Here is a 110,897-nt window from a genome sequence, read left to right as displayed (position 1 = left end):
AGCGTGCCGCACACCGACACCCCCGAGTACGTGCGGCAGTCGAGCGAGGTGTCGGTGCCGCCGATCCGGAAGGTCTCCCTGACCTGCGCGCGGCACTGCGCCCGCGCCTTGGCCGTGTCGGCGTAGCGGCACTGGGAGAGCAGGGTCCGGTACTGCTCCTTGCTGACCTCGTGCGGCTGCGAGCCGTCACCTACGGCGGCGGGACCCCCCAACGCGGTCACCACCACGAGTCCTGCGACAGTGGCGATCTTCTTCATGTTTCCCCTGATGGGACCGTACCGCTGAGGGCGATCGTCAAACCTCGCGGCGGACGGCGAGCACGCTGAGCCAGGTGCGGTGGCCGGTGCTCAGCCCGTGCTCGGTGACCTCGAAACCGGCCGCGTCGAGGGCCGCGAGCAGGGCGTCGGGGGTGCGGTGCACGTAGTAACGGACCAGTTCGGTGCCGTGCCCCTGGAACTCCCACCCCTCGCCGTCGCCGGCGGAGGTGCTCAGCCCGAGCACGCCGCCCGGCCGCAGCGCTGCCGCCCAGGCCCGCAACGTGGGCCCGGTGTCGGCGGCCGGCACGTGCAGCAGCGCCGCCACCGACCACAGCCCGGCCAGCGAGCCGGGCGCGAGCGGCGGGCGGCGCAGGTCGCCGAGGACCACCGGCACGCCGCGATCGGCCGCCACCCTGGCCATCCCGGCCGAGCGGTCGACCCCGAGGGCGCGCAGCCCGCGCCCGCGGAACCAGGTCGCGTCGCGCCCGGGGCCGCAGCCCAGGTCGGCGACCGGGCCGGGCGGCAGCGCGGCGGCGAACCTGCCGCGGAAGGCGAGGAACGGCTCGCCGGGGCGTTCGTTGCGCTCGGCGAAGACCGGGGCGATGCCGTCGTAGGCGGCCGTGGTGCGGACGACGGCGTCCTCCTCCATGCCCCGATCATGCCAGACGCCTCCGGTCAGCCGGGCAGGGTCTCGCCGCCGATCGGGGCCAGCACCTCGCCCGTGTAGTACGACGACATGCGGTTCGCCGCGAAGAACACGTACGAAGGGGCGATCTCGTCCGGGTCGGCGGCCCGCCCCATGGGCACCTGCTTGCCGAAGTTCTCCACCTTCTCCTCCGGCATGGTCGCCGGGATCAGCGGCGTCCAGACCGGGCCGGGGGCGACCGCGTTGACCCGGATGCCGCGTTCGGCCAGGTTCTGGGCCATGGAGTAGGTGAAGGCGTTGATCGCGCCCTTGGTGGCGGCGTAGTCGATGAGGCTCTTGTTGCCGCGCAGGCCGTTGATGGAGGAGGTGTTGATGATCGAGCCGCCTTCGCCCAGGTGGCGGAGGGCGGCCTTGGTGACGCGGAAGTAGCTGTGGATGTTGACCGCGAACGTGTGCTCCCACTGCTCGTCGGACAGCTCCTCCAGCCCCTCCACCGGTGACTGGTAGGCGACGTTGTTGACCAGCACGTCGAGCCCGCCGAGCTCGGACACCGCCTGCTCGACGACCGAGCCGCAGTGCGCCGCGTCGGCCAGGTCGCCGGGCAGCGGCACGCAGCGGCGGCCGGTCTCCTCGACCAGCTTACGGGTGTGGGCGGCGTCCTCGTGCTCGTTCAGGTACGCGATCGCGACGTCGGCCCCCTCCTTGGCGAAGGCCACCGCGACCGCCCTGCCGATGCCCGAGTCACCCCCGGTGATCAGCGCCTTCTTGCCTTCCAGCAGGTTCCTGCCCACGTAGTCGCGCATCTCGTCGCGCGGCTCCGGCGCCATGTCGCCCGTCCGGCCGGGGTACTGCTGGTTCTGCTGAGGTGGTGTCGTTTCCGGCATGCCCAGCGGTCTGCCCGGGGCTTGGTATGCCTAACGCCATTGGTTTCTAGGACTTTTGAAATGTGCCCGCGAGGCGTGGGGATCCGGTTAGCGTCCCTTCCGCTGATCGTTTTCGTGACGGGGAGATTCGATGAAGAAGATGCGGATGTACGCGGGCGCGCTGGCCCTGGCGGTGGCGGGGATCACGGCGGCGGCGCCGGCGTCCGCCGGATGGGCGGAGGCGGCGGCCGCGCAGGCCGCGCCCACCACCAGCACCACCTGGCTCAACCCGGGCCAGCGGCTCGACGCGGGCGACACCGTGCGCTCGTCGGGCGGCGAGTACGTGCTCGCCATGCAGGAGGACGGCAACCTCGTCCTCTACCGGGGCCACACCGCGCTGTGGAGCAGCCAGACCGGGGGCCAGGACGGCGCGTTCGCCGCCATGCAGACCGACGGCAACCTCGTCGTCTACCTCGGCCGGACGCCGCTCTGGGCGTCCAACACCGACGCGCCGGGCGCGCGCCTCGCCGTGCAGGACGACGGCAACCTCGTCATCTACGACGGCCGCACCCCGCTGTGGAGCCGCCACGCCACCATCGGCACGCTCGCCTCCGGCTACTCGCTCAAGCCCGGCCAGTACGTGCGCTCGCGCAACGGCGACTACCAGCTCCACCAGCAGGAGGACGGCAACCTCGTGCTCTACCGGGCGGGCAAGGCGCTGTGGAGCAGCCGGACCACGGGCAACCCCGGCGCGTTCACCATCATGCAGAAGGACGGCAACCTGGTCGTCTACAAGGGCCGCACGCCGCTCTGGGACTCCGGGACCGGCAAGAACCCGGGCGCGCGGCTCGACGTCCAGAACGACGGGAACGTCGTGATCTATGACGGCACGCGGCCGCTCTGGTCCACCAAGACCACCCGCTGACCTCGCCCGCCGTACGGACGCGGCGGCGCGGGCCGGTCAGGGCGTGTGCGCCCCGGCCGCCCGCAGCCGCCGCATCCGGAAGGCGAGGACGATCAGCACGATCCCGGCCAGGATCGCGTAGACGCCGATGATCAGGGCGACCGTGAGCGCGCCGGTCGCCGGCCACGCCAGCACCAGCACGCCGAACAGCACCGACAGCGCGCCGCCGACGATGTTCAGCCACTCGCCCTGAATCTCGCGGCGCATCCGGACCGCCGTGACGATCTCCGCCACGCCGGTCACGATCGCCCAGATGCCGATGAGCAGCGTGACGACCAGCACCGTCACGCCCGGCCAGACCAGGCACATCACGCCGAACAGCAGCCCGGCCACCGCCAGCAGCACCAGCGGGGCCCGGTGCCCCTTGGCCGCGCGGGTGGCGGCGACGGCGGCGAGAACGCCGTCCACGATGGCGTACGCGCCGAAGACCACGGCCAGCACCAGCAGGGTGATGCCCGGCCAGGCGACGGCCATGACGCCGAAGAGCAGGGCGAGCACGCCGCGCAGGGCGAGCACCCACCAGTGCCCCAGATATTCGTCGATCATAGTGCGGCTCCTTCCCTCGAAGCCGGTCCGCATTCAGCGCTCACCTCCAGCATGACTCCTGAGGTCAAGGACCTCCAGCGTGCCGACCTCGTCCCCGTACCAGAGGGGGTACGCGGCCGACGGGCGCAGGTGGCGGGCCGCGTCGTCGTACCAGAACTCGGCCTCGGCGACCAGGCCGTCCTCGCCGGGCAGGAGCGTGACCCGCTCCGGGACGTCCAGCTCCATCCCCATCAGCCACGGCCGCCCCTCGGCGTCGGTGCCGAGCCTGAGCATGAGCGAACGGGTCGGCAGCGGCATGGGGAGCCGAAGCCCCGGGGTCCGCACCCGCACCCTGGCCCTGACCGTCATCGGATGATCCTCACCAGCCGCACCAGCTTCACCAACCCCTCCCGCAGGAAGAACGCCGGGCCCTCGCCGGCCGCCGCGATCGCCTCCGCCTTGGCCAGGTGGCGCGCGTCGATCTCCGCCTCCGTCACCACGTACGTGCCCCAGCCTCTCTCCTCCGCCAGTGTCCGGAAATTCTCCGCCTGCTCCCGGGTCGGGAAGAAGTACTTGCCCTCCAGCCCAGGGACGAGGCCGTAGGCCCCCTTCTCCTCCAGCGACTTGCGCTCCGCCTCCGTGACCGCCCGCCACAGCGGCACCACCCCGGCCGCGCCCGCCGCCGGCAGCCGCGGGCCCGGCGGCGGCCCGTCCGCGACCAGGAACTTCTGGCAGGACGCGGCGAGGTCGGCGCCCTCGCGCGCGCCCGCGAGCACGCAGACCGTCCCGCTGTAGGGGCCGTCGGGAGAGCCGGCGGTGGCCGTGCACGGCGGGGTGGGGAGGGTGGCCGTGACGGGGGTGGTCTCGGGCGGGACGGTGGGGTCGAGGTAGGCCGGGAGGACCACCCGCTGGTACGGCGTGTAGGAGACGTGCTGCCAGACCCAGCAGGACACGCGGAGGCGGGTGACGGACGACGTCTCCTCGGCTCTCCTGCTGCCGACCAGGCCGGTGAGGGTCAGCGGGGCGCCGGGGGAGGTCACGAGCACCTTCGGGGCGCGGTCGTTCCTGAGGCCGCCGGCGGGGACGTGCGCGTGCGCGCCCTCGGGCTGCGTGCTGAAGATGAGCGGGAGGGCGGGCGCCGGGCCGCCTGCGGACGGGCCGCCTGGGGACGGGGCGGCGGTCAGCGCCGCCGCGATGCCGCCCACCAGGGCCAGGATCGCCGTCGAGATCAGCGCCCACTTCTGCTTCATGGCGGTCTCCCCCTGCGGGTTCTCGCAGGGGGTACGGGGGCGGCGGCGCGGCGGTTCGGACGGCCGCTCCGATCGGCATGGCCGGCCGCGAGGGACGTTTCGCCTGCGGGAAGGCGCTTCGAGATGAGAGGTTTCTCATCTGTGGTTCAGCGTGGTCTCCTCGAAGGGCGACAAGGTCTACGGCATGAAGCATCGGGCGATGGCGGTCCTGCTGGTGGCGGGCGTGGTGGCGGCCGGGTTCATGTCGGTGGGCTGGGTGCGGGCCGCCGACGACGGCTCCGACCTGGGCGGGCCGATCGTCGTCTCACCCTCTCCCGCCGAAGTGGAACGTTCCAGCGCGCCCGTGCGGGCCACACCCACCCCGGTCACCGCAGAGCCGGTCGACCCACCCGCCCCCAGACCCGGCGGCGACGATGACGACTGGGACGACGACTGGGACGACGACTGGGACGACGACTGGGACGACGACTGGGACGACGACTGGGACGACGACTGGGACGACGACCGGGACGACGACGATGACGACTGAGCGGCCGGGGAAGCGGGCGCGGGCGGGGGAGCGGGCATGCGGATGAGCGCCCGGGCCCGGATCGTCGGCTGGATGCTCGCCGTCGTCGGCCTCGCCCTCACCGTGTCGATCTTCGCCACCTGGACGGTCCTGCTCGCCCGCCTCGACAACCGGGTGCGCCTGGAGTTCGAGAACGAGGCGGAGAAGCTGCGGCGCTACGCCCCCACCGCCGTCGACCCGCGCACCGGCCGCCCCGTCACCGACGTCGCCGAGCTGCTCACCGGCTACCTCGCGATCAACTCACCCGACCGGTGGGAGACGTTCTTCAGCATCGTCGACGGCCACGCCCACAAGGTGAGCGCGCTCCCGTCGCCCGTGCGCCTCGACACCGACGACACGCTGGTGCGGCGCATGGCCACGGCCACCCGGCCGTTCCGCGGCGCGGTCGACACCGCCGAGGGCACCGTCCAGTACGCCGTCATCCCCGTCACCGTGGCCGGCGACCCGCGCCACGCGCAGTTCGTCTCAGCCGTCTTCTACGACCTGCACCGCGGCGAGATCGTGGACGCGATGCGGGTGCTCGGCGTGTCCGCGGTCGCGGCGACCGCGCTGGCGGGGGCGGCGGGGTGGTTCGTGGCGGGGCGGGTGCTGGCGCCCGTCCGCATCATCAGCCAGACCGCCGAGCAGATCACCGACTCCTCCGACCTGACCCGCCGCCTCGACGTGCCGGGCGACGACGACGTGGCCGCGCTCGCCGCCACCTTCAACCACATGCTCGACCGGCTCGAACGCGCCTTCGTCGTGCAGCGCCACTTCATGGACGACGCCGGGCACGAGCTGCGCACCCCGATCACCGTCATCCGCGGCCACCTGGAGCTGATGGGCGACGACCCGGCCGACCGCGCCGAGACTCTCGCCCTCGTCACCGACGAGCTCGACCGCATGAACCGCATCGTCGACGACCTGCTCACCCTCGCCAAGGCCGAGCAGCCCGGCTTCCTCGCGCTCGACCACGTCGAGCTGGCCGACCTCACCGTCAGCGTGGTCGCCAAGGCGCGGGCGCTGGGCGAGCGCCAGTGGCGGGTCGACGAGGTGGCCGAGGCCCGGCTGCCCGCCGACCGGCAGCGGCTCACGCAGGCGCTCATGCAGCTCGTGGCCAACGCGGTGCGCCACACCCGCGACGGCGACCTCATCGCGGTGGGCTCGGCCGTCCGCGACGGATGGATCGACCTGTGGGTCCGCGACAGCGGGCCCGGCGTGCCGCCCGGCGACCGCGAGCGCATCTTCGGCCGCTTCATCCGCGGCGCCGGCCGCACCGGCACCCACGACGGCGCCGGCCTCGGCCTGGCCATCGTCCGCTCCATCGCCCAGGCCCACGGGGGGCGGGTGCATGTCACCGAGGCGCCGGGCGGCGGGGCCTGCTTCGTCATGACGTTGCCGTTGTGGGAGTTCTGGAGGTTAGGTGAACCGGATTCTGATCGCTGAGGACGAGGCCAGGATCGCGTCCTTCGTGGAGAAGGGGCTGCGCGCCAACGGGTTCGTCACCGCCGTGGTGAGCGACGGGATCGGGGCGTACGACCTGGCCTCCACCGGCGGCTTCGACCTGCTCATCCTCGACATCGGCCTGCCGCTCAGCGACGGCTTCACCGTGCTGCGGCGGCTGCGCGAGTCCATGGTGACGATCCCGGTGATCATCCTGACCGCCCGCGACAGCGTGAGCGACACCGTGGCCGGCCTGGAGGGCGGCGCCGACGACTACATCGCCAAGCCCTTCGCCTTCGAGGAGCTGCTGGCCCGCGTCCGCCTGCGGCTGCGCTCCGAGCGCACGCCTGAGGTGACGGTGCTCCGCGTCCGCGACCTGTCGCTCGACCTCCGCACCCGGCGCGCGTACGTCGCTGACCGGGCCGTCGACCTGTCCACCCGCGAATTCGCCCTGGCCGAGATCTTCTGCCGCCACCCCGACCAGGTCCTCACCCGCGAACAACTGCTCAGCCACGTCTGGGGCTTCGACTTCGATCCCGGCTCCAACGTCGTGGACGTCTACGTCCGCTACCTCCGCCGCAAAATCGGCCCCAACCGCATCGAAACCGTCCGCGGCACCGGCTACCGCCTCAAAGCCGCCTAACCCACCCCACCCGACCGCGGCCCCCGCGACCTCGCCCCACCCGAACCCGGACCTCGCGAACCCGCTCCCGCCCGAACCCGGACCTCGCGAACCCGCTCCCGCCCGAATCGCGCGTCTGGCTCCGTACAGCCTGGGGCGCGTGCACCCCTCCGCCGCCCACCCCATGCCTCACCCGCCCTGCCCCACCCGTCATTGCGCCCACCGGCGCCGTGCCCTTCGGCGCTCCGCCCATCAGCGCCTCGACCCATCAGCGCCTCGGCCCGCCAGCGCCCCTGCCCCCTTCGCCTCTTTGCCTGGCAGGGGCCGGGGCAGGGGCAGGAACAGGGGCCGGGGCCGGGGCCGGGGCTCCTCCGAGAACCCCGCCGCATGAGAAAGCCCTCATCATCACCTAACAGCCACTTCACCCCCCGCCCGCACCCTGGACATCAACAGTCCTACGAGAGGAGCACCCATCATGGCGGCCGGTCTGGCGATGGATCTCATGGCGATCTTCATACTGGCCTACGGCCTGTACTACCGGCGTCACCACCGCCGCGACCTGCTCTTCGCCTACGTGGCACTCAACGTCGGCATCTTCGCGGTCGTCTCGCTGCTCCTGCTGCAGCGCATCGAGATCGCGGTCGGCTTCGGCCTGTTCGGCGTGCTGTCGATCATCCGCCTGCGCAGCAGCGAGATCACTCAGCAGGAGATCGCCTACTACTTCGTCGCGATCGCGCTGGGCCTGGTCAACGGCCTGGCCGCCACCTGGCCGCTCACCGCGCTGGCACTCGACGGCATCCTGCTGGCCACGATGTACGTCGCCGACCACCCCGCCCTGCTCGGCCGGACCCGACATCAGGTGGTCACCCTGGACGTCGTCCACGCCGACCCGGATCTCCTGCGGGTCGACCTGGAGAGCCGGTTGCGGGCCCGCGTGCTGCAGTGCGTCGTCACCCAGGTGGACTACGTACGCGACGTGACGGTGGTGGACGTGCGCTACATCGCGCCGAACGCCCGGGCAAGCGTCCGATGACGCCGGCGACGACGACGATGGACGCGGACGTGGTGCTCGCCGGCCTGGCCGCGGGCACGCCGCCGATCGGGCTGGAGGACGTCCCGGAGCTGATGAGCCGGGTCGACCACAAGTACATCGTGACCGCCGAGACCATGGTCCTGCTGGCCGCCGAGCTGCGTGACCGGTTCGCCGTGCTCAGCATCGACGGGCGGCGCCAGTTCCGCTACAGCTCGACGTACTTCGACACCCCGGATCTGCTCACGTACGAGCAGCACCGGCAGAATCGGCGGCGCAGGTTCAAGCTGCGCACCCGCACGTATGTGGACAGCGGCGGCAGATGGCTGGAGCTCAAGCTCAACGGCACGCGGGGCAGCACCGACAAACACCGCATCCCGTACGACGACGCCCCGGCCCACGCCCTGACCGGCCCCGCACTCGACTTCGTGAGCGACACCCTCGTCTCCGAGCTGCACCTCACCGCCCCCGACCCGCTAGGTCCGGTGCTCTCCACCGACTACCGCCGCGTCACCCTCGTCGACCGCTCCGGCACAGCCCGCCTCACCTGCGACACCGGCCTCATCTGCCGAAACACCGCCCTCAACCACCGCAACGACGACCCGAACCGCCCCGACACCGGTCCAAGCCATCGAGACGGCAGCAGCTTGAATCCCGGGAACCCGGGCCCGGGCCGTCGAGACGGCAGCTTGGATCCCGGGAACCCGGGCCCGGGCCGTCCAGACGGCAGGCCGGACTACGGGAACCAGGGTCCGGGCTCTGGGGACGGCGGCGTGGACCACGGGGACACGGGTGGGGACGGCGGCATGGACCGCCGGAACGATGATCGCCGGGTGGCCGCCCGCCGCGACCTGGTCCTGCTTGAGTCGAAGTCGACCGACGGCCGGGCGGTGGTGGACCGGGTGTTGCGGGGGCTGGGAGCCCGCCCGGTGACGGTGAGCAAGTACTGCCTCGCCGTTGCCGCCCTCCACCGGCGCCGGGCCAACCGCTGGCGGCCCGTCCTGCAGCACTACCTGGAGCCCGAGCCTCAGACCTTCGAAGCCCGCCGCCCGCCGCCCATCTTCTGGTGATGGTGATGGGCGATGGCGATGGTGAGAGGCGCGGCTCGCTGGCTGGATGCGGCGAGGACGATCACCAAGGCCGTGCGCCTTCGTTGGCTGGTGCACCTCGGGAGAGAGACCTGCCATCGGAGGCGGTGCCGGGCGGCCGAGCGCAACCAGGGCATTCCGTTGCCGCGGCGGCGAGTAGCCGAGCCGCATGGCTCGGCATCCCGTCGAGGTAGGAGTTCAGTGCCGGGTGTCGCGGGTGATGAGACCGCCTTCGTAGGCGGCGATGACGAGTTGCGCTCGGTCGCGGGCCTGCAGTTTGGCCAGGAGGCGGCCGATGTGGGTCTTGACCGTGCCGACGGTGAGGTGGAGGTGGTCGGCGATCTCCGAGTTGGACATGCCCCTGCCGATGAGGGTGAGCACTTCGCGCTCTCGCTGGGTGACGTCGGTGAGGTCGCGCAGGGCCGGGGTGGAGGCCGGTCCGCGGAGGAAGTCGGCGATGAGCCGGCGCGTCACGGTGGGCGCGAGCAGCGCTTCGCCGGAGGCGACGACGCGGATGCCGGCCAGGAGCTCGCTCGCCGTCGCGCTCTTGACGAGGAACCCGCTGGCGCCGGCCCGGAGCGCGGCGTACACGTACTCGTCCAGGTCGAACGTGGTGAGGATGAGCACGCGGACGCCGGCGCTCTCCGGGGCGGCGCAGATGCGGCGGGTCGCCTCGATGCCGTCCATGTCGGGCATGCGGATGTCCATGAGGACGACGTCGGGCCGTTGGCGATGAGCCAGGAGCACGGCCTCGGCGCCGGTGCCGGCCTCGCCCACGGTGGCCAGCCCCGGCGTGGTGTCGATGAGGACCTTGAGGCTGTCGCGTACCAGGACCTGGTCCTCGGCGAGCAGGATCCGGATGGGGGGAGGCGGGGTGGGGGTGGCGGCGTCGCCGGTCATGTCAGGGTGCCGTTCGGGTTGTAGGGCAGGCGGGCCGTCACGTGGAAGCCTCCTTCGGGACGGGGGCCGGCGCTGAAGGTGCCTCCGTACATCTTGGCTCGCTCGCGCATGCCGATCAGGCCGTGCCCGCCCTGCCCGCGGTGCCCGCTCTTTTCGCCGTGTGCGCTTTGGCCTCCCGCTCGCGGCGGCCGGCCGTGGCCCCCGGCGCGCGGCGACAGGCTGTGGTGGAGATCGGGGCGCTGTTCGAGAAGGGAGTCGTCGCGAGGGTCGTGCAGGAAGTCGGGGCGGGGGTTGGTGCGGAGGTGGGGGTGGGGGTTGGTGCGGGGGTCAGTGTGGGGGCTGGAGCGGAGGTCAGTGTGCGGGTTGCAGCGGTGGTCGGTGCCGGAGTCGCGGCGGGGGTTGGGGCGGAGGTCGGTGCTGTGGCCGTGGTGAGGGCCGGTGGGGGAGTCGTGATGATCGTCAGGGTGGGGGATGGGGTGGGGGCCGTCGTCGACTACCTCGATCGCGGCCTCTCGGGTGTCGATGTGCACCGTGACGGAGCAGCGGGTGGGTGCGGCGTGGGTGACGACGTTGGTCAGCGCCTGTTGCACGATCCGGTACACCGACAGCGCGACCGCGGGAGGCAGCGCGGCCCCCTCGCGGACGGTCAGGTCCACCTCCACCCCGGCCGAGCGGGCGTGGGCGGCCAGCGCGGGTAGGTCGGAGATGCCGGGTACGGGCAGGTGGGACTCGCCGGGGTCGCCGTCGGCGCGCAGGAGGCCGAGCACGCGGTGGATCTCGGCGAGGGTGCTCCGGCTGGTCTCCTCGATGACGGCCAGCGCGGCGCGCACCTCCTGCGGGCGGGCGTCGGCGACGTGGTTGGCGACGGTGGCCTTGACGGCGATCAGGCTCATGCTGTGCCCGATGACGTCGTGCAGCTCCCGGGCGATGCGTCTGCGCTCGTCGTTGACGGCCGCGTCGGCGAGGTGGCGGACCAGGCGGGCGGTCGTGTCGCGCTTCCAGCGGACGGCCGTCCCGACGGCCCACGCGGCGGTGAGGAGGACGCAGACCGCGCCGATCTCCACAGGCCAGTACGGCGGCAGCTCACTGGGCTCCGCCGCGGGGGCGAGACCGGGGAGCACCCGGTCGTAGAAGATCAGGATCGCGGCCACCGCCGCGGACCCGCAGACCAGCGCGCCCGCCACCGACCGCCGGGCCGGGGCGGTGGCGGCCACCGAGTACAGCACGAGCGCGGTCGGCACGAAGGTCAGCCAGATCACCCCCGCCGCGACGGCGCCGGCCACGGTCGCCGACGCGCCCGCGGCGCACGCGAACGCCAGCATGGCCGCCGGCCACCGCCGCCGGACGGCGATAGGCGCGCTCATGAGCGCCGCGACCGGCCAGGCCGACCACGCGGGCCACCACGACGACGGCCCCGGCGGGTCGACGATGGCATACCCGATGGTCAGCGCCACGATGGCCGCCACCACGGCGTCGGTCATGCCGTTTGCGCCGCGCCGCCGTGCCCACATCATGACGAGAAGCTATCGCCTTCACCGATCACCCGGCATCTGCCCACGGTCGGACATTCGCCTCTGCCCGGAGTCGTACGGACGGCCCGCGCGCGGCGGCCGAAGATGGGACCCCGGCCAGACGCGCCCCCGCCCCGCCGCCCCTCACCATGCTGATGTGCCCGGCGTACCCCGCCGAGCCGCACATATGACGACAAGAGGGCAGGAACCCATGGACGTTGATCTTCGCGGACGCATCACCCGGTGGCGGCGGGCCGGCGCCGACCGGCGGGCCGCCAACGCGGCGGCCAACCTGGACCGGCAGCCACCCTTCCCCGGCCGCTGGGTGAGCGCGTTCTCGCTGATCGCCGGCCCCTCGCTCATCCTGGCCGGGACCCTGCTGCGTTCCCCGTTCTACTACTTCGTCCCTTACCAGCTCACCGCCTACACCCAGCATCCCGCCCTGATCACCGCCGCCTACACCTGCTTCGCCGCCGGGTTCATCGTGTTGTGGCCGGCCGTCATGACGCTGGCGCAGCGGATCGCGGCCACCAGCCCGATGTGGGGGTTGTGGGGCGGCTGCCTGGTGATGGTCGGCCTGTTCACCAGGACCTTCCAGTACGGCACGGATCACCTGGCCTTCCACCTGACCGACAGCCTCGGACTGCAGACGATGCTCCACGGCATCGACGACTACTACGTGGCCTGGCGCGACACGGTGTGGCACCCGTTCAGGAGCATCTCGGGGCCGGCGTTCTTCGGCTGGGTCGTGCTGGCCGTCGGCGCCTACCGCTCCGGCGCCCTCGGGCTGGGCCGCTCGGTCGCGCTCGGCCTGATGTCGGTGCTCGCGCTGGGGACGCTCAAGGGCACCGAGCCGCAGTCCTTCCTCGCCGTGGGCGGCCTCTGCCTCGCCTTCATCCCCCTCGGCGTCTCCCTGCTGCGCAGCGGCCCTCCGCCGACCAGGCGCGCGATCATCTGGATCGGCGTCCTCGTCCTCGTGCACATCGTCATGACGGGGTTCGGCCCGCGGGGGTGAGCCCTCTGACCACCTCCAGGGTGGCGGCCAGCTCGGCCTGCGGCACGACGTGGCCGAAGGTGTCGTTGGCGAAGAAGGAGACGCCGGCCACCGACGCGGCGTGGCCGGCCAGCACCTCGCGCTGGTAGAGGTAGGTGCGCCGGTCGTCCAGGTAGGTGCGGTACCAGTACCAGGGGTCGACGAAGTCGAGGCCGAGCAGCGGGCGCGGGCCGCCGAGCGCGGCCTTGCTGAGCAGGTTGGGCACGATCTCGGTACGTTCGACCAGCACGGCGAAGGTGCTGACCAGGATCGCGTCGAGGCTGTGGTAGGCGGCGTCGGTCATGCCCCAGGCCGACCGCTCCACCTCGGCCCGCCAGTAGGTGTCCATCCAGTGGACCAGCCTCTCGCCCAGGGCCGCGCGCAGCCGCAGGAAGAAGCGTTCGACGCCGGCCGAGCGTTCGGGGGTGAGGGGCGGCGCGTTGTCCGGGTGCCAGAAGCCGACCAGCCCGAACTGGTTGCCCGGCATGACCCCGTCCAGCCCGAAGTCGGCGGTGAAGGCGGCGGTCTGCGCGGCCACGAAGTCCGGCTGCGCGCCGGCGAGCAGTGGGACGGCCACGGGGCCTTCGTCGCCCACGTCACCAGCCACCGCCGGACTCGTCCGCGCGAGGGCGCTGCGCGCGGCGGAGGCGGCGCGGCTGGTGGCCGCCGCGGCCCGCTCCGACGTGGGCCGCGACCTGGTCACCGTGAGTTCGGCCGCGGCCGAGGCGGTCGCCGGGCAGCCGGTCGGCCTGCGCGTCTCGGGGCGGCGCGTCGCCGAGGTCACGGTCACCGGGCCGTGCCTGACCGGCCCGGTCACCGCCACCGGTCCCGGCGAGGTGCGCGTCACCGTACGGGAGACGACGCTGCCCGGGCCGTGCCCGCTCACGGCGACGACCCGGCGCACCGGCGGGACGACGGAGATCGACGCCGTCGGCCTGCGGATCGTGCCGGACGCCCAGGGGGTGATCTTCCGCGACGGCTTCGTCGAGACCCGCCTGGACTTCCGCGCCCTGGCCACCTCGACCGCCTTCGGCGGCGTCCAGGTGCGCACGGCCCGGCCCGGCGACGCCTACACGCAGTCCGGCTACCTGGTCTACCTGCGTCCGAACGGCTCGGTGGACGTCCACCGCGCGGGCACCGGCGTCATCGCCACCGGCACGGGAGCGGCGGTCACCGGCCCCACCACGCTCCGCGTCGAGCTGCGCGGGCCCGAGCTCCGCGTCTTCGTCGGCGGCGAGGCCGGCCCGCGCGTCGCCGTGACGGACCCGTCGCCGATCGCCGGGCCCGGCCACGTGCAGCTCGTCACCGGCCGGGCGGCCGTCGACTTCGACGACGTCCGCGTGGGCGGGCTCGCCGTCACGTCGTGAGGACGACCTTGCCCGCCGGGTGGCCCTCCTCGTAGTGGCGCATGGCCGCGGCGGCGTCGGCGAGGGGGTAGGTGCGGTCGATCACCGCGGTCAGCTCGCCCTTGTCGAGCAGGTCGCGGAGCGCGGTGAGGGTGCCGGCGGCGGGGCGGGCCACGTAGGAGGTGAAGCGCTGCCGGCCGGCGAGGGAGCGGAGCCGCGCGGCCAGGATGCGGTTCACCGGGCCCAGCCAGCGGCCACCCTTGCCGGAGTTGGGGATGTAGGTGCCGCGCGGGGCGAGCACGCGGGCGCAGGCGGACAGCGGACGGTTGCCGACGTTGTCCAGGATCACGTCGTAGCGGGGCCCGTGGGCGTCGGTGAAGTCCTGCTTGGTGTGGTCGACGACGTGCGCGGCGCCGAGGGAGCGGACCAGGTCCGCGTTCGCGGCGCGGCACACGGCGGTCACCTCGGCGCCCAGGGACCTGGCGAGCTGGACGGCGAAGCCGCCGACGCCGCCGGACGCGCCGTTGACCAGCACGCGCTGCCCGGGGCCGACCCGGGCCACGTCGCGGAGGCCGATCAGGGCGGTGACCGCGGACGTGGGCACGGCGGCGGCCTCCTCGAACGTCAGCGCGGCGGGCTTCGTGACCAGCGGGCCGTCGTGGCGGACGGTGACGTACTCGGCGAAGGCGCCGGTGGCGCAGCCGAACACCTCGTCGCCGGGGCGGAACGAGGTGACGTCGCGGCCCACGGCCTCGACCCGGCCGGCCAGGTCGGCCCCGAGGGCGCCGGTCCGCGGGCGGGTCAGGCCCACCGCGGCGCGGAGCACGCGCGGGATGCCGCGCATGAGGTAGCTGTCGCCGGGGTTGATCGCGGCCGCGTGGACGCGGATCAACACCTCGCCGTCACCGGGAGCGGGGGTGGGGAGGTCCTGGAGTTCGAGTACGTCGGGGCCGCCGTAGGCGCGGTAGCGGATGGCCTTCACCGCCGGGTCCTTTCGAGGGAGTTGGGCGTTCACCCGTCGGTTACGCCTGTAAGAAAAATCTTTCACGTGTCACGCTAGCATCCATGCCAGAGGCGGGCAATGGGGGCGAAGGACGGCAACCGCCACCCTCAAAAGCCGCCGGCCCCGCTCCTGGGGGAGCGGGGCCGGCGGCGGGCGGTGCGGGGTCAGAGAGGAAGGCCGCCGGTGGCGGCGTTGGTGGAGCCGGTGGCCTGGTAGGCGGCGATGGTGCGCTCGGCGATGCGCATCTGGTGGATCTCGTCCGCCCCGTCCGCGAAGCGGGCCCAGCGGGCGTGCTGGAACATGTTCGCGAGCGGCGTGTCGGTCGAGTAGCCGAGCGCGCCGTGCACCTGGATGGCGCGGTCCACGATGCGGTTGAGGCTGTTGGCGACGAAGTGCTTGGCCATGGACACCTCGGTGCGGAAGTCCTCGCCCTTGTCGATCTTGGACGCGGCGTGCAGCACCATGAGCTTGCACTGGTACAGCTCCATCGCCGAGTCCGCGATCAGCCACTGGATGCCCTGCTTCTCGGCGAGCAGGGAGCCGTGGCTGTAGCGGTTCAGGGCGCGGTCGACCATCATGTCCAGCGCCGTCTCGGCCTGCGAGATCCAGCGCATGCAGTGCGCGAGGCGGGCCGGGCCCAAGCGGTACTGGCCGAGGCGGTGGCCGTTGCCGCGCCCGCCCAGGACGGCGCTGTCGGGCAGCCGCAGGTCCTCGATGACGATCTCGCTGTGGCCGGTGGAGCCGTGCATGGTCTCGACCTCGCGGACGTCCTTCCAGCCGGGGTTCGGCAGGTCCACGAGGAAGGCGGTGGTGGCGCCCCGGGTGCCCTCGGGGACGTCCTGCTCGGTGCGGGCGATGAGGATGGCGAAGCCGGCGCGGCGGGCGTTGGAGATGAACCACTTGTGGCCGTTGATCACCCACTCGTCGCCGTCCTGGACGGCGGTCGTCCTGATGAGGGTGGGGTCGGAGCCGGCCACCTCGGGCTCGGTCATGGCGAAGCACGACATCTGGGTGCCGTCGAGCAGCGGGCGCAGGTACTTCTCCTTCTGCTCGTCGCTCGCCCAGTGCAGCAGCGTGTGCATGTTGCCCTCGTCGGGCGCCTGGCAGTTGAGCACCCACGGGCCGATGCGGGTCTTGGCCGCCTCCGACTGCACCATGGCCAGCTCCACGTGCCCGAGCCCCATGCCGCCCCATTCCTTCGGCATGTGCGGCAACCACAGGCCCTCGTCCCTCGCCTGGGAGCGGAGCCGGAAGATGGTCCGCAGGTAGGCGTCCCGGTCGCCCTCCGTCACCTCCTCCATGGCGGGCACGACGGTGCCCTGGATGAAGGCGCGGACCCGCTTGCGGATCTCCTCGTGCTCGGGGGCGAGGGTGAAATCGATCGCCATGGTTGCCTCACTGCTTTCTATGCGGGGTTGTGGCAGGCCAGCCAGTGGTCCTCGCCGACCTGCCGGATCTGGGGCTCCTCCAGCGAGCACCGTTCCGTGGCGCGCGGGCAGCGCGTACGGAACCGGCAGCCGGAGGGAGGCTCAACGGGTGACGGCGGCTCGCCGCTGATCAGCGTGTCCGCCGCGGGAAGGGCCGGCGGCGCGCCGCCGCCCGGGATGGAGGCCAGCAGGGCCCGCGTGTACGGGTGCGCGGGCCGGGAGACCAGCTCCGTGCCCGGCGCCAGCTCGCACACCTTGCCCAGGTACATCACCAGGATGCGGTCGCTGACGTTCTTCACCACCGCCAGGTCGTGGGCGATGAACACCAGCGTCAGCCGGTAGCGGGCCTTCAGATCCTCCAGCAGGCCGAGGATCTGCGCCTGCACCGACACGTCCAGCGCCGACACCGGCTCGTCGCAGATCACCACCTCGGGCTCCAGGATCAGGGCACGGGCGATGGAGATGCGCTGGCACTGCCCGCCGGAGAACTCGTGGGGCCGCCGCTCGGCCGCCGTCCTCGGGTCGAGGCCGACCGCCTCCAGCACCTCGTCCACCCGGTCGCCGGGCAGCCGCCACACGCGCGGGCCCTCGCCGACGATGTCGCGGACCCGGCGGCGCGGGTTGAGCGAGGAGATCGGGTCCTGGAAGATCATCTGCAGCCGTTGCCGGGTGCGGCGCAGGGCCTCGCCGCGCAGCGCGGTCAGCTCCAGGCCGTCCAGCTGCACCGACCCCGAACGCGGCGGCGGGAGCTGCACCAGCGCCCGGGCCGCGCTCGACTTGCCGCAGCCGGACTCGCCGACGATGCCCAGCGTCTCGCCCTTGCGCAGGTCGAAGCTCAGCCCGGCCACGGCGCTCACGGTAGGGCCGCGCCCGCCGCGAAGGGCGAGGCCCGGCCCGCGTCCGGCGGGGAACTCCACGACCAGGTCCCGCACCCGCAGCAGCACCTCGTCACGCGGCCGCAGGTGCGCGTCTCCGCTACCGGCCAATGCTCTGCGCCTCCTCCGTCAGCGGGTACCAGCAGGCGTACGCGCGCCCGTCGTCCACCAGCGGCGGCGCCTCGGCGGCGCACCGCTCCCGCGCGTACGGGCACCGCGGCGCGAACGCGCACCCCGGCGGCGGGGCGGCCAGGTCCGGCGGCCGGCCGGGGATGACCCGCAGCCGGTGGTGCGGCGGGTCGTCGAGCCGGGGCGCGGCCTGGAGCAGCGCCTCGGTGTACGGCATGCGCGGCCGGGCGAACACCTCGGCCGCCGGCCCCCGCTCCACCACCCGCCCGGCGTACATGACGATGACCTCGTCCGCCCACCGCGCCACCACCGACAGGTCGTGGCTGACCAGCACCACCGCCATGTGGCGCTCCTCGCGCAGCCGGTGCAGCAGCCGCAGCACCTGGTCCTGGATGGTGACGTCGAGCGCGGTCGTCGGCTCGTCGGCGAACAGCACGTCAGGACCGCAGGCCAGCGCCATGGCGATGGTCACCCGCTGCCGCATGCCGCCCGAGAGCTGGTGCGGGTAGCGGCGCAGCGTGCGGGCGGGGTCGGGGATGCCGACCGAGGCCAGCAGCCGCGCGGCCTCCTCCCGCGCCCGCCGCCGGCCCATCCGCAGGTGCACCCGCAGCGGCTCGCTGACCTGGGCGCCGATCGTCCGCACCGGGTTGAGCGCGGTCATCGGGTCCTGGAAGACGGTGCCGAGGCGCGGCCCGAGCACCGCGCGCATCTCGGCGGGCGAGCGCGCGGTCAGGTCGTCGCCGGACAGGTAGACGCTGCCGCCGCGCACCGCCGTGCCGGGCAGCAGGCCGAGGATCGAGCGGATCAGCATGGACTTGCCCGACCCCGACTCGCCGACGACGGCGAGCGTCCGGCCGCGTTCCAGGGTGAAGGAGACGCCGTCCACGGCCTTGACCAGCCCGCGCGGCGTGACGAAGTGGGTGCGGACGTCCTCGGCCTGGAGCAGGCAGTCGCGCACGGCGTGCGGCGCGGCGGGCGCGGGCACGGCGGCCACTGCCTGGCGGACCGGCTCCAGGCCGATCTCCCGCACGTCGGTCAGCGCCCGCAGCCGGTCGCCGACCAGGTTGAACGACAACACGGTCAGGAACATCACGACCGACGGCGCCAGCACCACGTGGGGCGCGGTCTCCATGAGCGTGCGGCCCTCGTTGATGAGCCCGCCCCAGGTCGGGGTGGGCGCCTGCACCGACAGGCCGAGGAAGGCCAGGCTGCCCTCGGCGACGATCACCACGGCCATGCCGACGAACGCGTACGACGAGGCCGGCACGGCCACGTTCGGCACGACCTCCCGCCACAGGATGCGCAGGTCGCGCGCCCCGAGCACCCGGGCGGCCAGCACGAACTCCCGCGAGGCGTGGCTCAGCGTGGCCCCGCGCACCAGCCGCACCCAGGACGGCACCCCGAGCACGCCCAGCACGATGATCACGTTGCGCAGGTTCGCGCCGGCGAAGGCCACCACGGCGAGGGCGAACACCAGCGCCGGGAACGCCTGCGCCACGTCGTTGACCGCCATGATGACCGCGTCGGCGGCCTTCCTGCGGTAGCCGGCCAGCAGCCCGAGCGGCGCGCCGACGGCCAGCCCGAGCAGCACCGCGCCGACACCGACGCCGAGCGAGACGCGCGCGCCGTAGGTGACCCGGCTGAGCACGTCGCGGCCGAGCCCGTCGGTGCCGAACGGGTGCGCGAGGGAGGGGCCGGCCTGGGGCGGCCCGGCCAGCGTCTCGTCGTAGCGAGCCAGCGGCAGCACGTCCGCCAGCAGCGCGGCCAGCAGCACCAGCCCGATCCAGCCGGCCGACAGCCAGAACCCGGGTCCGAGGCGCCTAAGCACGGCGGATCCTCGGGTCGACGGCGGCGTACACGAGGTCCACCGCGACGTTGACGGCCACGTAACCGACCGAGATCAGCACGACGCCTCCCTGCACCGACAGGTAGTCCCGCGAGAAGATGGAGTCGACGATGAGCCGCCCGACGCCGGGCAGCCCGAACAGGGTCTCGATGATCACCGCGCCGCCGATGAGCGCCCCCAGGTTGAGGCCGACGGCGGTGATCAGCGTGATCGCGGACGGCCGCAGCGCGTGCCGCCACAGGATGCGGCGCGGCGCCAGGCCCCGGGCGCGGGCCAGCGTGATGTAGTCCTCCTGGAGGGTGGCGATCAGGTCGGTACGCAGCAGCCGCGCGTACACGGCGAGCTGCCCGCAGCCCAGCGTGATCGCCGGCAGGATCACCGACGTCAGGTTCCACCCCAGGTCGAGCGAGATCGGCGTCCACCCGGTGGCCGGCACGATCCGCCAGGTCACCGCGAAGACGAGGATGAGCAGCACGCCGAGCACGAACACGGGCGTGGACAGCAGCGCGAAGCTGAGGGCGGTCAGTGCCTGGTCCAGCGCCCGCCCGGCGCGGCGGGCGGCGGCCACGCCCACCGGGATCGCCAGCCCGAGCGCGATGACCTGCGCCGCGACCAGCAGCTCCAGCGTGACGGGCAGCCGCTCGGCCAGCTCGGCGGCGACCGGCAGCCGGGTGATGGAGGAGTGCCCGAAGTCGCCGGTGACGAGCCCGCCGAGCCAGTCGAGGTAGCGCACCAGCAACGGCTGGTCCAGGCCCAGCTCCTGGCGTACCTGCGCGCGGGCCTCCTCCGTCGCCGACAGGCCCAGGATCTGCGTGACCGGGTCGCCCGGCAGCAGGTTGAGCAGGACGTAGGACAGGAAGGTGACCGCGAGCAGCACCACCAGGAGCCGGACCAGCCGGTGGACGACGATCACTGCTGGGTGACCCAGACCTGCGTGAACGGGTGGAACGGGATGGGCGAGCCGGTCAGCGGCAGCCCCTTCTCGCCGTCGGGCAGCGTGTGCTCGCCGATGCCGTGCACGCGGGTCCGCGCGATGATGGCCCCGGTGTCGAGGTGGTCGACGAACACGTACGGCACCAGCTCGCGCAGCCGCTGCTGCACGGTCGCGTACGCCTGCTTGCGCACCTCGGGGTCGGCGCTGACCCGGCCGGCGTCGAAGGCCTTGCTGAGCTTGTCGTCCTTGAGCCGGGACATGTTGAGCGAGATCGCGCCGACCGGCTTGGCGTACGCCTCGTGCATCCAGACGTACTCGCCGTCGGGGTCCTGGGCGGAGAACTGCACCCAGACGGTGGCCTGGTAGTTGCCGGTGATCGCGCGGTTGATCAGGTCGGCCTGGTCGGCCTGCTTGATCGTCACCTCGACGCCGGCCTTGCGCCACATGTCCTGGGCCAGCTCGACGCTCTGCATGGTGTTCGGGTCGGGGGTGGACAGCAGCTCGACGCGGATCGGGCCCTTCGCCGCCTCGACCTCCTTGATCAGGGCGGTCGCCTTGGCGAGGTCGTGGTCGGGGTAGCCGCCGGGGACGTACCAGGGGGAGTCCTTCGACCACGGGCCGTCGGCCGGCTGGGTCAGCCCGCCGCGCAGGGTCGAGATGAAGGTCCTGCGGTCGGTGGCGTAGGCGAGGGCCTTGCGCACGCGTACGTCGTCGAGCGGCGGCACGGCGGTGTTGAGCAGGAAGAACGACTCCGCGACCGCCATCCCGGCGGCCCGGTGCACGGTGTAGGCGTCCTTCATGGCGCCGAACTTGGCGAGGTCCTCGTCGCGGGAGGTGCCGATGGCGTCCACGCCGCCGGCCTCCAGGGTCTGCGCCCGGGTCTGGCTGTCGGGCAGGATGCGGAACTCGATCTCGTCCAGGTACGGCAGCCCCTGCCGCCAGTAGTGCGGGTTCTTGACGACGACCATGCGGTTGTCCGGGACGTACTCCTTGAACAGGAACGGCCCGGTGCCCACCGGTTTGAGGCTGGCCGTCCTCGGGTCGGAGAGCGAGGCGGGCGGCACGATCATGCCGGTCTGGGTGGTCAGGTAGTAGGGGAAGGCGACCCACGGCTGCGACAGCTTGACCGTGACGGTCATCGGGTCGGCCAGCGCGAACGACTTGATCGGCCCGAACGCGGCCGAGGTCAGCGGCGAGGCCTTCTGCGCCTCCAGGTTGGCCTTGACGATGTCACCGGTCAGCCGGATGCCGTCGGAGAACGCGACGCCGGACCTGACCTTGATCGTCCACTCGTCGTACGTCTTGTTGGGGGTGATGGACTCGGCCAGGTACGGCTTCCACTCGCCGTTCGCGGCCACGGCCGCCAGCGGCTCGATGATCGGCGTGACCATGCTGTAGCTCTGCGCCGCGAACTGGTCGGTGATCGGGTTGAACCCGTTGGCGTCGGCGCTCAGCGCGTACACCAGCCGCCCGCCCTGCGCGGGCCCGGACGCCGACGACGAGGGCCCCGCCTGCGGCCCGCCGGCCACCGGGCGCTGCCCGCTGCAGGCCAGCAGCGTCGCCGCCGCCAGCAGCAGGGTGGCCGGCGTTCTCCAGCGTCTCATCCACGCCTCCTCCCGGATCGTCCCCCGAGAGCAATTTCACCGATAGTACTATCGGTGAAAGAACGCACAAGACCCAAGAGGATCGCGTGATGACCACACCGCTCAGCAGGAGCGAGGCGAAGGACCAGACCCGGCGGCGCCTGATCCGGGCCGCGCTGGCGATCCTCGACCAGGAGGGCGAGGCCGGGCTGAGCACGGTCAAGGTCGCCAAGGCGGCCGGCATCGCCCAGTCCAGCTTCTACGTGCACTTCAAGGACATGCAGGACCTGCTGCGGGTGCTGGCCGAGGAGGGCGGCGCGAAGCTGCGCGGCTCGATGCGCGAGGCCCGGCGCAAGGCCCGGGAGGCCCGCAGCGACCTCGACAGCCACCGCGAGACCTTCCGCCTGCCGCTGGAGGCCATCTGCCGGCACCCGGAGCTGCTGCGCATCCAGCTCCGCGCCCGGCACGACCCGTCGTCGCTGCTGCGCGACTTCGCCGTCGAGTCGGCGCGGGTCTACCGCGAGCACCACGCCGCCGACCTGGCCGCGCTCGGCTACACCGCCGACGACGAGCGCGACCGCCGGCGGCTGGAGATGATCGCCGAGGGCATCAACGCCGCCACCAACGCCCTGGCCATCGGCCACCTGGAGGGCCGCTACCCCGACCTGGACGAGTGCGCCGACATCCTGACGGCCCTGTCGCGCGGCGCGCTGCGGCTCCTCCGGCACACCGCCTCAGGCGGCCCGGTGCCGGGCGCTCCGGCGTCGGGCGGGCCGGTGCCGGGCGGCCCGGTGCCGGGCGGGCCGGCGGGGGCGAGCCCCGGCGACCGTGCCCCCGGGTCAGACCTGGGCGGCCAGTGACGCGGCCTCCTCGCGGCTCAGCCGCCCGTCGGCCACGACGGTGACGACCCGCCGGGTCAGGGTGTCCTCGACCAGCAGCGGCCGGTCCCAGGCGAGCGCCTGCCCGACCCCCGGGTACTCGGCGTTGCGGACGAACCAGGCGTCCCCGTCGTCCTGGACGAACACCAGCGTCCAGTCCCGCCCGCCCGGGCCGGTCCCGGACAGCGCCACCCACCGCTCGCGGCTGCCGTGCACATCCTCCTCGCCGCCGGGCAGCGTCACCCGGTCCGCCGACGTGCCGGGGGCGCGCCAGAAGAAGCCGCCGTAGCCGGCGCCCGCGCGGCCCTTGGTGGCCGAGCTGTTGACCTCGACGGGCGCGCCGGTGAGGTTCGTCAGCGTGAACGCGAAGTCCAGCGCCCACGCCTCTCCCAGCGGCCGGGCCGTCACGACGCGCTCCTCGCGGGCCACCGGCCGCCCGTCCGGGCCCGTCCACTCCAGCTCCTCGGTGAAGCCGTCGTCGGCGAGGCGGGTGAAGGCCCGGTGCCGCTGCGTGCCGTGGTCGTCCAGCCAGGTCGGCCCCTGGTCCTTGACGTACGTGCGCCCGCCCCAGAAGTTCACCCCGCCGAGGTCGGAGATCGCCACGCTCACGCCGAGGTGGTGCACGTGGTCCTCGGGCCGCACCTCGGTCACCTCGGCGCCGCCCAGCGTGCGCACCGCGTGCAGGTAGGGGCGGGGGGAGTCGGTGGCCGGCAGGCCGGGCCGGGTCTCGTACGCGGCCACCTCGGTCCCGCCGACCCGCAGGCTCACCCGCGACCAGGGCGCGCCCAGCTCCGAGTAGAGCGCCAGCTCGTCCGCGCTGCGGGCGGTCAGCTCGGCGACGCCCGGCAGCACCCGCCGCACGACCTCGCCCGCCGCGTCCCGCTCGGCCACCTGGTACCGCTCGGGGATGGGCTGCGGCTCCGGGGCGAGCCGGACGGCGTCCAGCACGCGGGTGAAGGACTCGGTGCGCTCCAGCGGCACCAGCAGCTCCGCGCCCGTGCGGACGTGGTCGATGAGGTTCTCCAGCAGGTCGGTGCGCTCGTACACGGTCGTGGTGACCGAGCCGTCGGCGTGCTCGACGCGCAGCCGGTCCTCGGTGTAGACGAGCGTGGCGCGGCCCTGGTCGCCGTGCACCACCAGGTACGGCTCGTGCCGCTCGGCCGCGCACAACGACACCGCGATCGTGATCGTCGTGCCGTCGTCTAGCCGGACCCGCAGGCAGGAGGTGTCGTCGGACTCGATCGGGTTGGCGTGGTACAGCTCGGTCTCGATGCTCGTGACGCCGCTGCCGGTGAGCGCCAGCGCGGTCGCCGCGGCGTGCGCGAACGGGTTGGTCAGCGCGCCGTCCACCACGTCCACGCCGTTCAGGCGGCGCCGCCCGGCCCAGGCCGAGCGGGTGAAGTACGCGGCCGGCCGCTCCCAGGCGCCCGCGCCGCCGATGCCGCGCACCGCGCCGAGCGCGCCGCTCGCGATCAGCTCGCGCAGCGCGGGCACGGCCGCCGAGCCGAGCGACTGGAAGCCGACCTGGCAGGCCAGCCCCGTCGCGGCCACCGCGGCGGCGATCCGCCGGTGCTCCTCGGGGCTGGGCGCGGGCGGCTTCTCCAGCAGCACGTGGGAGCCCGCGCGCAGCGCGGCCACCGCGAGGTCGGCGTGGGTGTGGATCGGCGTGCAGATGATCGTGATCTCCGCGCCGGTCTTGTCCACCAGCGCCGCCAGGTCCGGCGACTGCAGCGGCACGCAGAAGTCCACCTCCACCGGCCGCACGTCGCAGATCCCGGCCAGCTCGACCACGCCCCGCTCGGCCAGCCTGCGCAGGTTGCCCAGGTGATGCCGGCCGTGCCCGTTGGCGCCGGCGAGGACGACCTTCGTCATCATGACCACCTCAGTCCCAGCCCGGCGTGCCCGCCCGAGCGCAGCACCCCGCCGGACGCCTCCACCGGGTACGGCTCCCGCAGCAGCCCGAGCGCGGCGAAGGAGGCGTCCTCGACGTCCTCCACCATGGCCGGCAGCGGCAGGGCCAGCGCGAGCTGCCCGGAGACCTCGCTGAGCAGGTGCGGGTAGACCGGCACGTCGTAGGTCCTGGCCAGCTCGGCGATCCGCAGGAACGGCGTGATGCCGCCGACCCGGACCACGTTCGGCTGCACCACGTCGCACGCCCCGGCGGCGAGCAGGTCGCGGAAGCCGTAGGTCGTGTAGACGTTCTCGCCCACCGCGATCGGCACGTCGGTGGAGCGGCGCAGCTCCACGTGCGCGGCGACGTCGTCGGCGGGCAGCGGCTCCTCGATCCAGTGGAGGTCGAAGGCGCGCAGCGCGGCGAGGGCGCGGCGGGCGCGGTGCAGGTCCCAGCGCTGGTTGGCGTCGATCATCAGCAGCCGGTCGGGGCCGATGACCTCGCGGACCGCGGCGACCCGCTCGACGTCCTCGGCCAGGTCGGGGCGGCCCACCTTGATCTTGACGCCGCGGTGGCCGGCCGCCGTCCAGCGCCCGGCCTGCTCGACCAGCTCCTCCAGGGAGTAGTGCAGGTTGACGCCGCTGCCGTAGGTCGGGACCTCCGCGCGGCGGCGGCCGAGCACGTCGGGCAGGGCGGCCTCGCCGCAGCGCAGGTCCCACAGGGCGAGGTCGACGCCGGCCAGCGCGATCGTGGTGATCCCGCCGGGGCCGGCCTCGCGCAGGTGCCGCCACAGCCGGTCCCACACCGGCTCGGGGTGCGGGTCGAGGCCGATCAGCGCCTCGCGCAGGTCGTGGTCGAGCAGTGCCCGCACGGCGTGCGCGCCGATCTGCGGGGTCCAGGCGAAGCCGGTGCCGGTGCGGCCGTCCTTGAGCGTGACGTGGGTGACGATCACGTGGTTGGCCGGCACGTCCGCGCCCCAGGGGCGGGGCAGCGGGGCGGTGCGCAGCTCCGTGCGCAGGTCCGCGATCACGACGCCACCAGTTCCAGCCCGCTCTTGATCAGCGCCTCCAGCTCCGCCAGGTGCTCGCCGGTGACGTCCACGAGCGGCGGCCGGACCGGGCCGGCGTCCAGGCCGCGCAGCCGCACCCCCGCCTTGACCAGCGCGACCGCGTAGCCGGGCACCTTGGCGCGCAGCCGCACCAGCGGCGCGTAGAACTCGGTGAGCAGCCGCTCGTCGCCGCCCAGGTACGCCTTGGCGATCTCCGGCGCGAACGCGAACACCGCGCTGGAGTACAGCTCCACGCCGATGCCCCGGTAGGCGGGCATGGTCAGCTCGGCCGTCGGCAGCCCGTTGAAGAACAGGAAGTCCGGGTACGCCTCGCGCACCGCGAGCACCGTGCGCTGCATGCGGTCGATGTCGCCGAGGCCGTCCTTCAGCCCGATGACGCCGGGCAGCCCGGCCAGCTCCACCACGGTCTCCGGCTCCAGCACCACCGAGCCGCGCTGGTAGACGATCACCGGCAGCTCGGCCGCGATCGCCTCCACGTACGCGCGGAAGCCGTGCCCGGGCCCCTGCGCCAGGTACGGCGGCATGAGCAGCAGCCCGTCGGCCCCGGCGTCCCGCGCGGCCCTGGCCTGGCGCAGCGCGGTGCCCAGGGGGCCGCCCGCCCCCGCGAACAGCGGCACCCGCCCGGCCACCACCTCGGCCGCGACCCGCACCGCGCGCTCGTGCTCGGCCTCCGACAACGCCGAGAACTCGCCCGTGCCGCAGGCGGCGAACACCCCGCCGGGCCCGTGCTCCATGCCCTGCCTGATGTGCTCGGCCAGCACCTCCTCGGCGAGCCCGCCCGCGGCGTCGAAGGGGGTGACGGGGAAGAACAGCACACCGCTGAGATTCATTCGGCTACTTCCTTGAGCTCGGTACGCCAGCTCCGCTTGGCCTGCCAGCCGAGCAGGCGCTCTGCCTTGGTGGTCGAGAAGGCGGGGGAGGACCCGGTCAGCCCGGCCGCGAACGGCTCGGTGGCCGGCACGACCCGCGGGAGCAGCTCGGCGAGCGGCTCGCGGGCGAGCGCGTCGGCCGCGCCGACGAAGAACACCTCGCCGTTCGGCAGCTCGGGCAGCGCCTCGACGAGCACCCCGGTCAGCTCGGCCGCGTCGCGGGCGTCGACGTAGTTGAACAGCGACACCCCGCCGAGCTCCGGGCGGTCCAGCCGCTCGGTGAGCGTGTGGCCCGACTGGGTCGGCGCGCCCGCCCACTCCTCGGGGGCGATGACGAAGCACGGCCGGATCGCGGCGAAGCGGGTGGTGCCCGCCTCCGCGAACGCCTTCATGGTCTGCTCGGCGGCCACCTTGGACAGGTTGTAGGCGTTCCACGGCCGCACCGGGTGGTCCTCGTCGATCGGCAGGTACGCGGGCGCCCACCCGCCGGGCGCCCCGTAGCCGATCACCGTGGGGCTGCTGGCGATCACCACGTTCCGCACGCCCAGGGCCACCGACGCCTCGCACACGTTGAACGCGAGCTGCGTGTTGACCTTGAAGATCACCGACTCCGGGCGGCTGAACGGCGTGGCGATGGCCGCCAGGTGGATCACCGACCGCGGGCGGAAGCGGGCGATGACCTCGAACGCCTCTCCCGTGTCGGTGAGGTCTGCCGGTAAGGTGGCCGCGGCCTCGGCCGGCGTTCCCGGGACGGTGTCGACGCCGACGACCTCGTGCCCGGCCGCCGCGAGCGTGGTGACCACGCTGCGGCCGAGGCGTCCTGCGCTTCCGGTGACGAGGACTCTGCTCACCGTGAGGGGCTCCTTCAAGACTGCAAACAGTTGCACTAAACCTTTGTGTCCCCGGGGGCGAGGCGTCAAGGGGTGATTTCTTACCCCTGGTGTCACCTGCAGGTTCCTGGGTGGTGCCGGGGCGGGGTGCACCGGCAAGCGCTTTCATCATCTCTCTGGCTGCTGCAAGCGGTTGCGTTAGGGTGGGTGCTCGTGACAGTGACGATTCGTGATGTGGCCCGGGCATCCGGCGTGCACGTCTCCACGGTGTCGCGGACGTTCTCCGCCCCCCACATGGTCAACGCCGCCACCCGCAGCAGGGTGCTGACCGTGGCCGAGGAGCTGGGATACCGGCCGAACCGGGCGGCGCGGGCGCTCACGACCGGGCGCACGCACAACCTCGGGCTCATCGTGGCGGACATCGCCAACCCGTTCTTCCCCCCGCTGATCAAGGCCGCGCACGCGGCCGCCCGGCAGCGCGACTACCACCTGTTCGTGGCCGACACCGACGAGGAGCCGGCCGCCGAGGAGGAGCTGATCCAGGCCTTCTCCAAGCAGGTGGACGGCGTGGTGCTGTGCAGCCCGCGCTCGTCCAACAAGGCGCTGGAGCGGCTGGCCGAGCGGGTGCCGTTCGTGGTGATCAACCGTCGGCTGCGCGGCGCGGCCACCGTGCTCATGGACGTCGGCCACGGCGCCAGGCTCGCCGTCGAGCACCTGGCCGGGCTCGGCCACCGCCGGGTGGCCCTGGTCGCCGGCCCGGCGGGCTCGTGGACCAGCGACGAGATCAGGGCCGCCGCCGGCCAGGTGCCCGGCGTCGAGCTGACCGTGATCGGGCCGAACGCGCCGACCGAGCGGGGCGGGTTCGCCGCCGCCGAGCGGGTGCGCGAGTCGGGGGTGACCGGCGTGCTGGCCTACAACGACCTGGTGGCGATCGGGCTCATCGAGGGCCTGGCCGATCTCGGGCTGGAGGTGCCGGGGGACGTCTCCGTCGTGGGGATCGACGATATCGTGCCAGGACGGCTCAACCGCCCGAAGCTCACCACCGTGGCCATGCCGACGGCAGCCGCGGGACGGCTGGCGGTCGATCTGCTCATCCAGGAGGTGGCCGCCACGACGTCGCTGGAGACCCGGCTGGTCGTGCGTGACTCGACCGCAGCGCCACGATAGCGTGCCTGCTGCAACCGGTTGTACTAATCCAGAACAAAATTCGTCTGACTTCTCCGGAGGACGCCCGTGTCACCAGGGGAAACTGCTCAACGATATATCGGTAACGGCTATGTAACGTCTGCAAAGGGTTGACGTAACTTTCCCGGCGGCTATAGGAAAGCGCTATCCATCCACATTTCGCCGGAAGGTCCGTGATGACGAATGAGTTCCGTCATGGCTGACTCGGTGGCGGTGAAGCCCAGGAAAGCGGCGATCCCACCCGCGCAGGGCGGTCACCGCTCCACGAAACGTTCCCGCCGCGAGGCCCGGGCCGCCTACCTCTTCCTGGCGCCCTGGTTCGTCGGCCTGCTCGTCATCACGATCGGCCCGATCTTCGCCTCGCTCTACCTGTCCTTCACCGACTACAGCCTCCTGGAGTCGGCCAAGTGGGTCGGCTTCGACAACTACGTCACGATGTTCACCGAGGACCCGAGGTTCATCGCCTCCCTCAAGGTGACCACGATCTACGTCGTCGTCTCGGTCCCGCTGCAACTGGCCTTCGCCCTCGCGCTGGCCCTGGTGCTCGACCGCGGCCTGCGCGGCCTGTCGTTCTACCGCTCCATCTTCTACCTGCCCTCCCTGCTGGGCGGCAGCGTGGCCATCGCCATCCTCTGGCGCAAGGTGTTCGGCGCGGACGGCCTGGTCAACGCGGTGCTGGCGATCTTCGGCATCCAGGGGCCCGGCTGGGTCGGCGACCCGGACACCGCGCTCAGCACGCTGATCCTCCTGCACGTCTGGACGTTCGGCGCCCCGATGATCATCTTCCTGGCCGGCCTGCGGCAGATCCCCAGCAGCTACTACGAGGCCGCGGCGGTGGACGGCGCGGGCGCCCTCCGGCAGTTCAGGTCGATCACCATGCCGCTGCTGACCCCGATCATCTTCTTCAACCTGGTGCTCGAGGTCATCAAGTCGTTCCAGTCGTTCACGCAGGCGTTCATCGTGAGCGGCGGCAAGGGCGGCCCCGCCGACTCCACCCTGTTCTACACGCTCTACCTCTACCTGAAGGGGTTCAAGAGCTACGACATGGGCTACGCCGCGGCGATGGCGTGGGTCCTGCTGGTCATCATCGCGGCGCTCACCGGGATCAACTTCCTCGCTTCCAAGTATTGGGTCTTCTATGGCGACGACAAGTAGGCGGCCCGCTCCGGCGCTGTTCCGCCCCTTCAAGGGCGGCCGGCTGGCCAAGCACGTGCTGCTGATCGGCTTCGGCCTGGTCATGCTGTACCCGCTGCTCTGGATGATCTCCAGCTCGCTCAAGCCGGAGGAGCTGATCTTCCGGGAGCCGGGGCTGTGGCCGAGCCAGGTCACCCTGGAGAACTACACCGAGGGCTGGTACGCGCTCAAGCACCCCTTCGGCTACTACCTGTGGAACTCCGCCGTGATCACCGCCCTGTCGGTGGTGGCGAACCTGGTGGCCTGCTCGCTGGCCGCCTACGCCTTCGCCCGGCTGAACTTCCCGCTGAAGAAGCTCTGGTTCGCCATCATGCTCGGCGGCATCATGCTGCCGCACCACGTGGTCATCGTGCCGCAGTACATCATGTTCTCCGAGCTCGGCCTGATCAACACCATCTGGCCACTGGTGATGCCCAAGGTGCTGGCGACGGACGCGTTCTTCGTCTTCCTGATGGTGCAGTTCATCCGTACACTGCCCAGGGAACTGGACGAGGCGGCCGAGATCGATGGGGCGGGATACTGGCGGATCTACCTTCGGGTCGTCATGCCCCTCTGCCTGCCCGCGCTCGCGACCACCGCGATCTTCACGTTCATCTGGACGTGGAACGACTTCCTCAGCCAGCTCCTTTACCTCAACAACCCGGACAACTTCACTGTCACGGTGGCGCTGCGCACGTTCCTCGACGCCAGCAGCGACTCCTCTTGGGGGCCCATGTTCGCCATGTCGATCGTCGCGCTGGGGCCGATCTTCGGCTTCTTCCTGGTCGGGCAGAAGTACCTGATCCGCGGCGTCGCCACCACCGGCCTGAAGTAGTCCCTTCCCCCCCACCCCCCAACAGAACACCCCCTAGGAGGTAGAGCCGTGAGCTCTGGCAAGAAGATGTGGTCGGCGGCGCTGCTGGCCACCGCCGTGCTGGCGGTCACCGCGGCGTGCGGCAGCGGCGGCAGCGGCGGGGAGAGCGCCGACGGCAAGATCAAGCTGCGCTTCTCCTACTGGGGCAGCGACGCCCGGCAGAAGATGACCGAGGAGGCCATCAAGAAGTTCGAGGCCAAGAACCCGAACATCGACGTCGAGGGCGAGTTCTCCGACTTCGCCAGCTACTACGAGACGCTCTCCACGAAGGTCGCCGGCAGCTCCGCCCCCGACGTGATCACCCTGGAGATCCGCGGCCTGCGCGAGTACGCCGACCGCGGCACGCTGGCCGACCTGGCCAGCAAGGTCAACACGGCCGACATCGACGCCAAGGTCCTGTCCACCGGCGCCATCGACGGCAAGCAGTACGCCATCCCCACCGGCGTGAACGCGTTCTCGCTGATCGTCAACCCGGCCTCGGTCGAGAGCGCGGGCCAGAAGCTGCCCGACGACACCAAGTGGACGTGGGACGACTTCGTGCAGTTCGCCTCGAAGATCACCTCGGGCAGCGGCGGCAAGATGACCGGCACCCAGCTCAGCTGGAACCCGGCCTACCTCCAGATCTACGCCGCGCAGAAGGGCGAGCCCTTCTACAACGGCAACAAGCTCGGCCTGTCCCCCCAGACCATCAAGGACTGGTGGGGCATCATGCAGAACCTCATCAAGACCAAGGGCGCCCCCGACGCGGCCAAGAGCTCCGAGATCGGCGCCACCAGCATCGACCAGTCGCTGCTCGGCACCAACACCGGCGCGATGGGCATGTGGTGGAGCAACCAGCTCGGCGCCGCCGCCAAGGCCAGCGGCCAGAAGCTGGAGCTGCTGCGCATGCCGAAGCTCCAGGGCGCGTCCACGGGCGGCATGTTCCTGCAGCCGGCCATGTTCTACACCGCCTCCTCGAAGTCGGAGCACGCGGCCGAGGCGGCCAAGTTCATCGACTTCATGATCAACGACCCGGAGGCGGGCGCGATCATCCTCAGCGACCGCGGCCTGCCGGCCAGCTCCAAGGTGCTGGCGGCGGTCAAGGACAAGCTGCCGGACGCCGACAAGCTGACGCTCGACTTCCTCGACAAGACCCGCGGTGAGATGTCCGACCCGCCGGCCGCACCGCCGAAGGGCGCCAGCGCCATGGAGGACATCCTCACCCGGTACTCCGAGGAGGTCATGTTCGGCCGCATGACGCCCGACGACGCCGCGCAGAAGTTCATCACCGAGGCCAACGCCTCCATCGCCGGTTAAGGCACCGCCGCACAAGGAGAGACATGAAGTACGCGTTCGTCGGGCTCGGGCACCGCGCGCAGATGTACGTCGACGCGCTGCTCGGGGAGTGGCGCGACGCCGGCACCATCGTCGCCCTGTGCGACACCAACCGCACCCGCATGGACTACTACGTCCAGCGGATCGGCCAGGAGGTGCCCTGCTTCGCGCCCGCTGAGTTCGGCAAGGTGCTCGAGCTCGCCGACGCGGTCATCGTCACGACCGTCGACGCCGCGCACGCCCGCTACGTGTGCGCGGCGCTCGACGCCGGCCGCGACGTCATCGTGGAGAAGCCGCTCACCGTGGACGCCGAGGGCTGCGCGGCCATCGCCGCCGCCGCCGAGCGCAGCAGCGGCCGGCTGATCGTCACCTTCAACTACCGGTACTCGCCGCGCAACTCGGCGGTGCGCCGGCTGCTCATGGACGGCGCCGTCGGCGAGGTGACCTCCGTGCACTTCGAGTGGATGCTCGACACCATCCACGGCGCCGACTACTTCCGCCGCTGGCACCGGCAGCGCGCCAACTCCGGCGGGCTGCTCGTGCACAAGTCCACCCACCACTTCGACCTCGTCAACTGGTGGCTCGGAGCCGCGCCCGAGCTCGTCTTCGCCCAGACCGACCTGCGCTTCTACGGCGCCGAGAACGCCCGGGCGCGCGGCCTGGGCGAGCGTCCCGAACGCGGGCAGGGCGCCCCCGGGCTCGGCACGGACCCGTTCATCCTGGACATCTCCGCCGACCCCCGGCTCCAGCGGCTCTACCTGGACGCCGAGCACGAGGACGGCTACATCCGCGACCAGGACGTCTTCGGGGAGGGCATCGACATCGACGACAACATGTCGGTGCTGGTGCGCTACGCCAACCGGGCGGTGCTCACGTACTCGCTGCACGCCCACGCGCCGTGGGAGGGCTACCGGGTCGCCTTCAACGGCACGGCCGGGCGGCTGGAGCTGGACGTCGTCGAGCGGGAGTGGACGCCGCCGCACGCCGCCATCGACCCGAGCGCGGCCGCCAAGGAGCACGCCACCGGGTCGTCGGAGCGGCTGCTGCTGCGGCGGCACTGGCGCGAGCCCGAGGAGATCCCCATCGAGACCGGGGGCGGCGGGCACGGCGGCGGCGACCGGCTCCTGCTCGACGACGTCTTCCGCGGGCCCGGCAACGACCCCCTGGCCCGCCAGGCCGGCTACCGGGACGGGATCCGCAGCGTCCTGACGGGCGTGGCCGCCACCCTGTCCGCCGCCTCCGGCACCCCGGTCCGCCTCACCCACGACGGCACCCGTGTCGCCTGACCCTGCCCCCGCCCCCGCCTCTGGCCCTGCCCCCGCCCCTGGCCCTGCCCCCGCCCCTGGCCCTGGCCCTGGCCCTGCCCTCGACCGGCCCGCGCAGGAGCCCGGCGACCCGCCTCCCCTCCCCTCGGAGACGCCCGCCGCTGAGGCGGGGGCGTCGGGGTCGGAGCGTGATGTGTTCCGGGGGTTGGCCGCGGTGGCGGAGGCGCAGCTGGGCGTCTATCCCGCGCCCACCCCGGCCCTGCGCCGGGCGGTCAGGGAAGCCATCGGCGTCCTGGACCTCCGGGCCGCCGACGTCCACGTGGAGCGCGCCTGGACCGACGGCGACCTGGCCGGCGAGGAGCTGTCCTGGGACGTGGGTTTCGGCCCCCGCACGCACGCCTTCCTCCTCAGGCCCCGCGCCGCCACCGGGCCCCTCCCCGGCGTGGTGGCGCTGCACTGCCACGCCTCGATGAAGTGGGCGGGCAAGGAGAAGATCGCCGACGCCCCGGAGGGCCCCACGCCGGAGGTGGCGCGGCTGCGCGCCGCCATCTACGGCGGCCGGGCTTTCGCCAACGCCCTGGCCAGGCGCGGCTTCGTGGTGCTCGCGCACGACGTGTTCGCCTGGGGCAGCCGCCGCCTGCCGCTGGACCTGCCGCCGGGCGAGGAGAGCGAGGCCGACCGCTACGACGCGGCCGCCCGCGCCCACGAGCACGTGCTGGCCAAGCACTGCGCCGTGCTCGGCACCTCGTTCGCCGGCGTGGTCGCGGCCGAGGACCTGGCGGCTGCGGCGTACCTGCGCTCGCGTCCGGACGTGGCCCGGGTGGGCTGCGCGGGCCTGTCGGGCGGCGGACTGCGCGCGGCGCTGCTGGGCGCGTTCGACGAGCGGGTGGACGCCGTCGTGGTGGCCGCCATGGCCACCAGCTACCGGGACCTGCTGGACGGCCACGTCGCCCGGCACACCTGGATGTTCTACCCGCCGGGCCTGCCGCGCCTGGCCGACTACCCGGACCTGGTGGCGGCCCGCGCCCCCGCCCCCCTCATGGTCCAGTACGCCACCCGCGACGAGCTCTTCCCCGCCGCGGGCATGCGCCGCGCCCACGAGACGATCGCCGCCCGCTACCGGGACGCCCCGGAGGCGTACGAGGCGGTCTTCGCCGACGTGCCGCACAGCTTCGACGTGCCCATGCAGGAGCGGGCCTTCGACTGGCTGGCGCGCCACCTCGGCGGCTGACGGGACCCGCCGCCGCCCGGCCTGCCCCGGGCGGCGGCGTCGGCCTGGAGGGTCAGTTGCCGCTCTTCCACTGGGCGAGGAGCTTGTCGTAGTCGACGGTGGCCGGTTTGCCGCGCTCGTCGGCGAGCTTCGGCACGGGCGCGCCGGGCTGGTCCAGCCAGTACTGGGCGGGCCGTTCGGGGTTGAGCTTGGGCGCGCAGTTGCCGCCGTAGCCGCGCCGCTCCAGCCGGGACAGGATCTCGTCCTGCTGTTTGGCGAGGTTGTCCATGGACTGCTGCGGCGTGGTCTCGCCGGTGACGGCGGTGGCGACGTTCTGCCACCAGAGCTGGGCGAGCTTGGGGTAGTCGGGGACGTTCGTCCCGGTCGGGGTCCACTGCTTGCGGGCGGGGGAGCGGTAGAACTCGATGAGGCCGCCGTACTTCTTGGCGTTCTCGTCGAAGTAGGCGCTCTTGATGTCGGAGTCCCTGATGAAGGTCAGACCCATGATCGTCTTCTTCAGCGACACGGTCTTGGACGTGACGAACTGGGCGTACAGCCAGGCCGCCGCCCGCCGTTCCTTGGGGGTGTTGCGCAGGAACGTCCACGAGCCCGCGTCCTGGTAGCCCAGCTTGTGGCCGTCCTGCCAGTACACGCCGTGCGGGCTGGGCGCCATCCGCCACTTCGGCGTGCCGTCGGCGTTGACGACCGGCAGGCCGGGCTTGGTGAGGTCGGCGGTGAACGCGGTGTACCAGAAGATCTGCTGGGCGATGTTGCCCTGGGCGGGCACCGGTCCCGACTCGCTGAAGTTCATGCCCGCGGCCTCCTTGGGCGCGTACTTCTTCAGCCACTCGATGTACTTGACCAGCGCGTACACCGAGGCGGGGCCGTTGGTGTCGCCGCCGCGGGAGACCGACGAGCCGACCGGGCGGCAGTTCTCGACCCGGATGCCCCAGTCGTCCACGGGCAGGCCGTTGGGGATGCCGGGGTCGCCGTTGCCCGCCATCGACAGCCAGGCGTCGGTGAAGCGCCAGCCCAGCGAGGGGTCCTTGCGGCCGTAGTCCATGTGGCCGTAGACCTTCTTGCCGTCGATGGTGCCGTTGCCGTTGACCTTGTTGGTGAAGAAGTCGGCGATGTCCTCGTAGGCCGCCCAGTTCACGGGGACGCCGAGGTCGTAGCCGTACAGGTCCTTGAACTGCTTCTTGATCTTGGGGTCGGTGAACCAGTCGTAGCGGAACCAGTACAGGTTCGCGAACTGCTGGTCGGGGAGCTGGTAGACCTTCTTGTCCGGGCCGGTGGTGAAGCTGAGGCCGATGAAGTCGTTGAGGTCGAGGGTGGGCGAGGTGACGGCCTTGCCCTCGCCGGCGATGTAGTCCGACAGCGGGAAGACGTAGTTCCCGCGCGAGTGGGTGCCGATGAGGTCGGAGTCGTTGACGTAGGCGTCGTAGATGTTCTGGTTGCCCTGGATCTGCGTCTGGAGCTTCTCGATGACGTCACCCTCCTGGATCAGGTCGTGCTTGATCTTGATCCCGGTGATCTCGGTGAACGCCTTGGCCAGCTTCTGCGACTCGTACTCGTGGGTGGTGATCGTCTCCGACACCACGTTGATCTGCATCCCCCGGTAGGGCGCGGCGGCCTTCGTGAACCAGTCCATCTCGGCGAGCTGCTGCTCCTTCGACAGCGTGCTCGGCGTGAACTCCTGCGTCACCCACCGCTGCGCCGCCGCCTTGCCGTCGGCCTCCCGGAAGTCGCTCGACGGCTGCTGCGCGCCCTGCGCGCAGGCGGCGGCCGTGAGGATCAGCGCGGCCAGGCCCGCGAGCGCGGACCTGCCTGCCCGATGCGTCATCGCTTCGCTCCTCTCCTACTCAGCCCCATATCCCGATCACGACCACCACCAGGGCCGCGCAGCCGAGCGCGAGCCACATGGACAGGTCGGTGACGGCCATCCAGCCGACCAGCACGAACGCGGCGCTGATCAGGCCGATGTACAGCCGGTCGCCGCGGTCGGTCTCGATGCGCAGGAACCCCCGCCGCGCCACGGGAGGGGAGAGGTGGCCCCAGAGCGCCATGCCGGCCAGCAGCAGGGCCAGCCCGGCGAACACCAGGGCCGTGGGGAGGGTCCACACCATCCACTCGAACATCCCGCTACACCCTCCCCAGCGCGAAGCCCTTCGCGATGTAGTTGCGCACGAACCAGATGACGACCGCGCCGGGCACGATCGTCAGCACCCCGGCGGCGGCCAGCAGCCCCCAGTCGATCCCGGCCGCGCTCACCGTCCGCGTCATGGTCGCGGCGATCGGCTTGGCGTCCACCGAGGTGATGGTGCGGGCGATCAGCAGCTCGACCCAGCTGAACATGAAGCAGAAGAACAGCGTCACGCCGATCGCCGAGCGGATCAGCGGCAGGAAGATCCGGACGAAGAAGCGCGGCAGCGAGTAGCCGTCGATGGCCGCCGTCTCGTCGATCTCGCGGGGGATGCCGGACATGAAGCCCTCCAGGATCCACACCGCGAGCGGCACGTTGAAGAGCATGTGCGCGATCGCCACGCCGAGGTGCGTGTCGAACAGGCCCACGGCCTGGTAGATCTGGAAGAACGGCAGCAGGAACACGGCGGGCGGCGCCATGCGGTTGGTCAGCAGCCAGAAGAACAGGTGCTTGTCGCCGGCGAAGCGGAAGCGGGAGAACGCGTACGCCGCGGGCAGCGCCACGATCAGCGACATCACCGCGTTCATCGAGGTGTAGAGGATCGAGTTGAGGTAGCTGGAGTACCACGACGGGTCGCCGAAGAAGGTCCGGTAGTTCTCGAACGTCACGCGCTGCGGGATCAGCGCGAAGCTGCCCAGGATGTCCTCGTTCGGGCGGATCGACATGCCGAACATCCACAACAGCGGCAGCATGAGCGTCGCCACGTACAGCCAGAAGACCGTGCGCGCCCAGGGGAGCCTTCTCGCCATCGAGGTCACCTTCCCGACCTGGTCAGCGCGGTGAAGAAGACGTAGCAGAGGATCTGCACGATGAGGAAGTAGATCAGCGAGAACGCCCCCGCCGGCCCCACGTCGAACTGCCCGACGGCGATCTTCGACAGCAGGATGCTGAGGAACGTCGTCGCGTTGCCGGGGCCGCCGCCGGTCACCACGAACGGCTCGGTGTAGATCATGAAGCTGTCCATGAAGCGCAGCAGGATCGCGATCGTCAGCACCCCGCGCAGCCTCGGCAGCTGGATGTGCCGGAACGTGGCCCACGCCGAGGCCCCGTCGATCTGCGCGGCCTGGAAGTACGGCTGCGGGATCGAGCGCAGCCCGGCGTAGGCGAGCAGCGCCACCAGCGGCGTCCAGTGCCACACGTCCATGACGAGGATCGTGACCCAGGCGTCGGTCGAGTCGAGCGTGTAGTTGTAGCCGACGCCGAACACGTTGTTGACCGTCCAGCCGCCGAGCCCGATGTCCGGGCGGGCGAAGATCTGCCAGATCGTGCCGACCACGTTCCACGGGATGAGCAGCGGCAGCGCCACCAGCACCAGCGCCACCGACACCCAGAACCCGCGGCGCGGCATCGCCACCGCGATGGCCACCCCGAGCGGGATCTCCACCAGCAGCACCTGGGCGGAGAACAGCAGCGTGCGGACGAACGCCGCACGGTTCTCCGGCCGCCGCACCGCCTCGTAGAACCAGTCCAGGCCGACGAACACCCGGTCGTCCGGGCTGAAGACGTCCTGCACCGAGAAGTTGACCACGGTCATCAGCGGGATGACCGCCGTGAACGCCACCGACACGACCACCGGCAGCACCAGCAGCCACGCCCGGTTGGCGCGCCTTCGCGGGTCGGGGCGCGGCTCGCGGCTCTCCGCGGGCGCCGCCGCGGGGTCCACCACCCCGCCGCCGACCTGGCTGCCCGCGACCGTCCTCTGGTCGGTGGTCACCCCGCGCCTCCCTCGCTCAGCGGCGCCAGCGAGCCGCACCGGACCTGGTCGCGGAACAGGAACGTGCGATCGGCGGGGAAGTGCAGGAACGCCGCCTCGCCCGGCGCGTACCCGGCCCCCGCCTCCGTCCTGGCGATCACCGGGTGGTCGCCGACCACGGCGTGGACCAGGTCGTAGGCGCCCATGCGGTCGACGCCGGTGACGCGGGCCGGCGCGCCGGGCGAGGCGGGCGCGCCGCCGACGGCGACGAACTCCGGCCGCACCCCGATCCGCACCGGCCCCTCCGGCAGCTCACCGCCCGCGCCGACGGCCGTCCCGCCCACCCGGACCACGCCGCCGGCCAGCTCGGCGGGCAGCACGTTCATGCCGGGCGAGCCGATGAAGTGCCCGACGAACTCGTGCGCCGGCGACAGGAACAGCTCGGCCGGCTCGCCCGCCTGCACGATGGCCCCCTCGTTGACCACCACGACCTCGTCGGCGAAGGTCAGCGCCTCGGTCTGGTCGTGGGTGACGTAGATGAGCGTGTGCCCGGTGTCGCGGTGGATCTCCTTGAGCTTGCTGCGCAGCGTCCACTTCAGCGCCGGGTCCACGACGGTGAGCGGCTCGTCCAGCAGCACCGCGGCCACCTCGGGACGCACCAGGCCGCGCCCCAGGCAGACGATCTGCTGGCGGCCCGGGTCGAGCCGGCGCGAGCGGCGGCCGAGCACGGGGTCCAGCCCGAGCAGCCGGGAGACCTCGCGCACCCGCCGGTCGACGTCCTTCTTCGGGTGGCGGCGGTTGCGGAGGGGGAAGGCGAGGTTGTCGTAGACGGACATCTCCTCGTACAGGACCGGGAACTGGAAGACCTGCGCGATGTTGCGGCCCGCGGTGGGCACGCCGGTGACGTCGCGGCCGTCGAACAGCACCCGGCCCTCGGTGGGCGTGAGCAGGCCGGAGATGATGTTGAGCAGCGTCGTCTTGCCGCAGCCGCTCGGGCCGAGCAGCGCGTACGCCCGCCCGCTCCGCCACGTCCACGTGGTCGGCCGGACCGCCCACGTCCGGCCGCCGTCGTAGCTGTGTCCCACGCCCTCCAGCCGGATGTCAGCCATGCAGGTCGACCTCCGCCGCGCCGGTGGCCAGCAGCCGGCCGCCGGTCTCGTCGAAGACGAAGACGTGCGCGGGGTCCACGTACGCGCGGGCCCGCTCGCCCGGCGTGAACCGCCGGGTGCCCGGCAGGTGCGCCACCAGGTGGCGCTCGTCGCGCAGCAGCAGGTGCACGAACGTGGCGCTGCCGGTCACCTCGGCCAGCCTGATCTCGGCGGGCAGCTCCAGCGCGTCCGGGCCGCGCGGGGCCAGCGTGACCTGGTGGGGACGGATGCCGAGCAGCACCCCGTGCCCGGCCACCTGCGCGCGGGGCGCGGGGAACGAGGCGCCGAGGCAGTCGATCCGGCCGTCGTGGACGACGCCCGGCAGCAGGTTCAGCGGCGGGTCGCTGAGCGTGGCGGCGACGGCGAGCGTGGGCGGGCGGGCGTACATGCCGGCGACGTCGCCGCTGTCCAGCACCCGGCCCTCGCCCAGCACCACGGTCGGCGCGGCGAACGTCAGCGCCTCGGCGGGGTCGGCCGTGGAGTAGAGCACCACGCCGGGCGCCTCGGCGAACATGGCCTTGAGGTCGGCGCGGAGCTGCTCGCGCAGCTTGAAGTCCAGGTTGGCGAGGGGCTCGTCGAGCAGCAGCACGTCCACCGGGCGGGCCAGGGCGCGGGCGATGGCGGTGCGCTGCTGCTGGCCGCCGGACAGCTCGCCGGGGCGGCGGCCGAGCAGGTCGCTGAGCCCCATGAGCGCCGCCGTCCCGCGCACCCGGCGGTCCAGCGCCGGGCCGCGGAAACGCCCGTCCAGGCGCAGCGGAGAGGCGATGTTCTCGTACACGGTGAGCGACGGGTAATTGATGAACTGCTGATAGACGAAGGCGATCGACCTTTTCCGGACGGAAATGCCGGTGACGTCTTTCCCGTCGACCAGGACCCGGCCGGAATCGGGGGGCTGCAGGCCGGCGGCGACCCGCATCAAGGTCGTCTTTCCCGAGTTCAGCGGCCCGATCAGGGTGGTCAGGCCGTTCGCGAGGTCCAGCCGGATGTCGTCGAGCCAGATTTCCCCGCGCTGGCGTAAGGAGACGCGATCGATAATCAGCGTCACGGCCCCGGTCCCTTCTGCTCGCCTCCATCTAACATGATCTGAAAATGCGTGCAAGGGCGCCTTTACAGCGCCGCGGGAAGGCGAACGGAAAGGGCTATCGCGGGGGCGGTGTCGTGACTGCTGGGCGGGCGGGAGGCCGCCGCCCGCGGAGGACGGCCTGCCGGGAGGGCCGATCTCCCGTCCGGCCGGGCGGCTCCCCCGTCACGCGGCGCGCCGCCCGGCCGGACGGCAGGCTCAGGACCCGGCCGGCACCGGCACTCCCGGGCACGTCCGGGTGCGGCGGCCGGTCTCGAAGTAGGCGACGATCTTCGACACGCAGCCCGGCGTGTGCAGCGCCGAGCCGTGCACGTCGTCGTCCACGGTCACCACGGTGCCGCCGACGGCCGCGCGCATGTCCAGCGTCCACTGGTACGGCGACGGGCTCTCGTGCAGGTGGCCCGACAACATCAGCGAGCCGCCGCCGCGCCGCAGCCGCGTCTCCTGCACCGGCAGCGGCCAGCCCGCGCACTGCGGCACGAAGGCCGAGTCCTCGCCCGTCACCGGGTACCGGCGCAGCCGCTCCTGGTAGGCCCGCCACGCCGACTCGAACGTGCGCGACCCCAGGTCCTCGTTGCAGAAGTAGGCGACGTTCGCCGTCTTGTTGCCGCGCTCCGGCGCGCCGGCCGGGGGCGGCCCGCCCGGCCCGCCGCCCGCCAGCTTCTTGAGCGTCGGCGGGGCCTCCGGGCCGGTGGCGTCCACCAGCTCCTTGAGCACCTGCGCCACGTCCTTCCAGGCCGGGCTGGGCTGGCTCGCGGCCTCGGCGATGCGCCGGCCGTCCACGGTGAAGTCGATGTCGGTGAAGGTGACCGGGTGCTCGTCGTAGCGCTCGCGCAGCCGGGTCAGCGCCGCGACCACCTCGGCCTTGGTGTCGCCGAAGCCGTACGTGGCGTCGCGCTCGGCGATCCACGCGGCCAGGCGCTGGAAGATCCCGTCGGCGGCGCCGGCGCGGACGTCGGTGAAGACGTCCATCCGCGGCACCGGGATGGCGACGCTGTCCAGCCACATGCGCTGCACGTTCTGCGGGAACAGGCTGCGGTAGACGGCCCCGAACCAGGTGCCCCACGACACGCCCAGGAAGGCGAGCTTGCGCTCGCCGAGCGCCGCGCGGATCCGGTCGAGGTCGCGGGCGGCGTTCGCGGTCGTGATCTGGCCGATGAGGCCGGGGTCGCTGGCGCCGCACGCCTTGTTGGCCGCGACCGTCGCGGCGTAGACCTGCCTGGCCTGCTCCTCGGTGACCGGGCCCGGCTCCGGCTCCTTCTGCTCCGGGGGCTTGCACGCGGCCTTGGTGCTGTAGCCGGTGCCGCGCGGGTCGAGGCCGATGAGGTCGTAGCGTTCGTCCAGCTTCATCCCGCTCATGACCAGGTCGATCGGCATCAGGTAGCCGCTGCCGCCGGGGCCGCCGGGGTTGACCGCCAGGCTGCCCAGGCGGTGGGCCTGGTCGGCGGCCTTGAGCCGGGTGAAGGCGACGGTGATCTGCTTGCCGTCCGGGTCGGCGTAGTTCTGCGGGACGGCGAGCGTGCCGCACTCGGTGCGGGCGTACAGGCGGCGCCAGCGCGGGAACTCCTTCTCGGGCAGGCCGAACGAGCGCAGCACGTCGTCGGAGTACGCCGGGCAGTCCTGCCACTTCACGGCGGCGGCCTTCGGAGCGGAGGCGGCGGCCTGGGCGGGCGCGGCGAGCGCGCCCACGGACAGGGCGCCCACCAGTAAGGTTCTCAGGATCATGCCCCAAGGCTGGCGGCCGGGCCGCCGGCGGGCATCCCCCGCGAGTGGGGGACGGCCGCCTCCTTCAGGGGATCCCCCGGCTAGGGCAGGATCGCGTCCACGTAGCCGCCGTCCACGCGCAGCGCGCCGCCCGTGGTCGCGGAGGCGTACGGCGAGCTGAGGTAGACCACCATGTTGGCGATCTCCTCGGGCTCGATCAGCCGTTGCAGCAGCGACTGCGGCCGGTGCCGCCGCATGAACGCCCGCTGCGCCTCCTCCCACGGCAGGTCCTCGCCCACGAGCTGGCGGACGAACTCCTCCACGCCGCCCGTGTGCGTCGGCCCGGCGAGCACCGAGTTGACCGTCACCCCGGTGCCCGCCGCCTCCTTCGCGAAGCCGCGCGAGACGGCCAGCAGCGCCGTCTTCGTCATCCCGTAGTGGATCATCTCGGCCGGGACCGCCACCGCCGAGTCGCTGGCGATGTACTGGATCCGCCCCCAGCCGCGCTCCTTCATGCCCGGCAGGTACGCCCGGGTGAGCCGCACGGCGGCCAGCACGTTCACCTCGAAGTAGCGCCGCCACTCGGCGTCGTCGATCTCCAGCGCCGGGCGGGCGCCGAAGATGCCCAGGTTGTTGATCAGGATGTCCACCTGCGGCAGCAGGCCCAGCACCTGCTCGCAGCCCTCCTCGGTGGACACGTCGCCGGGCGCCGCGACCAGGTCGCCGCCCGGCATCCGCTCGATGGCGGCGGCCACCCCGGCCTCGCCGCGGCCGTTGACGCCGACGCGGGCCCCCGCCGCCGCGAGGCCGGCGGCGATGGCCGCCCCGATGCCCTGCGTCGAGCCGGTGACCAGCGCGGTTCTCCCGCTGAGATCGATGCGCACGATGTCGTCCCCCTTGCCGCCATTCTCCTTGGCCGGGTGGCGGCGGCTCACTCCGGGGTCGTTTTTCTCCGGCCATGGGGCAGTTCGGCTACGTAGGCTGGAGCTGGGCGTGGAAGGGGCGTGGGTGCACCGGATCCTGTGGGCCGTGGCGGCGGTGGCCGTCGTCGTGGGGCTCGCCGCCGTGGTCATGGGCGTGGTCGTGCCGGCCGTCTCCGAGGGGCCGGCGCGGGACCCGGCAGACTGCCAGCCTCGCGACACGCGGGTGACGGCCCCGTACGCGGTGACCGGCTACTGGGTCATGCCCCGCGCCGACGTGTGCGTGACCCGGCGCATGGTCGAGGCCGTCCATCAGATCGGCGGTGACACGCTGGTCACGTTCGGGCCCCGGTTCGAGGCGCGGGACGCCGTCTTCGCCGGATGCCGGGTGGACGGGCGGCCGTGCGCCGAGGTGCCGGGCAAGCGGGTCCGGCACGTGTACACGTACACGACGAGCGAGGAGTTCGGGCCGGGGCTGCTGCGCTGCCAGGGGCTCGACCGGCGGGTCGAGGCCGGCGACCGGGTCTTCTACCGGGTGTCGCTGGCCGCGTCGTGCGCCGACCCCGTCCAGGACCTGGTGCTGATCTCCACCGACGGCGACGGGCTGGGCAACCTGATGGCCGAGGCGGCGGCGTACGGGATGAAGGTGTTCCCCGGGCTGCCCGCCGCGCCGCAGGAGCCCGGCAAGACGTGGGAGCCGGACCACGACCACACGGCCGCGCTGACCGCCTTCACCGGGCGGGTGCTGGCCGACTACCGGGCGCGGTTCGGCGGGTCGGCGGCGTTCGCGGGGGTGTACCAGTCGTTCGAGCTGGCCATGCGCGACCGCGCCCCCGGCGACCCGATCATCGGCCTGTACGCCGCCCAGCACCGGATCGTCGCCGCGACGCTGCCGGGGAAGACCATCCTGGTCAGCCCGTACATCGACGCCCGCCGGGGCCGCGGCTTCCCGCCCGAGCAGGCCGGGGCCGGGCTCGCCGACATCGCCGCCACCCGCTCCGGCGCCCCCATGGCCGTCGCCGTCCAGGACGGGCGGGGCACCGGCAAGGTCCCCGTGTACGGGCCGCACGAGCGGGACGCCAAGGTCGACCCGCGCCTGGTGCCCGTCGTCGGGGACGTCACCAACGCCCAGGCGTACTACGGGGCCACCCGCGACTACATAGAGGCGGCGGCCCGGCAAGTGCCGCCCGGCGTGCGGCTCTGGGTGAACATCGAGGGCTTCGAGCCCGCGCCCGCCGACGGCGAGTGCGGCCGGGTGGACCCGCTGCCGCTGCGCGGCCGCACCACGAAGAGCCGCCTGGACCGGCAGGTCATGGCGGCGGGCACGCACGCCGAGAAGATCATCTCGTACGGATGGGACCCGTTCTTCACCTGCCAGGCCCGCTACGACACGCCCTCGCTGGCCGACGACATCGCGAGCGGCTGGCAGGAGCCCATCGTGGTGAGCGCCGCGCGCAAGGACATGAACGGGCAGGCCGGCACCCTCGTCGAGGGCTACAACCTGTGGGGCGGCACGCTGCGCTTCGAGCCGGAGGGGGTGAGCGTGCCGCAGGGCTGGTACGGGCGGGGGCGGCTGGAGTCGGCGTGGGTGCCGTACGTGCCGTCGGCGCCGTGGACCGCGATCACGGCCACGAACGGGGCGGGGGAGAGCAGCACGAGCCCGTACGTGCTGCCCTGACCGGGCCGGCCTCACTCCAGCGCGGCCACCAGGACGTCCGCCAGCAGCGCGGCCTGCTCGCCGCTCTCGTCCAGGTCCGGGTCGAAGATCGTCACCTGGAGGCCGGCGGCGCCGGGCAGCCGGACGAGCCCGCGGACGAGCTGGACCAGCTCGTCGGGCTGGAGCCCGCCGGGGGCGGGGGAGTCGACGGCCGGCAGGACGGACGGGTCGAGGACGTCGGCGTCCAGGTGGATCCAGAACCCGTCCAGCTCCTCGCGCGCCAGCAGCTCCGCCGCCCGCTCCGCATCGCGGACGAGCCGGTCGCCGGGGACGTACGCGAGCCCGCTGCCCTCGACATCCCGCAGGTCCTCCTCGTCCCGCACCCCGAGCAGGATCACGTCCTCATCCCTGACGTACGGCCGCAGCCCGTCCAGATCGGTCAGATAGTCGTCACCGCGCCCGGTCACCAGCGCGACGGCCTCCCCGGCGGCCGCGCCCACGTGCGGCGAGTTGCCGAGATGCCGGAAATCGGCGTGCGCGTCCAGGTACGCCAGCCCGTACCGGCCCGCGTGCCGCAACGCCAGTGCGGGTCCGAGCAGGATCGAGCAGTCGCCGCCCAGCAGGACCGGGAACGCGCCGTCGGCCCGCAGCTTGGTCACCCGGTCGGCGAGCGCGCGGGCATAGGAGGCGATGGCGGGGCCGTTGCGCACGCCGTCGCCCGGCTCCCAGGTGGCGACGTAGCGGGGCGGCACGAGCGCGCCCGCGTCCGCCGCGCCGATCCGCTCCAGGAGGCCGGTGTCGCGCAGCGCCCAGGGCGCCTTGTAGCAGCCGGGGACGGTGTCCGGCGCGAGCGGCCGCAGGCCGAGGTTGGACGGCGCGTCCAGCACTGCCGTGGGTCGAGGTCCGGTCGCGTCAGGGGTTATTCTTTCCATAGCCCTGACGCTAGCAAGGAGGTGGCCGGATGCGCCAGTACGCGGAGACGGGCCTGGTGGCCCTCGACCTGGCCAACACGTGGGATGAATACCTGGACGAGCCCGAACGGCTCCCGGACGCAGCGGCCCTCGAACGCTTCTGCGCCGAGCTCAAGGAACCCTGCGGCCCGCTGACCCCCGCCGACCTCGCAGCCGTCCGCGAGATCCGCACCCGCCTCCGCTCCGTACTGTCCGCCGCCTCCCCCTCCCAGGCCGCCACCGACCGCGCCCCCGCCTCCGAGCCCTCCGCTCCCGAGTCCCCCGCTCCCGAGTCCCCCGCTCCCGAGTCCCCCGCTCCCGAGTCCCCCGCTCCCGAGTCCCCCGCCGAGGGGGCCGTCGCCCCGGCTCACGAACCGGCCGCTGCCCTTCCCCCCGGCCTCCCCTCTCCGGACGATCGCGCCCGCGCCCTGGCCCGATGGGTGGCCGACCTGCCGCTGCGGCCCGCCGTCGAAACCGCCTCCGACATCCCCCGCCTGCGCCTCACCGCCCGCCAAGGCGCGCCCCTGGCCGAACGCCTCGCCGTCCGAGCCGTCACCGACCTCCTGGACCTGGCGGCCGCGGGCGACTGGCACCGCCTCCGCCGCTGCGCCGCCCGCCCCTGCCAGGACGCCTTCGTCGACCGCAGCCGCCCCGGCCGCCGCCAGTTCTGCTCCACCCGCTGCGCCAACCGCGCCCACGCCGCCGCCTCCCGCGCCCGCCACCGCTGACCTGCCTGCCTCCGCCCTGGCCGCCTCCCCCCGGAATTGTCGGTCGCGCTCGGTAGCTTGCGATCATCCCCCCGACATGGAGGTTGGTCGATGTACCGACAGGGCGACATCCTGATCGTGCCCGTGCCCGAGGAGTCCGCGCCCCGCACGTTGCGCCCCGAGCCCAGGGACGCTCGCGGGCGGCTGGTGCTGGCGTACGGCGAGGCGACCGGGCACTGCCACGCCATCCCCGGCCCCGGCACGCTGTCCGGCGGCTTCCTGCACCTGCCCGAGGGCGGCAGGCTCGTGCACGAGGAGCACGCCGCGATCTCGCTGCCCAAGGGCTGGTACCGCGTCGTCCGGCAGCGCGAGTACGTGCCCGGCTCCTACCGGGTGGTGGCCGACTGATGGAGACGCTGACCTGGGAGCGGGCCCTCCTGGCCACCGGGCCGGGCGACGGCGTGGAGGAGGCGGTGCGGCAGGCGTACCGCGAGGCGGGGCTCGGCGAGCCGGCACACGTGATCACGCTGCCCTCGCCCGCCGCCGGGGCGCTCGCGGCGGCCTGGCTGGGCGGCGACGACCGGCGGCGCAAGGAACTGGAAGAGGCCGAGGCGCATCGGCGGCGGCACGCGGCGGCCGCGCTGCGCACGGCGGGCGGGGCCGAGGCCGGGCCGCTCGTGCCCTTCGACGTGCTGCGCGGGCTCGGCGAGCCGGGACGGGTCGTACGGGAGGCGGTCCGCACCACGCCCTGGGAGCGGGCGCGGCGGGCCGCGTACGCGGAGCTCGGCCCGACGGGCTGGGCGGCGCTCTGGGACGAGACCGGCGGGCGGCTCTGGCCGCAGGCCGACCGGCTCATCACGGCCATCCGGCGGGGGCTGGCCGAGCTGGGCGGGGAAGAGCTGCGGGTGGCGACGCTGGACGCGGTGCTGGGGCAGCACGACGCGCCCTGGCTCGCCGCCTTCGACAAGCTGGACGGGGGAGCGGAGGAGAGCGCGGAGCCCGACGGGGAAGCGGGGCTCGACGTGCTCCGAGGGCTGCGGGGGCTCCGGGGGCTGAGGCGGGTGGCCGGGTGCGCCGGGTGGTGGTGGCCGTACGAGCGGGTCGCCATCGTCACCGAACGGCCCGTCGAGCTGCACCTCGACGACCTCGGCCGGCTGCACAGGGCCGACGGGCCGGCCCTCGCCTACGCCGACGGGTTCGCGTTGCACGCCTGGCACGGCATGCCGGTGCCCGCCGACTTCGGCACGTCGATGCGCCGGCTCACCCCCGAGCGCATCCGCGCCGAGGAGAACGCCGAGCTGCGGCGCGCCATGCTCGAACACTTCGGCATCGACCGCTACCTCGCCGAGTCGGGCGCCCAGCCCCTGCAACGCGACGAGACGGGCGTGCTCTGGCGCATCGACCTGCCCGACGACGAGCCGATCACCATGGTGGAGGTGGTCAACTCGACCCCGGAGCCCGACGGCAGCCGGCGCACGTACTTCCTGCGGGTCCCGCCGTGGGTGCGGCGGGCGAGGGAAGGCGTGGCCTGGACGTTCGGCGTCGAGGAGAAGGACTACCGGCCCGAACGCGAAACCTGACCCACCGCAAGAGCTGGAGCCAGGCACCGGCACCGGCTGTGCTGCGTGCTCACGGCCCGGACCACGTCTTGGTCTGGGTCCTGGAGATCAACACCTGGCCAGGACGGAAGAGACGGAATCCCCGCACCGCTCCTGGATCTCCTACCTCGCCCATGCGGTGGCCGGCAGGTGACAGTGTCGAGCGGCGACCGCCAGGCGGGACGAGGTGGGTCCTCCTGGCGACCTCGTGGAAGCCGTCACGAGCGGCTGAGCGGGGCCGGAGCGTCCCGTCGCCGGCTCCGGCTGATGCCGGGTGGACGGTCGGGGATGGACGGGGGTCAGAAGCGGAACCGGACGATGCGGGTGGATCGTTTCATGCCCGGCACGAGGTTCAGGACCCGGTACAAGCGGCGGGTGCCGGCCGGGGCCTTGGCCATCAGGATCGGCGCGTCGTACATCGGCTTCTCGTCCACGTACTCGAGCCGAGGGTGCCAGTCGGCCAGTGCCGCCGGGTCGTCGAAGCCGCAGTGGAACTGGGCGCCGCCGTACCTGCGCAGCGTGGGGTCCCATCTGGAGAAGCGCCAGGCCCAGACCGGCGTCGTGTCGAACTGGAGCCGGCCGGTCGGGAAGGCGTCGACGACGCTGGTGAGCAGCCGCCGGACGTCCGGCTCGGTCAGGTACGGCACCAGGCCCTCGGCGATCATCAGCGCCGGCCGGCCCCGGGGGACGCGGTCCAGCCAGGTCAGATCGGTGACGTCGGAGGCGATGAGGGTGTAGTGCTCGCGCGGCGGCAGGAGCTCCCGCCGCAGTGCGATGACGGAGGGGTAGTCCAGGTCGTACCAGTCGACGGTGGGGGGCGGGTCGATCCGGTACACCCGGGCGTCGAGGCCGCAGCCCAGGTGCAGGACCACCGCGTCGGGGTGGTCGGCGAGGTAGCTCCGCGCCCAGTCGTCGTGGGCCTTGGCGCGCACCACGGCGGCCAGGCCGATCTGGCTGCGGCCGAACCTGTCCTTGTCGTAGGCGGGGTCGAGGCGGCGCATCACCCGCTCGGCGTGCTCGTCGCCGAGGATCGGGTCGGGCAGCCGGTTGTCCAGCGCTTTGGCTTTGAGGACGGGGTTGAGCGTCTGCTGCACCCCCACGAGTTCCGTATCCTTCACGACGACAACGGTACTCTTATTTCACGAATTTCGTGAAATATCGGAATCGATAGTGTTCGACCCCGAGGAGGGAGCCGCGGTGACGCGAGCGGACGAGGGCGCCATCGCTGATTTCCGCGAACGGTTCGCGCAGATCATGGTCGAGTCCGGCATGCCGCGGATGGCCGCCCGCGTGTACGCCGCCCTGCTGGTCACCGACTCCGGCAGGCTGACGGCCGCCGAGCTGGCCGAGCACCTGGGCGTCGGCGCGCCCGCGATCTCGGGGGCGGTCAAGTACCTGGTGCAGGTCCGGCTGGTCGAGCGCGGCCGCGAACCTGGTACCCGGCACGACTTCTGCCGCGTCCACGAGCACACCTGGAGCCACTTCATCAGCCAGTCCGACCCGATGCTGGTCCGGGTGCGGGACGGCGCCGACGAGGGCACCGCGCTCCTCGGCCTCGACTCCCCGGCCGGGCGGCGGCTGGCGGAGACCAGCCGGTTCTTCGCGTTCATCCGCGAGGAGATCGAGCAGTCGATGGCGAAGTGGCGGCGGCTCCAGGAGGCCGAGGGCCGGGACGCCTGACCGCGTCAGCGCGGCCAGGCGGCCGGGATGCGTTCGAGCACGCCGCCGGCGAAGACGTCGTAGAGGGCGAGCGGCTCCAGGTGGACGTAGCCGATGTGGCAGTCGCAGGACGCCGCCGGGCACGGACGGGGACGCAGCGCCGGCCGGTAGGACCCGTCGTACAGGTTGCCCAGCACCTCGGGGACGAAGTGGCAGCGGCGCACGACGCCGTCGCCGTTCACCGAGATCACGTCGTCGCCGGTGCGGCACGGCAGCCCGGCGCTGGCGTGCGCGAAGCGGCTGTGGTGGAAGTGCGGGTCGATCTCCGACCACTCCGCCGCCTCGGCGTCGGTGTAGAGACGGCCCTCCTCGGCGTTCACCCACAGGTACGTCGAGGCGGGCAGCTCGGCCCGCAACCGCCGGGCGTGCGGCAGATGGGCGGGATCACCCACGATGCCCACGCTGTGCCGCACCGGCAGCGAGCGCACCTTCGCCACGAACCGCTCGTACGGCACCTGCGTCGGGTGGTACGTCACCCACAACGCCGCCCGCTCCGGCGACGCCTCGGCGAGCCATCCGGTGCGGCAGCTCAGGTTCGTCTGGATGGCGACCCGGGCCACGTTCGGCAGCCAGGACAGCTCGACCAGGGCCCGCCGGTACCACGACCGCACCAGCCCCTCGCCCCACGGCGTGAACAGCACCGACACCTCGAACGGCTGCTCGCGCACCCACGCCGTGAACCGCTCCAGCGCCGCCCGGTCGGCCCGCAACTGCCCGGGCGTGTCGCGCCGCTTGGCGAACGGGCAGTACGCGCAGTCGTAGTCGCAGCTCGCCAGCGGGCCGCGGTAGAGGATCGTCAGCATGGCGCGTACTCGTCCATGAGCCGCCTGACCTGCGGGGAGAAGAGCGCGGGCCCGATCGCGTCCGAGTGCGCGAGGCCCTCCGCGGTGAGCCGGACGGTGTCGTCGTCGATCAGCAACCAGCCGGCGAACGGCTCCAGCGACGGGCCGCCGCCGGGGGCCGCGCCGGTGTGCTGCGGCGGGAAGTCGTCGAGGACGTCGACGCCGAACCGCTCCCGGTAGAGCGCCCGCGACAGCCCGCCGGCCTGCAGCAACGACTGGATCAGGTGCCGCCGCTTGCGCTCGCCGAGCGAGAGCGCGAACCCCACGTTCGCCACGCCGAAGTCCTCCCGGCCCACGTAGTCGTCGATGATCGCGCGTACGTGCCGGGCCTCGACGGCGTACTCGAAGGAGTAGTGGAGCGCGCTCGTGTACGACCGCGCGCCGCATCCGAGGCCCACCATGCCGTCGGTCTGGCAGCAGTAGTCGGCGGCGGCCACTGCCGAGGCGGCGGGGGACGGGATGACGGGGGACGGGATGACGGGGGACGGGATGACGGGGGACGGGATGACGGGGGACGGGGTGGCGAGGGACGGGGTGACGGTGGGGTGGGTGGCGGTGGGGTGGGTGGCAGCGGGGTGGGTGGCAGCGGGGTGGGTGGCGGTGGGGTGGGTGGCGGTGGTGGGGAGGCGGAACAGGCGCATCGACACCTGTTCGTACCCCGCCGCCACCAGCCGGTCCCGCCCCGCCCGGTACAGCTCCAGCCGCTGGTCGTCCCACGCCCGGCCCTGCCGGCCGAGCCCGGTGAGCGGGCGGACGTACAGCGGGTAGAGGTAAATCTCCTCCGGCCGCCAGGACAGCGCCGTCTCGATCGAGTGCAGCCAGGAGCCGACCGTCTGGCCGTCGATGCCGTAGATGAGGTCGATGTTGAGCACCGGCACGCCGGACGCCCGGATCGCGTCGAGCGCGGCGTCGACCTCGGCCCGCCGCTGCGGGCGGACGGCGGAGCGGGCCTCGGCGTCGATGAAGCTCTGCACGCCGATCGACACGCGCGTGGTGCCGCGTTCGGCCAGCACCGCCAGGCGGTCGGGCGTCGCCGTGGCGGGGGAGGTCTCGACCGACAGCGGGATCGCCGCCAGGTCGACGCCCATCGCCTTCTCGGTCAGGTCGAACAGCCGGGCCAGCTCGCCCGCGGCGAGGTAGGTCGGCGTGCCGCCGCCGAACGCGGCCGTGGCGAAGGCCGTCTCGTCCAGCGCGTCGCGTACCTGGACCGCCTGGCGCTCCAGCGTGTCGAGGTAGGCCGTGACCAGGTCCTCCGGCGCGCCGGTGCGGGTGAACAGGTTGCAGAAGCCGCAGCGCATCTCGCAGAACGGGATGTGCACGTACAGCGCGCCCGCCCGCTCCCCGGCCCAGACCTCGGTGAGCGGCGGCCGGGGGCGCAGCGGCCGGTAGGCCGTCTTGTGGGGGTAGGCGTAGACATAACCCTCATAGGGCCGCATGATCCTCCAGTACGAACTCCGCGTACGGGACCGTCCAGACCACCTCGTGGCCGATCCGGTGCCCGACATGCCCGTCCTCGCCGTACGCGGTGCCGTGGTCGGAGCAGACGATGACCAGGCACGGGCGGCGCATGAGCGCGTAGAGCCGCCCGATGTGCCGGTCCACGTACCGCAGGGCCGCGGCGTGGCTCTCCCGCGTGTCGCCGCCGGCGGCGCCGGGCAGGTAGAAGTGGTTGGGCTGGTGCAGGGCCGAGACGTTGACGAACAGGAAGACCCGCCCGCGCACCCGGCCCAGCACCTCGGCGGCCCGGTCGATCTGGTGCTCCAGCGATCGGGGGTCGGTGACGCCGAACTCCGGCTCCCAGTGGCTCTCCGCGAACAGCCCGGGGAGCGCCGAGCCGAGCGGCGTCAGCTTGTTGAAGAACCCGACGCCGCCCACGCACACCGTGTGGTAGCCGGCCCGGGCCAGGCCGGTGGGCAGGTCGGGCGCGTCGAAGACCCAGGTGCCGGGGGCCGTGGTGGCGCTGCCCGGGAACGTGGCCGCGAACAGTCGCGGGTGCGGCCCGGGCGTCACCGGCGTGGGCAGGAACCCGGCGAACAGGGCGGCGTGCGCCGCGTAGGTGAAGCTGCCCGGGCTGTGCCGGCGCTCCCACCGCACCCCGGCGGGCAGCAGGTTGGGCAGGTGCCCGGCCTGGGCCAGCTCGGCGGCCACGTCGTAGCGGAGGGTGTCGAGGGTGACGAGCAGGAGGTCGTGGGTGCCGATGACGGCGTTCATGTCGCGGCCGCTCACCCGCCCGGCCCCACCGGCGCCGGCGCGTTCGCGAGGACGGCGCGGACCTGCTCGGCGTACGTGTCGCGCCCGTGCCCGTGCAGGTCGTCCAGGCCGGGCAGCAGGTCGCCGAACGCGTTGACCTCGGCCACCGCCACCGACCGCCAGTCGGCGCCCACCATCACGTCGACCCCCGTCATCAGGCTGCCGGGGAAGCACGCCGCCGCCCCCGCGCACACCTCCAGCACCCGCTCCCACAGCCCGGCCCGCGACCGCACCAGCCCGAGGTCGCCGCGCCGGCCGCCGAGGTGCAGGTTCGTCATCGGCGTGCGGCTCATGCGCACCACCGCGTGCGTCGGCCGCCCGGCCACGGTCACCACCCGCAGGTCGAACGCGCTCTCGCCGTGCGACGCCTTCGGGAACCACCGCTCCACGTGCAGCCCGTCGCCGGCCAGCACGTCGACGACCCGCCGCACCTCCTCCCAGGAGGTGTAGGCGCGCACCCGCAACGAGTTGACCAGCCCGCCCCCGGGCCCCCAGGCCGCCGACGTGACGGCCCTGACCCGGTCGCCGGCCGTCTGCAGGGCGATCACCCCGGACGCCGACGACCCGTGCGCGGGCTTGACGAACGCCCGCGTCCAGCCCTCGCGGGCCAGGCCGTCGCGCAGCTCGGCGTAGGAGGAGGCGGCGAAGGCGGGCGGCACCGGCACCCCGGCCTCGCGCAGCACCGCGTGGCAGCGCCGCTTGTCGAACATGACGCCGATCTCGCCCACGTCGCCCAGCAGCCGCACGCCGGGAACGGCCGCCACCCGGGCCAGCCCGGCGGTGAACGCGGCGTACCAGCGCGCGCCGCCGCCCACCCGGGCCGGATCGCCGGGGCCGCGCAGCAGCGCGTCGGCCTCGGCGTCCTCGCCGGGGGAGTCGACGCGCAGCAACGCCCCCTCGGGCGCGCCGAGCGGGCGGCCCGTCAGCACGTCACGCCAGGGGATGAGGAACGGCTCGGCCAGCCCGGCGGCGACGGCGGCGGCGCGGAACATGGTCACCCGCCGGTCCCCGGCCACCCCGACGACCCCCAGCCGCACTTCCCCGGCCGGGAGGGCGGACCCCGCGCCCCAGGGCGCACTCGCCGGGCCCGCGCCCCAGGGCGCAGTCGCCGGGCCCGCGCCCCAGGGCGCAGTCGCCGGGCCCGCGCCTCCCGGTGGCGTGGTCACTCGCTCACCGCCACGAACCGCCACGCGCGTTCGCGGTTCTCCGGCGCCGACAGCACGACCTCCACCCCCGGCAGCGCCGTCCGCAGCCGGCTCATCATGGCGGTCGACAGGTAGTGGTGATCGACGTCGAGCCGGCGCAGGTGGGTGAGGGGCTGGCCGGTGAGCAGCGCCGCCGCGCCCTCGTCGCCGAGCAAGCCCATCGACAGGCTCAGCGTCTCCAGCCGCGCCACCACCGGCGCGGCGGCCAGGGCGGCGGCGACGTCGTCCTGGAACTCGCCGTTCTCCAGCCGCAGGTGCCGCAACGCGGGCAGCCGCTCGCCGCTCATGACGCCCGCGAGGTCGCCCACCCCGGCGTCGCCGCCGTAGTGGGGGACGCCGAACCACAGCTCCAGCAGCTCCAGCGCGGGCAGGTCGCTGCCGCCGACCGCCCGGACGAAGGCGCCGCCGAGCCCGCCGGTCTCGACGCGCAGCACGCGCAGCGACTCGTGCCTGACCGGCCGCAGCTCCAGCCCGGTGCCGCCGCGCACCTCGAACCGCTCCAGCTTGGGGAACGCCTCCAGCAGCGGCGTCACGTCGCTCTGCTGGATCCAGGAGATCTCGGACTCCTCCGGCGAGATCGCCCCGAGGAAGACCGCGCGCAGCGCCGGCAGCCGGCCGGCCTCGCGGACCAGGCGCTCGACGATCGAGCCGGAGCCGGTGTCGTAGCAGTCCTCCCACTGGCCGATGACCAGCGCCCGCACCTGGGCGGTGTCGACGTGCTCGAAGAACCAGTCGAGGGAGCCGGCGATCTCGTCGGGGCCGTCGTCCCACTCGTTGCCGGCCAGCCGCCAGGCGACCGCGCCCGCTTCCGGCCGCGGCTCCTTCGCGTCGTCCGGCCAGGGCGCCTCGGCGACGGGCAGGCCGGCGTACTCCTCGCGGTAGGTCGCGTAGTGGTCGGGCTGCTCGGCGGGGTCGAGGAGGATCTTCATCACTCGCTCACCGCCACGTAGAGCCACTGCTCGCCGTCGTCCTCGTCCGGGTCCTCGCGGCCGGACAGGTCGACGTCGACGCCGGGCAGCGCCTCGGCCACCCGCCGCATCATCGCGTCGGACAGGTAGTGGTGGTGCAGGTCGAGCCGGCGCAGGTGGGTGAGCGGCTGGCCGGTGAGCAGCGCAGCCGCGCCCTCGTCGCCGAGCGTGCCCATGGACAGCGCCAGCGACTCCAGCCGGGCCACGACCGGCGCGAACGCCACCGCCGCGGCGATCTCGTCCTGGATCTCGCTGTCCTGGAGCCCGAGGTGGCGCAGCGCGGGCAGCCGCTCGCCGCGCAGGATCGGGTCGAGGTCGGCCACCGTCGCGTCGCCGCCGTAGTCGGGGATGCCGAGCCACAGCTCCAGGTGCTCCAGCGTGGGCAGGTCGCTCGCGGCGACGGCCCGCGCCACCTCGCCGCTCAGGCCGCCGGTCTCGACGCGCAGCATCCGCAGCGACTCGTGCCTGACCGGCCGCAGCTCCAGCCCGGTGCCGCCGCGAACGTCGAACCGCTCCAGCTTCGGGTACGCCTCCAGCAGCGGCGTCACGTCGCTCTGCTGGATCCAGGAGATCTCGGCCTGGTCGCCGCTGATCGCGCCGAGGAACAACGAGCGCAGCGCGGGCAGCCGCGGCGCCTCCCGCACCAGGCGCTCGACGATGGGGGCCGAGGACGTGGCGTAGCACTCCTCCCACGCGCCGACGACGATCGCGGTGACCTGCCCGGCGTCGGCCTGCTCCAGGAACGCGTCGAAGGCGGCGGAGAAGCCGGCGAAGTCGTCGCCGTGGTCGGAGCTGAGCCGCCAGGCGACCGACCCGCTGTCGCCGGGCGGGAAGGCGGCCGGCTCCGCGCACACTTCCCGCACCGGCAGGCCGGCGTAGCTGTCGCGGTATTGGAGCTGGTAGCCGTGGTAGGAGTCGTACTCGATCGTCATGGGGGGTCCTCGGTCGGGTGGCTGACGCGTCCTGTCCTACCAGACCCGGCCGACACTTCCGTCACTCGAACAGCGCGCGCCCCCAGTAGTCACCGGCGTCCCGCACCCCGGGCGGGCAGGCGAACAGGCCGCTGGAGACGTGCTTGACGTACTCGTTGAGCGGGTCGTGCCTGGCCAGCTCCATCTGGATCGGCACGAACTGCTTGCGCGGGTCCCGCTGGTAGGCGATGAAGAACAGGCCGGCGTCCAGCCGGCCGAGGCCGTCGGAGCCGTCCACGAAGTTGTAGCCCCGCCGCAGCAGCCGCGCCTCGCCGTGCGAGCTGGGGTGGGCCAGCCGGACGTGCGACCTGGCCGCGATGTACGGCTGCCCGTCCGGCCGCCGGGCGGCGAAGTCCAGCGCGTCGAACTCGTGCTTCTTGCCCAGCGGCGCGCCCTCGCCCTTGTCCCGGCCGAAGATCTGCTCCTGCTCGGTCAGCGAGGTGCGGTCCCAGGTCTCGATCGTCATACGGATCTTCCTGGTGACCAGGTAGGCGCCGCCCGCCATCCAGGCCGGCCCGTCGGCGGCGTCCGCCCAGAGCTGCTGGCGCAGCAGGGCGGCGTCCTCCAGCTTGAGGTTGTTGGTGCCGTCCTTGAAGCCCATGAGGTTGCGCGGGGTGGCCTGGGCCCGGGACGTGGACGACGTGCGGCCGAAGCCGAGCTGCGACCAGCGCACCGACACGCGGCCGAAGCCGATCCTGGCCAGGTTGCGGATGGCGTGCACGGCGACCTGCGGGTCGTGCGCGCACGCCTGCACGCAGATGTCGCCGCCGGAGATCTCCGGGATGAGCTGCTCGCCGGGGAACTTCGGCAGGTCGGCGAGCGCGGCCGGGCGCTCGGCCGCCAGCCCGAAGCGGTCGTCGAACAGCGACGGCCCGAACCCGATCGTCAGCGTCAGGCCGGAGGCGGGCAGCCCCAGCGCCTCGCCCGTGTCGTCGGGCGCCGCCGCCGGGTCGCCGCCGACCGCGCCGAACGAGCCCGACTCCTTGCCCTGCGTCAGGCGGGCCGCCGCGGCGGTCCACTCCTGCAGCAGGTCGACCAGCTCGGCGCGGTCGCGGGTGGTGACGTCGAAGGCGACGAAGTGCAGGCGGTCCTGGGCGGGCGTGACGATGCCGGCCTGGTGCTCGCCGTAGAAGGGGTAGGGGTCGGAGGTGGAGGAGGCGTGCGCGACGGGCGGCTCGCGCAGCAGCGGCCCGGCGGCCACCGCGCCCGCGCCGGCCACCGCGGCGCCCGCGGCCCCCAGCCCGAACAGCCGCCTCCGGCTCAACCGCCCGCTTCGCGCGGGTTCGGACGACATGGATCCCTCCCGCTACTTCGCCACGATCGGCGCGATCTTGCTGATCGGCTCGCCGAGGGCGTTGATCGCGTCCGACAGGGCCTTGAGCTGCGTCTTGGACAGCTCGTCGTGCAGCTGCCAGCCGTCGCCCTTCCGGTGCGCCTCCAGCGCCGCCTCGGCCGCCGCGAACTTCTCGTCCAGCGTCTTGACCAGGTCGGGAGCCCGCTCCTCCAGCACCGGCCGGAGCGACTGCACGGCGGCGCGGGAGCCTTCGAGGTTGGCGGCGAAGTCCCAGAGATCGGTGTGCGACCAGATGTCCTCCTCGCCGGTGATCTTCCCGGTGGCGACCTCGTCGAGCAGCTCCTTGGCGCCGTTGGCCAGGTTGAGCGGGGTCAGCTCGGCGGCGTTGGCCTTGGTGACGATGGTCTTGACGTCGGCGATCAGCTTGTCGGCGACCGGGCCGTCCTTGCTGACGTCCTTGCCGACCCACAGGTCCTTCTCGATGCGGTGGAAGCCGGTCCACTCCTCGCCGGCGGCGAGGTCCGCCTCGCGGGCGTCGATGGCCGGGTCGAGGTCGCCGAAGATCTCCGCGACCGGCTCGATGCGCTCCCAGTACGTCCGCGCCACCGGGTACAGCGCCTTGGCCTGGTCGATCTTCTCCGCCTTGACGGCGTCCACGAACTCCTGCGTCTTGACCAGCAGCGTGTCGCTCTGCGTCCGGATGTACCGCTTGTAGCCGGCCACGGCCGCGGCGAGCTCCGCGTCGGCGGTGAGCGCCTTGTGCTCGCCGGTGACCTTGAGCGGGTTGCGGATGCCCTTGCCGACCATGCCGGGCTTGCACGCGGTCTCGTACGTGCCGGCCGGCAGCTCGGCGATGAGCTCCCTGGTCAGCCCCGGGACGATGTTCTCGACCTCGGCCATGATCCGGTCCCCGGCGGCCAGCACGTAGAACTCGGTCACCTTGCTGCCGCCGTTGGTGATCGTGAACGTCGTCGTGCCCGCGGGCACCTCGGTGACCGGCACCTTGCACTCGGTGTCGCTCGCGGCGACGGCGATCTTCCCGGGCTTGCCGGCGGCGGCCGGGGCGGCGGCGCCGCCCCCGGTGGAGCCGCAGGCGGTCAGTCCGGCGAGCGCGAGCACGCCGGCGGACAGGCGGAGGAGGGTAGGCATGGTGCTCCTGTTCAGGCCGCGGCAGGCGCGGCGACCCGCTGGGGGCGGAGGAAGAGGAAGAGGACGGGCAGCAGGTAGACGGCCCAGGCGACGACCTCGGCGACGCTGGGCTGCGGGGTGATGTTGAGCATCCCGGCCAGCAGCGCCCCGTACCAGGAGTCGGCCGGCAGGGCGGCGCTCAGGTCGAAGGCCTGGCTGGTCAGGCCGGGCAGCACGCCGGCCTCCTGGAGGTCGTGCACGCCGTACTTGAAGATGCCGGCGGCGACCAGGATGAGCAGCAGCCCCGTCCAGGTGAAGAACTTGGTCAGGTTGATCCTGATGGCGCTGCGGTAGAGGCCGTAGCCGAGCGCCACGGAGGTGAGCACGCCCAGCGTGATGCCGATCAGCGGCGCGGTGGTCGTGGCGGCGCCCTGCGCGGAGGCGAAGAAGAGCAGGGCGGTCTCCAGGCCCTCCCTGGCGACCGCGAGGAACGCCATGACGACCACGGCGAGCCAGCCCATCGCGAGCGCGTCGGTCAGCCTGCCGCGCAGCTCGCCGGAGAGGGCGCGGGACGTCCGCCGCATCCAGAAGATCATCCAGGTGACGAAGCCGACGGCCAGCAGGGAGGTGATCGACTCGAACAGCTCCTGCCCCTGGTACTCCAGGTGGGCCGCCGTGAAGGTCAGCAGCGCCCCGAACGCCACCGACAGCGCGACGGCGGCGCCCACGCCGGCCCAGACCTGGGGGAGCTTGTCCCTGCGATCGCTTTTGACGAGGAACGCGACGAGGACCGAGACGACGAGCGTCGCCTCCAGGCCCTCGCGCAGTCCGATGAGATAACTGGCGAACACGGACACTCCCATAGGTTCTGAGGAAAGCCTCACCTAAATTAGGGCAGCCTTCCGTCAGCCTGTCTATGGGTTCACGGTGTGGTCGTTGTCACCGTGAGAGGTTGTCCGCCAGGAGCTCCAGCAGTGGTTCGCGGCGCACGCACCGCTCCAGCAGGAACGAGTCGGCGAGGGCGGCCAGCTCGTCGTCGTCCAGGCCGCGGAACAACTCGGCGTACTCCGGCAGCAGCGCCTGCGCGAACAGGATGTGCCGGATCAGGTCGTCGCTCTGGTAGCGGGCCCCCCACGGGTAGGGGTCCCAGGACGGGAACTCGCGCTCGATCAGCTCGTGCAGCGGCGCGAGCACGTCCGCGACCTCCTCCATGGTCGAGCCCCAGCGGTCCGCGCCGAGCCGCCGCTTCTTGTCCATGAAGCCGCCGAACCTCTCCAGGTACGGCCCCGCCGCGTGCACCAGCCCCTGCAGCCCCACGTCCTTGTACGTCCACAGCGACCAGCCCACCCCCTGCGCGTCGTAGATCGCGAGCTGGTCGCGCAGGATCTGGTAGCGCTGGGCGTCCTTGTCCGGATCGCCGGTGTAGACCGGCCCGAACTCGCCCACCCACAGCGGCGTGCCGGTCTCGCGCTGGAACTGCGAGCGCCGGGCGAACGTCCGCTCCAGCTCGTCGCGGTCGCACCACTCGCCGCGGGTGTGACCGGGGTAGGGGCCGCCGTGCGCGAAACCGGCCAGGGCGTAGTCGTGCATGACGAACACCGTGTTCTCGTACATCTCACGAAATATCGAGAAGTCGGTGGCGTAGGTGTTGCCGTCCAGGAACAGGATGTGGTGCGGGTCGGCGGCCCGCACCGCCTTGACCAGGCGGTCGTAGAAGGGGCCGACCACCCGGCCGCTGACGTCCCCGGGCTCGTTGGCCGGGTTGTAGCCGGCCACCCACGGGTTGTCCCGGTAGTGGTCGGCGAGGACCTCCCACAGGTGCACCACCCGGTCCTGGAAGTGGCGGTGCCGCCAGAACGACGCCACGTGGGTGGGGTTGTCGGAGTGCCAGTGCTGGTTCTGCGAGCCCGGCAGCGCGTGCAGGTCGATGACGCTGTAGATGCCGCGCTCGCCGAGCAGGCCGATCACCCGGTCGAGGTGGCGGAAGCCGCGCGGGTCGATCTCGAAGGGACGGTCGTCGGACTCCCAGTGGCGGTAGTTGATCGGGATGCGCACGCAGTTCATGCCGAGACCGGCCAGCAGGTCGGCGTCCCGCTCGGTGAAGAACGAGCTCAGCAGGCGGTCGAAGAACAGCTCCGCCCGCTCCTCGCCGAGCACGCCGCACACGGCCTCGCGCATGGCGGACTCGTTCGCGGGATAGCCGGTGATGAAGTTCTCCATGTTCATCCAGCCCCCGAGGCCCACCCCCCGGAGCCGTACCGGTGTGTCGTCGTCCGTGACGAGGTGGGTTCCGGACACATGCAGCATGTGAGAGGTCATCCCTTCGTTGCGCCGGCGGTGAGCCCGCCGACCAGGTGACGTTCCGCCACGGCGTAGAACCCGAGCGCAGGGACCATGGCCAGAACGAGGTAGGCGAGGATGCGGGCGGTGTCGGAGGCGTACTGGCCCTGGAACTGCTGGATGCCGAGCGGCAGCGTCCAGTTGGCCTCCTCCGTGAAGACCACCAGCGGCAGCATGAAGTTGTTCCAGCTCCCCACGATCGCCAGCACCGAGACGGTGGCGACGGCCGGCTTGGCCATGGGCAGCAGGATCCGCCAGAAGAACCCGAACGGGCTGCAGCCGTCGATGATCGCGGCCTCCTCGATCTCGCCCGGGATGCTGCGGAAGAAGCCGCGCAGGATGATGATCGTCAACGGCAGGCCGAAGGCCGCCTGCACGAGGATGACCCCGAGCGGGTTGCCGAGCAGGCCGAGCGTGCGCAGCAGCACGAAGATCGGCAGGATGGCCACCGCGAACGGGAACATCAGCCCCGCCGTGAACAACGTGAACAGCACCTCCCTGCCCCGGAAGGCGAACCGGGCGAAGACGAACCCGGCGAGCGCCGCCACCCCGACCGTGAGCACGGTGGTGCTGACCGCGATGAAGGTGCTGTTCCAGAGCTGCAGCCAGAACGAGTGCGAGGCGAGCACGTCGGTGTAGTTGCCGGTCACCCACGAGGTGGGCAGCCCGAACGGGTTCTCCGACAGCTCGCTGTTGCGCTTGAAACCGCCCAGGACGGCGTACAGCACGGGAATGAGGATGAACGCCCCGACGATCCACGCGACGGCGTGCAGCGGCAACGTGTTGCGCCGCGGCCTGGGCTTCTTGCCGTGCCCCCTCGTGGCGAGCGTGGTCATGTGCGGCCTCCGATGCTGGTGGTCGCGCCCTCCAGGTCACGGCGCATGACGAACCGCTGGTAGACGAGGGCGAAGACGAGGCTCAGCACGAACATCACGACGCTGATCGCGCTGGCGTAGCCGACCTGGGAGCGCTTGAAGCCGTACTCGAACATGGTCACGGCCATCGTCTCCGACGAGTGCGCCGGGCCGCCCTGGGTGAGGATCCAGACCAGGTCGAAGAGCTGGATCGTGTAGATGACGGACAGGAAGACGCTGATCCGGATCGTCGGCCCGAGCAGCGGCAGCGTGATGTGCCGGAAGGTCTTCCAGCTGTTCGCCCCGTCGATCTGGGCGGCCTCGACCAGCTCGTTGGGGATGTTCTGCCGGCCGGCCAGGTAGATCATCATGTGGAAGCCGAAGTACTTCCACGTCATGACCAGGAACAGCGACGGCATCACGGTGTCCGGGTCGGCCAGCCAGTCGGAGTTGATGCCGAACACGCCGAGAAGCTGGTTGGCCATGCCCGTGCCGGGCGAGAGGATCAGCGAGAACAGCACACCGGTGATCACCTCGGACAGCACGTACGGCGCGAAGAACACCAGCCGGTACAGCGCCCGGCCGCGGATGCGCTGGTTCAGCAGCAGCGCCACGGCCAGCGAGAACGGCAGCTGCACGCACACCGAGAACACGACCAGCACGAGCAGGTGCCACAGGTCCCTGGTGAAGATCTCGGTGCCGAACAGCCGGGTGAAGTTGTCGAAGCCGATGTAGTTGGTGGGCAGGCCGCCGAAGCCGTTCCAGCGGAACACGCTGGCGTAGAAGGCGACCAGGATGGGCGCCACGACCAGCAGCAGGAACAGCACCAGAGCGGGCAGGACGAACAGGGTGATCGTCAGCCAGCGGCCGCGTCGCTTGACGGCAGGGGCGGGGGCCGGAAGCTTGACCGCTTCCGGCCCTCGGGTCAGTGTCGTCATTCTTCGCTCTTGGCCACTTCGGTCACCGCCTGGACGACCTGCTCAGGCGTCTTGCTGCCGCCGATCAGCTCGGCCACGCTGTCGTTGACCTGCTGGCCGACGGCGGGCGGGTAGGCCTGGTCCAGGTAGAGCTGGAACCCGGTCGCGCCGGCCAGGGCCGTGGCCACCTGCTTGAGGTTCGGGTCCTTGACCGCGCTCTCCTCGCCCTTCAGCACCGGCAGCACGCCGCCGGCCTCGACGGCCTTGGAGTGGTTGCCCATCTCGGTCATGAACTTGACGAACTGCAGGGCCTCCTTCGGGGCGTCCGCGCCGACGGCCAGCCCGCCGCCGCCGCCGAACACGTCCGTGGCCGAGCCCTTGCCGCCCTCGACCGTCGGGAACGGGAAGAAGCCGAGGTCGTCGCCGAGGCCCTTGCCCGAGTCCTTCTGCACGGCCGGCGCCCACTGGCCCATCAGCTCCATGGCGGCCTTGCCGTTGCTCACCGTGGCCGACTGGCCGTCAGGGGTCGAGTACGACGCCCCGAGGAAGCCCTTCTGGAACGGCTGGAGGTCGGCGAGGGCCTTGACCTGCTGCCCGGCCGCGATGAAGTCGGGAGTGTTGAAGTTCTTGTCCACCGCCGCCTTCTTGAGCGCGTCGAGACCGGCGATGCGCATGGCGAGGTAGGCCCAGTAGTAGTGGCCGGGCCACTTCTCCTTGCCGGCCAGGGCGATGGGGGTGACGCCCGCGGACTTGAGCTTCTTGACGTCGTCGAGGAACTCCGCCCAGGTGGCGGGCGGCTGCGTGATGCCGGCCTTGCTGAAGAGCTTCTTGTTGTACCAGAACCCGACCATGCCGATGTCGGTCGGCAGGCCGTAGGTCTTGCCGTCGAACTGGTAGGCGGCCAGCGACGCGGTGGTGAAGGTGGGCAGGACGTCGCCGACCTCACCGGTGAGGTCCTTGACCAGGCCCGCGTCGATCTGCTGCTTCAGGACGCCGCCACCCCAGGTGGCGAAGATGTCGGGGGCCTTGCCCGACTGCGTGATGGTGGTGAGCTTCGCCTTGTAGGCGTCGTTCTCCAGGACCGTCGCCTTGATCGTGACGTTGGGGTTCTGGGCCATGAACTCCTTGGCCCGCTGTGCCCAGAGGGTCTTCAGCGGCTCGGCGGTCGACAGGTGCCACCACTCCAGGGTGACCTTCGCCGGCGCCGCGCCCTGACTGGACCCGGAGGTCGCGGTGCCGCCGCCTCCGCTGCTGCCACAGCCGGCCACGAGCACCGCGGTCGCGATCAACACCAAACTGCGTTTCATCCAAGGGGTCCCTTCTCTGGCGGGCGTGCTTGCCGAGCTTGGTGGAACGAAAGTTTCGTGAAACCCCCGATATTTTCTTTGTGCGGAGCTTAGGTAAACGGCATGTAAAGCGTCAACACCCCGGCTCGGAGCGACGCCAAACCGAAACTTTCGGATACACTCCCGATCGTGTCAGCGAAGAGGCGGGTCACGATCGCACTGATCGCGGAGGAGGCCGGGGTCTCGATCCCCACGGTCTCGAAGGTCATCAACGGGCGCCCGGAAGTAGCGCCGGCCACCCGCCACAAGGTGGAGCGGCTGCTGCAGGAGCACGGCTACCAGCGCCGCGTCAGCCAGGACGACTCCCCGGCGGGGCTGATCGACCTGGTGTTCGCCGAGATCGAGTCGCCGTGGGCCATGGAGATCGTCAGAGGCGCGGAGAGCGCCGCCCACGAGGCCGGGGCCAGCGTCGTCATCTCGGTCCTGCACACCCACGCCGGGCCGGGCCGCGACTGGCTCGAACGCCTGGCCGCCCGCCGCACCGACGGCGTGGTGATCGTCGCCTCACGGCTGTCCACCGGCATCCAGGCGCAGCTCAGCGCGCGCTCGCTGCCGTTCGCCGTGGTCGACCCGGAGGGCGAGCCCGCCCCCGGCGTGATCTCGGTCGGCGCCACCAACTGGAACGGCGGCCTGGCCGCCACCCGCCACCTGCTGGAGCTGGGCCACCGCCGCATCGGCATGATCAGCGGCCCCGCCGACATGCTCTGCAGCCAGGCCCGCATCGACGGCTACCGCGCCGCCCTGGAGACCGCCGGGGTGCCGCTCGTGCCCGAGCTGGTCCGCCGCGGCACCTTCCTGGTCGACTCAGGCCACGACGAGGGCCACGCGCTGCTCGACCTGGCCGACCCGCCGACCGCGATCTTCGCCGGCAGCGATTTAATGGCGTTCGGGGTCTTCGAGGCCGCCCGGCAGCGCGGGCTGCGGGTGCCCGAGGACCTGAGCGTCGTCGGCTTCGACGACCTGCCCCTCGCCAAGTCCGCCTGGCCGCCGCTCACCACCGTCCGGCAGCCGCTGCAGGAGATGGCGGCGCTGGCCACCCGTACGGTGCTGGCCATGGGACGCGGCGAGGTCCCCGAGACCAAGCGCGTGGAGCTGGCCACCGAGCTCATCGTCCGCGAGAGCACCGCCCGCCACACCTGACCCCGCCGCCCGGGCGCGCTCAGGAGCGGATGAGGACCATGTCCGCGATCTTTCGATCGTGTGTTTGGATGGGGTGTGCTGAGTTTCCCGCGTCACCTGGCGCTGCTGGAGCAGGAGTACGAACGGCTGCGGGCGGCGGCCGAGGCGGCCGGGCCGGGCGTGCCGGTGCCCGCCTGTCCCGGGTGGACGCTCGCCGATCTGGTGAGCCACGTCGCCGAGGTCTACCTGCACAAGGCGGAGATCCTGCGGCGCGGCGCGCCGCCCGAGCCGTGGCCGCCGCCGCCCGATCCCGCCGGGCCGGTCCGCTACCTCGACCGGGCCTGTGCGGAGCTGCGCGGCGAGCTGGCCGCCCGCGAGCCCGGGGAGGCGGTCTTCACCTGGTACGACCCCGATCAGACGGTCGGCTTCTGGGCGCGCAGGATGGCGCTGGAGAGCGTGGTGCACCGGGTGGACGCCGAGCTGGCCGCCGGCCTGCCCGTCTCGCCGGTGCCCGAGGACCTGGCGCTCGACGGCATCGACGAGATCCTGGTGGTGATGCTGGCCTTCGAGACCGGCAAGTACGCCGCTGAGTTCGGCGACGGGCTGGCCAAGGCCGACGGGCGGCCGGTCGCCGTGGTGGCGGGGGAGGAGCGCTGGCTGGTGCGGGCCACGCCCGCCGGGGTCGAGGTCGCGCGCGGCGAGCGCGCGGCCGAGGCGGGGGCGGTGGCGGCGACGGCGGCGGCGACGGTGGCGGGGGCGCCGCAGGACGTGCTGCTCTGGGCGTGGGGGCGGCAGGGCACGGAAGGTCTGACCGTGTCCGGTGACGGTGAGCTGGTGGAGCGGCTGCGGTGGCTGCTCAAGGAGTCGACCCAATAGGGGCCGGGCGGGCGGCGAGCACGTCGCGGAGGCGGGCGGCGTAGGCGCGGGGGTGGCTGAGGTTGCCGTTGTGACCGCCCGGAAACTTCAGGAGCCCGGTGCCCGTAAGTTTCGACAGCTCGGCGGCGCACCGGGCGTCGAAGACGTCCGGCGGGGTGCGCTCGCCGGCCGCCGGGATCATCGGGACGGGGCAGGCGGACAGGTCGCCCGGGCCGGGGTCGTCGATGACGGCCTGGAAGTCGTGGCGGATGAAGAAGTCGAAGCCGGCCTCGCGCGCGGCGTCCATGGGGTGCGGGGTCAGGTCCGGCTCGGCGTCGCCGGCGGTGATGCCGAGCACGCGGGCGATCTCCTTGATCGCGGCGGGCAGGCCGGCGGCGAGGTAGAGGTCGCGGAGCGCGGCCAGCTCGGCGCGGTGCCGGGCGCGCTCGGGCTCGGGGAGCAGCCACGGCGAGACGGGCTCGTGCGCGATGAGCAGGCTGAGCTGCCCGGGGTGCGCGGCGGCCAGGTGCAGCCCGATGGCGGCGCCGAGACTCTGGCCGAGCATGGCGACGGGCTCGCGGGTGAGGTGGGCGAGGAGGCGGTGGACGTCGTCGGCGTGCTCACTGACGCTCACGGTCGTCGCGGGGACGGTGCTGCGGCCGAGGCCGCGGCGGTCGTAGGTGATCACCGTCCAGGCGTCGGCGAGGTGGCGGACGAGGTCGGCGGTGCGGCCGGCGTCGCCCTCGCCGCTCTGCGAGATCAGCAGGAGGGGGCCGGTGCCCTGGATCTCGTAGTACAGGACGCCGGCGGGGATGGTGAGGGTGTTCGCGCTCATGGGAACACCGTAATTCATCTGATTTGATGTATCAAGTCTGATGGAATCAGCGGCGGAGGCCGGGGACCAGGCGGTCGGCCAGCTCCTCCAGCGCCTCGACGGTCTCGCGGACGCGCTCGCGGTCGTCCGTGCCGAGCGCGGCGGCCAAGGCGTCGTCGATCGGCGTGTCACGCACCCGGGACACCCGGTCGGACACCTCCGGGGCCTCGCGGATGATCGTCCGGCGGCGGTCGCGGGGATCGGTCTCGGCCAGCACCGCGCCCGCCGACCGCAGCCGCGCCACCGCCGCCGACACCGCGCTCTGCGGCAGGCCGGTACGGGCCGCGATCTCGCCGACCGTGGTGTCCGGGTGGCCGCGCAGGTCGCTGATCACGATCAGGACGGTACGCAGGCTCGTCGAGTGCTCGCCGATGCCCTCGGCCGGCATCGCCTCCTCGCCGATCTTCATCAGGGTCCGGCCCAGCAGGAACAACTCGACTCCGTTCACGCGCAGCAAGATACCGGCGGGACCTCGGTAAGGTCGTGCGGCGTGACGACGGACCTGGAACACCTCGCCGGACGCCTGCGCGCGTTCGCCCGCGAACGGGACTGGGAGCAGTTCCACACGCCGAAGAACCTGGCGATGGCGCTGGCGGGCGAGGTGGGGGAGCTGGTGGCCGAGTTCCAGTGGCTCACCGCCGCCGAATCCGCCGACCCCGGGCCGGAGGCGCTGGCCCGGATGCGGACCGAGCTGGGGGACGTGACCCTCTACCTGGTGCGGCTCGCCGACGTCCTGGGCGTGGACCTGATGGCGGCGGCCCTGGACAAGCTGGCCGACAACGAACGGCGCTACGACGCCACCCGCTACCGCGGCTCCGCCCGCAAGGCCCCGCCCACCCCGCCCACCCCCTGACCTTCGTCCCCTCTCCGTCGCCTTCGGGCTGAGGACGGGAGGGGTGGGGGGCCTGCCCCTCGGGTCTTCGTTCCCTCTCCCTTGCTCGTTCCTCTCCGTTGCCTTTGGGGAGGGGGCGGGGGCCTGTTCCTCGGATCCCCGTCCTCTCTGCCTCGCTCGCCCCTCTCCGTCGCCTTGGAGGACGGGAGGGGGCGCGGGCGGGGGCGCGCGTGCCTGTGGATCGAGGGGCCGTACCCACGCCTGTGGATCGGGGGACGAGGGGGCGCGGGCGGGTGGGGGCGCGCATAGGGTGTCGAACATGCGTTTTGGTGTGCTGGGCCCGCTGGCCGTGTGGACCGACGCCGGGGAGGCCGTCACCGTCCCCGGGCTGAAGGTGCGGGCGCTCCTCGTGGACCTGCTCGTCCACGACGGCCACCCGGTCTCGGTGGACCGGCTGGTGGACGACCTGTGGGGCGAGGAGCCGCCGGGCAACCCGGCCGCCGCGCTGCAGGTGCGGGTGTCCCAGCTCCGCAAGGCCCTGGAGGACGCCGAGGCGGGCGGCAAGAACCTGGTGGTCTCCCGCGCCCCCGGCTACCTGCTGCGGCCCGACGCCGGGGCCGTGGACGCCGTCCGGTTCGCCGAGCTGCTGGCCCGCGCCGAGGCCGCCGGGAGCCCGCGGACCAGGGCGGGACTGCTGGGGGAAGCCCTGGCGCTGTGGCGCGGTCCGGCGTACGCGGACTTCGCCGACGAGGAGTACACCCGCACGGCGATCCTGCGCCTGGAGGAGCAGCGGCTGTCGGCGCTGGAGCAGCACGCCGAGGCCCGGCTGGAGCTGGGCGAGCACGCGCTGCTGGTGGGGGAGCTGGGCGACCTGGTGGCCCGGCACCCGCTCAGGGAACGGCTGCGCGCCGTGCACATGCGCGCCCTGTACCGGGTGGGCCGGCAGAGCGAGGCGCTGGCCGGCTACGCCGAGCTGCGCGAGCGGCTGGCCGACGAGCTCGGGCTCGACCCGGGGCCGGAGCTCGTGGCGCTGCACCAGGCGATCCTGGAGCAGGACCCGTCGCTGAGCGTCCCGGCCGGGCGGCCCAGGACGAACCTGCCCGCCGCCGTCAGCAAGCTCATCGGCCGGGACGAGGCCCTGGCCGAGGTGTGCGGCCTGCTGGAGGAGGAGCGGCTGGTCACGCTCACCGGCAGCGGCGGGGTCGGCAAGACCCGGCTGGCGCTGGCGGCGGCCGACCGGCTCCTGGAGAGCGCGCCCGACGGCGTCTGGCTGGTCGAGCTGGATCAGGCCGTCCAGACAGGGCTGCACAGGACGGCGCAGGCCGCCCAGCGCGGGCCGGACGGGACGGCGCGAGGCGGGCCGGACGGGGCGGCGCGAGGCGGGCCGGACGGGGCGGCGCACAGCGGGCCGCACGGGGCGGGCAAGGGCGGGGGCGGGCGGGAGCGGGCGGGGTCGCGGACGCCGGCCGAGGCCGTCATGGCCGCGCTGGACATTCGCGAGGGCGCCGACTCCGCCGACGTCGCCGGGCAGCTCGCCGAAGCGCTCAGGGAGCGCCGCGCCCTGCTCGTCCTCGACAACTGCGAGCACGTCGTCGAGGAGGTCGCCGAGCTGGCCGAGCTGCTGCTGCGCTGCTGCCCGCACCTGCGCGTCCTCGCCACCAGCAGGGAGCCGCTGGCCGTGGACGGCGAGACGTTGTGGAACGTCCCCCCGCTGGAGGTCCCGTCGAGCACCGACCTGGCGGCGATGGCGCGCTCGGACGCGGTCCGGCTGTTCGTGGCCCGCGCCGCCGCCTCCGCCCGCGGCTTCGCGCTGGAGGCCGGCAACGCGCAGGCCGTGGCGCAGATCTGCCGCCGCCTGGACGGCATCCCGCTGGCGCTGGAGCTGGCCGCGACCCGGGTGCGGGCGCTCGGCGTGCACGGCGTGGTGTCCCGGCTCGACGACCGCTTCCGGCTGCTGGCGGCCGGGCAGCGCGGCGCCCCGGCCCGCCAGCAGACGCTGACCGCGGTGATCGACTGGAGCTGGGACCTGCTCGCGGACGAGGAGCGCCGGGTGCTGCGGCGGCTGGCGGTGCACGCCGAGGGCTGCACCCTGGAGGCGGCGGAGGCGGTGTCCGAACGCACGGTGTCCGAGAGCACGGGGCCCGGGGAGCCGGACTGCGACGTGCTGGACGTGCTGCCCCGCCTCGTGGACCGCTCGCTCGTGGTCGTCGCCGAGTCCCCGGCCGGCGTCAGGTACCGGCTGCTGGAGTCGGTGTCGGCGTACTGCGTGGCCCGGCTGTCGGAGGCGGGCGAGCTCGACCAGGTCCGCCGCGCCCACCTGCGCCACTACCTGGCGCTGGCCGAGGAGTCCGAGCCCGGCCTGTACGGCCACGAGCAGCGCGACCGGCTGACGCGCCTGGACGCCGAGGCCGCGAACATGCGCGCCGCCCTCGACACCGCCGTCGCCCGCGCGGACGCCGAGCGCGCGGCCAGGCTGGTGAACGCGCTGGCCTGGTACTGGTTCCTGCGCGGCCGGCTGGCCGAGGGCCGGCGCTCGCTGGCGGCCGCCCTGGCGGTGCCGGGCGAGGACAGCCCGGCGCGGGCGCGGGCGGCGGCCTGGCACGCGGGGTTCGCGATGATGCTGGGCGAGGAGGCCGACTGGCGGCCGGTGCTCGCGGCCGTCGCCGACCCGGGACAGCGGGCGAGGGCCGAGCTGTTCGTGGCCCTGCACGTCAGGGACATGCCGACCGGGCAGGAGCTGAACGCCCGCGTCCTCGGGTCCTTCCGCGCCCTCGGCGACCGGTGGGGGGAGGCGGCGGCGCTCGCCCGCCAGGCCAGGGACGCCTTCACCCTGCGCGACCACGAGGCCCTGGAACGCTGCGCCGGGCAGAGCGCCCGCATCTTCGCCGAGCTGGGCGACCGCTGGGGCCTGCTGCGCGCCACGGAGTGGCTGGCCTCGGCGGCCCAGATGGCGGGCGACGCCGAGCGCGCGGGCCGGCTGTTCGGCGAGGGGCTGCGGATGGCCGAGGACCTCGGGCTGTGGCCGGAGGTCGCGACGCACCTCGCCTGGCTGGGCTGGCTCGAACTGGAGTCCGGCGCGTACGACCGGGCCATGGAGCTGTGCGAGCGCGCCCGCAGGATGGCCGCCGAGCAGGGCTACAAGGAGGGCGAGAGCATGGGCGAGATGGGCCTCGCCTTCGCCGCCCGCCGCGCCGGCCGGCTCGACCTGGCCGAGAAGCACCTGCTCCGCCTCCTGGAGGGCGTGCCGCGCGACCCGGACGTCGAGCCGCCCCTGCACCTGCCGGACTGCCTGGTCGAGCTGGGCCACGTGGCGGAGCTGCGCGGCGACCCGGCCGCCGCCCTGGCCCTGCACGAGGAGGCCATCGTCACGGGACGCCGGGTCGGCGACCCGCGCACGGTGGCGTTCGCGGTGGTCGGCGCGGCCTCGGCCTCGGGGGCGAGCGCGAAGGCGGCGCGGCTGCTGGGGCTGGTCGCGGCGACCAGGGAACGGCTCGGCATCCCGGCCGGGCCGTCGGACCAGGCCGAGTTCGACCGGATCGCGGCGCGGGTGCGCGAGGGCATCGGCGCGGCCGCGTACGAGGCCGCCTACGCCGAGGGCGCGGCCCGCAAGCTCGACGAGGTCACCGACCTGCTGTAGCGACGCCGGGCTCGGCCGTCCTGGCGTCCTCGACGTGCTCGGCCGTCCGGGCGTCCTCGACGTGCTCGGCCAGGCGGTCGAAGAACTCGATCCAGCCCGCCCGCGCCTGCTCGGCGTGCTCGGCGTCGGTGTTGACGCCGTACTGGTGGAAGCGCATCTCGGTGCGGCCGCCGGCCTCGGTCAGCTCCAGCGTGACGACCGACGCGGGGCCGTCGCCGGGGGCGTCCGGGTCGCCGGTGGTGAAGACGAGCCGGCCGGGCGCGCGCACCTCGCGGTAGCGGCCGTCGAGCGTCGCCTCGAACCCCTCCTCGCCGACCAGCGTGACCCGCCAGACCCCGCCGGGCACGGTGTCCAGGGTGATCCGGCCGAGCGGCGTGGCCATCGTGCGGGGGCCGAACCAGCGGGCGAAGCGCTCCGGCTCGGTCCAGGCGGCCCACACCAGGGCGCGGGGGGCGGCGAAGTCGCGGATGATGGTGTACTCGGCGGTGGGGCTGTTCATGGTGACCTCCGTGGGTGCGGCTCGATGTGACCACTGTCTCCCGCCCCTCTTACGATCGCCTTCCTGTGCCCTTAAGGCCCGCTGTGGCAGGGTGGGGGTCATGCGGATCCTCCGTGCCGCGAAGGTGCTCACCGGCCGCCAGGGAGAGGTGATCCCGGACGGCGAGGTGGCCGTCGACGGGGCCACGATCGTCCACGTCGGGCCGCGCGGCAGCTCGGGCGAGGACGGCGACGTCCTCGACCTGCCCGGCTGCACCGTCCTGCCGGGGCTCATCGACGCGCACGTGCACCTGGGCTTCGACGACAAGGTCGACCCGGTGACGCGGCGCAGCCAGGAGAGCGATCACCACCTGCTGTTACGCATGGCCGAGAACGCGCGCAAGCTCGTCTCCGCCGGCGTCACCACGGCCCGCGACCTCGGCGCGCGCGGCTTCCTCGACCTGGCGCTGCGCGACGCGATCGAGGAGGGGCTGGCCGTCGGGCCGCACCTGATCGCCGCCACCAGGCCCATCACGCTCACCGGCGGCCACTGCTGGTACATGGGCGGCGAGGCCGACGACCTGCCCGCCATCCGCCGGGTCGCGCGGGAGAACCTGCGCGCCGGCGCCGACTGCCTCAAGATCATGGCCTCCGGCGGCCAGATGACGCCGGGCGCGCCGCCGAGCTGGAGCCGCCAGTACTCGACGGAGCAGATCAGGGCCGTCGTCGAGGAGGCGGCGGTGCGCGGCAAGGGCGTCGCCGCGCACGCCCACGCGCACGCCGCGATCCGCAGCGCGGTCGAGGCGGGCGTGACCACCATCGAGCACTGCTCGTTCCTCACCGCCGCCGGCCACCGCTACGACGCCGAGCTGGCCGAGCTGGTCGCGGCGAGCGGCACGTACGTCTGCCCGACCGTGCACGGGGTGTTCTGGCGGCTGCGCGACACGTTCGGCGCGGAGATGCTCGACACCTGGCTGCACGGGGTCGTCGCGATGCGGGACGCCGGGGTGCGGCTCATCGCGGGCACCGACTCCGGCTTCGCGGCGGCGGGCGTGGCCAACCGCACCGACGGCTACGTGGCGGGGCTGGAGGTGTTCGCGCACGCCGGGTTCGGCAACGCGGAGATCATCGAGATGGCCACCGTCCGGGCCGCCGACGCCTGCGGGGCAGGCGCGGTGACCGGCAGCGTGGAGGCCGGCAAGCGGGCCGACCTGATCGCGGTGCGGGGCGACCCGCTGCAGCGCGTCTCCGACCTGCGCGATCCGGTGCTCGTCCTGGTCTCCGGGCGCGCCGTCACCCAGGCGGGCGTCGACACGGTGACTCCCTCAGTCTGACCGCCCTGTGTGCATCCCGAAGGAGCGTCGTATGCTGCCCTGGTCCGCCGAACTGGCCGGCCGCCTGGACCACCACGTGATCGACAGCGAGCTGCTGCGCGGCAACCCGCTCGGCGACCCGCACGAGCGGCCGCTGCTGGTGTACGTCCCGCCCGGCTACGACGACGAGCCCGCGCGCCGCTACCCCACCGTGTACGTGCTGCTCGGCTACACCGGCCACGTCGCGATGTGGCTCAACCGGGCGCCGTTCCGGCAGCCGTACCCGGAGCTGGCCGACGCGATGTTCGCGGCGGGGGAGGCGCCGCCCGCGATCGTCGTGTACGTGGACGCCTGGACCGCGCTCGGCGGCAGCCAGTACCTCGACTCGCCCGCGACCGGCCGCTACCACTCGTACCTGTGCGAGGAGGTCGTGCCGTGGGTGGACGCCCGCTACCGCACGATCGCCGGCCGCGACCACCGCGCGGTCACCGGCAAGTCCAGCGGCGGCTACGGCGCGATGGTGACCGCGATGCTCGCCCCGCACGTGTTCGGCGCCCTGGCCACGCACGCGGGCGACGCGTTGTTCGAGGTCAGCATGCGGTACGCGTTCCCGGGGCTGGCCCGGCGGCTGCGCGACCAGTACGACGGCTCCTACGACAAGTTCCTCGCCGACTTCCGCTCCCGGCTGGCCGGCACCCGTGAGGGCGACCTGGAGCTGCTGGAGATGTACGCCTACGCGGCGGCGTACTCGGCGGAGGAGGACGGCACGGTGCGGTTGCCGTTCGACGACACCGGCGCGCCCGTGCCGGAGGTGTGGGCGCGCTGGCTGGCGCGCGACCCGGTGGTGATGGCCGGCGAGCCCGGCCACGCCGAGGCGCTGCGCTCGATGCGGGCCATCTGGATCGACGCGGGCAGCCGCGACGAGTACTTCCTCGACTTCGGCGCGGTCGCGTTCCGGCGGGCGGTGGAGGCGGCGGGCGTCCCGGACGAGCGGGTGTACTTCGAGCTGTTCGACGCGGGGCACGGCGGCATCGAGTACCGCTATCCGCTCGCGCTCGCCTGGCTGCTGCGGCGGCTGACGGAGGGGAACGGCTAGGCTGCCCGGGTGGACAAAGCGGAATTGAAGGACCAGGTACGCGAACTGCGCGCACAGGGCCGCTCTCCCAAGGAGATCGCCCGCACGCTCAAGGTGCCGCCGTCCGTCGTGGCGCCGCTGGTGCGGGAGATCGCCGCGGAGACCACCGGCGGCGGGACGCACGAGGTGGTCGGGTGCTGGATCAACGTCGGCTGGAGCGCCGGCCTCGGCGTGGACCCGGCGCTCGGCTGGAGCGACGCGGCCCCGGAGTCCGGCGCCGACGGCATGGTGTGCGTGCTCGTCGCCCGCCGCCACTCCTGGGACCGGACGGAGGTCTGCGGCTACCTGGCCGACGTCTACTGCCTCGGCGTGCGCAACGCCATCGGCCCGCAGATCATGGACGACCGCGAGCTGGCCCGCTTCCGCGAATACTTCTTCGGCGAGTACGCGGGCTGGCAGGAGGCCCCGTACGAGCTGGCCAGGCACCTGGTGCTGGGCTCCGTGGACCACGCCCGCACGCTGGGCTTCGAGCCGCACGAGGACTTCGCGCCGGTGGCCGACGCGCTCGGCAAGTGGGAGGGCGGCTCGGTGATCACGTTCGGCCGCGAGGGCCGGCCGTTCTACCTGGAGCAGCCCGGCGACGACCCGGCCAAGGTGCTGCGCACGCTGCGGCGCACGCTCTCCGACGACGACTTCGACTACGTCACCGGAGGCCGGTGACCCGGAGCGTGAGGTTGAGCCGGCCGGCGGCGAGGCCCGTCGTGGGGTCGCCCGTGCCGGGGAGCACCTTGAGCACGCCGTGGTAGGCCAGCCGCGACGGGCCGCCGAACACGAACAGATCGCCCGAGGCCAGCTCCACGTCCGTGTACGGCTTCCCGCGCGTCTCGGTGTTGCCGAAGCGGAACACGCAGGTGTCGCCGATGCTGAGCGAGACCACCGGGGCGGGTGACCGCTCGTCCTTGTCCTGGTGCATGCCCATGCGGGCCTGGTCGTCGTAGAAGTTGACCAGCGCGGTGTCGGGGGCGTAGTCGTCGGCCGGGCGGTGGTACGCCTCGGCGACCGCGCGGCGGCCCAGGTCGGCGAGCCAGCCGGGGAAGTCGGCGACCTTGCGGCCGTTGACGTCGTGGGCCAGGCGCGTGTAGCGGTAGGGCTGCCAGTGCCAGCCCACGCACACCGTCTGCACCGACATCACGCCGCCGCCGGGCAGCCGGGTGTGCCGCATCGGCACCGGGCCCCTGGCCCACTCGCGGCAGGCCACGACGAGGCGGCGCTGCTCGTCCAGGCTCAGCCAGCCCGGCACGTGCACCGCGCCGGGCGCGATCTCCCTCATCGGCAGCGGGATCATCGCCTTCCAGCGTACGGCGTGGTTGTGGGGGCCGGGCCGCCGACGTACGCTCACCGCAGTTCCGAGGGAGGTATGAGCATGGCCGAGTCCCGCGAGCACGTCTTCGCCGGCGTGCGCGGCGCGAGCGTCGTCCGTGAGTGGCCCCACGACGACCCCCGTTACGTCGTCCTGCTGATCCACGGCTACGGCGAGCACGTGGGCCGCTACGAGCACGTCGCCGACCGGCTGGTGCGCCACGGCGCGGCCGTCTACGGCGTCGACCACGCCGGGCACGGCAGGTCGGCGGGCGAGCGGGTGCTCATCGAGGACTTCGAGGACGTCGTCACCGACGTGCACACGGTCGAGGAGCGGGCCAGGGCCGCGCATCCCGGCGTCCCGGTCGTGGTGGTCGGTCACTCGATGGGCGGCATGATCGCCGCCCGGTACGCCCAGCGGTACGGCGCCGGCCTGGCCGCGCTCGTGCTGTCCGGGCCGGTGATCGGGGAGTGGGAGGCGGTGCCCGCGCTGCTGGCCCTCGACGAGCTGCCCGACATCCCCATCGACCCGGCCACGCTCTCCCGCGACCCGTCCGTGGGCGCCGCCTACGCGGCCGACCCGCTGGTGTGGCACGGGCCGTTCAAGCGGGCCACGCTGGAGGCGTTCGCCGCCTGCCTGGCCGCGATCGCCAAGGGCGGCAGCTTCGGCGCGCTGCCCACCCTGTGGGTGCACGGCGAGGACGACCCGCTGGTGCCGCTCGGGCCGAGCCGGGCGGGCATCGAGGCGGTGCGCGGCACGGACCTCACCGAGCGCGTCTACCCGGGGGCGCGGCACGAGGTGTTCAACGAGACCAACAAGGACGAGGTGCTGGACGACGTCACCGCCTTCCTGGACCGCGCCCTGAGCTGACCGGGGCGCGTCCCAGGTTGGTAACGGGCCCGCTTCCGCCCCGTTCGCGCAGGCACTCTGGAAGCAGGGGAACGAGAGCCGGAGAGCGGGGGCGTGATGGCGTGGGCAGCCCGGGCGGTCGCCCTCGTCCTCGCCGTGGCGTGCCCGGCGCTGGTGATCGCGGCGAGGCTGGTCCTCGCCGGGCTGCCGCCGGAGTGGCTGCCGCCGAGCACGTTGTCGCCGCTCACGGTGGCCGGGCTGACCTTCCCCGCCGTCGGCGCGTTCCTCGTCGTCCACCGGCCCCGGCTCACGCTGGCGTGGCTGATGGTCGCGGGCGGGCTCGGCGCCGCGGTCCACGACCTGTGCCAGGCGGTCATGCTGGCCTCGGCGGCGGGCGGCGACCTGGCGCGGGCGGGGGTGTGGCGGCTGCCGGCGCACGCCGGCTGGGCGGCGAGCACGCTCGCGCTGGAGGTGCTGCTGCCGCTCTGCTCCCCGGACGGCAGGCTGCCCTCGCGGCGCTGGCGGGCGGTGGTGGCGCTGGGCGCGGTGTCCGTCGGCGTCGAGACGGCCCGCCAGTTCCTGCGGCCCGACCCGCCGCCCCAGGGCTACCCGCTGCCCGCCGTCATCCCGAACCCGCTGCAGCTTCCCGCGCTCGCGCCCTACTCCGAGATGATCGGGGCGGTGGCCTGGACGGGGGTGCTGGCGACGGTGCCGTTCGCGGCGTCGTCGCTGGTGGTGCGGTTCCGCCGGGCCGGCCCCGCCGGACGGCGGCAGATCGGCTGGCCGCTGTTCGCCTTCGCGGGCTACATCGTGTTCATGCTGGTGGGCGTGGCGGTGCCCGGCCTGTACTGGATGCAGGTGGTCTGGGCCGGGTTCATCCCGGTCGCGCTGGTGTTCGCGGTGATGCGGTACCGGCTGTACGGCATCGACACCGTCATCAGCAGGACGTTCGTCGCGGCCGGGCTGGCGGGCGCGGCCGGACTGGTCTACTTCGGCGTGGCCGGGGTGTCGAGCCTGCTGGTGGCCGGCTACCACCAGCTCGCCGGACTCGCCGCCGCGTTGTTCATCGGCGCGTTCTTCCAGCCGTTGCGGCGGGCGTTGCAACGTGCCGTCGACCGGCTGCTCTACGGGCCCGTCGGCGATCCGCGGCTGCTGGCCGAGCGGCTGGTGCGGGAGGTGCGCCGGGGCGATCCCGCGCAGGCGCTGGCGTCGGTGCTGGGCATGCTGCGCGAGGGCCTGGCGGTGCAGGGCGTCGCGGTCGAGGTGCCCGGCGGTGAGCGGGGCGGCGCGCAGGTCAGCGGGCAGGTCGGGGACGCGCCGCGCGAGGTGCCGCTGGTCTGGCACGGCGAGCGGGTCGGGCGGCTGCTGGTCGGGCCGCCCACCCCGCGCCGCTTCCCGGCCGCGCACGACGAGCGGGTGCTGGCCACGCTGGTCCCGTACGCGGCCGACGTGGCGCACGCCGTCCGCATGGCCGCCGACCTGCAACGCTCGCGCGAGCGCATCCTCGCCGCCCGCGAGGAGGAGCGGCGGCGGCTGCGCCGCGACCTGCACGACGGCCTCGGCCGCACGCTCAGCGACATGGCGATGACCGTCAACATGGCCAGGATCAGCCTGAAGAGCTCCCCGGAGGCGGCCGACGACCTGCTGCGCGAGCTGCGTTCCGGCATGGACGCGGTCACCGGCGACATCCGCCGGCTCGTCCACGACCTGCGCCCGCCCGCCCTGGACGACCTGGGCCTGGCCGCCGCCGTCGCGGCGCTGGCCGGCCCCGGCGACCCGGGCGGCCCGGTCACGGAGGTGAGCGCCGAGGGCGACCTGGCCGGCCTGCCCGCCGCCGCCGAGGTGGCCGTCTACCGGATCACGCAGGAGGCGCTGACCAACGTCCGGCGGCACGCGAAGGCCACCCGCGTCCGGGTCGAGCTGCGCCGCGACCCCGAGGTGCTGCGCCTGCTGATCGCCGACGACGGCGTCGGCCTGCCGCCGGAGCGCCGCGCGGGCGTCGGGCTCGCCTCGATGCGCGAGCGCACGGCGGAGCTGGGCGGGATCTGCCTCATCACCGGCGAGCCGGGGAAGGGCACCACCGTGGAGGTCATGCTCCCCCTGCCCGCGCCCGGTCCTGGCCGGGACCAGGACCGGTCCGGTCAGCGCCTCGGCTCGTAGTGCAGCGCCGTGATGCCGCAGTCGAACGCGTCGGCGGCGACCAGGCGCAGCTCCCGGCGGCCGGGGAACACCGGCATGCCGCCGCCGAGCGCGACCGGGTTGACGAACAGGTGGTACTCGTCGATCAGGTTCGCCTCGGCCAGGCTCGCGACGAGGGTGCCGCCGCCGTAGACGACGAGGTCGCCGCCCTCGCGGGACTTCAGCTCGCCGATCGTCGCGGCGAGGTCGCCGCCGGCGACGGTCGTGTTCTCCCACGGCGACTCGGTGAGGCTGCGGGAGATCACGACCTTGGGCGTGTTGTTCATCCAGTCGATGGACTCCTGGTCCTCGCCCTCGGGGCCGGCGGCCCAGGCCGGGATGAAGCCCTCGGCGAGCCGGCGGCCGAGCACGATGCCGTCGACCTTCGCGGTGAGCGCGTTGATGTGCGCGTTCAGGTCGGCGGTCCAGGGGTGGGCCAGCCAGTCCATCTCGCCGTTCGGGCCGGCCATGTAGCCGTCGGCGCTGACCTGGACCTGGAGCAGGAGCTTGCGCATGGAACGCTGCCTTCCGTCGTTCTCGTCGTTCGTTCGGGATGACTCAACCCTGGACGGCAGAGCTTACGGTCTCCTTCCCGCCTGCTTAAGGCCGCTACCGCACCCGCAGCCAGGCGTGACCCCTGCCGCGGTCACGGGTCAGCTCGACCTTCCAGCAGCCGCGCCGGGGGAAGACGAAGCCGGTGCCCCACTCCTGGCCGGGGCGGTGCCAGCTCGACCCGCCGTGTTCCTCCGGGCCCCAGGCGAGCTTGGCGCGGGTGCCGTCCGGGAGCGTCGCCCGGACCTCGCGCAGCGGGCCGTCCCCGGTCATCCGCCAGACGATCTTGATTTCCGCGCCGTGCCGCAACGGGGTCTCCGCGAACAGCAGCCCCCACAGCTCCACGCCCTCGCCGACGCCCTTCACCTCGGGGAACCCCTCGCCCTGCAGCACCGGCGACCCCTCGCACCCGGCCCCCGCGACGGTGGCGGTGGGGCCCGGCGTCGCCGTCGCCCGCGCGTCCGTCGCCGGTGGTGTGCCTGACGCCTGCGCGCTCGTCCCTGGCGGCCTGCCTGACGCCCGCGCGTCCGGCCGCGGAGCCGCCGCGCCGGCCCCGCACCCGCTGATCGCCAAGACCGCCACGAACGACACCATGATCCGTCTCATCGAACCTCCTCGCCCCCCTTACACCGGCAGGCGACGCGAGGTTCCGGCGGAGGCGTCAGCCGCCGAAGACGGGCAGCGTCAGGAAGGACGGGCGCCCGGGGTCGTGGAAGACCTCGAAGCGGGTCACCTGCGTCCGCACCGCCCGCGCCACCCCCTCTCCCGTGCCGTGGTTGCGCGCGAAGCGCGGGAACGCCCCGCCCGCGACCTGCATGCCGCGCCTGGCCAGCGTCCGCGCCAGGCCCCGCGCGTCGGGCCGGTCCTTGCCGTACGGGGTGCGGACCAGCACCACCGGCAGCGGCCCCGACCCGCGCGGGCGGCAGCGGTCGGCCGGATCCGAGCCTACGGCCCGCCGATGACTTTCCCGCGCCGCGCCGGTCTGCACGTACGAGGAGGCGACCTATGAACGGCGAACGGGAACGGGCCCTGACGGCAGGCGTGGCCCTGCTGGAACGCGCCATCGACTACACCCTCGGCAGCCTGCGGGTGGTGAGCCCGGACATGCTCTGCCGCCCCACCCCGTGCGCCGGCTGGACCCTGCAGCGGCTCCTGACGCACGTCACCGGCTCACTGCGGGCACTGAACGAGGCCGCCACCGGCGACGTCGCCCTGGTGCCCGAGCCGGTCGGCGCCAGGAGGGCCGCCCGCGGCGGCGACCTGGCCCTGCTCGTCAGGGACGACGCGACGGAGGTGCTCGGCACCTGGGCGAACGTGATCAGCGGCGGCCCGGTCTCCATCGGCGACCGGCACCTGACCAGCCCGATGGTGGCCGCGGTGGGCGCGATCGAGATCGCGGTGCACGGCTGGGACATCGCGCGGGCCTGCGGCGAGCACCGGCCGATCCCGCCGCTGACGGCCGCCGAGCTGCTGGACCTGGCCCGGCTCTTCGTGACGCCCGCCGACCGGCCGCACCGGTTCGGGGCGCCGCGCCGCGTCGTCCCGGGCGCGTCCCCCGGCGCCCGGCTGCTCGCCTACCTGGGACGCGACCCGGCCTGGCCCGGCACGCCGCCCTGCTCCTCCTGACGCCGGGCCGGACGCGATGCCGCCCCGCAGCGCGCGGCCGGGTGGGCGTTCATTCCGGTGGCTCGCCGCCGGTCTGCTCGCGGACCAGGTAGTCGGCGTACCAGTCGGGCCAGTCGGGGTCCTCCGCGCCGATGTGCTTCTCGTGCTCGCCGTGCGCGGCGGCGGCCCGGCGCAGCGCGGCCGCGAGGTCGGCGGCCGAGGCGAACGTGGTGGCCGAGGCGTCCAGGCGTCCCGGGAGCCTGGTGGTGACCTCCTGCAGGACCCAGCCGTTGCCGTCGGGGTCGCTGAAGGACAGGAACGAGCCGTAGCTGCCGCGCTCCGGGTCCGGCCCGGGCACCCGGGCGTCGGTGCCGGCGTGGTGGAAGACCCCGCCGGCGTCGTGGAAGACCTCGCTCGGCCCGGCGCCGAGCCGCTGGAGCTCGGCGTGGGCGGCCTCGATGTCGTCCACGACGAGGTGCAGGCCCTGGGCCGTGCCCGGCGCCTGCGCGGTGACCGAGCTGCCGAAGATGACCGAGGCCGGCGAGCCGGGCGGGGTCACCTGCACCACCCGGAAGTCCCCGTCGGTGGCGACGTCGGCGTCGAGCCGCCAGCCGAGTCCGGTGTAGAAGTCCTTGGCCCGGTCGACGTCGGCGACCGGTACCACGACTACTTCGAGCTTCATGTCCATGATTGCGCCTCCTGTGCGCTTTGTTGCGACATGCCCGGTTTGAAACGTGGCGATCCCGTAATTACGGAAAATTCAGTCGAGGTGGGAGACCTGGTAGTGGGCGATGCGCCAGCCCTCCGCCGTCCGCCGCAGCAGGACGCCGAGGTTGACGTGCAGGGCGGGCCGGTCGGTGAACGTGAAGTCCACGGCCAGGTAGCCGAGCACGAGATCGTCCGCCGGCTCCTTGATCTCCAGGACGCGGTAGGCCGCGGCCAGCCCCGGCGGCTGGGCGTCGTAGTAGGCGGCGACGCCGTCCCGGCCGACGCTGTAGGGGCGCAGACCCTGGAAGATCGCGTCCTCGGTGAACAGGGCCGCGACCTGCTGTGGCTCGTGGGCGGCCAGGCCGGCCCGCCACCGGTCGAGTACGTCCCTGAGCACGGCTTCCTTGCTCATCGGGCTCCTCCTTCCCGCGGGGCCGGGTCAGTGGCCCGCGCTCATGCCGCCGTCGACATGCAGGATCTCGCCGGTCACGAACGGCGCGTTCTCCAGGAACACGACCGCGTCCACGATGTCGCCCGGCTCGCCCATCCGGCCCACCGGGTGCAGCGCCGCGAGGGCTTCGTGGGTCTCCGCCGGGTGCATGGGCGTCTTGATCGTGCCCGGCGACACGGCGTTGACGCGCACGCCGCGCGTGGCGTACTCGATGGCCAGGGACCTGGTGGCGGCCTGGAGGCCGCCCTTGGTCAGCGAGGCCAGCACGGACGGGACGCGGGAGTCGGGGTTGTCGACCAGGCTCGTGGTGATGGTGACCACGTGGCCGCCGCCCCGCTCCAGCATGCGCTCGACGGCGAGCTGGGTGATGTGGAAGAAGCCGTCGAGGTTCACGGCGGTGACGGCGGCGTAGTCGTCCACGGTGTAGTCGGTGAACGGCTTGGCGACGAACACGCCGGCGTTGTTGACCAGGGTGTCCACCCGGCCGTACCGCTCGACGGCCGCGGCGACCGCGCGCTCGGCGGTCTCCCGGTCGGCGACGTCGCCCCGGACGGCGATGACGTCCGGGTCGTCCGAGGCGCCGATGGTGCGCGACACGGCGACGACGGCGTAGCCGAGCTTGCGGTACGCCGCGACGACGCCGGCCCCGATGCCCTGCGACGCGCCGGTCACGATGGCCACCTTCTGCTGCTGCTGAACGCTCACTGGGAACCCTCCTCCTCGACCGATCCACTACCTAGACAACCGGTCGTCTATTTCTTTCGTGCTTGTGAAGGTAAGGCGCGTGCGCAAACAGGTCAACGCGTCAGGACCCCTTCGCCGGGACCGGGAACCTCCTACCTGGTAGGAGAAAGCTCCCACCGCAGGCTAACGCCGGTGCGGGTCGTCCTCCGGGAGCCACGCGTCAGGGCCGTGGACGCCCAGGTCGCCGTCCTCCCGCAGGGCCTCCACGACCGCGAGCACCGAGGTGCGGACCTCGCTCCGCCGCCACACCAGGGACCACGTCCAGTACACCTCCGGCGCGACCACCGGCCGCCGCACCAGGTCCGGCGGCAGCGGGGCGGTCTGGCCCTTGGGCGAGTTGACGACGGGGCGGCGGCTGCGGCGTACGTGGTCGAAGAAGGCCGGGCCGGTGATCCCGCCGTCGGAGATGCGCACCGCGCGGGCCCCAGTCCGCCGGGCCAGCTCCTCCGCGTAGACGTTCCACGACGACCAGGAAGTGGCGTCGTCGTCGAGGAGCACGGCGGTCCCCGCGGCCTTGACCGGGCCGGTGTCGTGGCCCGTCGCCACCGCGTACAGGCGGTCGGCGCCGAGCAGCCGGGCGCGCAGGCCCAGCCGCTCCAGATCGGCCCGGCGGATCCAGCAGACCGCCAGGTCGAGCCCGCCGTCGGCGACCCTGGCCGCCTGCGTGTGGGACGGCGCCACCCAGGCGTCCAGATGCACCTGCGCCGCCGCCGCGGCACGCGTGGTCAGGTCGGGCGGCAGCCAGTTCACGTACCCGAGCCGGACCGGCGCCGAGCCGGACAACCTGCGCGCCCGGTTCCGCAACGCGTCGGCCCGCTCCAGCAACGCCCGGGCGTCGGGCAGCAGCGCGGCACCGGCCGGGGTGAGCGCCACGGAGCGCCGATCCCGGTCGAACAGCCGCACCCCCAGATCGCGCTCCAGCGCCTTGATCTGCTGGGACAACGATGGGCCGGCGATCAGCAACCGCCCGGCGGCCCGCCCGAAGTTCAGCTCCTCGGCCACCGCGACGAAGTACCGCAGCTGACGCAGCTCCACACCGCCATGCTACGGCGGTAAGAGCCCCGCCCTACCACCCACCGCCCCGCAGCCCCGCCGGCTGCAGCCTCACCGACCCGTGGTCCCGCCGACCGGACCCTTGGCATGGGGCTCCTGGGGTTTCAGGGCCTTGCCGGCTTCGGCTCCCGCGCCGTCAGCCGGCCCCAGCCCTCGGCCCCGGGCCTCCGCCCTCGGCGCCGGGCTCCTGCCCGCGCGCTCTCGACCTCCTGCCCGCGCCTGCGCTCACAGGCCGATCGGCGCCTCGGCGAAGGTGCGGGCGCCGAGCAGGGCCAGGCAGTTGGTCCACATGGCCCCGAGCCGTTGCGTGTCGTTGTAGAGCTTGGCGAACAGCACCTGCCCCTCCAGCTGGGCCACCACCGACCGCGCCGCTTCCCGCGCGTCGGCGACGGTGACGTCCCCGCGCGCCCGAGCCTCCCCGATGACCGCCTCGATCAGGCCGGCCTGCGCCTCGAAGATCTCCTGCAGCCTCGCCCGGATCGACTCGGTCTGGTTGCTCAGCTCCAGCGTGAGGTTCCCGAACAGGCACCCCGAGACGGTGCCGCAGCTCTGCTGCCCGGCGAGCTGCGCGGCCTGGGTCACCTCGAACAGCCGCCGCAGCCGGTGCAGCGGCTCGACCTCCTCGGCCAGCACCTGCCTCCAGGCCCGCTCCTGAGCGGCCCAGTGCTCGTCGATGACGGCCAGGGCCAGGGCTTCCTTCGACTCGAAGAAGTAGTAGAAGCTGCCCTTGGGCACCCCGGCCGCCTTGCAGATCTCGGCCACCCCCAGAGCGGAGTAGCCGCGCAGCTCGATCAGTGAGCGCGCCGCCGCGAGGATCTTCTCCCTGGCGTCGCTGGTGCGTCCCATGACCTCATGGTACTAGACCGGTCGGCTAGCGCCAGGAGACCGTTCGTCCTGGGAACTCATCCGCCACATCCGGTCCAGCGCATCTCGTCCCGACCCCTTACGATTGCCTTGTACGGCAGAACAGGCGACCTCATGAGTGAACCCGTGAAACCGGCACCGGTTGGGGCGATCCGGTGAGAAGATCGTAAGCGGGCACAGACCTACCGTTCGGGGCCGAAACACGTCCGGCCGATCCAGCGACGGCGCGGCGGCACGCGAGCGCCGGATCCAGGCCGAGCGACGTGGTGGCGACGACCGTTCTTCGTGCGGCCGTCGCCACCACCACCCTTTACCCACTTCATCCTCCGGCCGAAGCCACTGCCCTGGAGACACGGGCCCAGTCATCAGACAGGCAGCGCGAACCGAGCGCGGCTGCAGCCGCTCGCCGGGAGGCGGCACGGGCGCGGCGCGAGGTCGGCAGTGGGTGAGGCTCGGGTCGGCGGTCGGCGGTCGGCGGTCGGTGAACGGTGGTCGGTGTCGGCAGTCGGCGGTCCGTGATCGGCGGTCCGTGATCGGCGGTTGGCGGTGGCTGGAGCCGGAGGGCGGCGTCGGCTGGTGGTCGCTGAGGTCGGGGCGGCCGGCTGGTGGTCGCTGGGGTCGGGGCGGCCGGCGATGGTCATGGGGTGGGCCGGGGTCGCTGCGGGCCGGGCGAGGCGGGGTGAGGCGGGGCGGGCCGGGCGAGGCGAGGCGGGCCGGGCGAGGCGGGGCGGGCAGTGGGGGTGTTACTCCGCTTCCTCCAGGGCTTGCAGGACCTGTTCGCCGTACTTGGCCAGTTTGTTCTCGCCGACCCCGTTCACCGTGCTCAGCTCGGCCAGGGACGACGGGCGGCGGGTGGCGATCTCGCGGAGCGTGGCGTCGTGGAAGATGACGTACGCCGGGACGCCCTGCTCCTTGGCGACGCTGGCGCGCCAGGTGCGGAGGCGTTCGAAGATCGGAGCCGCCTCCGCGGGCAGGTCGGCCGCGGGCCGCGACTTGCCGGACGCCGACGCCGACGAGGACGAGGATCCCGAGCCGGACCCCCGGGTGCGGGGCGGGCGGAGGGTGTCGCGGCGCAGCAGGACCTGGCGCTGCCCCCGCAGCACGTCGCCGCTGCCCTCCGTCAGGACCAGCGCCCCGTAGTCGGACTCCACCGCCAGCAGCCCCTGCGCCAGCAGCTGCCGCACCACGCCGTGCCACTCCTGGCTGCCCAGCTCGGTGCCGACCCCGAACACGCTGAGCGAGTCGTGCCCGTGCTGCAGCACCTTGGCCGTGCTCTTGCCGAGCAGGATGTCGACCACCTGCCCGACCCCGAACTTCTGCCGCCGCTCCTTGGCCAGCCGGAACACGGCGGACAGCACCTTCTGCGCCGCGACCGTGCCGTCCCAGGTCTCGGGGGGCGACTGGCAGGTGTCGCAGTTGCCGCACGGCTCGGAGCCCTGCTGGCCGAAGTAGTCGAGCAGCATGACCCGGCGGCAGCCCGCCGTCTCGCACAGCGCCAGCATGGCGTCGAGGTGCAGCACCTGGCGGCGGCGGTGCGCGTCGTCGCCCTCCATGGCCATGCGCCGGTGCTGGACGACGTCCTGCAGCCCGTACGCCATCCACGCCGTGGCCGGCAGCCCGTCGCGCCCCGCCCGCCCGGTCTCCTGGTAGTAGCCCTCCAGCGACTTCGGCAGGTCGAGGTGGGCGACAAAGCGCACGTCGGGCTTGTCGATGCCCATGCCGAAGGCGATGGTGGCGACCACGATCAGGCCGTCCTCGCGCAGGAAGCGGGCCTGGTGGGCGGCGCGGGTGCGGGCGTCGAGCCCCGCGTGGTACGGCACCGCCGCGATGCCGTGCTCCACCAGGAACTCGGCGATCTTCTCCACGGACGAGCGCGACAGGCAGTAGACGATGCCGGAGTCGCCCGGGTGCTCGGTGCGCAGGAAGTCGAGGAGCTGCTTCTTCGGCTCGGCCTTGGGGGTGATGCGGTAGTGGATGTTGGGCCGGTCGAAGCTGGCGACGAAGTGGCGGGCCTGGTCGAGGCCGAGCCGGGAGGAGATCTCGGCGTGCGTGGCGGGGGTGGCGGTGGCCGTGAGCGCGATGCGCGGCACCTCCGGCCAGCGCTCGCGCAGCTCCGACAGCCCGAGGTAGTCGGGCCGGAAGTCGTGGCCCCACTGCGCCACGCAGTGGGCCTCGTCGATGGCGAACACCGAGATCTCGCCCTTGGCGAGCAGCCGCATCGTGGACTCGACGCGCAGCCGCTCGGGGGCGAGGTAGAGCAGGTCGAGCTCGCCGGACAGGAACTCGGCCTCGACGAGCTGGCGCTCGTCGAAACCCTGCGTCGAGTTGAGGAAGCCGGCCCGGACGCCGAGCGCGCGCAGCGCGTCGACCTGGTCCTGCATGAGCGCGATGAGCGGCGAGATGACCACCCCCACGCCGGGGCGCACCAGGGCCGGGATCTGGTAGCAGAGCGACTTGCCGCCGCCGGTCGGCATGAGCACGAGCGCGTCGCCGCCGGACACGACCTGGTCGATGATCTCCTGCTGCCCGGGCCGGAACGAGTCGTAGCCGAACACGCGGTGCAGAACCTCGGAGGGGGTATCCATGTGGCTACCTTACGTGTTCGCGGGCGGACTGTTCGTGAGTTCGCGGAGGGCGAGCGGGAGCTCCCGGAGCCGACGGCGGCCGGGCGCGAGCCCCGGTGACGCCGATGGCCGGGCGCGACCACCGGTGACGCCGATGGCCGGGCGCGAGGCCCGGGTACGCCGCCGGCGTCAGGAGGCGGGCGCGCCGCCCACGTCCCCCTGCCGATCGTAGGCCACCAGCGCCAGCGCTCCGATCGCGCAGCACGCCGCCACCACCCCCATCACGGCAGGGAACCCGGCCACCTCCGCGATCCCGGCCGCCACCAGCGGCGCGACGGCCTTGGCCGCCGTGACGGGCAGCGCGAGCGCGCCGCTCAGCGACGCGTACGCGGCCGTGCCCCACCGGTCGGCGATCAGCGCGGGCCTGGCGATGGTCGCCACCCCGAACCCCAGCCCGAACAGCACCACCGCCCCCACCGCGCCCGCCGTGCTGTGCCCGGCGAGCGGCAGCAGCAGCGCCGCGAGCCCCTGCAGCCCGAACATGGCCGCCGTGATGAGCGCCACCCGCCACCGCGCCTGCAGGCCGGTCGTGACCAGCCGCCCGGTGACGGACAGCACCCCGAGCAGCCCCGCCACGCCCGCCGCGAACACCGGCGGGTGCCCGAGCGCGATCAGGTACGTCACCAGCAGCACCCCCATGACCGACACGGCCCCGGTCTGGGTGAGGAACCCGGCCGCCAGCAGCCAGAACGGCCGCTCCCGCAGCGCCGCGCCGACGATCTCGCCCCGGTTCGCGTGCGGCGGCCCCCGCCGGTCGCGCACGGCGAACGCGTGCAGCGGCACGGCGACCACCGCGTACCCGGCGGCCAGCGCCACCAGCGCGGTCCGCCAGCCGTACCGGTCCACCAGGAGCCCGGTCAGCGGCAGGAACACGCTGGAGGCGAACCCGGCGACCACCGTGACGACCAGCAGCGCCCGCGCCCGCCGCGCCGGGTCGAACCAGGCGACGATCACCGCGAACGCGGCCTCGTACAGCACCGCCGCCGACGCGACCCCGAGCGCCGCGCACACCAGGTACAGCTGCCCGACGGTCCGCACCTGCGACCAGGCCAGCACCGCCGCCGCCCCCAGCAGCGACCCGGCCGTCATCAGGCCGCGCGCCCCGCGCCGGTCCAGCCACCGCCCGACGAGCGGCGCCACCGCGCCCGAGATCAGCACCGACAGCGTGAGCGCCCCGGTGAGCTGGGCGACCCCGGCGTCCAGGTCGCGCGACATGGGCGGGATGAACACGGAGAAGGCGTAGTAGAGCACGCCGTAGCCGGCGGTCTGGGTGATCGCGAGCGCGGCCACCATGCGGGCGCGCGCTCCTGGAGGAAGGTCGTCGATCACCCGATCCAGGCTAACCCCCCGCCCGTTCGGCGATCTTCGTGGGTAGCGTCGGGGCATGAGCTTCTCCTACGTGGTCACCGGCGGCGGGCGCGGCATCGGCAGGGCGGTGACCGAGCGGCTGCGCGACGGAGGCGGCACGGTGGTCGCCGTCGAGCGCGACGCCGCCGCGCGTCTTCCGCGACGCCTCCGTGCACTCCGCGCCGGTCGCCGAGGTCCGGGCGCTGATCGCGGCGAACCTGGACCTGGCCGTCGTCGGCTGCGCCACCGCCGTGCGGGCCTTCCTCGCCGCCGGCGGGCCGGGCGCGATCGTCAACGTCACCTCCCACCAGGCGGCGCGCCCGGTGCCGGGCAGCTTGCCGTACGCGACGGCCAAGGCCGCCACCGAGGGCCTGACCAGGGCGCTCGCCATCGAGTACGGCAGGCGCGGCATCCGGGTCAACGCCGTGGCGCCGGGGACGGTGGCGACCGGGCGCTACCGCGACTTCCTGGCCTCGCTGGACCCGGCGGAGGCGGCGGCCGTCGAGCGTCAGCTCGCCGTGCTGCACCCGCTGGGCCGGGTGGCCGAGCCCGCCGAGGTGGCGGCGGTCGTGGCGTACCTGCTGTCGGACGAGGCGGCCTTCGTCAACGGCGCGACCGTGCCCGTGGACGGCGGCAGGACGGTGCTCGGCCTCGACCCCGAAGCCAGGGAATGAAAACCGTTGCCACCCGGTTGAGAGGGGCATGAAGAAGAACCTGCACCCCGCCTACCGTCCCGTGGTCTTCCGCGACCCCAGCGTCGGCTTCGCCTTCCTCACCCGCTCGACCCTGTCCAGCGACAGGACCGTCGAATGGGAGGACGGCCGGACCTATCCGGTCGTCGACGTGGACGTGTCGTCGGCCAGCCACCCCTTCTACACCGGCCGGGGCCGCATCCTCGACACCGCCGGCCGCGTCGAGCGCTTCAAGCAGCGCTACGGCCGCGCCTGAGCGCCTGACGCCCCCGTGCCCGCCGAAGTGCGGTCAAGTGGCGGGCATGCCGGGGCTACCGCCGGGTAAAAGTCCTCCACCGGCGTAAAAGCAGTGGTGGAGTCGATGGGTCTGTCTGGAAGGGAACGCCGCATACTCGCCCAGATCGAGCAGGCCCTGGAGCGGGAGGATCCCGAGTTGGCCCGGCGCGTGGCGGCCATCAACAGGATCGAGGCGGGTGACGGCCTTCCGCAGGAGCCCTACGGGGAGCGCCTGCGGATGTGGGCGCTGGCCCACGTATGGGTGATCTTCGCGGTCGGCGCCCTGGTGATCGTGTTACTGCTGGTCGCGGTCCTGACCACCTGATCGTCCCGCGCGGTGGCGCCGCAGGACGACCAGGTCGGCGGCGGCGATGACCGCCACCGCCGCCGCGACGGCCGCCTCCCACTTCCAGACGTCCTCGCCCGTGCTCATGGCGCGGGTCACGAAGAACACCGCCGCGGCGACGCCGAGCACCAGCGCCACCAGCGACAGCACGCGCCGCGCGCGCAGCGGGCTGCGCGCGGTCGTCGGCTCCGTTCCCGCGCGGTCGCGCAGCCACATGACGAGCCCCCTCTCCTAGGCCAGGCACCTCAGGGCCGAGGCGAGGCGCGGGTCGAGCCCGTGCGAGGCGGGCAGCCGGCCCACCGTGGCGGCCACGAACTCGGGGTACGACAGCGTCGCCGTCACGTCCTCCAGGGCCACCCAGACCTGCTCGGCCGTCTGCTCGACCTGCACCTTCGAGTCCCGCTCGGCCAGCGCGAAGCGGCCGACCGCGACCCGCCACAACGTCCGCGCGTCCGCCTCGTCGTCGGCGACCGGAGCCCCGACGTCGTCGGCGTGCGTGGCGTACTCGGAGTCGTAGTGGAAGGCCTGGTGCCCGTTGGGGTACGGCCCGGCCATGGTCTGGAGCGTCGCGCCGGGGCCCAGCTCGCGCATGCGCCGCCGGGTCTCGCCGTTCTGGGTGCGCCACTCCTGGAGGACCTCCTCGACCGGCAGGTCGCGGCGGCGGCGCACCGACCACTCGTTGAACTCGTTGTACCCGGTGATGCCCTCGGCGGCGAGCCGGCCCATCAGGTCCTGGACGGTGCCGTCCAGGCAGGCGTGGTTGTACATCTCCTCGCCCGCCAGGTGCGCCAGCACGTCGCGGACGCTCCACCCCTCGCAGCGGGACGGCCGCAGCCAGCCGCTCTCGTCCAGGCCGGCGAAGTGCCGGTCGAGCCTGGCGGCCTCGGTGTCGAAGATGTCGAACGGGTCGAAGTCTCGCAACAGATCGTCCTCAGCCATACTCCGGACGCTACCCCTGTTGTCCGACTTTTCACGGCTCCTTGACAACCAGTGAACCCGCGGCGGCCTTGACCCGCCCGTACTCGGCGGCGCACGAGGGCGCCCGCTGGGCCGGCACCCAGCCGCCCTTGGCGATGGCGGCGTTCGCGGCCGGGTCGGCCCCGTACAGCAGGCAGGCGAACGTGGCCGACTCCTCGGCCCCCTCCGGGTGCCCGGTCAGGCCGTCGTGCCCGGCGGCGAGCAGGTGGCGGGCCTCGGCGGCGGGCACCGCGCGGGCGGGCCGGTCGGCGGCCAGCGTGAGCGCGGCGAGCCGGTCGGCCTGGTCCTCGGCGTCGGGCAGGCCGTTGAGCGTGCCGAGCGCGTGGCCGAGCTGGTGGTGGAAGAGCACGCTCAGCGCGGCGTCGAGGCGGCGGCCGGCGGTGCGGGCGTCGGCCTCCTCGGTCTCGGCGATGCCGGTCAGCGTGCGACGCAGCCGGTCGACGCCGGCGTAGCAGAGCGTGATGCGGCGCTGCGCGGCGTCCCAGGAGGCGGGCGGCCCGGCGCAGTCACGGGCGACGACCTCGACCGGCTGCGGCAGCCGGATCCGGGTGCGCAGCGCCTCGCTCTCCCTGAGCAGCCGCCTGGCCTGCTCGGCGCGGGGCGAGCCGGCGGGTTCGTACCGCACGGCGGGGGTCTCGGCGGGGGCCGGTGAGGGGGCCGCTCCCAGCGCGCTCGCCGTGCTCAGGGCCAGGGCGACGAGGGGATGCGGCATACGGAGGGCTCCTTCCGGCGGAACGGTCGCGGCAATGGGACCTACCATGCGGCGATCAAGTGATCGCTAAACCTGCCGGCGGGTAAAAAGCCGGAGGCCCGGCCCCACGAGGGGACCGGGCCTCAGCCGTGCCGCTGATGATCACCAAGGATCAGTGACGCCACCAGGAGCCGTAGACCCGCACGTAGTCGGGGCGGCTCGTGGAGCTGTTGAGCTCGTCACTGCCCGCGTACGAAGCGCGGAACCAGCCGCTCCGGTACGCCTTGGTCTTGGCGAAGAACTTGCCGTTCCACTTCGTGGTCGCGGAGGTGACCCACTTCCAGGTGTTGCTGCCGTTGGCCCTGTAGTAGACGTTCACCTTCTCGCCGCGAACGCCTTCCCAGCTGTCGTCGTCGACCAGGAGCCGGCCGGAGAAGTAGATCGACTTGCCCTTGCGGACCTTGTACGGCTCCGCGCTGAAGCGCGAGATCCGCGTGTCGGCCTTGGTCTTGGCGAGCTCGACCGCGAAGTACGCGTCGTCCGTCGCGACCTGCTTGCCGGCGTCGTCGAACGCGACGGCGGTGGCCTTCCACTTGCCGGCCGCGTCCGCGTCGGTGAAGCCGACGGAGAAGCGCCAGCTCTCCAGCGGCTTGACGGACTTGGCGGCGAACGTCCGCGGGCCGTCGACCGGCGCCACGGAGACTTCGACCTTCTTGACGTCCGAGCCGGCCCGGACGTGGATGTAGGCGGTGGTCTCCTCACCCTTCTTCACCACGACCGGGTTCGGCGTGATGCTACGGATGTAGAGCCTGGTGTCCGCCTTGGTGGTGGTGGCGGAGGCGGCCCCCGCCCCCGTCACGAGCATGGCCCCGCCCACGAGGGCGGAGACGAATCCCAGAGCGATCTTTCTCATGAGGGTGCTGATTCCTCTCCCCGTATCGCTTAAGAGCCAGCCCGGGGTGGCTGACTCCCTCTACTACTTTGAGGCACCAGATGGGGAAAAGGTTGGCTAAAGTTACGAAAAATATTTGATCACGGTCTTAACCTGGGCTTATACGGAAAAATCCGTTTTGGTACCACTTGACCCACTACAGTCTCACCCATGACGGACGTCTACACGCTCGGCGAGCCGCTCGGCGTCGTCACCAGCGGCCGGGTCCGCCACGAGAGCGAGGCCAGGCTGGACGTGTGCGGCCCCGAGTTCACCCTGGCCGTGGCGCTGGCCAGGCTCGGCCACGACTGCGCCTACCTGGGCAAGGTGGGCGGCGACGAGCTGGGCGCGCGGGCCGTGTCGGTGCTGCGCGGCGAGGGCGTGGACGTCGCCGACATGCGGGTGTCCGACGGGCTGCCGACCGGCCTGCTGCTCAGGGAGAGCCGCGTCGGCCGGGAGCCGCGCGCCGCGCACTACCGCGCCGGCTCGGCCGGCTCGCGCCTGTCGCCGGGCAACGTCCCCATCGACCGGGTGGCCGCGGCGAAGATGGTGCACGTGACCGGCGTCACGGCCGCGCTCGGCATCGACGCCCAGGACGCCGTGCGCGCCGCCGTCAGCGCGGCCCGCAACGCCGGCGTGGTGATCTCCTTCGCCGTCGAGTACGTCCCCGAGCTGTGGTCGTCGGTGCGCGAGGCCGAGGAGGTGCTGAGCGAGCTGGCCTGCGCCGCCCACCTGCTCTTCCTCCGCCAGGACGAGCTGGACCTGGTCAAGCCCGCCCTCACCCCCGAGCGCGAGGTCGTCGTGGACCGCGGCGCGAAGGGCGCGAGCGTGCGCGCCGACCGCATGCGCTACGACGTCCAGGGCTGGCAGGTGCCGGTGGTGGACCCGTCGGGCGCGGGGGAGGCGTTCGCGGCCGGCTACATCAGCGCCGCCCTGGACGGGCTGACCCCCCAGGAACGCCTGTACCGCGGGGCGCTGTTGAGCGCCGCCGCGGTCACGGGCGTCAGCGACTGGCAGGGGTTGCCCACCAGGGCCGAGCTCTAGTCGGGCTCTAGTTGACGGTCAGGGTGAAGGTCGAGGTCGTGTTCTTGATGTTCTGCGCGTTGTTGCTGAAGCGCAGGCCGGTGAACGTGGCCGAGCCCACCGCCGGGCCCTGGCCGGGCTCGGGCAGCTCGTTCACCCAGATCCCGAAGCCGGACTTGGCGTCGAAGGCGTCACCGCTCTTCTGCGCGCCGCTGATCGACACGTTCGTGAAGGCCGTGTCCTTGATCGGGTTCAGCGGCGTCGTCGGGCTGGAGTAGCTGGTCTGGAACATGATCCCGCTGTACGTCGGGTCGACGATGTCCAGGTTGCTGACGCGGATGCCCTGGAACACCTTCGAGGCGGAGAACAGCCACATCGCCGGGAACGTCTGCTGCCCCCAGAAGTGCCCGCCGGCCCGGACCAGCGAGATGTTGTCGAACACGGTGGGCGGGCTCGCGCCGAAGCCGTTCATCGGGATCCCGAAGTCCAGCGAGCTGATCGTCACGCCCGAGTAGACGAGCGTGTCGGCCACGTAGATGTTCCTGAAGGTGTTGTCGTAGCCGCCGTAGACGGCCACGCCCGCGGCCCGCCAGGTGAGCAGCGAGGTCAGGTTCTCGAAGACGTTGCCGTACTGCTCGCCGGGGTTGTTGTCGGTGGCCGAGAACAGCGCGAAGCTGTCGTCGCCCGTGGCCCGGGTCTCGATGTTGGTGACGCGGTTGCCGGTGCTGCCGTTGGTGAAGTTGAGGCCGTCGGCGAAGGTGTTCCTGATCCGGGAGTTCTTCAGCGTCATGGTGTCGGTGTTGGTGCCCCAGTACATGCAGACCTGGTGCTCGACCCAGACGTTGTCGATCGTCATGTTCGCCACGTTCGAGAAGTCGAACACCTTGCCGGGGCCGTCGATGCGCGAGGTGTAGTTGCCGAAGTAGGCGAAGCCCTGGAACGTCGAGCCGTTGGCCGAGGCCTCGGTGCGGAAGCCGACGTCGGTGTTCTCCTGCCCGGAGGGGGCGCGGAAGCGGGTGTACCACGGGCCCGCGCCGACGATCTTGACGGGCTTGCCGTAGACCTGGAACTTCTGGCTGGTCTGGTAGTCGCCGGCGGGCAGGTAGACGCCGGTCAGGCCGCTGTCCATGCGGGCCTTGTCCAGCGCGTTCTGGACGTCCTGGTGAGTGAAGCCGGCGGGCACGGCGTACTTGGCCGGGTCGGGGTTGGCGGCCGGGGCGGCCTGCTCGAGGTCGACGAAGTCGATGGCGTAGGTGCTGGTGTTGGCGGCGTCCTTCTGCAGCCGAATCTTGCTGCCCTTGGGGACGGTGGTGCCGAGCAGCAGGTTCGCCTCGTCGTAGATGTGGCGGGGCGCGCCGGAGCCGGGGCTGTTGCCCGGGCTCGCCTCGGCGCCGTACAGCCAGGCGTAGCGGGAGGTCAGCGGGAGCGCCTTGAGGAACGTGCCGTTGACGTAGACGTTGATGGTGGAGTCGATGCCGCCGCCGCCCGCCGCGTCCGGGATGGAGAAGCGGGTGACGAGGGTGTTGGTGTCGGCGCGGGTGGTGAACTCGACGTAGGCGCCGGTCTGGTTGAGCGTGACCGCGCGGCGGCCGGACGCCTCGCCGGCGATCGTGCCGATGTCCCTGCTCGGGCCGACGCGGGCCGCGCCGCCGCCGAGCACGGCGTCCTCGGCCTCGTAGGTGTCGTAGGGCATGTTCGCGCCGCGGCCCACGAACAGCGGCAGCTCGCTGGTGTTGTTGGCGCGCTTGACCGGCAGCTCGGCGGAGTCGTCGGCGAGCACCGTCCTGACGGTGTACCTGCCGTTGGCCGCGGTCCAGGTGCCGAGGGTGACCGGGGCGGTGGTCGCGCCGGCCGCGATCGCGCCGCTCACCGAGCCGGTCAGGGTGCGCACGACCGTGCCCGAGGCGTCGGCGACGGTGAGCGTGATGCCGTGCGCGGCCGAGCTGGAGGCGACCGTGCCCTGGTTCCTGATCGCCACGCTGAACGTCACCGTGCCGCCGGCGGCCGGGTTGCCCGGCGTCCAGGCGACGGGGGAGGCCACCAGGTCGGCGGTGTCCACCGGCCTGACGGTGAGCGAGCCGGTGGTGGCGTTGTTGGCCTCGTTCAGCTCGACGACCTTGCCGTCCTCGTCCACCTTGGCGGCGAGCTGGTACGTCCCCGCATCACGGGTCCCGATATTTGCGGACACGGTGGTCGACGCCCCCGCGGCCAGCGCCCCCACGCCGGCGGAGCCCACCTTGGTGGTGCCCGCGTAGAAGTTGACCGAGGTCGCGGCGGAGCCGGCGGTGCCCGCGTTCCGCACCGTGGCCGACAGCGTGACCGCGTCGGTCTCGACCGGCGCGGACGGGCTCGCCGTCAGGTTCGACACCGTCAGGTCCGGGTTGGCGGACGGCGTGCCGAAGATCTGGAACTCGGCGACCTGCCCGCCCGGCGCGCCCGAGTTGGCGGTGAACTGCAGCCGCACGTCGGCGGCCCTGCCGGTGACCGGGACGGTCACCGTGTTCCCCGTCGCCGGGTCGAAGGTGTACGTCGCCGATGCGGCCAGGCTCGTGAAGGAGGTCGCGCTCTGCTCGCGGCCGAGCACCTGGAACGTCTGCGTGCGCCGGGCCCACGCCTGGTCGGGGTTGAGCTTGACGGTGATGCCGGTCAGGTCGGCGTTCGCGCCGAGCTGGACCGTGAGCTGGCCCGGGTAGCCGGCGCTCTCCCAGTAGGTCTGCACGTTGTCGTCGTTGGCGTTGGCGGCGACGTAGGTGTGGGTGTGCGAGGACTCGGTGATCGGCCTGCCGAGCGCCAGGTTCGTGCCGGTGGGCGGCGGGCCGTCGCCGCCGCTGCCCCAGACCTCGAACTCGGCGAGCTGGCCCGCGGGCCAGCCGGTGTTGGCGGTGATCTGCAGGCGCACGTACCGCGTGGTGGTCGCGGCGAAGGTGATGGTGGCCGTGGGGTTGAAGGTGTAGGTGGCCGAGGCGGCGATCGTGGTGAACGTGGAGCCGTTCGCGCTGCCCTGGACGGTCAGCGTCTGGGTGCGGCTGGGCCAGCCGCTGGGCAGCTTGAGCACGAGCTTGTTGACGCTCGCGCTGCCGCCGAGGTCGACCTGGACCCACTGCGGGAAGGCGTTGTTGGCCGACTCCCAGTAGGTGGCCTGGTTGCCGTCGGTCACGTTGGCGGCCGGGTAGACGTCGGTGAAGGTGCTCGCGGTGGCCGGCTTGCCCGCCGCGAGGTTCGTGTCGGCCGCCGCGTGGGCGGCCGGGGCGAGGAGGAGGCCGAGGACTGACGAAAGGGCGGCTAGGACAGCTCTCATGGGGGGTGGCCCTTCGGGTGAGGCAGTTGGCCGAACCATAGGATGTCGAGCAGATGGCCGCAATATTTCGACTGTATTTCGCAAACATCGAACTGACAGAAGTCGTGTGACGGCAGCCATCGACGCTGGTCATGGCCTGCTCCCGGGCGGGAATCGCGTTCGGGGCCGGTGTAAGCGGGAACGTCCGATTGACGTAAGCCGTTGCAAGCGCTTGCGCTCCAGGTCGTATAGTTTGCGCATGACTCGACGACTCGCAGAGGTGGCCAAGAAAGTCGGGGTGAGCGAGGCGACCGTCAGCCGCGTGCTCAACGGCAAGCCGGGGGTCTCCGAAGCGACCCGGGAGGCCGTGCTGACCGCCCTCGACGTGCTCGGCTACGAACGCCCCACCCAGCTCCGCGGCGACCGGGCCCGGCTGGTCGGCCTGGTGCTGCCCGAGCTGCAGAACCCGATCTTCCCCGCCTTCGCGGAAGTGGTCGGCGGCGCGCTCGCCCAGCAGGGCTTCACCTCGGTGCTGTGCACCCGCACGGTCGGCGGCGTCTCCGAGGCCGACTACGTGGACCTCCTGCTCCAGCAGCAGGTCAGCGGCGTGGTCTTCGCCGGCGGCCTGTACGCCCAGGCCGACGCCGCGCACGGGCACTACGAGCTGCTGCACGAGCGCGGGCTGCCGACCGTCCTGGTCAACGCGGCCGTCCGGCACCTCGACTTCCCCCAGGTCTCCTGCGACGACGCCGTGGCCGCCGAGATGGCGCTCGCCCACCTGCGCGCGCTCGGGCACGAGCGCGTCGGCATGGTGCTCGGGCCGAAGGACCACATGCCCTCGCGGCGCAAGCTGGAGACGTTCCTCGCCGAGGGCGGCGACGGCGACCTGGTCGAGCACACGATGTTCTCCCTCGAAGGCGGGCACGCGGCCGCCGCGCGCCTGGTCAGGCGCGGGGTGACCGGCGTGATCTGCGCCAGCGACCTGCTCGCGCTCGGCACCGTCCGGGCCGCGCGCCGGGCCGGGATGACCGTCCCCGCCGACATCTCGGTGATCGGTTTCGACGACTCGGCGCTGATGAACTGCACCGAGCCGCCGCTCACCACGGTCCGCCAGCCGATCGACGCGATGGGCCGGGCCGCGGTGGACCTGCTGGTGGCGCAGATCGACAAGGCGGTGGTCCCGGCGGACGAGCTGCTGTTCGAGCCGGAGCTGGTGGTGCGCGCCTCAACCGCCCGTGGCCCTGCGTAACATAGTCGTTATCTTGCAATCCGACGTCGAAATATTGCGCACTTTGGTCGCTGATCCTATGGTGTGGGCACCTCGCATCAGAAGGGTCAGACCATGCGGAGATCCACCGGACTCTTGCTCGTAACCGCGCTCGGCATCTCGGCCACCGCCTGCGGCTCCGGCGAGTCGCCCCAGTCCTCGGCGTCGGGCGGCGCGGCCAACGTGACGATCACGGTCGCCTGCCAGCCCGCCAAGACCGCGCCCAAGGACCGGCAGGCCTGGGACGACGACGTGGCCGCGTTCATGAAGGCGCACCCCGGCGTGACGGTCAAGAGCACCGACCAGCAGCCGTGCTTCGACCCCAAGACGTTCGGGCCCAAGCTGGCCGGCGGCCAGATGGAGACCGTCTTCGTGGTGCCCATGACGAACTACGGCGACGTCATCGCCCAGGGCCAGGCCCTGGACATCACGCAGTACACCAGCCTGATCAAGAACTGGAACGACCTGCGCCCCGACCACCGGGAGCTGCTCGTCAAGGACGGCAAGACCTACGGCGTCCCCAACGTGCACTACAGCGTCGGCCTGGTCTACAACCGCGCCCTGTTCACCAAGGCCGGCCTCGACCCCAACACCCCGCCCAGGACGTGGGCCGAGGTCCGCGAGGCGGCCAAGAAGATCGCCGGCCTCGGCGCCGGCTACGTCGGCTACGGCGAGTACTCCGGCGGCAACACCGGCGGCTGGCACTTCACCCAGGCCATCTACGGCCGCGGCGGCAGCGTCCTGACCGACGACAACAAGAAGGCCGCCTTCAACTCGCCCGAGGGCAAGGCCGTGCTGCAGAACCTGCACGACATGCGCTGGGTCGACAACAGCATGGGCAGCAAGCTGCTGGTCGGCTGGGAGTCGCTCATGATGGCCATGGGCAGCGGCAAGGTCGGCATGATGCTGGGCGCGCCCGACGTGGTCACCGACGTCGTCACCAAGTTCAAGGGCAAGGTCGACGACTACGGCATCACCGGCTTCCCCGAGGCCAAGGCGTCGCTGAGCGGCGGCGAGGCGTACATGATCAACCCGAAGGCCACGCCCGAGCAGGCCAAGGCCGGCATGGAGTGGATCGACTTCCGCTTCAACACCGTCGGCAAGGGCCGCTTCGACTTCGCCCGCGGCAAGGCGATCGGCAACCCCGTCGGCGTGCCCGACAACGCGGTCTACGGCGACTCGCCCACCGGCAAGGCCATCCAGGCGGACCGGGTGAAGAACGCCTCGCTGCCGGTCGAGAACTACCAGACCTACGTGGACTCCGCCGCGACCGTCCCGCCGAAGGCCGAGCCCCTGCACGCCCAGGAGCTGTACGCGATCCTCGACGTGGCCATGTCCGGCGTGCTGAGCCGCAAGGACGCCAGCGTCGACCAGCTGCTTGCGGACGCCGAGACCAAGGCCAACGCGATGCTGGCGGCCAAGGGCTGACCACATGGGGATCTTGAGGCGCAACCTGACGGCCTACGGGTTCCTCTGCGCGGCGCTGTTCTGCTTCGCGGTGTTCGCCTGGTATCCGATGGTCAGGGAGTTCGTGCTGAGCTTCCAGAAGACCGATCTGATCAACCCGCCCGAATGGGTGGGCCTGGACAACTTCAAGGCGGCCGTCGCCGACCCGGCCTTCGGCGAGGCGTGGCTGAACACCGTCGAGTTCACCGTCCTCGCGCTGCTGTGCGGCTACGCCGTCCCGTTCGTCGTCGCGCTCGTGCTGAACGAGCTGCGCCACGCCCGGGCCTACCTCAGGTTCGTGGTCTACCTGCCGGTCATGCTGCCGCCGATCGTCGCGGTGCTGCTGTTCCGGTGGTTCTACGATCCCGGGCCCGGGCTGTTCAACCAGGTACTCGACTTCTTCCACCTGCCGACGCTCGCCTGGCTGGACAGCTCCTCGACGGCGCTGATCTCGCTGGTGCTCGTCTCGACCTGGATGAACATGGGCAGCGCGACCCTGATCTACCTGGCCGCGCTGCAGAACATCCCGCCCGAGCTGTACGAGGCCGCCGAGCTCGACGGGGCCGGCATCCTCAAGCGCGTCAGGCACGTCACGATCCCGCAGACGAAGCTGATCCTGCTGCTCATGCTCATGCTGCAGATCGTGGCGACCATGCAGGTGTTCATCGAGCCGTACATGCTGACCGGCGGCGGCCCGGAGAACGCGACCGTCAGCGTGGCGTACCTGATGTACCAGTTCGCCTTCTCGCAGATGAACTACGGCCAGGCCGGCGCGCTCGGCATGATGCTCATGCTCGCGCTGCTCGTCTTCGCCGCCTTCCAGCTCCGCACCACCCGGGAGGACCAGGCATGATCTCGGTCGGTGCGCGGGCGGCCACCGGTCGCCGGCGTGGGAAGCGCCGCGAACCGAAGCCGATCCAGGTGCAGTTCCGCACGATCGTGTCGCCGCACCAGCTCAACAGCAGGTGGGGGCGGCGGATCTACTGGCTGGTGCTGGTCTCGGTCATCGTGCTGTTCACGCTGGCCTTCGTCTTCCCGCTCTACTGGATGATCACCGGCGCGATGAAGACGCCGGACGAGATCGCCGAGATGCCGCCCACGCTGGTCCCCAAGGACCCGACGCTGGGCAACTTCTTCGAGGCGTGGGACCTGTTCGACATCGGCACGCTGCTGAAGAACACCGCGTTCTACGCCTTCGGCGCCTGGTTGTTCTCCATGGCGGTGGACGTGGCGGCGGCGTACGCGCTGTCGAAGCTGCGCCCGATGTTCGGCACCGTGATCCTCGGCGCGATGCTGGCCACGCTGATGATCCCGCCGATGGTGATCCTCATCCCGCTCTACGTGACGATCGTGGACCTGGGACTGCTGAACAACCCCTGGGGGCTGTGGTTCCCCGCGGCGGCCAACGGCTTCAACATCTTCCTGCTCAAACGGTTCTTCGACTCCATCCCCCGCGAGCTGATCGAGGCCGCGCAGATCGACGGCGCGGGCCCGCTGCGCACGCTGTGGTCGGTCGTGTTGCCGGTCTCCCGGCCCATCCTCGGCGTGACGTCGATCTTCACGATCGTCACCGCGTTCAAGGACTTCGTCCTGCCGCTGCTGGTCATGACCGACAGCGAGAAGATGACGATCAGCGTGGGCCTGTCGCAGACCGCGGGAGCGGTGACCCAGAACCAGGTCATGGGCGGTCTGGTGATCGCCAGCATCCCCATGATCATCGTTTTCTTCGTCTTCCAACGGCACATCATGGCGGGACTCACCGCCGGAAGCATCAAGGGATGAGCGCATGTCGCAAACGTGGTGGCGGGGGGCCGCGATCTACCAGGTCTACCTGCGTAGCTTCGCCGACGGCAACGGCGACGGGGTGGGCGACCTCGCCGGCCTGCGCTCCCGCCTGCCCTACCTGAAGGACCTGGGGATCGACGCCATCTGGCTCAACCCGTGGTATCCCTCGCCGATGGCCGACGGCGGCTACGACGTGGCCGACTACCGGGACATCGAGCCGGTCTTCGGCACGCTCGCCGAGGCGGAGACGTTCATCGAGGAGGCGCACCGGCTCGGCATCAAGGTCATCATCGACGTCGTCCCGAACCACAGCTCCACCGAGAGCGCCTGGTTCAAGCAGGCGCTGGCGGACCCGGCGGCCCGGGACCGGTTCTGGTTCGCCGACCGGCCGCTCAACGACTGGCGGTCCATCTTCGGCGGCCCCGCCTGGACCCAGGTCCCGGACGGCCAGTGGTACCTGCACCTGTTCGCCCCGGAACAGCCCGACTTCAACTGGGCCAACCCGGAGGTCCACCAGGAGTTCGAGGACGTGCTGCGCTTCTGGTTCGAGCGCGGCGTGGACGGCTTCCGCATCGACTCGGCGGCGCTGCTGTTCAAGTCGGACGACGCCTACGAGGACCTCGACGGCGTCCACGACGTCTACCGGCGCTGGCGGGAGATCGCCGACGAGTACGGCGAGCGCGTCCTCATCGGCGAGGTCTGGCTGCCCGACCAGGAGCGCTTCGCCCGCTACCTGCGCCCGGACGAGCTGCACACGGCGTTCAACTTCGACTTCCTGTCCTGCCCCTGGGAGGCCGCCGAGCTGCGCCGCGTCATCGACCTCACCCTGGCCACGCACACCCCGATCGGCGCCCCGCCGACCTGGGTGCTGTCCAACCACGACGTGACCCGCCCGGTCACCCGCTACGGCCGCGCTGACACGACGTTCGAGCACGGCGGCCGGCTGCACGGCACGCCGTCGGACCTGGAGCTCGGCTACCGGCGGGCGCGGGCGGCGGCGCTGCTGGCGATGGCGCTGCCCGGCTCGGTCTACGTCTACCAGGGCGAGGAGCTGGGCCTGCCCGAGGTCGAGGACCTGCCGGACGACCAGCGCCAGGACCCGATGTACGCCAGGTCGGGCGGCACGAACCCGGGCCGCGACGGCTGCCGCGTCCCGCTGCCGTGGTCGGGCGAGGAGCCGCCGTTCGGCTTCGGCGCGGGCACGCCGTGGCTGCCGCAGCCGGAGAGCTGGCGCAAGCTCACCGCCGAGGCCCAGCGCACCGACCTCGGCTCGATGCTCAACCTGTACCGGGAGGCGCTGCGCGTCCGGCGCGACTCGCTCGGCGACGGCACCCTGACCTGGCTGCCGCTCGGCGAGCAGGTGCTGGCCTTCCGCCGCGACTCGGGCCTGACCAGCGTCACCAACCTGGGCCCGGCCCCGGTGCCGCTGCCCGAGGGCCGGCTCCTGCTGGCCAGCGGCCCCCTGGAGGACGGCGGCCTGCCCGCCGACACCACCGTGTGGCTCATGGACTGAGCCCGGCCGTCAGCGCGTGGCTCCGCCGGGGTCGCGGAGCCACGCCTCCAGGGCGTGCCGGGCCTCCGGCGCGTACCTGGGCAGCCGCAGCGCGCGCACCAGCAGCCACAACGTGCCCTGCAACGCGCGGGCCGCCACGAACGGCGCCAGCCCCGGATCACCGGGGTCGGCGCCGTAGGCGCGCACAGCCGCCCGCCCGTCCAGCCGCGCGTGCGCGCCCGGGTCGATCCGCCCGTCCAGCAGCTCCAGCAGCCGCGCCGTCTCCTCCCTGACCGGCCACAGGTACGGCAGCTCCCCGGGGTACCCCCGCAGGGCCGCGTGCAGCTCGGCCAGCGACCGCCCGGCCGTCTCCGCCGGCACCACCCGCCCCGGGTCGTGCTCGACGTGCGTCCAGAACGACACGGCGAACCCGTCCCGCAGGTGCGGCCCGGGCGGCAGCAGCCCGCTCGGCGGCACCACCGCCGCCTCCGCCGCGTGCAGCCACGCGACGACCGCCAGCTCCCGCCGCAGCACCTCCGCCGGCCGCTCCCGCCCGTACGCGGTGACGGTCGGCACCCGCGCCACGACCGGCGCCGGCCGCAGGTGCACCCGCACGTTGAACGAGTCGTTGAGCACCACCGGCCGCTCCACCCGCACCCCGTGCTCCCGCGCCACCGCCACGGCCGCGGCCACCGCCCCCGCGGCCACCGCCCCCGCGGCCACCGCCCCCGCGGGCACCGCCTCCGCCGCCATCAGGCCGACTCGCGGATCACCAGCTCGGTCGGCAGGATGACCGGGTCGGCCGGGCCGCCGTCGAACAGGCCGAGCAGCAGCTTCACCATCGCCGCCGCCTGGTCGATCACCGGGTGGCGGAGCGTGGTCAGCGGCGGCTCGGTGTACTTGGCGGCCTCGATGTCGTCGAAGCCGACCACCGCCACGTCGTCGGGCACCCGCCGCCCCGCCTGGCGCAACGACTGCAGCGCGCCCACCGCCATCAGGTCGTTGGCGACGAAGACGGCGTCCAGCGACGGGTCGTCGCCGAGGAGCTGGCGCATCGCGATCGCGCCCGACTCGCGGGTGAAGTCGCCCACCGCGACGATCGAGCGCCGGTCGGAGTCGCGCAGCACGTTGCGGTAGCCCGCCAGGCGGTCCTGACCGGCGATCATGTCCTGGGGGCCCGCGATCGTGGCGATGCGGCGGCGGCCGATCTCCACCAGCCGCCGGACGCCGGCCTCCGCGCCGCCCACGTTGTCGTTGTCGACGAACGGGATGTCCACCGGCACCGCCGGCCGCCCGTACGACACCACCGGCACGCGCAGCCGCGACAGCGCGGCCGGCAGCGGGTCGGCCCCGTGCATCGAGATGAGCATGACCCCGTCGACGTGCCCGCCCGCGATGTAACGCTCCACCCGGGCGTGGCTCTTGGCGTTGGACGCCAGCATCAGCACGACCTGCTTGTTGGCCGCCTCCAGCTCCATCGAGGCCGACCTGATCGCCGTCGAGAACAGCGGGTCCTCGGAGAAGACCCTGGTGCCGGGCTCGCTGATGACCAGCGCGATCGAGTCGGTGCGCTGGGTGACCAGGCTGCGCGCCGCCGAGTTGGGGACGTAGCCCAGCTCGTCGATGGCCTGCAGCACGGCGTCGCGGATGTGGGGGGCCACCGTCGTCTGCCCGTTGACGACGCGGGAGGCAGTGGCCCGCGAGACGCCCGCCCGGGCGGCGACCGCCTCCAGGGTCGGGCGTCTCATGACTGCACCCGTCTCATGACTGCACCAAAAGGGAGAGCACGTGCAGAAATCTACAGCCCGTTCCTGGAGATGACGTCGCGGTACCAGAGAGCGCTGTCCTTGAGTGTGCGCTTCTGTGTCGCGTAGTCCACATGGACGATGCCGAACCGCCGCCGGTAGCCCTCGGCCCACTCGAAGTTGTCCAGCAGCGACCACACCAGGTAGCCGCGCAGGTCCGCGCCCGCCTCGATGGCCCGCCCCACCTCGCGCAGGTGCCCGTCCAGGTAGGCCACCCGGTCGTCGTCGTGCACCCGGCCGTTCTCCACGACGTCGTCGAAGGCCGCGCCGTTCTCCGTGACCATGAGGCCCACCTGCGGATAGTTCTGGGAGAGCCGGACCAGCAGGCGGGAGAGGCCGTCCGGCACGATCGGCCAGCCCATCGCGGTCGTGGGCGCGTCGGCGGTGGCGAAGCGCACGTCCTCCGAGCCCGGCCAGGCGGCGTCGGCGGGCAGGCCGGGGCCGGACTCGACGACGCACGGGTTGTAGTAGTTGACGCCGACCAGGTCGACGGGGGCCTTGATGATGTCGAGGTCGCCGTCGTGGATGTGGCCGGTGCCGCCGTTGCGCTCGGCCGCGGCCAGCACCTCCGGCGGGTACGTCCCGTACAGCGCCGGGTCCAGGAACTGCCGGGTGAGCAGCGCGTGGATGCGCTCGACGGCGGCCGCGTCGGCCTCGCCGGGCACCGCCGCCGGATCGTTGACCTGGGCCGGAGTCAGCACGGGCGAGGAGTTGACGACGAGCATCACGGTGCCGGGGCGCAGCCGCCGGGCGGCCAGGCCGTGGCCGAGCAGCAGGTGGTGGGCCGAGCGCAGGGCGTCGGCCGGGTTCCGGCGGCCGGGCGCGTGCACGCCGTTGCCGTAGCCGAGGTAGGCCGCCACCCACGGCTCGTTCAGCGTCGCCCAGTCGGTGACGCGGTCGCCGAGCCGGGCGTGGACGGCCTCGGCGTAGTCGGCGAAGCGGTGGGCGGTGTCGCGGGCGGCCCAGCCGCCGCGCTCCTCCAGGGCCTGGGGCAGGTCCCAGTGGTAGAGCGTGACGTACGGCGTGATGCCGGCGGCCAGCAGCTCGTCCACCAGCCGGTCGTAGAAGGCCAGGCCGCGCGGGTTGACCGGCCCGGCGCCGTCGGGCTGGATGCGCGGCCAGGCGACGGAGAACCGGTAGGCGGCCAGGCGCAGCTCCCGCATGAGGGCGATGTCGTCGCGGTAGCGGTGGTAGTGGTCGCAGGCGACGTCGCCGGTGTCGCCGCCCGCCACGTTCCCGGGGGTGTGGGAGAAGGTGTCCCAGATCGACTGGCCCCGCCCGTCCTCCTTGACCGCCCCCTCGATCTGGTAGGAGGCCGTGGCGGCGCCCCAGACGAAGTCCTCGGGAAAGATCATCCCTTAACAGCTCCTTGCATGATTCCGCCGATGATGTGCTTGCCGAACAGGGCGAAGACGGCGACGAGCGGCAGCGTGCCGATCGCCGTTCCGGCGAGGCCCAGCACGTAGTCGTTGACGTATCCGCTGGCCAGCGTGGACAGGGCGACCTGCACCGTCGGGTTGTCCGGGTTCAGCACGACCAGCGGCCAGAAGTAGTCGTTCCAGGCCGACATGAACGTCAGCATGCCGAGCACCGCCGCCGCCGGCCGGGCCGCGGGCAGCACCACGTGCCAGAACAGCCCCCACGTGGAGCAGCCGTCGACCCGCCCGGCCTCCAGCAGCTCGGTGGGCAGGGCCCGCGACAGGTACTGCGTCATGAAGAACACGCCGAAGGCGTTGACCAGCGCCGGCACGATCAGCGCGTACGTGGTGCCGGTCCACTCCAGCTTCACCATGAGCATGTAGAGCGGGATGATGCCGAGCTGCGCCGGCACCATCATGGTGGCCACCGTGATCACCAGCATGGCGTTGCGGCCGCGGAACCTCAGCTTGGCGAAGGCGAACCCGGCGAGCGTGGAGAAGAACATCACCGCGACCGAGATCGACCCCGCCACGATCAGCGAGTTGACCAGCGCCAGCCCGAACGGCACGGTGTCGAAGACGCGCGCCACGTTGGCGAGGAGGTTGCCGCCGGGCAGCAGCGGCGGCGGCACCTGCGCCAGCGCCGAGTTGTGCCGCGAGGCGACGACCACGCTGTAGTAGAGCGGGAACGCCGAGAAGAACGCCACCGCGATCAGGGTCAGGTACCGCAGTCTCACACCACACCGCCTCTCACCCGGCGGCTGATCAGGAAGTTGATCCCGGCCACGATCACCACGGCCAGGAACATCAGCCACGACGCGGCCGAGGCGTAGCCGAAGTCGAAGGTCGAGTTGGCGAAGCCCTGCTCGTAGACGAACAGCGCGAGGGTCTGGAACTGCCGGTCGGGGCCGCCGGTGGCGATGCCGCCCCCGCCGCCGCTGCTCTGCCCGAACAGCATGGGCTCGGCGATGATCTGCATGGCGCCGATCGTGGAGACGATGACCACGAAGATGATCGTGGGCCGGATCATCGGGATCGTGATGCTGCGGAGCTGCCTGAAGCCGCTCGCGCCGTCGATGGTGGCGGCCTCGTACAGCTCGCGCGGCACGGCCTGCATGGCGGCCAGGAAGATCAGCGCGTTGTAGCCGGTCCAGCGCCACATGATCATGACGGACAGGGCGACGTGCGACGTCGCGGTGCCGGCCGCCCAGTCGACGGTGCCCACCCCGAACCACGACAACACCCAGTTGATCAGCCCGAAGTCACGGCCGAAGAGCTGGCTGAAGATCACCACGACCGCGACCACGCTGGTGACGTTCGGCAGCAGCAGCGAGATCCGGAACAACGTCTGGAAGCGCAGCCGCCGGTTGAGCAGGTGCGCCAGCCAGATGGCGAGCAGGAGCTGAGGGACGGTGGACAGCACGCCGATGGACAGCGTGTTGAAGGTGGCGTTCCAGAAGTACGGGTCGGCCAGCAGCGTCGCGTAGTTGCCGAGGCCGATGAACTCCTGGGTGTCCGACAGCAGCGTCCACTCGTGCAGGCTGACCCAGGCCGTGTAGACCAGCGGGAACAGGCCGAAGGCGCAGAACAGCAGGAAGAAGGGCGCGACGTAGGCGTACGGCGACACCCTCAGGTCGAGGGTGTGCCGCACGCTGCGCCTGCGCCGCCGCGTCACCGCGAGGGGAAGGGCGCTCATTTGATCTTCTTGACGTCCTCGAGGACCTGCGCCCACGCCTCGTCCGGCGTCTGCTTGCCCTGCTCGACGCGGCCGAGGCCGTTGCCGATGGCGACCCGGACGTCGGCCTCCTTCGGGCCGAGGTGCTGCGGCTTGAGCGCCTTGGCGGCCTCGGAGTAGATCTTGCCGATGGGGGCGTCGCCGAAGAACGGCTTGGTGAAGTTCTGGATCGACGGGTCGTCGTACAGGGCCGGGATGGACGGGAAGGTGCCCTCCTCCTTGAACACCCTGGCCTGGTTGTCCTTGGAGGTCAGGAAGTCGATCAGCTCGGCCGCCTCCTTGGGGTGCTTGCTCTGCTTGGGCACCATCAGGTGGGAGCCGCCGCTGTTGCCCGAGCCGCCCGGCACGGTAGCGATGTCCCACTTGCCGGTCGCGTCCTTGGCCTGCTCCTGGATGAAGCCGGTCATCCAGGCGGGGCAGATGATCGTGGCGAACGAGCCCTTGGCGAAGCCGGTGTTCCACGGCGGGGAGAAGGCGGCGAGCTTGGCGGTCAGGCCCTCCTGGGTGAGCCGGTTGGACAGGTCCCAGGCCTTCTTCACGTCGGGGTTGGAGCCGACGATGATGTTGTCCTGGGCGTCGTACAGGCCGACCGGGGCCTGGTTGACCATGGCGCGGAAGATCTCGCCGGGGGAGTCGGTGAACTTCGCGCCGGCCACGTTCGCGGCGGCGAACTTCTTGCCGGTGTCGATGTACTGCTCCCACGTCGGCCACAGCGCCGCGACCTCGGCGCGGCCGGTGGGCAGGCCGGCCTTCTTGAACAGGTCCTTGCGGTAGCACATGGCCAGGCCGCCGACGTCGGTGCCGAGGCCGAGGAGCCGGCCGCCGTCCTTGCTGAGGCCCTGCTGCCACTTCCAGTCGAGGTAGTCGGACTGGCGCTTGTCGAGGCCGTACTGCTTGAGGTCGACGAACTTGTTCGGCTGGGCGGTGAACGTGCTGATGTAGCCCACCTCGACCGCTTCGACGTCCCCCGCGCCGGCGTTCGTGGCCAGCCGCTTGACCAGGTTGCTGTGGTGGTCGTTGAACTGGGTGACGTTCTCGACGATCTCGATGTTCGGGTGGGTCTTCTTGTATTCCTCGTAGAGCGGCTTGAAGCCGAAGTCGCCGAACAGGCCGACGGTCAGCTTGATCTTCTCTCCCGGCTTGGCCGCGTCGCTCGCCGGAGCGGCGGTGCTCCCGCCTCCGCCGCCGCACGCGGCCGTGAGCAGGGCCGCGGCGAGCAGGGGGGCGGCGAGACGCGTTCGAGGGGTCATGGAAACCCTCCTGAGTTGTGCATGGGGGGACAGTGAGAGAGCGCTCTCTCAAGAGAGTCGTGGCGCTCGACCGCTGCTGTCAACGGGGGATTGAATAACGATCCCTGTTATGTGAGAGAGCGCGTTCTTGCCGAGGGGAGGAACGGCGGGACGGGACGGGTCAGCCGCCGAGGACGCGGCCGGTCATGCGCGCGTACATGCGGCCTGGGCTCGGCGCCGGGGCCAGGAAGCCGGGCAGCGGCGGCAGGCCGACCGCGAACGGGTCGAGCCGCTCGTAGAGCTCGTTCGCGTCGGCGGGCCGGTCCTCCGGCTGCTTCTCCAGCAGCTGCGACAGCAGCTCGCCCAGCTCGTCGGGGATGCCGGGCACGGCCGGGGGCCGCTCCTTGACCTGCTTCTCGAAGACCACGTAGTCGGTGGGGCCGGTGAAGAGCTGGCGGCCGGTCAGCATCTCGTGCAGGACGCAGCCCAGCGCGTACAGGTCGCTGCGCGGCTCGGCGACGCCGTGCTGGATCTGCTCGGGCGCCATGTACGCCGGCGTGCCGAGGATCTGGCCGATCCTGGTGAACGTGGTCACGTCCGCGTCCCGCAGCAGGGCGAGGCCGAAGTCCAGGACCTTGACGCTGCCGTCCGGGCAGAGCATGAGGTTGGTCGGCTTCAGGTCGCGGTGGCAGATCGCGAGGGCGTGCGCCGCCGACAGCACCGCGCACGCCTGGGCCGCGATGGCCGCCGCCCACGGCACCGGCAGCGGGCCGTGCTCGCTCACCACGTCGGCCACGGTGACGCCCTCGATGAACTGCATCACCTGGTAGAGGCGCTGCTCGTGGGTGCCGAAGTCGTACAGGACCGGCGCGCCCGGGTGCTCCAGCCGGGCCAGGATGCGGGCCTCGCGGATGAAGCGGCGCTCCAGCTCGTGGTCGGGGCCGCTCGGCAGGCGCAGCAGCTTCACCGCGACGCGGCGGTCGAGGTGTCGGTCGTGGCCGGCGTAGACCGCGCCCATGCCACCCGTGCCCAGCGGGAGGTCGTCGAGCACATACCGGTCTCCGATGACCATCCGCCCCTCCCTGCCGCCTTTCCCGGCCAAACTACACCGTCAGGCAGGCGAGGGAGTCGGGCGACGGAGCTCGGGTCATGGGGTGAGGCCGTGGGCGGGGTGCAGGTGGCCGTCGGCGAGGCCGTCGAGGCCGAGGCGGATGAGGGTGTGCCCGAGCGTGGACGCCTCCCGGAGGGCGTCCTCCATGACGGCGAGCTGGCGGAAGGCCTCCCCGTACGCCTTCTGCTCCTTGAGGGGCAGCCGCGGCAGCCGGGTGCGCCGCACGTCGAACCGGCTGGAGCCGGTCGTCGCCCGCCCGCCGGCGGCCCGCAGGTAGCCGGCCAGGAAGTCGGGGTCGAGCCGCCGGGTGTCGACCCGGTAGAGGGTCAGGTGCGGCCCGAGCACCGCGCCGCCGTCGGCGATCACCCGCACGCTGGAGTAGGACGCGACGACGTCGCCGGGCCGGATCACGACCAGGCCCTGCTGCATGACCGCCGCCCCGGAGGGCGGGGCGCCGTTGAGCACGTCGTCGGCGGTGAGCACGGGCACGTCGCCGCCGTCGGCGACCATCTTCGGCGGCGCCTGCACCATGGTGACCAGGCCCTCCTTGATGAGGTCGCCGAGCGTGATGGCGGGCTGGTCGAGCGGCTGCTCCAGGACCTTGAGGTCGGGCGGCACCGCGGTGGCGGCGAGGAAGCGGTCGCGGACCTCGCGGAAGGCGCGGCCCACGTCGTCGTGGCGCTGGTGGCGGGCCGGGGTCATGTCGACCTCGTCGGCCAGCAGGTCGATGATGCGCACGGTCTGGTCGGAACGGTCCTCCAGGTACGCCTGCCAGGCCGGCTCGACCAGCTCGAGGTCGGCGGTGGCGTCGAGGAGCAGCACGTCGGACGGGGGCCGCTCGCCCGGCCGGGGGCGGCGCAACAGCCACAGGTCGGCGCCGGGCAGCGCGACGACCGCCCGCAGCGCGCCCGCGCGCAGCAGGTTGGCCCGGATGCGGCGGCCCGCCTTGCGGCTGGCGGCGGCCGGGGGCATGAGGATGGCGACCGGCCCGCCCGGCTTGACG

At 72.7% G+C, this 110,897-nt stretch carries 108 protein-coding genes (2 of these 108 running past the window's edge); 39 read left to right on the top strand and 69 right to left on the bottom strand.

Going from position 1 to position 110,897, the window contains the following annotated elements; translation table 11 throughout:
* The 3 genes in view from MF672_RS50040 to MF672_RS50030 are tightly spaced (at most 37 nt apart) and all read right to left on the bottom strand, a layout consistent with a single transcriptional unit that may run on beyond the window.
* Positions 1-257: the 5' portion of a hypothetical protein gene (locus MF672_RS50040; protein ID WP_242383298.1), read on the bottom strand. It extends 97 nt beyond the left edge of the window; the window shows 257 of its 354 coding nt (coding positions 1-257); its start codon is at positions 255-257; the stop codon falls past the left edge of the window.
* Positions 258-294: 37 nt separating this feature from the next.
* The gene (locus MF672_RS50035) at positions 295-906 is read right to left on the bottom strand and encodes a class I SAM-dependent DNA methyltransferase (RefSeq protein WP_247815814.1); all 612 of its coding nucleotides are present in this window, start codon (positions 904-906) and stop codon (positions 295-297) included.
* Positions 907-932: 26 nt separating this feature from the next.
* Positions 933-1,787: an SDR family oxidoreductase gene (locus tag MF672_RS50030; RefSeq protein ID WP_242373138.1), complete on the bottom strand. Its 855-nt coding sequence runs from the start codon at positions 1,785-1,787 to the stop codon at positions 933-935.
* Positions 1,788-1,917: 130 nt separating this feature from the next.
* Between MF672_RS50030 and MF672_RS50025 the strand changes: the two genes are divergently transcribed.
* Positions 1,918-2,691 (top strand): hypothetical protein, encoded by a 774-nt coding sequence (locus tag MF672_RS50025; RefSeq protein WP_242373136.1) that lies wholly within the window; start codon positions 1,918-1,920, stop codon positions 2,689-2,691.
* Between the two features lie 36 nt (positions 2,692-2,727).
* On the opposite strand, the gene MF672_RS50020 is transcribed toward MF672_RS50025, so the two are convergent.
* From MF672_RS50020 to MF672_RS50010, 3 genes are read right to left on the bottom strand one after another with little or no spacing between them, the layout of a single operon-like run.
* Complete coding sequence (locus MF672_RS50020; protein WP_242373135.1) at positions 2,728-3,276, bottom strand: HdeD family acid-resistance protein; 549 nt, start codon at positions 3,274-3,276, stop codon at positions 2,728-2,730.
* Between the two features lie 33 nt (positions 3,277-3,309).
* Positions 3,310-3,624: a hypothetical protein gene (locus MF672_RS50015; RefSeq protein WP_242373133.1), complete on the bottom strand. Its 315-nt coding sequence runs from the start codon at positions 3,622-3,624 to the stop codon at positions 3,310-3,312.
* Entirely contained in the window at positions 3,621-4,505 is an 885-nt protein-coding gene (locus tag MF672_RS50010; RefSeq protein ID WP_242373131.1) for a hypothetical protein, read from the bottom strand. Before MF672_RS50010 ends, MF672_RS50015 begins: the two co-directional genes overlap by 4 nt.
* Before the next feature lie 184 nt (positions 4,506-4,689).
* On the opposite strand from MF672_RS50010, the gene MF672_RS50005 reads away from it, so the two are divergent.
* The 5 genes from MF672_RS50005 (at position 4,690) to MF672_RS49985 (ending at position 9,217) form a co-directional block, all read left to right on the top strand.
* Positions 4,690-5,034 carry a hypothetical protein gene (locus MF672_RS50005; RefSeq protein ID WP_242373130.1) on the top strand — a complete coding sequence of 115 codons (345 nt, stop codon included), beginning with the start codon at positions 4,690-4,692 and terminating at the stop codon, positions 5,032-5,034.
* Between the two features lie 36 nt (positions 5,035-5,070).
* A complete protein-coding gene (locus tag MF672_RS50000; RefSeq protein WP_242373129.1) occupies positions 5,071-6,498 on the top strand; it encodes a sensor histidine kinase in 1,428 nt (475 codons plus the stop codon).
* Positions 6,476-7,138: a response regulator transcription factor gene (locus tag MF672_RS49995; RefSeq protein WP_242373128.1), complete on the top strand. Its 663-nt coding sequence runs from the start codon at positions 6,476-6,478 to the stop codon at positions 7,136-7,138. Before MF672_RS50000 ends, MF672_RS49995 begins: the two co-directional genes overlap by 23 nt.
* 454 nt (positions 7,139-7,592) lie before the next feature.
* On the top strand, positions 7,593-8,150 hold the full coding sequence (locus tag MF672_RS49990; protein ID WP_242373127.1) for a DUF4956 domain-containing protein: 558 nt from the start codon (positions 7,593-7,595) through the stop codon (positions 8,148-8,150).
* Entirely contained in the window at positions 8,147-9,217 is a 1,071-nt protein-coding gene (locus tag MF672_RS49985) for a polyphosphate polymerase domain-containing protein (RefSeq protein WP_242373126.1), read from the top strand. Before MF672_RS49990 ends, MF672_RS49985 begins: the two co-directional genes overlap by 4 nt.
* Positions 9,218-9,433: 216 nt before the next feature.
* Here MF672_RS49985 and MF672_RS49980 read toward each other — a convergent pair whose 3' ends face one another.
* Positions 9,434-10,135 (bottom strand): response regulator, encoded by a 702-nt coding sequence (locus tag MF672_RS49980; RefSeq protein ID WP_242373125.1) that lies wholly within the window; start codon positions 10,133-10,135, stop codon positions 9,434-9,436.
* Complete coding sequence (locus tag MF672_RS49975; protein ID WP_242373124.1) at positions 10,132-11,649, bottom strand: sensor histidine kinase; 1,518 nt, start codon at positions 11,647-11,649, stop codon at positions 10,132-10,134. Before MF672_RS49975 ends, MF672_RS49980 begins: the two co-directional genes overlap by 4 nt.
* 208 nt (positions 11,650-11,857) lie before the next feature.
* On the opposite strand from MF672_RS49975, the gene MF672_RS49970 reads away from it, so the two are divergent.
* Complete coding sequence (locus MF672_RS49970) at positions 11,858-12,661, top strand: hypothetical protein (protein WP_242373123.1); 804 nt, start codon at positions 11,858-11,860, stop codon at positions 12,659-12,661.
* Here the strand turns inward: MF672_RS49970 and MF672_RS49965 are convergent.
* Entirely contained in the window at positions 12,633-13,286 is a 654-nt protein-coding gene (locus MF672_RS49965) for a hypothetical protein (protein ID WP_247815813.1), read from the bottom strand. The two genes, MF672_RS49970 and MF672_RS49965, sit on opposite strands and share 29 nt — an antisense overlap.
* Positions 13,287-13,338: 52 nt before the next feature.
* On the opposite strand from MF672_RS49965, the gene MF672_RS49960 reads away from it, so the two are divergent.
* Entirely contained in the window at positions 13,339-14,046 is a 708-nt protein-coding gene (locus MF672_RS49960) for a LamG domain-containing protein (protein ID WP_242373120.1), read from the top strand.
* On the opposite strand, the gene MF672_RS49955 is transcribed toward MF672_RS49960, so the two are convergent.
* The 6 genes from MF672_RS49955 to MF672_RS49930 all read right to left on the bottom strand — a co-directional run bounded on the left by MF672_RS49955 (position 14,036) and on the right by MF672_RS49930 (position 21,843).
* Positions 14,036-15,007, bottom strand: coding sequence for an NAD(P)-dependent alcohol dehydrogenase (locus MF672_RS49955; RefSeq protein WP_242373118.1), 972 nt, complete (start codon positions 15,005-15,007; stop codon positions 14,036-14,038). The two genes, MF672_RS49960 and MF672_RS49955, sit on opposite strands and share 11 nt — an antisense overlap.
* A gap of 185 nt (positions 15,008-15,192) precedes the next feature.
* Positions 15,193-16,416 carry an acyl-CoA dehydrogenase family protein gene (locus MF672_RS49950; RefSeq protein WP_242373117.1) on the bottom strand — a complete coding sequence of 408 codons (1,224 nt, stop codon included), beginning with the start codon at positions 16,414-16,416 and terminating at the stop codon, positions 15,193-15,195.
* 17 nt (positions 16,417-16,433) lie between these two features.
* A complete protein-coding gene (locus MF672_RS49945; protein WP_242373116.1) occupies positions 16,434-17,441 on the bottom strand; it encodes an ABC transporter ATP-binding protein in 1,008 nt (335 codons plus the stop codon).
* Positions 17,431-19,287, bottom strand: coding sequence for a dipeptide/oligopeptide/nickel ABC transporter permease/ATP-binding protein (locus MF672_RS49940; protein WP_242373115.1), 1,857 nt, complete (start codon positions 19,285-19,287; stop codon positions 17,431-17,433). Before MF672_RS49940 ends, MF672_RS49945 begins: the two co-directional genes overlap by 11 nt.
* Positions 19,280-20,218 carry an ABC transporter permease gene (locus tag MF672_RS49935; protein ID WP_242373113.1) on the bottom strand — a complete coding sequence of 313 codons (939 nt, stop codon included), beginning with the start codon at positions 20,216-20,218 and terminating at the stop codon, positions 19,280-19,282. The genes MF672_RS49940 and MF672_RS49935 overlap by 8 nt, the downstream gene beginning before the upstream one ends.
* Positions 20,215-21,843 carry an ABC transporter substrate-binding protein gene (locus MF672_RS49930; protein ID WP_242373112.1) on the bottom strand — a complete coding sequence of 543 codons (1,629 nt, stop codon included), beginning with the start codon at positions 21,841-21,843 and terminating at the stop codon, positions 20,215-20,217. Before MF672_RS49930 ends, MF672_RS49935 begins: the two co-directional genes overlap by 4 nt.
* An 89-nt stretch (positions 21,844-21,932) precedes the next feature.
* Here MF672_RS49930 and MF672_RS49925 point away from each other — a divergent pair, with 89 nt between their 5' ends.
* On the top strand, positions 21,933-22,682 hold the full coding sequence (locus MF672_RS49925) for a TetR family transcriptional regulator (protein ID WP_242373111.1): 750 nt from the start codon (positions 21,933-21,935) through the stop codon (positions 22,680-22,682).
* On the opposite strand, the gene MF672_RS49920 is transcribed toward MF672_RS49925, so the two are convergent.
* Genes MF672_RS49920 through MF672_RS49905 form a run of 4 tightly spaced genes read right to left on the bottom strand, consistent with a single transcriptional unit; the run spans position 22,662 to position 27,380 of the window.
* The gene (locus MF672_RS49920; protein ID WP_242373109.1) at positions 22,662-24,572 is read right to left on the bottom strand and encodes a DUF6807 family protein; all 1,911 of its coding nucleotides are present in this window, start codon (positions 24,570-24,572) and stop codon (positions 22,662-22,664) included. The two genes, MF672_RS49925 and MF672_RS49920, sit on opposite strands and share 21 nt — an antisense overlap.
* Positions 24,572-25,621, bottom strand: coding sequence for a mandelate racemase/muconate lactonizing enzyme family protein (locus MF672_RS49915; protein ID WP_242373108.1), 1,050 nt, complete (start codon positions 25,619-25,621; stop codon positions 24,572-24,574). The genes MF672_RS49920 and MF672_RS49915 overlap by 1 nt, the downstream gene beginning before the upstream one ends.
* Complete coding sequence (locus MF672_RS49910; protein WP_242373107.1) at positions 25,618-26,490, bottom strand: 5-dehydro-4-deoxyglucarate dehydratase; 873 nt, start codon at positions 26,488-26,490, stop codon at positions 25,618-25,620. The genes MF672_RS49915 and MF672_RS49910 overlap by 4 nt, the downstream gene beginning before the upstream one ends.
* Positions 26,487-27,380 (bottom strand): NAD-dependent epimerase/dehydratase family protein, encoded by an 894-nt coding sequence (locus MF672_RS49905; RefSeq protein WP_242373106.1) that lies wholly within the window; start codon positions 27,378-27,380, stop codon positions 26,487-26,489. Before MF672_RS49905 ends, MF672_RS49910 begins: the two co-directional genes overlap by 4 nt.
* Before the next feature lie 192 nt (positions 27,381-27,572).
* Here MF672_RS49905 and MF672_RS49900 point away from each other — a divergent pair, with 192 nt between their 5' ends.
* From MF672_RS49900 to MF672_RS49875, 6 genes are all read left to right on the top strand, one after another.
* Positions 27,573-28,526 carry a LacI family DNA-binding transcriptional regulator gene (locus tag MF672_RS49900; RefSeq protein WP_242373105.1) on the top strand — a complete coding sequence of 318 codons (954 nt, stop codon included), beginning with the start codon at positions 27,573-27,575 and terminating at the stop codon, positions 28,524-28,526.
* Positions 28,527-28,739: 213 nt separating this feature from the next.
* Positions 28,740-29,699 (top strand): carbohydrate ABC transporter permease, encoded by a 960-nt coding sequence (locus MF672_RS49895; RefSeq protein WP_242373104.1) that lies wholly within the window; start codon positions 28,740-28,742, stop codon positions 29,697-29,699.
* Positions 29,683-30,552 carry a carbohydrate ABC transporter permease gene (locus MF672_RS49890; protein ID WP_242373103.1) on the top strand — a complete coding sequence of 290 codons (870 nt, stop codon included), beginning with the start codon at positions 29,683-29,685 and terminating at the stop codon, positions 30,550-30,552. Before MF672_RS49895 ends, MF672_RS49890 begins: the two co-directional genes overlap by 17 nt.
* Before the next feature lie 48 nt (positions 30,553-30,600).
* The gene (locus tag MF672_RS49885; RefSeq protein WP_242373101.1) at positions 30,601-31,887 is read left to right on the top strand and encodes an extracellular solute-binding protein; all 1,287 of its coding nucleotides are present in this window, start codon (positions 30,601-30,603) and stop codon (positions 31,885-31,887) included.
* A gap of 23 nt (positions 31,888-31,910) precedes the next feature.
* Complete coding sequence (locus tag MF672_RS49880) at positions 31,911-33,191, top strand: Gfo/Idh/MocA family protein (RefSeq protein WP_242373100.1); 1,281 nt, start codon at positions 31,911-31,913, stop codon at positions 33,189-33,191.
* A gap of 172 nt (positions 33,192-33,363) precedes the next feature.
* Positions 33,364-34,401, top strand: coding sequence for a dienelactone hydrolase family protein (locus MF672_RS49875; RefSeq protein WP_242373099.1), 1,038 nt, complete (start codon positions 33,364-33,366; stop codon positions 34,399-34,401).
* Between the two features lie 52 nt (positions 34,402-34,453).
* Here MF672_RS49875 and MF672_RS49870 read toward each other — a convergent pair whose 3' ends face one another.
* The 8 genes from MF672_RS49870 to MF672_RS49835 all read right to left on the bottom strand — a co-directional run bounded on the left by MF672_RS49870 (position 34,454) and on the right by MF672_RS49835 (position 43,093).
* Positions 34,454-36,223 carry an ABC transporter substrate-binding protein gene (locus MF672_RS49870; protein ID WP_242373098.1) on the bottom strand — a complete coding sequence of 590 codons (1,770 nt, stop codon included), beginning with the start codon at positions 36,221-36,223 and terminating at the stop codon, positions 34,454-34,456.
* A gap of 19 nt (positions 36,224-36,242) precedes the next feature.
* The gene (locus MF672_RS49865; RefSeq protein ID WP_242373097.1) at positions 36,243-36,518 is read right to left on the bottom strand and encodes a DUF2160 domain-containing protein; all 276 of its coding nucleotides are present in this window, start codon (positions 36,516-36,518) and stop codon (positions 36,243-36,245) included.
* 4 nt (positions 36,519-36,522) lie between these two features.
* Entirely contained in the window at positions 36,523-37,332 is an 810-nt protein-coding gene (locus MF672_RS49860) for a carbohydrate ABC transporter permease (protein WP_242373096.1), read from the bottom strand.
* A gap of 5 nt (positions 37,333-37,337) precedes the next feature.
* Positions 37,338-38,297 carry a carbohydrate ABC transporter permease gene (locus tag MF672_RS49855; RefSeq protein ID WP_242373095.1) on the bottom strand — a complete coding sequence of 320 codons (960 nt, stop codon included), beginning with the start codon at positions 38,295-38,297 and terminating at the stop codon, positions 37,338-37,340.
* Entirely contained in the window at positions 38,294-39,385 is a 1,092-nt protein-coding gene (locus MF672_RS49850; RefSeq protein ID WP_242373093.1) for an ABC transporter ATP-binding protein, read from the bottom strand. Before MF672_RS49850 ends, MF672_RS49855 begins: the two co-directional genes overlap by 4 nt.
* On the bottom strand, positions 39,378-40,469 hold the full coding sequence (locus MF672_RS49845) for an ABC transporter ATP-binding protein (protein WP_242373092.1): 1,092 nt from the start codon (positions 40,467-40,469) through the stop codon (positions 39,378-39,380). Before MF672_RS49845 ends, MF672_RS49850 begins: the two co-directional genes overlap by 8 nt.
* Positions 40,470-40,703: 234 nt before the next feature.
* Positions 40,704-42,230 carry an alpha/beta fold hydrolase gene (locus MF672_RS49840; RefSeq protein ID WP_242373091.1) on the bottom strand — a complete coding sequence of 509 codons (1,527 nt, stop codon included), beginning with the start codon at positions 42,228-42,230 and terminating at the stop codon, positions 40,704-40,706.
* Between the two features lie 80 nt (positions 42,231-42,310).
* Positions 42,311-43,093, bottom strand: a complete 783-nt coding sequence (locus tag MF672_RS49835) for an SDR family NAD(P)-dependent oxidoreductase (protein ID WP_242373090.1) — start codon at positions 43,091-43,093, stop codon at positions 42,311-42,313.
* Positions 43,094-43,202: 109 nt separating this feature from the next.
* On the opposite strand from MF672_RS49835, the gene MF672_RS49830 reads away from it, so the two are divergent.
* Positions 43,203-44,807 carry a DUF4434 domain-containing protein gene (locus MF672_RS49830; protein WP_242373088.1) on the top strand — a complete coding sequence of 535 codons (1,605 nt, stop codon included), beginning with the start codon at positions 43,203-43,205 and terminating at the stop codon, positions 44,805-44,807.
* An 11-nt stretch (positions 44,808-44,818) separates the two neighbouring features.
* On the opposite strand, the gene MF672_RS49825 is transcribed toward MF672_RS49830, so the two are convergent.
* Positions 44,819-45,718, bottom strand: a complete 900-nt coding sequence (locus MF672_RS49825) for an arginase family protein (protein ID WP_242373087.1) — start codon at positions 45,716-45,718, stop codon at positions 44,819-44,821.
* Between the two features lie 29 nt (positions 45,719-45,747).
* On the opposite strand from MF672_RS49825, the gene MF672_RS51740 reads away from it, so the two are divergent.
* From MF672_RS51740 to MF672_RS49810, 3 genes are all read left to right on the top strand, one after another.
* Entirely contained in the window at positions 45,748-46,464 is a 717-nt protein-coding gene (locus MF672_RS51740; protein WP_302893433.1) for a CGNR zinc finger domain-containing protein, read from the top strand.
* Positions 46,465-46,554: 90 nt separating this feature from the next.
* Positions 46,555-46,851: a DUF8820 family protein gene (locus MF672_RS49815; RefSeq protein ID WP_242373086.1), complete on the top strand. Its 297-nt coding sequence runs from the start codon at positions 46,555-46,557 to the stop codon at positions 46,849-46,851.
* Positions 46,851-48,023, top strand: a complete 1,173-nt coding sequence (locus tag MF672_RS49810; protein WP_242373085.1) for a DUF6745 domain-containing protein — start codon at positions 46,851-46,853, stop codon at positions 48,021-48,023. Before MF672_RS49815 ends, MF672_RS49810 begins: the two co-directional genes overlap by 1 nt.
* A 317-nt stretch (positions 48,024-48,340) precedes the next feature.
* Here MF672_RS49810 and MF672_RS49805 read toward each other — a convergent pair whose 3' ends face one another.
* Entirely contained in the window at positions 48,341-49,159 is an 819-nt protein-coding gene (locus MF672_RS49805) for a class I SAM-dependent methyltransferase (protein ID WP_242373084.1), read from the bottom strand.
* 79 nt (positions 49,160-49,238) lie between these two features.
* On the opposite strand from MF672_RS49805, the gene MF672_RS49800 reads away from it, so the two are divergent.
* Complete coding sequence (locus MF672_RS49800) at positions 49,239-49,721, top strand: GbsR/MarR family transcriptional regulator (RefSeq protein ID WP_242373083.1); 483 nt, start codon at positions 49,239-49,241, stop codon at positions 49,719-49,721.
* Positions 49,722-49,726: 5 nt separating this feature from the next.
* Here the strand turns inward: MF672_RS49800 and MF672_RS49795 are convergent, their stop codons facing one another.
* The 13 genes from MF672_RS49795 to MF672_RS49735 form a co-directional block, all read right to left on the bottom strand.
* On the bottom strand, positions 49,727-50,563 hold the full coding sequence (locus tag MF672_RS49795) for an STM4011 family radical SAM protein (RefSeq protein WP_242373082.1): 837 nt from the start codon (positions 50,561-50,563) through the stop codon (positions 49,727-49,729).
* Entirely contained in the window at positions 50,557-52,038 is a 1,482-nt protein-coding gene (locus tag MF672_RS49790) for an STM4012 family radical SAM protein (protein ID WP_242373081.1), read from the bottom strand. Before MF672_RS49790 ends, MF672_RS49795 begins: the two co-directional genes overlap by 7 nt.
* The gene (locus tag MF672_RS49785; RefSeq protein ID WP_242373143.1) at positions 52,025-52,813 is read right to left on the bottom strand and encodes an STM4013/SEN3800 family hydrolase; all 789 of its coding nucleotides are present in this window, start codon (positions 52,811-52,813) and stop codon (positions 52,025-52,027) included. The genes MF672_RS49790 and MF672_RS49785 overlap by 14 nt, the downstream gene beginning before the upstream one ends.
* An 11-nt stretch (positions 52,814-52,824) precedes the next feature.
* Positions 52,825-53,868, bottom strand: coding sequence for an STM4014 family protein (locus tag MF672_RS49780; protein WP_308210692.1), 1,044 nt, complete (start codon positions 53,866-53,868; stop codon positions 52,825-52,827).
* A gap of 146 nt (positions 53,869-54,014) precedes the next feature.
* On the bottom strand, positions 54,015-54,986 hold the full coding sequence (locus MF672_RS49775) for an STM4015 family protein (protein WP_242373080.1): 972 nt from the start codon (positions 54,984-54,986) through the stop codon (positions 54,015-54,017).
* Positions 54,986-55,957 (bottom strand): STM4015 family protein, encoded by a 972-nt coding sequence (locus MF672_RS49770; protein WP_242373078.1) that lies wholly within the window; start codon positions 55,955-55,957, stop codon positions 54,986-54,988. Before MF672_RS49770 ends, MF672_RS49775 begins: the two co-directional genes overlap by 1 nt.
* A gap of 61 nt (positions 55,958-56,018) precedes the next feature.
* On the bottom strand, positions 56,019-57,290 hold the full coding sequence (gene efeB / locus MF672_RS49765; RefSeq protein WP_242373077.1) for an iron uptake transporter deferrochelatase/peroxidase subunit: 1,272 nt from the start codon (positions 57,288-57,290) through the stop codon (positions 56,019-56,021).
* Positions 57,291-57,302: 12 nt separating this feature from the next.
* On the bottom strand, positions 57,303-58,439 hold the full coding sequence (gene efeO / locus MF672_RS49760; protein WP_242373075.1) for an iron uptake system protein EfeO: 1,137 nt from the start codon (positions 58,437-58,439) through the stop codon (positions 57,303-57,305).
* A gap of 11 nt (positions 58,440-58,450) precedes the next feature.
* Positions 58,451-59,269: an iron uptake transporter permease EfeU gene (efeU, locus tag MF672_RS49755; protein WP_242373074.1), complete on the bottom strand. Its 819-nt coding sequence runs from the start codon at positions 59,267-59,269 to the stop codon at positions 58,451-58,453.
* 88 nt (positions 59,270-59,357) lie between these two features.
* Positions 59,358-60,725: a glycoside hydrolase family 5 protein gene (locus MF672_RS49750; protein ID WP_242373073.1), complete on the bottom strand. Its 1,368-nt coding sequence runs from the start codon at positions 60,723-60,725 to the stop codon at positions 59,358-59,360.
* An 8-nt stretch (positions 60,726-60,733) separates the two neighbouring features.
* Positions 60,734-61,594: a carbohydrate ABC transporter permease gene (locus MF672_RS49745; RefSeq protein WP_242373072.1), complete on the bottom strand. Its 861-nt coding sequence runs from the start codon at positions 61,592-61,594 to the stop codon at positions 60,734-60,736.
* Positions 61,591-62,550 carry a carbohydrate ABC transporter permease gene (locus MF672_RS49740; RefSeq protein WP_242373070.1) on the bottom strand — a complete coding sequence of 320 codons (960 nt, stop codon included), beginning with the start codon at positions 62,548-62,550 and terminating at the stop codon, positions 61,591-61,593. Before MF672_RS49740 ends, MF672_RS49745 begins: the two co-directional genes overlap by 4 nt.
* Positions 62,547-63,836 carry an extracellular solute-binding protein gene (locus MF672_RS49735; RefSeq protein WP_242373068.1) on the bottom strand — a complete coding sequence of 430 codons (1,290 nt, stop codon included), beginning with the start codon at positions 63,834-63,836 and terminating at the stop codon, positions 62,547-62,549. Before MF672_RS49735 ends, MF672_RS49740 begins: the two co-directional genes overlap by 4 nt.
* Positions 63,837-64,004: 168 nt before the next feature.
* Here MF672_RS49735 and MF672_RS49730 point away from each other — a divergent pair, with 168 nt between their 5' ends.
* Positions 64,005-65,015 (top strand): LacI family DNA-binding transcriptional regulator, encoded by a 1,011-nt coding sequence (locus tag MF672_RS49730; RefSeq protein ID WP_242373067.1) that lies wholly within the window; start codon positions 64,005-64,007, stop codon positions 65,013-65,015.
* A gap of 75 nt (positions 65,016-65,090) precedes the next feature.
* Positions 65,091-65,870: a maleylpyruvate isomerase N-terminal domain-containing protein gene (locus MF672_RS49725; protein WP_242373066.1), complete on the top strand. Its 780-nt coding sequence runs from the start codon at positions 65,091-65,093 to the stop codon at positions 65,868-65,870.
* Here the strand turns inward: MF672_RS49725 and MF672_RS49720 are convergent.
* Positions 65,851-66,684 carry an alpha/beta fold hydrolase gene (locus MF672_RS49720; protein ID WP_242373065.1) on the bottom strand — a complete coding sequence of 278 codons (834 nt, stop codon included), beginning with the start codon at positions 66,682-66,684 and terminating at the stop codon, positions 65,851-65,853. The genes MF672_RS49725 and MF672_RS49720 overlap by 20 nt on opposite strands.
* A 46-nt stretch (positions 66,685-66,730) precedes the next feature.
* Positions 66,731-67,171: a MarR family winged helix-turn-helix transcriptional regulator gene (locus tag MF672_RS49715; RefSeq protein ID WP_242373064.1), complete on the bottom strand. Its 441-nt coding sequence runs from the start codon at positions 67,169-67,171 to the stop codon at positions 66,731-66,733.
* Positions 67,172-67,213: 42 nt separating this feature from the next.
* Here MF672_RS49715 and MF672_RS49710 point away from each other — a divergent pair, with 42 nt between their 5' ends.
* Both MF672_RS49710 and MF672_RS49705 read left to right on the top strand, forming a co-directional pair.
* Positions 67,214-67,576 (top strand): nucleotide pyrophosphohydrolase, encoded by a 363-nt coding sequence (locus tag MF672_RS49710; RefSeq protein ID WP_242373063.1) that lies wholly within the window; start codon positions 67,214-67,216, stop codon positions 67,574-67,576.
* Between the two features lie 298 nt (positions 67,577-67,874).
* On the top strand, positions 67,875-71,192 hold the full coding sequence (locus MF672_RS49705) for an AfsR/SARP family transcriptional regulator (RefSeq protein WP_242373062.1): 3,318 nt from the start codon (positions 67,875-67,877) through the stop codon (positions 71,190-71,192).
* Here the strand turns inward: MF672_RS49705 and MF672_RS49700 are convergent.
* Entirely contained in the window at positions 71,176-71,691 is a 516-nt protein-coding gene (locus tag MF672_RS49700; protein WP_242373061.1) for an SRPBCC family protein, read from the bottom strand. The two genes, MF672_RS49705 and MF672_RS49700, sit on opposite strands and share 17 nt — an antisense overlap.
* A 100-nt stretch (positions 71,692-71,791) precedes the next feature.
* Between MF672_RS49700 and MF672_RS49695 the strand changes: the two genes are divergently transcribed.
* Genes MF672_RS49695 through MF672_RS49685 form a run of 3 tightly spaced genes read left to right on the top strand, consistent with a single transcriptional unit; the run spans position 71,792 to position 74,777 of the window.
* Positions 71,792-73,003: an amidohydrolase family protein gene (locus tag MF672_RS49695; RefSeq protein WP_242373060.1), complete on the top strand. Its 1,212-nt coding sequence runs from the start codon at positions 71,792-71,794 to the stop codon at positions 73,001-73,003.
* A gap of 31 nt (positions 73,004-73,034) precedes the next feature.
* Positions 73,035-74,078, top strand: coding sequence for an alpha/beta hydrolase (locus tag MF672_RS49690; RefSeq protein ID WP_242373059.1), 1,044 nt, complete (start codon positions 73,035-73,037; stop codon positions 74,076-74,078).
* A gap of 9 nt (positions 74,079-74,087) precedes the next feature.
* Positions 74,088-74,777, top strand: coding sequence for a helix-turn-helix domain-containing protein (locus MF672_RS49685; protein WP_242373058.1), 690 nt, complete (start codon positions 74,088-74,090; stop codon positions 74,775-74,777).
* Here MF672_RS49685 and MF672_RS49680 read toward each other — a convergent pair.
* A complete protein-coding gene (locus MF672_RS49680; protein ID WP_242373140.1) occupies positions 74,761-75,402 on the bottom strand; it encodes an alpha-ketoglutarate-dependent dioxygenase AlkB family protein in 642 nt (213 codons plus the stop codon). The two genes, MF672_RS49685 and MF672_RS49680, sit on opposite strands and share 17 nt — an antisense overlap.
* 78 nt (positions 75,403-75,480) lie before the next feature.
* On the opposite strand from MF672_RS49680, the gene MF672_RS49675 reads away from it, so the two are divergent.
* Both MF672_RS49675 and MF672_RS49670 read left to right on the top strand, forming a co-directional pair.
* Entirely contained in the window at positions 75,481-76,287 is an 807-nt protein-coding gene (locus MF672_RS49675; RefSeq protein ID WP_242373057.1) for an alpha/beta fold hydrolase, read from the top strand.
* A gap of 96 nt (positions 76,288-76,383) precedes the next feature.
* Complete coding sequence (locus MF672_RS49670) at positions 76,384-78,426, top strand: sensor histidine kinase (protein WP_242373055.1); 2,043 nt, start codon at positions 76,384-76,386, stop codon at positions 78,424-78,426.
* Here the strand turns inward: MF672_RS49670 and MF672_RS49665 are convergent.
* The 3 genes from MF672_RS49665 to MF672_RS49655 form a co-directional block, all read right to left on the bottom strand.
* Entirely contained in the window at positions 78,408-78,959 is a 552-nt protein-coding gene (locus MF672_RS49665; protein ID WP_242373054.1) for a dihydrofolate reductase family protein, read from the bottom strand. The genes MF672_RS49670 and MF672_RS49665 overlap by 19 nt on opposite strands.
* 94 nt (positions 78,960-79,053) lie before the next feature.
* A complete protein-coding gene (locus tag MF672_RS49660) occupies positions 79,054-79,602 on the bottom strand; it encodes a hypothetical protein (RefSeq protein ID WP_242373053.1) in 549 nt (182 codons plus the stop codon).
* A 55-nt stretch (positions 79,603-79,657) separates the two neighbouring features.
* Positions 79,658-79,888, bottom strand: coding sequence for a hypothetical protein (locus MF672_RS49655; RefSeq protein WP_242373052.1), 231 nt, complete (start codon positions 79,886-79,888; stop codon positions 79,658-79,660).
* 113 nt (positions 79,889-80,001) lie between these two features.
* Here MF672_RS49655 and MF672_RS49650 point away from each other — a divergent pair, with 113 nt between their 5' ends.
* Positions 80,002-80,622 carry a TIGR03086 family metal-binding protein gene (locus MF672_RS49650; RefSeq protein WP_242373051.1) on the top strand — a complete coding sequence of 207 codons (621 nt, stop codon included), beginning with the start codon at positions 80,002-80,004 and terminating at the stop codon, positions 80,620-80,622.
* Between the two features lie 49 nt (positions 80,623-80,671).
* On the opposite strand, the gene MF672_RS49645 is transcribed toward MF672_RS49650, so the two are convergent.
* The 7 genes from MF672_RS49645 to MF672_RS49615 form a co-directional block, all read right to left on the bottom strand.
* Positions 80,672-81,283 carry a VOC family protein gene (locus tag MF672_RS49645; protein WP_242373050.1) on the bottom strand — a complete coding sequence of 204 codons (612 nt, stop codon included), beginning with the start codon at positions 81,281-81,283 and terminating at the stop codon, positions 80,672-80,674.
* Between the two features lie 78 nt (positions 81,284-81,361).
* On the bottom strand, positions 81,362-81,721 hold the full coding sequence (locus MF672_RS49640; protein WP_242373049.1) for an SgcJ/EcaC family oxidoreductase: 360 nt from the start codon (positions 81,719-81,721) through the stop codon (positions 81,362-81,364).
* 27 nt (positions 81,722-81,748) lie between these two features.
* The gene (locus MF672_RS49635; RefSeq protein ID WP_242373048.1) at positions 81,749-82,465 is read right to left on the bottom strand and encodes an SDR family NAD(P)-dependent oxidoreductase; all 717 of its coding nucleotides are present in this window, start codon (positions 82,463-82,465) and stop codon (positions 81,749-81,751) included.
* A 162-nt stretch (positions 82,466-82,627) separates the two neighbouring features.
* Positions 82,628-83,539 (bottom strand): LysR family transcriptional regulator, encoded by a 912-nt coding sequence (locus MF672_RS51735; RefSeq protein WP_302893431.1) that lies wholly within the window; start codon positions 83,537-83,539, stop codon positions 82,628-82,630.
* A gap of 243 nt (positions 83,540-83,782) precedes the next feature.
* Positions 83,783-84,403, bottom strand: coding sequence for a TetR/AcrR family transcriptional regulator (locus MF672_RS49625; RefSeq protein ID WP_242373046.1), 621 nt, complete (start codon positions 84,401-84,403; stop codon positions 83,783-83,785).
* 761 nt (positions 84,404-85,164) lie between these two features.
* A complete protein-coding gene (gene recQ / locus MF672_RS49620) occupies positions 85,165-87,006 on the bottom strand; it encodes a DNA helicase RecQ (RefSeq protein WP_242373044.1) in 1,842 nt (613 codons plus the stop codon).
* A 168-nt stretch (positions 87,007-87,174) separates the two neighbouring features.
* Positions 87,175-88,374 carry an MFS transporter gene (locus MF672_RS49615; protein WP_242373043.1) on the bottom strand — a complete coding sequence of 400 codons (1,200 nt, stop codon included), beginning with the start codon at positions 88,372-88,374 and terminating at the stop codon, positions 87,175-87,177.
* A gap of 188 nt (positions 88,375-88,562) precedes the next feature.
* Here MF672_RS49615 and MF672_RS49610 point away from each other — a divergent pair, with 188 nt between their 5' ends.
* From MF672_RS49610 to MF672_RS49600, 3 genes are all read left to right on the top strand, one after another.
* A complete protein-coding gene (locus MF672_RS49610) occupies positions 88,563-89,066 on the top strand; it encodes an SDR family NAD(P)-dependent oxidoreductase (protein WP_242373042.1) in 504 nt (167 codons plus the stop codon).
* Positions 89,067-89,094: 28 nt separating this feature from the next.
* Positions 89,095-89,340: a type B 50S ribosomal protein L31 gene (locus tag MF672_RS49605; RefSeq protein WP_242373041.1), complete on the top strand. Its 246-nt coding sequence runs from the start codon at positions 89,095-89,097 to the stop codon at positions 89,338-89,340.
* A gap of 105 nt (positions 89,341-89,445) precedes the next feature.
* Complete coding sequence (locus tag MF672_RS49600; protein WP_242373039.1) at positions 89,446-89,685, top strand: DUF3040 domain-containing protein; 240 nt, start codon at positions 89,446-89,448, stop codon at positions 89,683-89,685.
* On the opposite strand, the gene MF672_RS49595 is transcribed toward MF672_RS49600, so the two are convergent.
* The 4 genes from MF672_RS49595 to MF672_RS49580 form a co-directional block, all read right to left on the bottom strand.
* A complete protein-coding gene (locus tag MF672_RS49595) occupies positions 89,656-89,922 on the bottom strand; it encodes a DUF6343 family protein (RefSeq protein ID WP_242373038.1) in 267 nt (88 codons plus the stop codon). The two genes, MF672_RS49600 and MF672_RS49595, sit on opposite strands and share 30 nt — an antisense overlap.
* Before the next feature lie 15 nt (positions 89,923-89,937).
* Entirely contained in the window at positions 89,938-90,645 is a 708-nt protein-coding gene (locus MF672_RS49590; protein ID WP_242373037.1) for a maleylpyruvate isomerase family mycothiol-dependent enzyme, read from the bottom strand.
* 31 nt (positions 90,646-90,676) lie between these two features.
* On the bottom strand, positions 90,677-91,396 hold the full coding sequence (locus MF672_RS49585; protein ID WP_242373036.1) for a DUF4344 domain-containing metallopeptidase: 720 nt from the start codon (positions 91,394-91,396) through the stop codon (positions 90,677-90,679).
* A gap of 151 nt (positions 91,397-91,547) precedes the next feature.
* A complete protein-coding gene (locus MF672_RS49580) occupies positions 91,548-92,288 on the bottom strand; it encodes a hypothetical protein (protein WP_242373035.1) in 741 nt (246 codons plus the stop codon).
* A gap of 189 nt (positions 92,289-92,477) precedes the next feature.
* On the opposite strand from MF672_RS49580, the gene MF672_RS49575 reads away from it, so the two are divergent.
* Positions 92,478-93,350, top strand: a complete 873-nt coding sequence (locus MF672_RS49575; RefSeq protein ID WP_242373034.1) for a sugar kinase — start codon at positions 92,478-92,480, stop codon at positions 93,348-93,350.
* 7 nt (positions 93,351-93,357) lie between these two features.
* Here the strand turns inward: MF672_RS49575 and MF672_RS49570 are convergent, their stop codons facing one another.
* Positions 93,358-96,627, bottom strand: a complete 3,270-nt coding sequence (locus MF672_RS49570; RefSeq protein ID WP_242373033.1) for a discoidin domain-containing protein — start codon at positions 96,625-96,627, stop codon at positions 93,358-93,360.
* Between MF672_RS49570 and MF672_RS49565 the strand changes: the two genes are divergently transcribed.
* The 5 genes from MF672_RS49565 (at position 96,626) to MF672_RS49545 (ending at position 102,617) form a co-directional block, all read left to right on the top strand.
* The gene (locus MF672_RS49565; RefSeq protein ID WP_302893430.1) at positions 96,626-97,855 is read left to right on the top strand and encodes a LacI family DNA-binding transcriptional regulator; all 1,230 of its coding nucleotides are present in this window, start codon (positions 96,626-96,628) and stop codon (positions 97,853-97,855) included. The two genes, MF672_RS49570 and MF672_RS49565, sit on opposite strands and share 2 nt — an antisense overlap.
* Positions 97,856-97,969: 114 nt before the next feature.
* Positions 97,970-99,301, top strand: coding sequence for an ABC transporter substrate-binding protein (locus MF672_RS49560; RefSeq protein WP_242373031.1), 1,332 nt, complete (start codon positions 97,970-97,972; stop codon positions 99,299-99,301).
* Between the two features lie 4 nt (positions 99,302-99,305).
* Positions 99,306-100,172 (top strand): carbohydrate ABC transporter permease, encoded by an 867-nt coding sequence (locus MF672_RS49555; protein WP_242373029.1) that lies wholly within the window; start codon positions 99,306-99,308, stop codon positions 100,170-100,172.
* Positions 100,169-101,101: a carbohydrate ABC transporter permease gene (locus tag MF672_RS49550; protein WP_242373028.1), complete on the top strand. Its 933-nt coding sequence runs from the start codon at positions 100,169-100,171 to the stop codon at positions 101,099-101,101. The genes MF672_RS49555 and MF672_RS49550 overlap by 4 nt, the downstream gene beginning before the upstream one ends.
* Positions 101,102-101,105: 4 nt before the next feature.
* Positions 101,106-102,617, top strand: coding sequence for a glycoside hydrolase family 13 protein (locus MF672_RS49545; protein ID WP_242373027.1), 1,512 nt, complete (start codon positions 101,106-101,108; stop codon positions 102,615-102,617).
* Between the two features lie 9 nt (positions 102,618-102,626).
* Here MF672_RS49545 and MF672_RS49540 read toward each other — a convergent pair whose 3' ends face one another.
* The 8 genes from MF672_RS49540 to MF672_RS49505 form a co-directional block, all read right to left on the bottom strand.
* Positions 102,627-103,349, bottom strand: a complete 723-nt coding sequence (locus MF672_RS49540; protein ID WP_242373026.1) for a hypothetical protein — start codon at positions 103,347-103,349, stop codon at positions 102,627-102,629.
* Positions 103,349-104,344 (bottom strand): LacI family DNA-binding transcriptional regulator, encoded by a 996-nt coding sequence (locus MF672_RS49535; RefSeq protein ID WP_242373025.1) that lies wholly within the window; start codon positions 104,342-104,344, stop codon positions 103,349-103,351. Before MF672_RS49535 ends, MF672_RS49540 begins: the two co-directional genes overlap by 1 nt.
* Positions 104,345-104,394: 50 nt before the next feature.
* A complete protein-coding gene (locus MF672_RS49530; RefSeq protein ID WP_242373023.1) occupies positions 104,395-105,756 on the bottom strand; it encodes a GH1 family beta-glucosidase in 1,362 nt (453 codons plus the stop codon).
* Entirely contained in the window at positions 105,753-106,556 is an 804-nt protein-coding gene (locus MF672_RS49525; RefSeq protein ID WP_242373021.1) for a carbohydrate ABC transporter permease, read from the bottom strand. The genes MF672_RS49530 and MF672_RS49525 overlap by 4 nt, the downstream gene beginning before the upstream one ends.
* Positions 106,553-107,515 carry a carbohydrate ABC transporter permease gene (locus tag MF672_RS49520; protein WP_242373020.1) on the bottom strand — a complete coding sequence of 321 codons (963 nt, stop codon included), beginning with the start codon at positions 107,513-107,515 and terminating at the stop codon, positions 106,553-106,555. Before MF672_RS49520 ends, MF672_RS49525 begins: the two co-directional genes overlap by 4 nt.
* A complete protein-coding gene (locus MF672_RS49515) occupies positions 107,512-108,804 on the bottom strand; it encodes an ABC transporter substrate-binding protein (RefSeq protein WP_242373019.1) in 1,293 nt (430 codons plus the stop codon). The genes MF672_RS49520 and MF672_RS49515 overlap by 4 nt, the downstream gene beginning before the upstream one ends.
* Positions 108,805-108,964: 160 nt before the next feature.
* Positions 108,965-109,855 (bottom strand): serine/threonine-protein kinase, encoded by an 891-nt coding sequence (locus tag MF672_RS49510; RefSeq protein ID WP_242373018.1) that lies wholly within the window; start codon positions 109,853-109,855, stop codon positions 108,965-108,967.
* Between the two features lie 75 nt (positions 109,856-109,930).
* Positions 109,931-110,897, bottom strand: partial view of an N-6 DNA methylase gene (locus MF672_RS49505; RefSeq protein WP_242373017.1) — the 3' portion only. The gene runs 848 nt beyond the window's last position; 967 of the gene's 1,815 nt are visible here — the last part of the coding sequence; its start codon lies off the right edge, out of view; the stop codon is at positions 109,931-109,933.

This window comes from Actinomadura luzonensis (assembly GCF_022664455.2).
GTDB lineage: Bacteria > Actinomycetota > Actinomycetes > Streptosporangiales > Streptosporangiaceae > Nonomuraea > Nonomuraea luzonensis.
The sequence above is the reverse complement of the archived record's forward strand: the minus strand, read 5'-3'. Positions and strand labels throughout refer to the sequence as shown.

What these genes read in the sequence shown, in the direction of transcription:
- MF672_RS49700 (WP_242373061.1), bottom strand. Translation starts at nt 71,691, where the DNA reads ATGAACAGCCCCACCGCCGAGTACACCATCATCCGCGACTTCGCCGCC.
- MF672_RS49585 (WP_242373036.1), bottom strand. Translation starts at nt 91,396, where the DNA reads ATGCCGCATCCCCTCGTCGCCCTGGCCCTGAGCACGGCGAGCGCGCTG.
- MF672_RS49575 (WP_242373034.1), top strand. Translation starts at nt 92,478, where the DNA reads ATGACGGACGTCTACACGCTCGGCGAGCCGCTCGGCGTCGTCACCAGC.
- MF672_RS49980 (WP_242373125.1), bottom strand. Translation starts at nt 10,135, where the DNA reads ATGACCGGCGACGCCGCCACCCCCACCCCGCCTCCCCCCATCCGGATC.
- MF672_RS49910 (WP_242373107.1), bottom strand. Translation starts at nt 26,490, where the DNA reads ATGAATCTCAGCGGTGTGCTGTTCTTCCCCGTCACCCCCTTCGACGCC.
- MF672_RS50025 (WP_242373136.1), top strand. Translation starts at nt 1,918, where the DNA reads ATGAAGAAGATGCGGATGTACGCGGGCGCGCTGGCCCTGGCGGTGGCG.
- MF672_RS49515 (WP_242373019.1), bottom strand. Translation starts at nt 108,804, where the DNA reads ATGACCCCTCGAACGCGTCTCGCCGCCCCCCTGCTCGCCGCGGCCCTG.
- MF672_RS49640 (WP_242373049.1), bottom strand. Translation starts at nt 81,721, where the DNA reads ATGAGCAAGGAAGCCGTGCTCAGGGACGTACTCGACCGGTGGCGGGCC.
- MF672_RS49840 (WP_242373091.1), bottom strand. Translation starts at nt 42,230, where the DNA reads ATGATCCTGAGAACCTTACTGGTGGGCGCCCTGTCCGTGGGCGCGCTC.
- MF672_RS49690 (WP_242373059.1), top strand. Translation starts at nt 73,035, where the DNA reads ATGCTGCCCTGGTCCGCCGAACTGGCCGGCCGCCTGGACCACCACGTG.
- MF672_RS49530 (WP_242373023.1), bottom strand. Translation starts at nt 105,756, where the DNA reads ATGATCTTTCCCGAGGACTTCGTCTGGGGCGCCGCCACGGCCTCCTAC.
- MF672_RS49880 (WP_242373100.1), top strand. Translation starts at nt 31,911, where the DNA reads ATGAAGTACGCGTTCGTCGGGCTCGGGCACCGCGCGCAGATGTACGTC.
- MF672_RS49600 (WP_242373039.1), top strand. Translation starts at nt 89,446, where the DNA reads ATGGGTCTGTCTGGAAGGGAACGCCGCATACTCGCCCAGATCGAGCAG.
- MF672_RS49735 (WP_242373068.1), bottom strand. Translation starts at nt 63,836, where the DNA reads ATGAAACGCAGTTTGGTGTTGATCGCGACCGCGGTGCTCGTGGCCGGC.
- MF672_RS49850 (WP_242373093.1), bottom strand. Translation starts at nt 39,385, where the DNA reads ATGGCTGACATCCGGCTGGAGGGCGTGGGACACAGCTACGACGGCGGC.
- MF672_RS50000 (WP_242373129.1), top strand. Translation starts at nt 5,071, where the DNA reads ATGCGGATGAGCGCCCGGGCCCGGATCGTCGGCTGGATGCTCGCCGTC.
- MF672_RS49520 (WP_242373020.1), bottom strand. Translation starts at nt 107,515, where the DNA reads ATGAGCGCCCTTCCCCTCGCGGTGACGCGGCGGCGCAGGCGCAGCGTG.
- MF672_RS49705 (WP_242373062.1), top strand. Translation starts at nt 67,875, where the DNA reads ATGCGTTTTGGTGTGCTGGGCCCGCTGGCCGTGTGGACCGACGCCGGG.
- MF672_RS49975 (WP_242373124.1), bottom strand. Translation starts at nt 11,649, where the DNA reads ATGATGTGGGCACGGCGGCGCGGCGCAAACGGCATGACCGACGCCGTG.
- MF672_RS49660 (WP_242373053.1), bottom strand. Translation starts at nt 79,602, where the DNA reads ATGAGACGGATCATGGTGTCGTTCGTGGCGGTCTTGGCGATCAGCGGG.
- MF672_RS49675 (WP_242373057.1), top strand. Translation starts at nt 75,481, where the DNA reads ATGGCCGAGTCCCGCGAGCACGTCTTCGCCGGCGTGCGCGGCGCGAGC.
- MF672_RS49605 (WP_242373041.1), top strand. Translation starts at nt 89,095, where the DNA reads ATGAAGAAGAACCTGCACCCCGCCTACCGTCCCGTGGTCTTCCGCGAC.
- MF672_RS49865 (WP_242373097.1), bottom strand. Translation starts at nt 36,518, where the DNA reads ATGTTCGAGTGGATGGTGTGGACCCTCCCCACGGCCCTGGTGTTCGCC.
- MF672_RS49625 (WP_242373046.1), bottom strand. Translation starts at nt 84,403, where the DNA reads ATGGGACGCACCAGCGACGCCAGGGAGAAGATCCTCGCGGCGGCGCGC.
- MF672_RS49695 (WP_242373060.1), top strand. Translation starts at nt 71,792, where the DNA reads ATGCGGATCCTCCGTGCCGCGAAGGTGCTCACCGGCCGCCAGGGAGAG.
- MF672_RS50010 (WP_242373131.1), bottom strand. Translation starts at nt 4,505, where the DNA reads ATGAAGCAGAAGTGGGCGCTGATCTCGACGGCGATCCTGGCCCTGGTG.
- efeB (WP_242373077.1), bottom strand. Translation starts at nt 57,290, where the DNA reads ATGTCGTCCGAACCCGCGCGAAGCGGGCGGTTGAGCCGGAGGCGGCTG.
- MF672_RS50005 (WP_242373130.1), top strand. Translation starts at nt 4,690, where the DNA reads ATGAAGCATCGGGCGATGGCGGTCCTGCTGGTGGCGGGCGTGGTGGCG.
- MF672_RS49595 (WP_242373038.1), bottom strand. Translation starts at nt 89,922, where the DNA reads ATGTGGCTGCGCGACCGCGCGGGAACGGAGCCGACGACCGCGCGCAGC.
- MF672_RS49870 (WP_242373098.1), bottom strand. Translation starts at nt 36,223, where the DNA reads ATGACGCATCGGGCAGGCAGGTCCGCGCTCGCGGGCCTGGCCGCGCTG.
- MF672_RS49540 (WP_242373026.1), bottom strand. Translation starts at nt 103,349, where the DNA reads ATGGCGGCGGAGGCGGTGCCCGCGGGGGCGGTGGCCGCGGGGGCGGTG.
- MF672_RS49670 (WP_242373055.1), top strand. Translation starts at nt 76,384, where the DNA reads ATGGCGTGGGCAGCCCGGGCGGTCGCCCTCGTCCTCGCCGTGGCGTGC.
- MF672_RS49825 (WP_242373087.1), bottom strand. Translation starts at nt 45,718, where the DNA reads ATGGAAAGAATAACCCCTGACGCGACCGGACCTCGACCCACGGCAGTG.
- MF672_RS49510 (WP_242373018.1), bottom strand. Translation starts at nt 109,855, where the DNA reads ATGGTCATCGGAGACCGGTATGTGCTCGACGACCTCCCGCTGGGCACG.
- MF672_RS49925 (WP_242373111.1), top strand. Translation starts at nt 21,933, where the DNA reads ATGACCACACCGCTCAGCAGGAGCGAGGCGAAGGACCAGACCCGGCGG.
- MF672_RS49985 (WP_242373126.1), top strand. Translation starts at nt 8,147, where the DNA reads ATGACGCCGGCGACGACGACGATGGACGCGGACGTGGTGCTCGCCGGC.
- MF672_RS50015 (WP_242373133.1), bottom strand. Translation starts at nt 3,624, where the DNA reads ATGACGGTCAGGGCCAGGGTGCGGGTGCGGACCCCGGGGCTTCGGCTC.
- MF672_RS49990 (WP_242373127.1), top strand. Translation starts at nt 7,593, where the DNA reads ATGGCGGCCGGTCTGGCGATGGATCTCATGGCGATCTTCATACTGGCC.
- recQ (WP_242373044.1), bottom strand. Translation starts at nt 87,006, where the DNA reads ATGGATACCCCCTCCGAGGTTCTGCACCGCGTGTTCGGCTACGACTCG.
- MF672_RS49920 (WP_242373109.1), bottom strand. Translation starts at nt 24,572, where the DNA reads ATGACGAAGGTCGTCCTCGCCGGCGCCAACGGGCACGGCCGGCATCAC.
- MF672_RS49970 (WP_242373123.1), top strand. Translation starts at nt 11,858, where the DNA reads ATGGACGTTGATCTTCGCGGACGCATCACCCGGTGGCGGCGGGCCGGC.
- MF672_RS49810 (WP_242373085.1), top strand. Translation starts at nt 46,851, where the DNA reads ATGGAGACGCTGACCTGGGAGCGGGCCCTCCTGGCCACCGGGCCGGGC.
- MF672_RS49785 (WP_242373143.1), bottom strand. Translation starts at nt 52,813, where the DNA reads ATGAACGCCGTCATCGGCACCCACGACCTCCTGCTCGTCACCCTCGAC.
- MF672_RS50035 (WP_247815814.1), bottom strand. Translation starts at nt 906, where the DNA reads ATGGAGGAGGACGCCGTCGTCCGCACCACGGCCGCCTACGACGGCATC.
- MF672_RS49745 (WP_242373072.1), bottom strand. Translation starts at nt 61,594, where the DNA reads ATGACCACGCTCGCCACGAGGGGGCACGGCAAGAAGCCCAGGCCGCGG.
- MF672_RS49860 (WP_242373096.1), bottom strand. Translation starts at nt 37,332, where the DNA reads ATGGCGAGAAGGCTCCCCTGGGCGCGCACGGTCTTCTGGCTGTACGTG.
- MF672_RS49895 (WP_242373104.1), top strand. Translation starts at nt 28,740, where the DNA reads ATGGCTGACTCGGTGGCGGTGAAGCCCAGGAAAGCGGCGATCCCACCC.
- MF672_RS49890 (WP_242373103.1), top strand. Translation starts at nt 29,683, where the DNA reads ATGGCGACGACAAGTAGGCGGCCCGCTCCGGCGCTGTTCCGCCCCTTC.
- MF672_RS49580 (WP_242373035.1), bottom strand. Translation starts at nt 92,288, where the DNA reads ATGAGAAAGATCGCTCTGGGATTCGTCTCCGCCCTCGTGGGCGGGGCC.
- MF672_RS49680 (WP_242373140.1), bottom strand. Translation starts at nt 75,402, where the DNA reads ATGATCCCGCTGCCGATGAGGGAGATCGCGCCCGGCGCGGTGCACGTG.
- MF672_RS49775 (WP_242373080.1), bottom strand. Translation starts at nt 54,986, where the DNA reads ATGAAGATCCTCCTCGACCCCGCCGAGCAGCCCGACCACTACGCGACC.
- MF672_RS49550 (WP_242373028.1), top strand. Translation starts at nt 100,169, where the DNA reads ATGATCTCGGTCGGTGCGCGGGCGGCCACCGGTCGCCGGCGTGGGAAG.
- MF672_RS50020 (WP_242373135.1), bottom strand. Translation starts at nt 3,276, where the DNA reads ATGATCGACGAATATCTGGGGCACTGGTGGGTGCTCGCCCTGCGCGGC.
- MF672_RS49790 (WP_242373081.1), bottom strand. Translation starts at nt 52,038, where the DNA reads ATGCGGCCCTATGAGGGTTATGTCTACGCCTACCCCCACAAGACGGCC.
- MF672_RS49645 (WP_242373050.1), bottom strand. Translation starts at nt 81,283, where the DNA reads ATGAAGCTCGAAGTAGTCGTGGTACCGGTCGCCGACGTCGACCGGGCC.
- MF672_RS49570 (WP_242373033.1), bottom strand. Translation starts at nt 96,627, where the DNA reads ATGAGAGCTGTCCTAGCCGCCCTTTCGTCAGTCCTCGGCCTCCTCCTC.
- MF672_RS49535 (WP_242373025.1), bottom strand. Translation starts at nt 104,344, where the DNA reads ATGAGACGCCCGACCCTGGAGGCGGTCGCCGCCCGGGCGGGCGTCTCG.
- MF672_RS51740 (WP_302893433.1), top strand. Translation starts at nt 45,748, where the DNA reads ATGCGCCAGTACGCGGAGACGGGCCTGGTGGCCCTCGACCTGGCCAAC.
- MF672_RS49770 (WP_242373078.1), bottom strand. Translation starts at nt 55,957, where the DNA reads ATGACGATCGAGTACGACTCCTACCACGGCTACCAGCTCCAATACCGC.
- MF672_RS50030 (WP_242373138.1), bottom strand. Translation starts at nt 1,787, where the DNA reads ATGCCGGAAACGACACCACCTCAGCAGAACCAGCAGTACCCCGGCCGG.
- MF672_RS49930 (WP_242373112.1), bottom strand. Translation starts at nt 21,843, where the DNA reads ATGAGACGCTGGAGAACGCCGGCCACCCTGCTGCTGGCGGCGGCGACG.
- MF672_RS49750 (WP_242373073.1), bottom strand. Translation starts at nt 60,725, where the DNA reads ATGCTGCATGTGTCCGGAACCCACCTCGTCACGGACGACGACACACCG.
- MF672_RS49555 (WP_242373029.1), top strand. Translation starts at nt 99,306, where the DNA reads ATGGGGATCTTGAGGCGCAACCTGACGGCCTACGGGTTCCTCTGCGCG.
- MF672_RS49720 (WP_242373065.1), bottom strand. Translation starts at nt 66,684, where the DNA reads ATGAGCGCGAACACCCTCACCATCCCCGCCGGCGTCCTGTACTACGAG.
- MF672_RS49650 (WP_242373051.1), top strand. Translation starts at nt 80,002, where the DNA reads ATGAACGGCGAACGGGAACGGGCCCTGACGGCAGGCGTGGCCCTGCTG.
- MF672_RS49795 (WP_242373082.1), bottom strand. Translation starts at nt 50,563, where the DNA reads ATGCTGACGATCCTCTACCGCGGCCCGCTGGCGAGCTGCGACTACGAC.
- MF672_RS49565 (WP_302893430.1), top strand. Translation starts at nt 96,626, where the DNA reads ATGGGGGGTGGCCCTTCGGGTGAGGCAGTTGGCCGAACCATAGGATGT.
- MF672_RS49950 (WP_242373117.1), bottom strand. Translation starts at nt 16,416, where the DNA reads ATGGCGATCGATTTCACCCTCGCCCCCGAGCACGAGGAGATCCGCAAG.
- efeO (WP_242373075.1), bottom strand. Translation starts at nt 58,439, where the DNA reads ATGCCTACCCTCCTCCGCCTGTCCGCCGGCGTGCTCGCGCTCGCCGGA.
- MF672_RS49665 (WP_242373054.1), bottom strand. Translation starts at nt 78,959, where the DNA reads ATGCGCAAGCTCCTGCTCCAGGTCCAGGTCAGCGCCGACGGCTACATG.
- MF672_RS49545 (WP_242373027.1), top strand. Translation starts at nt 101,106, where the DNA reads ATGTCGCAAACGTGGTGGCGGGGGGCCGCGATCTACCAGGTCTACCTG.
- MF672_RS49740 (WP_242373070.1), bottom strand. Translation starts at nt 62,550, where the DNA reads ATGACGACACTGACCCGAGGGCCGGAAGCGGTCAAGCTTCCGGCCCCC.
- MF672_RS49815 (WP_242373086.1), top strand. Translation starts at nt 46,555, where the DNA reads ATGTACCGACAGGGCGACATCCTGATCGTGCCCGTGCCCGAGGAGTCC.
- MF672_RS49590 (WP_242373037.1), bottom strand. Translation starts at nt 90,645, where the DNA reads ATGGCTGAGGACGATCTGTTGCGAGACTTCGACCCGTTCGACATCTTC.